Genomic DNA, 112277 nt, shown 5'->3' on the forward strand with positions numbered 1-112277 from the left:
GTAGGCGAAGCCGTAGCCGGCCGCCGCCAGCGCCTGCGTCGCCGGCATGCCGTAGGCGAAGATGGCCACGCCGATGGCCAGCGCCAGCGTGACGGCCGCCGCCACGTGGCCCTTCAAGCGCAGCACCGCCAGCGCGATGAAGAAGAAAATGATGGGGATGGCGGCGGCCAGCGCCGACAGCCACAGGCTGCCGAGCGGGGTGTAGATCTGGTTCCAGGTTTGCATGGTGTCTCCTCCGTTGATGCTTGGTTTGTAAATTCTTTTTATGTGGCCATTCCCGGAAATGGATGACGTCGAGATAGGAAAGCAGTGTAGCGAGAAGCCATCGCCGTGAGGGCGCCGGCGGCGGTGAAAAGAATTAACCGCAGAAGTGAATATTTTTCACGCCACGCCCGGGCCGTGGCAGGGGGAGCGGCCCCATCCGTTTAGATAACAAATTTATAACTATGCGGGTGGTTTTTGTGACATGATCGCGGTGTGGACTACCTGCTGCGGCGTTCGCCGCGCCCGCCAACCCGTTACGAGACTGGAGATGCACGATGTCGCGTTCGCTTTGCCCAGGTAATGAACAGTCTCCACGGCGCAGCCCGCCGTTGCCGGCGCGCCAGGCGCTGCTGACCTTGGCGCAATTCAGCGCCCTGTACTTCCTGCTGGCCCAGGCCGCCATCTACCTGTCCCGCCAGCCCGGCAACATCGCCACGCTGTGGTTCGCCAACGCCCTCGGCGTCACCTACCTGCTGACCCAGCCGCGCGCGCTGGCGCCGGCGCTGCTGCTGTGCGCGGCCGCCGCCAACCTGGCCGCCAACCTGCTGCACGGCGACGCCGTCGCGCTGGCGATCACCTTCCTGCCGGCGAACATGCTGGAAATGGCCATCGGCGCCTATCTGGTCAAGCGCAGCGGCATCGACCTGGTCTTCGACGAAAGCCCCGGCAACCTGCTGCGCTTCATCGCCCTGGCTTGCTGCGTGCCGCCGCTGATCGGCGCCACGCTGGGCGGGGCCATCATCGCCTTGCACGGTTATGCGCCGTTCGCCAGGATCTGGCCGGCCTGGTATGCCGGCGACATCGCCGGCTCGGTGGCGACGCTGCCGCTGGCCCTGCTGGTATTGCGCGGCGGCGTGCGCACCTTCCTGCGCCGGCTGGATCTGGCGCGGCTGGCCTCGCTGGCCTGCCTGTCCGTCGCCGTCAGCGTGCTGGCGCTGCAGTACCTGCCGTTCCCCTTCATCTATGTGATGGTGCCGCTGATGCTGGCGGCCGTCGCGGGCGACTTCGACAGCGTCGCCGTGCTGGTCGCCCTGTCGCTGCTGGTGACGGCGAGCATGATGGCGGGCGGCTATTTCCTGCCGCCGCCGGTCATCGCCAGCTGGCGCGTGCTGGTGGTCTACCTGCCCATCCTGCTGACGCTGGTGCCGCCGCTGCTGCTGGCCGCCAGCATGAACCAGGCCAGGTTGCGCGAGCAGGTGCGGCGCCGCTTCGAGCTGGCGCTGGAGCGCAGCAACGCCGAGCTGCAGACGATAATCGACCACATGCCGGCCATGGTCGCCTATTGGGACGCGGACATGCGCAACCAGTTCGGCAACCGGATTTACCTCGACCATTTCGGCCTGACGCCGGCGCAGATGCGCGGCATGCACATCCGCGACGTGATCGGCGAGGAAAAATACCGCGACAACCAGCCCTTCGTCGACGCCGCCCTGCGCGGCGAGGCGCCGATGTTCGAGCGCGTCCTGCCCGACGCCCAGGGCGGCGAGCGCCACACGCTGGTGTCGTATGTGCCGGACCTGGAGCAGGGCCGGGTGGTGGGCTTCTATTCCTTCGTCACGGACGTGACGACGCTGCGGCGCGCCCGCGCGGCCGAGGCGGCCGCGCAGACGCAGTTGCAGGCCGTGGTGGACGCCGCCAGCGAATTCGCCATCATCGCCACCGACCCGGCCGGCGTCATCAACCTGTTCAGCGTCGGCGCCCAGCGCATGCTCGGCTATGCCGCCGCCGAGATGATAGGGCGGCAGAGTCCTTCGCCCATCCACCTGCCGCAGGAGGTGCTGGCGCGCGGCGCCGAACTGAGCGCCGAGCTGGGCCGGCCGGTGCAGGGCTTCGACGTGTTTGTCGAACGGGCCCGCGGCGGCCAGACCGAGTCGCGCGAATGGACCTATGTGCGCAAGGACGGTTCGCACCTGCCGGTCAGCCTGGTGGTCAGCGCCATCCGCGACGGCGGCGGCGCGCTGGCCGGCTTTCTCGGCGTGGCCAAGGACATCACCGGACAGCGCCAGTTGCAAGCCTCGTTGCTGGCGGCCAAGGAGCAGGCCGAGGCGGCCAGCCGCGCCAAGAGCGAGTTCGTCGCCAACATGAGCCACGAGATCCGCACGCCGATGAACGCCGTGCTGGGCATGGCCTACCTGCTGGGCGCGACCAAGCTGGCGCCGGAACAGCGCAAGTACCTGGACATGATACGGGTGTCGGGTCAGTCGCTGCTGGGCATCCTCAACGACATCCTCGACTTTTCCAAGGTCGAGGCGGGGCGCATGGAACTGGCCTACAGCCCCTTCCTGCTGGGCGACGTGCTCAACGCGCTGGCCACCATCATGGCCGTCAACGCCGGCGAGAAGGAGCTGGAACTGGCCATCGGCATCGAGCCGGACGTGCCGCAGATGCTGGTCGGCGACGCGCTGCGGCTGCAGCAGGTGTTGATCAACCTGAGCGGCAACGCCATCAAATTCACCGAGCGGGGCGAGGTGTCGCTGCTGGTCGAGCAGTTGCGCCGCGACGGCGACACGGCGCTGCTGCGCTTTCGCGTGCGCGACAGCGGCATCGGCATGGACGCCGGACAGCAGGCGCGCCTGTTCTCGGCTTTTTCGCAGGCGGACGCGTCGATGACGCGGCGCTTCGGCGGCACCGGCCTGGGGCTGGCCATCTGCCGCCGCCTCGTCGAGTTGATGGGCGGCGGCATCGAGGTGCGCAGCGCGCTCGGCCAGGGCAGTGAATTTTGCGTCACGCTGCCGCTGCGCGTGGCCGGCTTCGACGCCGGCCTCCTCCCCGCCGCCCAGCTGGGCGTGCGGCGCCTGCTGGTGGTGGACGACAACGCCACCAGCCGCGACTACCTGTGCAAGACCATCCGCGCCTGGCAATGGCAGGCCGACAGCGCCGAGTCCGGCGGGGCGGCGCTGGAACTGCTGCTGCGCCAGCATGCGGCCGGCGTGCATTACGACGCCGTGCTGGCGGATTGGCAAATGCCCGGCATGGACGGGCTGGAGACGATGCGCGCGCTGCGGGCGCGCCTGCCGCAGGCGGCGGTGCCGGTGATTATCATGGTCAGCGCGTTTGGCCGCGACAAGCTGATGCGCGACGCGGCGGCGCTGGACGCCGACGCCGTGCTGCTCAAGCCGGTCACGGCGTCCAGCCTGCTTGACACCCTGCACACGGTGCTGAGCCAGCGCGGCGGCGCGGCGGGCGCGCTGGCGCCGTTCGCCGCCGAGGCGGCGCAGCCGCGCCTGGACGGCGCCCGCCTGTTGCTGGTCGAGGACAATATGCTGAACCAGGTGCTGGCCCGCGCCATCCTCGAGCAGGCCGGCGCCAGCGTCGACGCGGTGGACGACGGCAGCAAGGCCGTCGAGCGCCTGCGCGGCGCCGCGCGGGATTACGACATGGTGTTGATGGACGTGCAGATGCCGGTCATGGACGGTTTCGCCGCGACGCGCCTGATCCGCGAGGAGCTGGGGCTGGCGCTGCCGGTGCTGGCGATGACGGCCGGCGTGATGCCGGAGGAGCGCGAGCGTTGCCTGGTGTCGGGCATGAGCGATTTCATCGCCAAGCCCGTCGATGTGGGGCAGATGCTGGCGACCATCGCGCGGCATTTTGCGGCGCGCTGAGGGGGCCGGCCCCCGCGCCGGGCGGCGTTAGCCGCCTTCCGGGACGATTTTGCCGCGCGCCTTGCTTTCGCTGCGGGCGTGGGCGCGCGCGCCCGGGTGACGCCAGTGGTGATACAGTTGCGCGACTTTTTGCGCGCCGCTTGCGCGGAAATCAACGTATCCTAGGAACACATTGTTTTTCGCAAAGGTTTACGTATGTCCATGATCCGTTTTCTGTGCGCCGTCGGCTTCGCCGCGCTGGCCGGCTGCGCCGCCGCGCCGCCGACGCCGGCCGCGCCGGCCTCCGCCGAAACGCTGGCCCTGCTGGCCCGCGTCAGCTGGGGCGTCAACTCGGCGTCGCTGCGCCAGTTGCAGGCGCAAGGCTGGGATCGCTATCTGGACGGCCAGTTGCATCCGCCGGCGGCGCGCCTGCCGGCCGCCGTGCAGGCGCAGATCGACGCGATGGCCATCAGCCGGCGTCCGCTGGTCGAGCTGGTGCGGGAAAACGAGCAGCGGCGCAAGGCGCTGGCGGACATCGCCACCGACGAGGAAAGAAAGCTGGCGCAGAATGCCTACCAGCAGGAAATGAACCGCCTCGCGCGCGAAGCGGCCAGCCGTTCGCTGCTGCGCGCCCTGTATTCGCCGAACCAGTTGCAGGAACAGATGACCTGGTTCTGGATGAACCATTTCAGCGTGCACCAGGGCAAGCACAACCTGCGCGCCATGGTCGGCGACTACGAGGCGCGGGCCATCGCGCCGCACGCGCTGGGCAAGTTCCGCGCCTTGCTGGGCGCCACGGCGCGCCATCCGGCGATGCTGCGCTACCTCGACAACGAGGCCAACGCGGCCAAGGGCATCAACGAGAACTATGCGCGCGAGCTGATGGAGTTGCACACGCTGGGCGTGGACGGCGGCTATAGCCAGCGCGACGTGCAGGAGCTGGCGCGTATCCTCACCGGCGTCGGCGTCAACCTCGGCGGCGACACGCCGAAGGTGGCGGCCGCGCTGCAGGCGCAGTATGTGCGCGACGGCCTGTTCGAATTCAACCCGAACCGCCACGATTACGGCGACAAGCAATTTCTCGGGCAGACGCTGCGCGGGCGCGGCCTGGCCGAGCTGGACGAGGCCCTCGACCGCCTCAGCCGCAGCCCGGCGACGGCGCGTTTCATCAGCCGCAAGCTGGCGCAATTCCTCGTCGCCGACGAACCGCCGGCGGCCCTGGTCGAGCGCCTGGCGCAAGTTTTCCTGCGCAGTGACGGCGACATCGCCGTGACGCTGCGGGCGCTGTTCGCCGACGCCGAATTCCGCCCTTCGCTGGGCCGCAAGTTCAAGGACCCGCTGCACTACGTCGTCTCGGCGGTGCGCCTGAGCTATGACGACAAGCCCATCCTGAACACGGCGCCGATGCTGGGCTGGCTCAGGCGCATGGGCCAGCCGCTGTACGACCGGCAGACCCCGGACGGTTATCCGCTGGTCGAAAGCGCCTGGGCCAGCCCCGGCCAGATGAACATCCGCTTCGACATCGCCAGGACCATCGGTTCCGGCGCCGCCGGCCTGTTCAAGACGGACGGGCCGGCGCCGCAGGAAGTGCCGGCCTTCCCGCAACTGGCCAACGCGCTGTATTACCAGTCGCTGCAGGCGCAGCTCAGCCCCGCCACCGCGCAGGCGCTGGAGCAGGCCGCGTCGGCGCAGGAATGGAATATCTTCCTGCTGTCCTCGCCCGAAATGATGCGGCGCTAAGGGGCCGGCGCCATGCACCGCCGCGACATACTGAAGGCGCTGGGCGCGCTGCCGCTGGCGGCGCCGGCCGGCCGGCTGCTGGCCGCGCCGGCCGCCAAGACCCGCCTGTTGTTCGTGTTTTTGCGCGGCGGCTACGACGCCGCCAACCTGCTGGTGCCGCTGTCGAGCAGCTTCTATTACGAGGCGCGGCCGAACATCGCCATCCCGCGCGCCGGCGCCAACGCGGCGCTGGCCCTGGACGCCGACTGGGGCTTGCATCCGGCCCTGCGCGACAGCATCTACCCCTTGTTCAACAGCGGCAATGCCGCCTTCGTGCCGTTCGCCGGCACCACCGACCTCTCGCGCAGCCATTTTGAAACCCAGGACAGCATCGAGCTGGGGCAGGACAGCGGCGGCCGCCGCGATTACCGCTCCGGCTTCCTGAACCGGCTGGCGGAAACCCTGAACGGCGGCGGCATCGCCTTCACCGAGCAACTGCCGCTGATCTTCCAGGGCGAGGTGCAGGTGCCGAACATGGCCTTGCGCGAGATCGGCAAGCCGGGGCTGGACGCGCGCCAGAGCAGGATCGTCGCGGCGATGTACCGGGGCGGCGCGCTGGAACGCCCGGTCAGCGACGGTTTCGCCGTGCGCGCGGACGTGCTGCGCGAGCTGGGCGGCGAGATGGCGGCGGCCGACCGCAACGCCATCAGCGCCAAGGGTTTCGAGCTGGAGGCGCGCCGCATCGCCCGGCTGATGCGGGACAAATACCACATCGGCTTTGTCGATGTCGGCGGTTGGGACACGCACGTGGGCGAGGGCGGCGCGACCGGCTATCTGGCCGGCCGCTTCGAGGAGCTGGGCCGCGGCCTGGCGGCGTTCGCGCAGGAAATGGGCGACGACTGGCGCGACACCCTTGTCGTCGTCGTCAGCGAATTCGGCCGCACCTTCCGCGAAAACGGCAACCGCGGCACCGACCATGGACATGGCAGCGTGTTCTGGGTATTGGGCGGCGGCATCCGCGGCAAGCGCATCGCCGGCGAGCAAGTGCGGGTCGAGCGGGCCAGCCTGTTTGAACAGCGCGACTTTCCGGTGCTTAACGAGTACCGTGCCGTGCTGGGCGGCCTGTTCGCCCGCGCCTACGGCTTGAGCGCGGCGCAGCTCGACCACGTGTTTGCCGGCGTCAAGCCGCGCGATCTGGGATTGATCTAGTAGAAAGGGCGGTCACCTGCCAGCCCGGCTATTCCTGGCGCGCGAAACAATGAGGGGTCGATCCAGGGATCGGTGCTTCGGGCGCCCGGAACGGCCGGGCATCAATGCGCTTTTGACAGGATTAACAGCCAGCGGCGCATCAGCAGCACTTCAACATAACCCGGCTCGATGCCGGTGCCGCACTCGATCAAGGGATTGACAGCATAGTAGCGCTTGCGGAAATCACGGCAAACAAGCATTTCGCGTTTGCCCATACGGACCAGGAAGGAGTTAGGGGCATATTCCAAACCGAACCGGGAACCGAAGCCGCTATTCAATGTTGTCATGACAATCCTTTGAGGGAGAGATGTTGAACGAGACGCCAGCTTAGCATAACTACTGTATAAAAACACAGTTACTGTATAAATAATCAGTCATCGGCGGTTTTGTGGCATTTTAACCATAATTTCTGCTTAAGCCTTCTGCGCTATGCTGGCGGCACCGTACCGAAGGATTCCCATGACATCGCCAGCCCCATCCAAATTCAGCAAATTCCTCGCCGCCCGCCTGTCCCCGGACGGCGAATTCGGCCTGTATCTGACGGCCGGCGTCGCGCTGCTGCTGGCGGCCGCCTGGATTTTCGGCGCCATCGCCGAGGCCGTGATGGGCGCCGCGCAGATCACCGTGATCGACGTGCAGATCTCGCAGTGGTTCAACGCCCACGCGGTCGCCTGGCTGACGGGCGTCATGGTGGTCGTCACGCATGCGCACAGCGTGGCCGGCATCGTCGCGCTGACGGCGCTGCTGGCGCTGTATTTCTATCGGAAACAGGCGCGTTTCTGGCTGCTGACCCTGCTCGTCGCGATGCCAGGCGTCATGGTTTTGAATGTGCTGCTAAAGTATCTCTTTGTGCGCGCCCGCCCCAGCTTCGAGACGCCCATCCTGGACCTGCAGCTGAGCAGCTACAGCTTTCCCAGCGGCCACACGGCGACGGCGACGGTGCTGTACGGCTTGCTCGGCGCCTATCTGGTGTGCCGGACGCCGAAGTGGGGCGCCCGCGCCGCCATTGCGCTGGGCGCCGCGCTGATGGTGGCGCTGGTGGCCTTGAGCCGGATTTACCTGGGCGCGCACTATCCCAGCGACGTGCTGGCGGCGATGGCGGAAAGCTGCGGCTGGCTGGCCGTCTGCATGACCGCCAGCTCGCACCTGCGGCGGCGCCTGGACGCCGCTAACCATCAAGGAGGCTTATCCTGATTGCTGTCACCGTCATCATCAACGCCGGCGCCGGCTGCGGTTACGCGGCCGACTGGGCCGGGCAGCTCGATGAAAAGTTCCGCGCGCACGGCTTCGCCGCCGCCATCACGCTGGCCGACAGCGGCGAACAGATGATCGCGACGGCGCGCCGGGCCGTCGCCGACGGCGCCGCCCTGGTGGTCGCCGGCGGCGGCGACGGCACCGTCAACGCGGTCGCCGCGGCCCTGGTCGACAGCGGCATCCCCTTCGGCGTGCTGCCGCTGGGCACGCTGAACCATTTCGCCAAGGATTTGCGCATCCCGCTGGCGCTCGACGAGGCCATCGCCAATCTGGCGCGCGGCGTGCCGGTCAAGGTCGACGTCGGCGAGGTCAACGGCCGGGTGTTCCTGAATAACTCCAGCCTCGGCCTGTATCCGGACATCGTGCGCGACCGCGAAAAGCAGCAGCGCCGCCTCGGCCGCGGCAAATGGCTGGCGTTTGGCTGGGCCGCGATGACGGCGCTGCGCCGCTATCCCTTCCTCGACGTCCGCCTGCAACTGAACGGCGGGCAGCGCGCGCGCAGCACGCCCTTCGTCTTCATCGGCAATAATGAATATCTGATGCAGGGCTTGAACATCGGCGAGCGCGCGCGCCTCGACTGCGGCCTGCTGAGCCTGTACGTGGCGCAGCGCCCCGGCCGCCTGGGACTGCTGCGGATGGCCTTGCACGCCCTGTTCGGGCGGCTGGCGCAGTTGCAGGATTTCGACGTGCTGGCGACCCGCGAACTGGCCATCCACACGCACCACAAGCGCCTGCGCGTGGCCACCGATGGCGAGGTGACGGTGATGGCGACACCCTTGCACTACCGCATCCGCGTGGCGGCGCTCAGGGTGCTGGTGCCGGCGCCGCGGGGCTAGGCCGATGCGCACGCTGATCCACCTGTCCGACCTGCATTTCGGCCGCGTCGACCCGGCCTTGATCGCGCCGCTGACGGCGCTGGCGGCGCGCCTGGCGCCGGACGTGGTGGTGGTGTCGGGCGACCTGACGCAGCGCGCCCGCAGCGCCGAGTTCCGCGCCGCGCGCGCCTTCCTCGACGGCTTGCCGGGGCCGCAGATCGTTGTGCCGGGCAATCACGACGTGCCGCTTTACAACGTCGCGGCGCGTTTTTTGACGCCGCTGCACAAGTACCGGCGCCACGTCTGCGACGACCTGAGCCCGGAGTATATTGACGATGAAATTGCCGTGCTGGGGATAAACACCGCGCGCTCGCTGACCTTCAAGGACGGCCGCGTCAACCACGCGCAGATCGACCGCGTGCGGGCGCGGCTGGACGGCCTGGGGCCGGGGCGCACCAAGGTCATCGTCACGCACCACCCCTTCGACTTGCCGCAACATTTCGGCGAGAGCAAGCTGGTCGACCGCGCGCCGGCGGCCATGGACATGTTCGCCGCATGCGGCGTCGACCTGCTGCTGGCCGGCCATCTGCACGCCAGCCACGCCGGCAACACGGCGGCGCGCTACCAGATCGGCGGCTACGCGGCGCTGATGGTGCAGGCCGGCACGGCGACGTCGACGCGCGGCCGTGGCGAAAGCAATTCCTTCAATGTGCTGCGGATAGGCGCGGGACATATCGTGGTCGAGCGCTACAGCTGGGACGAGGGCGGGGCGGGGTTCGGGCTGGTTGGCGCCGAATCGTTCGGGCGCGAGGGCGGGGTATGGGCCGGTCATCCGCTCCCCTAGGCAATGCCGGGGCGCTGCGGGCCGGGATGTCCGTTGGCGGCGCGCCCGGTCCAGGCCATGCAGTAGTTACAGCCAATAGTTCATGAAGCGCGCGGCCCATTCCTTGAGGCGGTCGGCAAAGGGCCGGGCGGCCCATTTTTCCCGGGTGATTTCCAGCGAGTCGCGCAAATCCTCCTGGAAGGCGTTTTCCATTTCGCGGCCGAAGCTGTCGCCCAGCACCACCACGTTCAGTTCGCTGTTGTGGAGGAAGCTGCGCATGTCGATATTGGTCGAGCCGACGGTCGACCAGGCGCCGTCGATGACGGCCGTCTTCGCGTGCAGCACGGCCAGTTGCAAATGGAAGATGCGCACGCCGCAGGCCAGCAGCTCGTCGTATAGCGCGTGGCCGGCGTGGAACACCAGGCCGCTGTCGGACACGCCCGGCAGCACCACTTGCACGTCGACGCCGCGCCGGGCCGCGCCGCACAGGGCGGCGGCGGTCTGCTGGTCGGGCACGAAATAGGCGGAGGTGATGTGGATGCTGCGTTTGGCTTCCTGGATCGCCAGGATATAGGCCTTGTAGATTTCAAAGCCGCCGCCCGGTTCGCTGGCGATGACGCGCACCAGGCGTTTGCCCACTTCCGCCAGCGGCGGGAAGTAGCTGGCGTCGGGCAGCTCGGCCGCGTCCTGCTGCGACCAGGCACGGATGAACAGCCACTGGAAGGCGGCCACGGCCGGCCCGTCGATTTTGACGTGGGTGTCGCGCCAGCCGACCTGGGACTGGTCGGTGGGTTTCGACTTCGAGCGGAACAGCGAGCTCTTGGCGTAGGTGGCGCTGATGTTGATGCCGCCGGTGAAGGCGAGCTTGCCGTCGACGATGAGGATTTTGCGGTGGTCGCGGTTGTTGATTTTCCAGGCGTCGCCGCGCACCTTGGCCGGGTTGACGGGATTGAACGCGACCAGGTGGATGCCGGCCGCGCGCATGCGCTCGAAGAACGCTTGCGGCACGCCCAGCGTGCCGACGCTGTCGTAGATGATGTTGACGGCGACGCCGGCGCGCTGTTTCTCGATCAGGGCGTCGGCGAATTTCAGGCCCAGCTCGTCCTGGTCGAAGATATAGGTTTCCAGGTTGATATGGTTCTTTGCCTCGGCGATGGCCTTGAGCATTTCCGCCATCGTTTGCGGGCCGTCGAACAGCAGTGTCACCTCGTTGCCCTTGATTAAGGGCACGCCGGTGACGGCCTCTTCCAGCGCGGCCATCGCCGCCAGGTCGACGCCGGACCTGGCCCAGCGCCTGGCCAGCGGCGCGCGCGCGTGCCTGGGCGGCAGCGTGCCGCCCTTGCCGCTGGTGATGCTGGGCACGGCCGGCGGGTCCAGCGTCGCGCGCAGTTGCTGCACGTCCGGCAAGGTGGAGCAGGCGGCCAGCATCCAGCATGCGCAGATGGATGGCAAGCGGTGCAGAACCTGACCGAGTTTCATTAATGTCCCTTTGGCGGCGCCGGCGCGTCCTCGGCCGGCGCGTCTTTCGAGCCGATGAAGAAGGTGAGCGGCGCCTGCAGGAAGCGCCGCCCGAGTATCTTCAGCAGCGCCAGGCCATGCTGGAAGCGCACCTGGCGCGAGCGCAGCGCCACCCACAGCGCCAGGCCGAAGCTGACCAGCAGGTTGACGGTGCCGATGGCGAGGAAACCGAGCACCGACTGCGCCGCCAGCTGCCAACTGATATTGTGATCGAGTCCGACCAGGGCTGTCGCAAAGTTGGCCGACGAGAAGGTGACGTGGCGTATGTCCAGCGGCAAACCCAGCAGGAAGCCCAGCGTGCCGATGCTGCCGAGCAGGATGCCGAAATAGAAGTTGCCCATCAGTCCGCCCAGATTGTTTTCCAGGTACAGGCCGAGGCGGCCCAGGCGCTGCTGGCCGATGACGCGGCCCAGGCCGCGCAACTGGGCGATGCGCTGGGCCCAGCGGGTGTACAGGGCCTGGTTGTCGTAGTAGCCGGAAATGAGGCCGGCGACGAACAGGCAGACGCCGGCGATCATCGCGTAGAACAGCGCGGGGCTGCCGACCGGGTCGATGTCGTGCAGCAGGTGCAGGGCTTTTTCCGGCGATACCAGGTGCTGCCCCGTCCAGGCTTTGTAGCCGAGCGCGATCAGGTAGGCGGTCGGGATCGCCGTCGCCAGGTTGCCCAGCACGGCCATGTTTTGCGTGCGGAAGACCTTGTTGATCAATTCGGCCATGCTGTCGAGGTCGATGTTCCTGCCATCCTTGCTGTGCAGGCCGGCGGCGATGCGCGAGGCCGTCATGGCCGGCTGCTTGGTGGCGACGGTGAAGTGCAGCAGGTGGATGAACATGAAGCCGATCGAATAGTTCATGCTGAACAGGAAGGCTTCGACCAGCGGCGCCGCGCGCAGGTAGGAAAACAGGATCTTGATCAGTGCCATGAAGCCGATGATCAGGCCGGCCCCGGCCGAGGACAGGAACATCGCGCCCAGTTGCCGGCGGTTTTCCGCGATGTAGTGCTCGCCCGTGCGGCTGGCGTTTTCCGTGACGTTGCGCGCCAGCAGGTTGATATTGTCGGCGAACAGGTCGCGCACCGCGTACTTGTTGCTGTTCGCCTCGATCAACTCCAGCGCCAGCGCGACGGCAGCGGCGCGGTGCAGGCTGACGCTGGCGTCGGGCTCGGGGGCGGCGGCGTTGGCCAGCGTCTCCAGGTCGACCGTGGGGGCGCTCGGCAGCTCGCCGCTGACGTCGACGAGGAACAGCAGCTTGCGCATGCGGTCTATGCTCTGCGTCAGCGCCACCAGCAGGTAGGTGAGGGCGATGCTGGTGCCCTGGTGCAGCGCTTTCTTGCGGATCTTGGCGATGACGGCGTCGCACTGGTCGAGCATCACCAGCAGGTGCTTGGCGTCCTCGATGGCGTCGGTGTCGCCGGCGAGCAACTGGGCGTAGTTGTCCAGGTGGGCGTTGACCTCGACGTTTTGCATCATGAACGGCGAGTCGAAGGTTTCGATTTCGCTGTGAAAATTCGTCAACTCCGGCTCCAGGCCGATGGCGCAGACGCGGTAGGACAGCGTGCGGATCGCTTCGAGCATGCCGGGCAGCATCAGGTTGCCGGCCTGGCCGGCGCCGCCGGCCTCATCCTGGGCGAAGAGCACGTCGAACAGTTGCAGCCAGTCGGCTGCGGGGACGGCGCTGATCCACAGGTAATCCGTTTGCCGGTAGAGCACCTGGTCGAGCGCGTCGCTGAGGTATTCCTCGCCCAGCGCGGGCGGCAAGATGCGGTAGGCGATGCGGCGTTTCAGTTCGGTGAAAAAGCCGTCGTTCGACAACACCCCTATGTCGGTGTACAGGCTGGTGTGGCGGCGCTTGCCGAGGACGTTCAGGGCGCAGGCGCGCAGCGCCGCGGCGTGGTTCGGATTGCCCTTGAGCAGTTGGCTGAGCGTGCGGACGTTGGCGGTCGCCTGGGCGGCGTCGTCGCAGCGTTTGGGACGCAAGGTCTGGACCAGTTCGACCAGCAGGTCGATATTGTCGTGGCCGGAATGGATGCGTTCGAGGATAGCTAGCATGCGGTAGAAACGGCCGGGCCGCAATAGAGGAAAGGCCATAGTGTAACGCCTGCGGCCGCTTTGCGGCGGTGCGCCGCCGCACAGACTGGGGCGGCGCCGCGTTTGAGGTGGCGCAAGGGATACGAGGGCGCGGGGCTTTTTTCGCTATTTGTGTTGTGTCGCGCACGGCGCGCTTGCTTTAAAGCGTGGATAAGGTATACCTAAGTTACGGCAGAAAAACGGCGCGTCCGCGGTGGCGCCTTCACCTAGAGATTCGCCATGAAAACGTCATGTGGTGCCTTGCTTCTGCTTGTGCTGGCCGGCGGCGCCGCGCGCGGGCAGAGCGCGCTCGACCTGTACGGCGTGCTCGACGCCGGGGTGGTGCGCCATGGCGGCTGCGCCAATTGCGCGACGGGCGCGCTATCGGCCGGCATCGCTTCGCCCTCCCTGCTGGGCATACGGGGCCGCGAGGCGCTCGGGGAGCGGGTGGCGGCCGTGTTCACGCTGGAAGCGGGCCTGCTGAACGACACCGGCGAGCCGGACCAGAACGGCCGCCTGTTCGGGCGCCTGGCCTACATCGGCCTGGATGGCCGGCTGGGCGCGCTGACGCTGGGCCGCCAGGACAATCCGCAATACCTGAGCCTGACCGATGTGGCCGACCCGTTCAAGGGCGGCATGGCCGGCAACGCCGGCAATCTGATGGGTTACACCGTCAAACGCTACGACAACACCATCAAGTACGCGACGCCGCCGTTGCGCGGCATCCACGCCAGCGCCATCTACAGCTTCGGCGAGTCGCCGTACAGCAGCGCGGCGAACCGGGCCTGGGGCGCCATGCTCGGCTATGCGAAGGGGCCGCTCAACGTCAGCGTGGCGCACCAGCGCAAGGACAACATCATCGCCGGCAACGGCGGCGCGGCGACGCTGGACACGTCGGCGCGCAACACGCTGGTGGCGGCCAACGTCAACCTCGGCCACGCCACCGTGTTCGCCGCCTACGGCGTCAACAAGGGGCAGGGCAGTTCGCCCTGGGACCCGGCCAACCCCTATGGCGCGCTGGCGCTGGCGCTGGGTTCGGGCGACAGCCGCGACGTGCTGCTGGGGGTGGCGCTGCCCTTCGGCCGCGCCACCTACCTGGCTTCCTACATCCGCAAGGACGACCGCGAGGCGGCTAACCGCGACGCGCGCCAGATCGCCGTCGGCCTCACCTACACGCTGTCGCGGCGCACCGACTTCTACGCGGCCTACGCGAAAATCAGGAACAGCAACGGCGCCGGCTACACGGTCGGCAATGCCAGCGACGCCGGGCGCGGCAGCGCCGCGTTCAACATCGGCCTGCGCCATTCGTTCTGAGGCCGGCGCCGCCGGGGACAGACCACGATTTTCAAGCAATTATTCCTTGAAAATCGTGGTCTGTCCCCAGCTGTGGCAAAATTGTCGGCTCCTGCCGGCGCCGTTTGGCGCGGCGCCAACCCAACGACGAGAGTTCGCATGTATCTGACTTATTTCAACCATGCCTGGACCGAAGGCAATACCCCGCTGTTCGGCGCCATGGACCACAGCGTCTGGCTCGGTTCTTCCGTGTTCGACGGCGCCCGCTCGCTGGGCGGGCGCATGCCCGACCTGCGCCTGCACCTGCAGCGCGTGATCCAGTCGGCCGAGCGTGTCGGCCTCACTTGCCCGTACACGGTCGACGAGATGGAAAAGCTGGTGCGCGAGGGCGTCGCCCAGTTCCCGCCGGACGCCGAGCTGTATATCCGGCCGCTGGTGTTCGGCACCGACGGTTTGCTGATCCCCGTGGCGGAGAAAAGCGGCTTCGCGCTGACCTTGTTCGATGCGCCGATGCCGCCGTTTAACGGTTTTTCCGCCTGCCTGTCGACGCTGCAGCGGCCGGACGCGTCGATGGCGCCGACCGACGCCAAGGCGTCTTCGCTGTACGCCAACACCACCAAGGCGCTGCGCGAGGCGAAGGAGCGCGGCTTCGACAACGCCGTCGTCTGCGACAGCCAGGGCCGGGTGGCCGAGTTCGCCTCGGCGAACCTGTTCTTCGTCACGCCGGCCGGCAAGGTCGTCACGCCCGTGCCGAACGGCACTTTCCTGTCGGGCATCACGCGGGCCCGCGTCATCGCCTTGCTGGCGCAAGAGGGCATCGTCGTCGAGGAGCGCGCCGTCCTGCCGGCCGAGCTCGATAGCGCCCTTGAGATATTTAACACCGGCAACTACGGCAAGGTCAGCCCCTGCGTGCGCTACGAGGCGCGCAGCCTGCCCGTCGGCCCGATCGCGACGCTGGCGCGCGACCGTTACATGGCCTTCGCCGCCGCCTAAGCGGGGGACGTCGGCGGAGCCGTCGGGCCCGCCGCGCGGCGGCCTCGCGCCGTTTCCTTTGTGCGCGCGGCGCATATGGATATACGGTTTTCATTATTTTTTTGTTAAATTAACGAAAAACCGCTTTTTCGATTGCGGAATGGGGAACGATGTCGTAAATTGTGTCTTAGCAACATAAACATGGTTAAAAAAGCCATGCCGGTTTGCTCAATCGACTGAAATTCGACTCCCACGTTTATTGACAGGAAACTGATTTGAAACCTATCACCGCAATCCTACTGAGCGCCGGCATCCTGTCGCCGTCCTTCGTTTTCGCCGCCGCACCGCAGGCGCCGGCCGCGACCCAGAAAGCGGGCGCCCCGGCGTCCGCCGTCAAGGTGACCTCGGTCGAAGGCATCACCGAATATCGCCTGAGCAACGGCATGCGAGTGCTGCTGTTTCCGGACGCCAGCAAACCGACGCTGACGACGAACATCATCTACCTGGTCGGCTCGCGCCACGAAAACTACGGCGAAACGGGCATGGCCCACTTGCTCGAACATCTGCTGTTCAAGCCGAGCGCCAATTTCGGCGTCAAGAAGGGTACGAAGACCCCCGTCGAAATCCTGAATTCGACGGGCGCCCGCTTCAACGGCACCACCTGGTACGACCGCACCAACTACTACGCGACCTTCCCGGCCAACGACGACAACCTGCGCCAGTTGCTGGCGCTGGAAGCGGACCGCATGGTGAACGCGGCGATCGACCAGAACGACCTGTGGAACCCGCAAACCAAGAAGGGTGAAATGACGGTCGTGCGCAACGAGTTCGAAATGGGTGAGAGCGACCCGATCGGCGTCACCACCGAGCGCATGCAGGCGATCGCCTACGATTGGCACAACTACGGCAAGTCGACCATCGGCGCCCGCTCCGACATCGAGCAGGTGAACATTCCGCGGCTGCGCGCGTTCTATAAAAAATACTATCAACCCGATAACGCCGTGCTGATGGTGGCCGGCCGCTTCGACGAAGCCAAGGTGCTCAAGCAGGTCAACGAGCTGTTCGGCCGCATTCCCAAGCCGGCGCGCGTGATCGAGCCGACCTACACGACCGAGCCTACCCAGGACGGCGAGCGCGCCGTCACCGTGCGCCGCAGCGGCGGCACCCAGTTCGTCGGCGCCGGCTACCATGTGGCGCCGTCCGGCCACCCGGACGCCGTCGCGCTGTCGCTGCTGGGCCGCATCCTCGTCGACGCGCCGAGCGGCCGCCTGCACAAGGCGCTGGTGGAAACCAAGCTTGCCGCCGGCATCGACTACAACGCCGTGAGCAATCTGGAGCCGGGTTACAACATCTTCGGCGCCGTGGTGCCGAAGGATGGCCAGCTCGACGTGGCCCAGGACACCATGCTGAAGGTGCTGGAAGGCTTGAAGGACGCGCCGGTGACGGAGGCGGAAGTGGCGCGCGCGCGCCAGCAGATCAACAAGGGCATCGAACTGGCGACGGCCGACACGGCGCGCCTGACCGTGGCGCTGACCGAGGCGCTGGCCGCCGGCGACTGGCGTCTGTTCTTCCTGCAACGCGACCAGTTGGCCAAGGTGGACGCCGCCACCGTGCAGGCCGCCGCGCTCAAGTACCTGAAAGCGTCGAACCGCACGCTGGGCCGCTTCATCCCGACCGACGCGCCGGACCGCGCCGAGGTGCCGAGCGTCGCCGATCTGGCCGTGCAGTTGAAGGACTACACCGGCCGCGCCGTCGTGGCGCAGGGCGAAGCCTTCGACCCCAGCCCGGCCAACATCGAGGCGCGCACCCAGCGCTTCGCGCTGCCGGGCGGCCTGAAGGGCGCCTTGCTGGCGAAAAAAACCAAGGGCGGCACCGTCAGCGCCACCGTGCAACTGCGCCTGGGCACGGAAGCCAGCCTGCAGGGCAAGGCCACGGCCGGTTCCTTCGCCGCCGGTTTGCTGAACCGCGGCACGGCCACGCTGTCGCGCCAGGAAATCAAGGACCGTTTCGACAAGCTTAATGCGCAAGTGAGCATCAACGGCAATGCCGAGGGCGTCACCGCATCGGTCACCAGCACGCGCGAGAACCTGCCGGCGGCGCTGGACCTGCTGGCCGATGTGCTGAAAAAGCCGGCCTTCGTCGAAACGGAATTCCTCGAATTCCAGCGCGCGCGCGTGAGCAATGCCGAGCAGGATATGCCGGAACCGCAACCGCTGGCCTTGAACGCCTTCCGCCGCCTGCTGGACGGCACGGCGGTCGGCAATGTGCGCCACGTCGGCACGCTGGCCGAGCAACTGGCCGACCTGAAGGCCGTCACCGTGGCCGACGTGAAGGCTTTCCACGCCGCGTTTTACGGCGCCGGCAACGCGACCTTCTCGGCCGTCGGCGATTTCGACCCGGCCGCGCTGAAGGCGCAAGTGGCGACGCTGTTCGACGGCTGGAAAGCGCCGCAGTCGTATGTGCGCATTCCGGACGCGCTGAAACCCGCCGCCGGCCAGAAACTGGCGCTGGAAACGCCGGACAAGGCCAATAGCGTGCTGGTCACGTTGTTGCCGCTGAACCTCAAGGACGACGCGACCGGCTATCCGGCGCTGTTGATGGCGAACCACATGCTGGGCGGCGGCGCGCTGCGCAGCCGTCTGGCCGACCGCATCCGCCAGAAAGAGGGCCTGTCCTACGGCGTCGGCTCGGAACTGACCGTGCCGGCGCGCGAGCCGGCAGCCCTGTGGATGGCGTATGCGATCAGCGCGCCGCAAAACACCGCCAAGGTCGAGGCGGCGCTGCGCGAGGAGCTCGACAAGGCCCTGGCCGAGGGTTTCACCGACGCGGAGCTGGCGGAGGCGAAAAAAGGCTGGTTGCAGTCGCGGGAAGTGTCGCGCACCCAGGACGCGGGCCTGGCGGCGCGCCTGTCCGGCTATCTGGCGCTGGAGCGCACGATGGCCTTCGACAAGGAGCTGGAAGCGAAAGTGGCCGGTTTGACCTTGGCGCAAGTCAATGAAGGACTGCGCCAGTACCTGAAGCCGGCCAATCTGTCGGTGGTCAAGGCGGGCGACTTCGCCAAGGCCGGCAAGGACGCCGTCGTCAAGTAAGCGGCCTATTGGCCGCGGCAACAACGCCGCGGCTGTAAAAAAAGCCGCCCGCCGGATACCTTTCCGGCGGGCGGCTTTTTCGTGCCCGGACGCCTAGGGAGGCGCTGATTTATTCATGAGGGCGGACTTGACCGCGAAAAAAGGTGTCCTGCGGCGTTGCAAAATCTTGCAATAGCTCGCTATTGCTGCGATTTCGCGCCTTGCAGGCCACCTTTTTCGCTGGCCAATCCCAACCCTCAGAATAAATCAGCGCTTCCCTAGCGCTGCGCCATCTCGGCGACGTAGATCTCGACGCGGCGGTTGCGCGCGCGGCCGGCGTTGTCCTCGTTGGACGCCACCGGCTCCTGGGCGCCGCGGCCCTCGACGACGACGCGCGTCGGCGAGACGCCGCGCTGGGCCAGGTAGTCGCGCGTGTGCGCGGCGCGTTCCAGCGACAGCGGCTGGTTGATGGCGTTGTTGCCGGTGCTGTCGGTGTGGCCGACGATGCTGACGGTGGCCGCCGGGTTCTCTTGCAGCGTGCCGGCGAAGCGGTCCAGGATGGGGCGGAAGTTCGACTTGATGTCGGCCCGGTTGGTGTCGAAGGAAATGTCGCTGGGAATTTCCATTTTCAGGCGGTTGTCGGCCGTCTGGCTCACTTGCACGCCGGTGCCGCGGGTCGCCTGCTCCATCGCCTTGCGCTGCTCTTCCATGCGGTTCGACCAGATGTTGCCGACGAGGGCGCCGGCCGCCGCGCCCAGCACGGCGCCGCCGGCCGCGCGGTTGCCGCCGCCGCCGCCCGTGGTGGCGCCGATCAGCGCGCCCAGGCCGGCGCCGATGCCGGCGCCGGTGGCCGTGCCGCGCTGGGTCGCCGACATGTCGGCGCAGCCGCCCAAGGCCAGGGCCACGGCGAGCGCGCCGACGATGCTGTTGCGTACTGTGTTGATATTCGATCGCTTCATGGGTCTTCTCCTTGATGTTGTTATTACACGGCGCCCCGGAAAACAAGAACGGCGGCGCACGCTTTCGCGCGCGCCGCCGCCGGGAGGGAGGCGTGCCGCCCGGCTCAACTAAAGACCGCGTCCGCTAATCAGGCGCAGCAGAACCATGATAACCGCAACAACGAGCAGGATATGGATAAAACCGCCAATGGTGTAGGACGTAACCAGTCCCAGCAGCCAAAGGATGAGAAGAACGACGGCGATTGTATAGAGCATGATGGTTCCTCGGAATGGTTGTGTGGTGGGTGAGGGCGGCGCTAAGCCGGCCCGGCCCGCGGTTTGCCGCCGGCCGCCTATCGGGTGGGCCCGACATCCAGGTCTATTTTCTGCCTTGGCGGCGGGCGCCTCTGTTCGCTGGCGTACACAGCAGCGCAGTTTCGTCCTTCTTTAACCGTTGCCGTGGATCACGCCGTTGACGATGCGGACCTGGTCGCCGGCGCGCCAGCCCGGTTGCGCCGTCTGGTGGATGGTGCGGGTGTTGCCGTTGTCGAGGCGCACCTTGACGTCATAGCTGCGGCGCGCATTCATATTGCCTTCGATCTGGTTGCCGGCGACGGCGCCGCCGATGGCGCCGGCGACGGTGGCGAGCTGGCGGCCGTGGCCGCCGCCGACCTGGTTGCCGAGCAGGCCGCCGAGCACGGCGCCGCCGGCCGCGCCGACGCCGCTGCCCTCGGCGCGGGTGGTGATTTCGCGCACGGATTCGACGACGCCGCAGTTCGCGCACACGCTCGCCTGCGGCGCCGGCCTGGCTTGCGGCGCGGCGGCGCGCGCGGCGTTCGGCGTGCCGGGCGCCTCGTCCTGCGCCAGCGCCGCCGTCTGTTCCTTGGGCGTCAGCGCGCCGGGGCTGTGGTTGCCGCCGACCGAGGACGGCAGCCAGCCCATGACGGCGGCGGTGCCGACACCGCAGAACAGCAGGACGGCGACGGCGGCCGCCTTCATCAATGGGTGCAGCGGGGCGCGCGCGGTGGGGTCGTTTGGTGTGTGCATGGGGAATCCTTTTTCTTGTTCTGTCGGTTTGGGGGCGTCGGCACGGCCGGACGCATGCTGATGCCGCATTCTGCCGTTTTGCGTCTGACGCTTCCGTGCGTCACCGTACATACAGGAAAAATATTTGCCGCTACGCTAGCATCCTAGGACTTGATTGCATTTCGTAGCAACATCCACCCGCATTCCAGTGGAAAAGGCGCCGGCATCAATGAACTTCCCAGACTATCCACCCCAGCGCGGCAGTTTGCCCGCGCCCGGCAACCGCCTGCTCGACAGCCTGCCTGCCGACGACCTGGCCCATGTGGCGCAATTGATCGACACCGTCACGGTCGAGGTCGGCGACGTGTTGTACGAGCCGGGCCAGGAAATCCGCTATATTTATTTCCCCGCCGACAGCCTGATCTCGCTGCTGGCCGTGGCGGAAGGGCGCATGACGCTGGAGGTCGGCTCGGTGGGGCGCGAGGGCATGCTGGGGGCGTCGGTGGCGCTGGGCCACGACGTGGCGCAGGTGCGCGCCGTGGTGCAGCGGGCCGGGCAGGCCGGGCGCATCGACAGCGCGCAATTTTGCGCCGAGTTCAGCCGCACCGAATCCTTGCAGCGGCTCTTGTACCGCTACACGGACGCCTTGCTGGCGCAGGCCATCCAGATCGCCGTGTGCAGCCGCTTCCACGTGCTGGAGGCGCGTCTGGCGCGCTCGCTGCTGATCACGCGCGACCGCCTGCAGTCGGAGAAATTCCACCTGACCCATGAATTTCTCGCGCACGCGCTGGGTGTGCGCCGCGTCGGCGTGACGAAGGCGGCCAGCGCGCTGCAGCAGCAAAAACTGATCACCTACAGCCGCGGCAATATTGAAATCCTCGACTCGGCGGGCCTGGAGGCGGTGTCCTGCCGCTGTTACGAGCTGGTCAAGGACGCCGAAGTCGGCGGCATGACCAGCGCGTTTTTGTAGCGGCCGTCAAGGCGCGGTGGATTGCGGCGGTATGCTTATTTTTTGATGCGGTTGCCAATCACGCCGCCGACGGCCGCGCCGCCCACGGTGCCGACCGTGCTGCCGCCTGTCAGCACCGAGCCGGCCACGGCGCCCACGCCGGCGCCGATGGCCGTGTTCCGGTCTTGCCTGGACATGTTGGCGCACGCGCTCAGGCTTAGTGCCAGGACGATGGCCGTTGCCGCCGTTGCCATTTTTTTGCTGGATTTCATGGTGTTTCTCCTCGAATGGGTGGCGCATCTAGGCGCCGATACGAGCAGGGTAGGCCATTCCAATGGATGAGTCTGTTCGCCAGCGCACATAGGCTTGCCGTGCGGATGCACGGCGCCGTTCAGCGCCGGGCGCCCGGCTTGGCGCGCATGGCCTGGCCCGGCGGCGGCGCCACCGGCTTGACGCGGGCGCCGGCCAGCAAGGCGGCGCAGGCGCCCGTGTCGCCGGGGCCGGCGTTGATCAGCGGCAGCAGCGCGGCCACCGGCGCCACCGCCGCCAGCGCCAGCGCGCCGCCGGCGCGCAGCGCCAGCACGCCCTTGTCGACGCTGACGTCGGGCTTGTCGAAGGTGCCGCGCACGTACAGCGGCGCGCGCAGCGAGAACACGCGCAATCCCTTGCTTTCCGGCTTCAAGGTCAGGTCGATCTTTTCGTCGGCCAGGTTGATGGTGCCGTTGACGTCGAGGATGGCTTCTTCGGTGTCGACGAGGAAGCGGCGCGTCTGCATCAGGCCCTTGCTGACGACGAAGTCGGTGGCCATGCAGTTGAGCTTGACCTGTTTGTCGCCGAACAGGCGGGCCAGCACGACGTTGCCGATGTTCAGGCCCATTTCTTCGAGCAGCAGTTTGCTGATCGTGCCCTGGTTGACCAGGGTCTTGATTTCGCCGTTGGCGGCGCCGAGCAGGCCGGCCACCGAGTTGCCGGTTGCCGACAATTTGGCGTCGCCGTTGATTTCGCCGACGCTGGCCTGGGCCACTTGCAGTTTGGGGAAGAGTTGCTGCAGTTTCAGGTGGCGCGCGCCGGCCTGCAGCTCGGCGCGGATGGCGTTCGGCGTGAGCTTGCCGCTGCCGTCGAGCTTGATGTCGGCGCTCAGCCTGCCGCCGGCGATGTCGAATTCGAGCGGCTTGAGCGACAGCACGCCGTCCTGCAGCAGGACGTGGGTGTTGAGTTTATTCAGCGGCAAATCCTTGTCGCGCGTGATTTTCTCGGCGCTGTAATGGACGTCGGCGTCGATGCTGGTCCAGCGCTCCGTCTTGAACGGCTCGACCGGCAGCACCTTGCCGGCCGGCTGCACGGCGGCGACGCCGCGCGCGGCCTTGCTGGCGTTCGAGTCGGCGCCGATCAGCGGGCCGAGGTCGCTCAATTGCAGCAGGCGCGAGCTGACCGCGCCCGTCAGCGCGCCGCGCGGCTGTTTCGCCTCGAACGTCAGCTTGCCGGCGATGTCGCTGGAGCCGACCTTGCCACTGAACTGTTCGTAGACCCAGCGCCCGCCGCGCGGCCCGAGGCTGCCGCTGAGGTGGCCTTCGGTCGAGAAGCGCGGCGTTTCCGGCAGCACGATGCCGAGCAGCGGGTACAGGCGCGCCATGCTGGCGCCGGACAGTTTCAGGCGCATGTCGAGGGCGGCCAGGGCCGTCGGCCGGGTCAGCGTACCCTCGAAGGCGATCGCCGTCGAACCGACGCGGATGTCGGCGGCCAGCGGGTAGGGTGCAATCTGCTGCTGCAAGGACAGCACGGCGCCGGCCTTGCCGCTACCGTCGACCTTCTCGCCGTTGAAGCTGCCGGCCAGTTTCCACGCCACGCCATAACCGGGGTCGGCGTTGATGGTGTCGACGTCGGCCGTGATGTCGGCGCGCTGGCGGGCGTCGATGAAGTGCACATTGCCCTTGGTGAAGACGACGCGCTGCAAGTCGAGCCGCCACGGCGACGCCTGGGCGTCGTGCTTGAAGGTCCAGTTGTTGGCGCCGTCGGCGCGGCGCTGCAGCAGCACGGCCGGTTCGCTAAAGCGCAGCACGGGAATCGCAATGGTCTTGTCGAGCAGCGCCAGCGGGTTCAGCGAGAACGACAGCGTGGCGACGCTGGCCATGTCGGCCGGCAGCGGAGCGGCCGGGTCCGCCACCATCGGGGCCGGGTTGCCGACGTGGACGTCGTGCGCCACCAGGTGCGGCCACGGCAGGTAGTCGCGCCAGCCTTGCTCGCGCGCCGGCACGATGGCGCCGCCGCGGTCCCAGGTCAGCGACAGGTCGCCGCGTATGGCGAAGGGGCGGCCGATGGCCTCGGCGGTGCGTTCGTTGAGCCAGGGTTTGACGCGGTTCCAGTCGACATTGAGCAGGGCGACGACGCCGACCACGGGCAGGCTGACGGTGAAGGAGGCGATGGCGAGCGCGATTTTGCTGCGGCGCGGCATGGTCATGGCGGTGGTTCTTTCATAAGGCGATATAGCGGGATGGCAGGGTGCGCGGGGGCGGTCTTGTATGAAATGCTACAGGAAAGCCCGGGCCTTCGGTGTACGCTGGCGTGCGCAATGGCGGCGGGCCCGGTCGATTACGAGTCTTTGTGCGGCACCGTACCGAACATGACAAAACAACAGCCTATAACGTTACACATCGACGCACACCCGATTAACGTTCAAGGAGAATCATAATGACTCCACCCAGGCAAAAGCAATGTTTGACCGTGCTGGCGGCGGCCGCCGCACTGACGGCGGCCGGCTGCGCCAGCATGAAAACCCCGGCCACGGCCGAGGTGGCGGTGTCGCGCGCCGCCGTCGAGGGCGCGGCCGGCGCCGGCGCCGCCGAGCTGGCCCCGGCCGAGATGACGGCGGCCCGCGACTACATGCTGCGCGCCAGCCAGGCGCTGGCGGCCAAGGATTACCGGCTGGCGCGCGAGCTGGCCACGCTGGCGCAGGCGGACGCCGAGCTGGCGCAAAGCAAGGCCGGCTCGGCCAAGGCATCGGCCGCCGCCGCCGCCCTCAACGAGGACATCCGCGTGATGCGCGAAGAGCTGGAGCGCGCCAACACGCCGAAGTAAGGCGCCGTTTCCTCACCCCCACACCCGAATCCATCGCGGCGGCGCCGGGCGCCGAGGCACCCTTTCAAGGAAAACATCATGAATAAGACTATCCTTCATCTCACTTTGCCGGCGCTGCTGGCCGCGCTCATGCTGGTGGCCGCCTGCAGTTCGGCGCCCACCAGCACGGGCCTGCTCGACCAGACCCGCGGCGACTACATGGCGGCGCAGAGCAACCCGACCGTGTCGAGTTTCGCGCCGCTGGAATTCAAGCAGGCCGGCGACGCGCTGGAGCAGGCCAACGCGGCCGCCGCGCGCCGCGAAAGCCTGGAGCAGGTCGACCGGCTGGCCTATGTGGCCAAGCAGAAAATCGCCACCGCGCAAGAGGTGGCGAAGCAAAAATCCGCCGAGGCCGAGGTCGCCAACGCCGCCCGGCAGCGCGACCAGTTGCGCCTGGACGTGCGCACCCAGGAGGCCGAGCAGGCGCGCATGAAGGCCGAGCAGGCGCAGCGCCAGGCGCAGAGCGCCGAGGCGGCCAAGGGCCAGGCGCAGGCCCGCGCCGACGCGCTGGCGGCGCAACTGGCCGACCTGGCGGCGAAGAAAACCGAGCGCGGCACCGTCATCACGCTGGGCGACGTGCTGTTCGACAGCAACCAGGCGCGGCTGACGCCCGAGGGCATGCTGATGGCGCGCAAGCTGGCCGACGTGCTGGCGAAGCATCCGCAACGCACGGTGCTGATCGAAGGCTTCACCGACAGCATAGGCGGCGCCGCGCATAACCTGGCGTTGTCGCAGCGGCGCGCCGAGGCGGTGCGCAACGCGCTGCTGGACATGGGCATCAGCGGCGACCGCATCGCCACGCGCGGCTACGGCGAAGCGTATCCGGTGGCCGGCAACGACAGGGCCGGCGACCGCAAACTGAACCGCCGCGTCGAGATCGTGCTCTCGGAAGAGGGCGCGGCGATCCCCTTGCGCGGCTAGAGGCGCCAGCGGCGGCCTTGACGGCCGCTTCTTTTTTTCACTTTTGCGAAGGAATATCATGTCCGCTACTTCGACTGCCACTCCCCTGGGAATAGACACGGCGGCGGTGCGCGCCGCCGCCCTGAACCTCGACGACGGCCCGGTGACGGCCGGCTACAAAGGCCAGCGCGACGCCGTCGTCGCCATGCTCAACGGCGCGCTGGCGACGGAACTGGTCTGCGTGCTGCGCTACAAACGCCACTATTACACGGTCGGGGGCTTGCAGAACGGCCCCATCAAGGCCGAGTTCCTCGAACATGCGCGGCAGGAGCAGGAACACGCCGACTGGCTGGCCGAACGCATCGTCCAGTTGAACGGCGAACCGGATTTCAATCCTGCAACATTGCCCGGACGTAGCCATGCCGAGTATGATGAGTCTGCCAGCGTGCAAAGCATGGTGCGCGCCAACCTGATCGCCGAGCGCGTGGCCATCGAATCCTATCGCCAGATGATCGAACAGATCGGCGACACGGACCCGACGACCCGGCATTTGTTGATCAAGATCATGGCGGTCGAGGAAGAGCACGCGGACGATATGCGGGATTTGCTGGCATAGGTCTTTGCGCAGTAGAGTTATTTTTTCATCCATAACCAGGAGTTAAATCATGCTGGAAAACAATATTGCTACCGTCAACAACGACGTCAAAACGCTCGTCAAGGACGCCCAGGCCCTGTTCAGCGCGGCCGCCGCCCTGACCGGCGAAAAGGCCGAGGAAGTGCGCAGCCGCGGCATGCGCACGCTCGACGCGGCGCTGGCGAAGGCGCAGGAAGCGCAGGCGGGGGCGATTGTTGCGGGCAAACAAATGGCCGCGTCGGCCGACGTCTATGTCAAGGAAAATCCATGGCGCACCATCGCCGCCGCCGCCGGCGTCGGCCTGCTGGTGGGCGTGATCCTGGGCCGCAAGTAATCCTCGGGAGCGGAAAAAACATATGGAGAAGTCCGCCGCATCCCAGGCCCCCGGCCTGATCGCCTCGCTGGCCGGGGTCGCCAAAAACACGATAGGCTTGCTGCTGTCGCGCCTGGAGCTGGCCTCCTGCGAACTGGCGGAGGCGCGCAACCACGCGCTGCGGCTGCTGGCCGTGTTCGCGCTGGCGCTGGTGGCGGGCTTGTTCACCGTCACCTACGCCAGCGTGACGGTGGTGTACCTGGCCTGGGACGCGCTGGGCTGGAAAATTTTGCCGATCATGACCGCGGGCTTCCTCGTCCTGGCCGCCGGCTTGCTGCTGTACGCGCGCGCGCTGCTGCGGCAGGGCAAGCTGTCGCTGCCGGCCACGATGGCCGAATTGAAGGCCGACCGCGACATGCTGCTGTAAGCGGCGCACACAGGAGAGAGAGCCGAATGTCGAAAGAGCAACGCAGGGCGGCCCAGGCCGCCCACAAGGAGCGCCTGATCGCCGCCGGCCAGTTGTACCGGGTCGGCATCGTCCACGCCCGCGCCCAGGCGGCGCAGGCGCTGCAGCCGAAGGCGCTGCTGCGCGGCGCCGTCGAGCGCGTGGCCGGCTATGCCGGCGCGCGGGTCGGCACGCTGCTGACGCCGGGCGGACTGGACTGGAAGGCCGCTTTGCCCTATGCACTGCCTGCCCTCGGTTTCATCACCCGCAAGAAACTGCTGAAACCGGCGCTGGCCGCCGGCGTGGCCGTCGCCGCGGCGCTGGCCTGGCTGGCGCGGCGCAAGCGCTGAAGCGGGGAGCGCTTTGGCGACGACGGTGAATCGGCTCAACCCCAGCGGCATGCGCGTCGTGCTGGTGCTGCAGGGCGGCGGCGCGCTGGGCGCCTACCAGGCCGGCGTGGCCCACGCGCTGCACGAGCATGGCTTGGTACCGGACTGGATAGTCGGCACCTCGATCGGCGCGATCAACGCCGCCATCCTGGCCGGCAACAGCACGGAGACGCGGCTAGAGCGTCTGAAACAGTTCTGGCAGCGCGTCTCACGCCGCGACAGCGTCGACATGAACCGCGTCACGGACGAGCAGCGCCGCTCGAACATCTGGCTGGCCACGCTCGACACCCTGGTGCGCGGCGTGCCCGGCTTCTTCGCGCCACGGCTGTTCAGCCTGTTCTCCGCCGGCATCGCCGTCAAGCCGGAGGAAGCCAGTTTCTACGACACCGCCGAGCTGGCGGCCACGCTGGAGGAGCTGGTCGACTTCGACTACCTGAACGCGCCCGGCGGCATGCGCCTGACGGTCAACGCGTTGAAGGTCAAGTGCGGCACCCTGAGCCGTTTCGACAACAGCGAGCGGCGCATTTGCGCCGACCACATCCGCGCCAGCGGCGCCTTGCCGCCGGGCTTCCCGGCCGTGCGCATCGACGGCGAGCTGTACTGGGACGGCGGCCTGTATTCGAACACGCCGCTGCAAACCGTGCTCGACGACCTGCCCCACGTCGACACCCTGGTGTTCATGGTCGACTTGTGGAGCGCCGACGGGCCGGAGCCGACCACGCTCGACGAGGTGCAGACGCGGCAGAAGGATGTGACGTTCGCCTCGCGCTCGAAGCGCCACATCGAGGACTATGTGACGAAGCACCGCATGCAGCATAAATTGCGCGCGCTGTATGCGGCCCTGCCCGAGCGCGAGCGCAGCGCGGCCGACGAGGCCGAACTGGCCGCGCTCGGTTGCGACAGCACGATGCACATCGTGCGCCTGCCCTACGCGGGGCGCGACTGGCACATGGCGGCCAAGGACATCAATTTCTCGCGCGGCTCGATCGAATGGCGCTGGGAGCAGGGCTACCAGGACGGCTTGCGCGCGATCAAGGCCGCCGGCTGGCTGGCCTTCGTCACCGAGGACACGCCGCTGGTGGTGCACGAACTGCCGCCGTCCCAGCACGACGCCGCGTAGCGCGTCTACAGCCTGCCGGTCAGCAGCATCAGAATCAAAATCACGACGACCAGGCCGGCCACGCCGCTCGGGCCGTAGCCCCAGGAGCGGCTGTGCGGCCAGGCCGGCAAGGCGCCGATCAAGGCCAGGACCAGAATAATCAAGAGTATGGTGCCCATCTGCGTCTCCCGGTGGGGTGGATGATGCCGTTCCGCGTCCGCGTCCGCGTTTGCGGCGCGCCCGGCGCTCTGCCATTAATAGCGGTAAACGCGGCCGTCGACGACGCGCACGCGCTGGCCCACGCGCAGCTCGGCGGCGCTGTCCTGCACGACGGTGCGGTAGTCGCCGTTGTCGAGGCGCACGCTGATTTGGTAGGCGTCGCGCGCCTGGGCGCGGTTCTTCTCGATTTCATTGCCGGCCAGGGCGCCGCCGAGCGCGCCGGCCAGGGTGGCCGCGCTGCGGCCCGTGCCCGAGCCGATCTGGTTGCCCAGCAAGGCGCCGACGACGCCGCCGGCGATGGCGCCGGTGCCGCTGGCGTTCGGATTGACGCGGGTCAGCTGGATGGAATCGATCGTGCCGTAGGCGGCCGAGTCCGGCTGCGACGCCGGGTAAACGCCTTGTTGCGGCGCCGTGCCGGCGCAGCCGGTGAGCGCGGCGCTGGCGGCGAGCAGCATCGCGGCGAGGCTGAGTTTGCTGTTGTTCATCTTGTCCTCCTGACATAGTGTGAGCAAATCTTAGTCATTCGGCTGTGGCGGGTCTGTGCGCTGCCGCACGCAGCGGTTTTGCCGGCGCGGGGCTTGCAATAAAATAAACATGCTAATGTACGATACCGAACAGAGCGGCGGGAAATTTCCACGTAAAACGTTAGTCATGGCCCGATAACGGCAACGTGGCCATCCCGGTTCGGCCTTGAGCCCGGACGGGACCGCTCATCTTGATTGACTCATCTTGAGTACATCGGTAGACCTTTTCTAAGGAAAAATATCATGAAAATCGCTAAAAAAATCGCCACCGGCCTGTTCGTCGCCTCCCTGTTCGCCATCGCCGGTTGCGCGTCGACCCCGACCAGGGAAGGCACCGGCGAATACATCGACGACACGGTGTTGACGGCCAAGGTCAAGGCCAGCATCTTCAACGAGCCGACGCTGAAATCGACGGAAATCAATGTCGAAACCTTCAAGGGCACCGTGCAACTGAGCGGCTTCGTGGCGCAGCCCAGCGACATCAGCAAGGCCGGCGAAATCGCCCGCGGCGTCAAGGGTGTGATGTCGGTCAAGAACGACATCCGCGTCAAATAAGTCCCGCGCCGTCATGGCCGCCACGCCGGAGCCGCTCCCCCCGGGGACAGTTCCGGCAATTGTTGAATGAGCGCCTGAACCGATGAACATTCCGCAGCCCGGCGTCCAGGCCGATGCGCCGGCCGCCGCCGACGCGGCGCCGTCCGATCCGCCGGCGGAGCCCTTGCGCCTGCCCTTGCACGTCAACGCCCGCGGCATGGCGCTCGCCATCATCGCCACCGTCAGCTTCGTCTATGGCCTGCAATGGGCGCAGAAATTCCTCATTCCCCTGTTGTTCGGGATTTTCATCGCCTACACGCTCAATCCGCTGGTGCGCTGCCTCGAACGCCTGCGCATCCCGCGCGCGCTGGGCGCGGCCTTGGTCACGCTGGCGATTCTCGGCGGCTCGGTGGCCGTCATCGACCGCGTCCAGGGCGAGTTCGAAGCGATCGTCGAAGAATTGCCCGTTTCCGCCCATAAATTTGCCCGGCTGATCGAGTCCACGTTCAACGGCAAGCCGGGGATATTGCAGAAAATCCAGGCCGTCGCCACCGAGATCGAGCAGGCGGCCGGCGGCGCCGAAGCGCGCCGCGCGGCGCGCCGCGCCGCCCCCAGCGCCGAGCACGCGCCGTTCAAGATTGCCGACTGGCTGTGGGCCGGTTCGATGGGCCTGCTCGGTTTTCTCAGCCAGGCGGCGATGGTGATTTTCCTGGTGTTTTTTTTGTTGCTGTCGGGCGACACCTTCAAGCGCAAGCTGGTCAAGCTGACGGGGCCGTCGCTGACGAAGAAAAAAATCGCCGTCCACATCCTGGAAGACATCCACACCTCGATCCAGAACTATATGTTCATGCTGCTCGTCACCAACGGTCTGCTGGCGCTGCTGATGTGGCTCGCGCTGCGCTGGATCGGGCTGGAAAACGCCGGCGCCTGGGCCGTCGCGGCCGGCCTGCTGCACATCATGCCGTACTTCGGCCCGCTGCTGATCGCCGTCGCCACCGGCCTGGCCGCCTTCCTGCAGTTCGAATCGCTGGAAATGGTGCTGCTGGTGACGGGCGCCTCGCTGGGCATCGCCACCCTGGTCGGCACCTTCGTCACGACCTGGATGACCGGCAAGATTGCGCGCATGAATCCGGCGGCCGTCTTCGTCGGCCTGCTGTTCTGGGGCTGGTTGTGGGGCGTCTGGGGCTTGCTGCTGGGCGTGCCCGTGATCGTCATCGTCAAAGTCGTCGCCGAGCGCGTGCAGGGCATGGAGGCGGTGGCGGAGTTACTGGGGGAATAGACCCCGGCCTGTCATTGGCGCCGGCGCGCGAACTGCGCGCCCGGGCGCCGCCTACAGCAGCGACAGCTTCATGCGCGTCGCCGCGTCTTACTGCACCCGGCGTTCGATGGTGATCTGCTCGACCTCGACGCGGCGGTTCGGCTCCAGGCACTTGATCAGGGCGGCCATCTTCTTGTCGTGGCATTCGACGACGGGATTGGCCTCGCCCTTGCCGACGGCCGTCATGCGGTTGGCCGCAATGCCCTTGTTGCTCAGATAGGTCTTGACCGCATTGGCGCGCTGCTCCGACAGTTTCTGGTTGTATTTGGCCGCGCCGATGCGGTCCGCGTAGCCGGTGATGACGATATTGTCCACGTCCGGCGCCGCGCCGAGGGCCGCGGCGATCTCGTCCAGCTTCGGCTGCGGATCGTTCAGTTTCGCGCTGTCGAAGGCGAACAGCTCGGTGGCCGACAGCGTCACTTTTTCAAAGCGCGGCGCTGGCGGAGGCGGCGGTGGAGGAGGAGGGGGCGGCGGAGGTGGCGTTACCTGGGCAACCGGCGGCGGCGGGCGCACCGGCTCCGGCGTTTTGCCGAAGGCGTAGTTCAGGCCGATGGTCAGATAATAATTGTTCGCTTTGCTGTGCGGGAAGGTGTTGCCGCGCAGGAAGCCGTGGACGTCGCGGATGTCCGCCTGCAGCGACAGCTGCTCGCCGAGCTGCGACTGGAAACCCAGGCCGATGCTGGCGTAGGGCGAGTTTTTGCGCCGCTCGCCGAAGGCCACGGTGCTTTCCTTGTCGCGCTCGGCGCCTATGCCGATCAGGAGGAAGGGGCGGAAGGATTTTCGCGAAAACATGTAGAGGGCGTCCACGCCCAGCGTGTTTTGCTGGTAGCGCTCGCCGCCCTCGCGCGAGCGGGCATAGGTCGTGCCCAGTTGCACATCCCAGGACGGCGAGATCGCCTTGCCGAAGCGCAGGCCGGCGCCGTAGCCGCGCCTGTCGACCGCGAAATCGCTGTCCGGCCGCATGACATTCAGGCTGGGCTGGATATACCAATAGGGGTTGATTTCCTGCGCCTGTGCGGCAGCGGCGGAACTGAGGGCGGCGGCAATGGCAATGTTCTTTAAATTATTCACAAGTGGCTCCCGACGTGGATAAGAGTTTTTTGCTGCGAATGTACTTCGCCGTAAGAAAGCCGCCAGTCATGTCCTGCTCATGCCCCGCGCGGCTTTTGCACTGCTGTTGGAGGCGACAATATACAGTCGCGTTCAGACGGCCGGTACGCTAGCGAGCGATGCGTTGCGTTGTCTCAAATGAACCGTTGATCCCGCATAGAACGGAGAAATCGGCGTCGCGGCGCTGCTTTTCTTCGGCCGGCCCGCCGCGCCCGCGCGAGGCAAATGGCTGGGGGACGACGCCGGTGTTTGCAATTGAGTAAAATATCTGATCTTGCAATACCGGCGGCCCTTTCCCGCACCCCGACAACTGGAGTCATAGTGAACACCTACATCCCGAAAAGCCTGGCGCTGCTGCTGGCGGCCTGCCTGTCCCTGCCGGCGCTGGCGCAAACCAGCATCGCGTCGTTTTCGCCATCCGGGGTGATCAAGCAGGTGCGCCAGGCGCGCGCCCAGTTCAGCGCGCAGATGGTGCCGTTCGGCGATCTGCGGCCGGCCGACCCCTTCGACATCGACTGTCCCGAGGCGGGCAGCGGGCGCTGGGCCGACGGCCGCAACTGGGTCTACGATTTTGCCCGCGACCTGCCGGCCGGCGTCGTGTGCCGCTTCACCCTGAAGGCGGGGCTGAAGGATCTGGCGGGGCAGGCGCTGTCCGGCGCCGCCAGCTACAGCTTCTCGACCGGCGGCCCGGCCATCGTCGAAGCCGTGCCGTTCGAGGGCCGCACGGACATCGACGAGCAGCAGATTTTCGTGCTCGGCCTGGACGCGCCGGCGCAGGAGGCGACGATCGCCGAGCACGCCTACTGCCGCGCCGACGGCGTCAATGAAAAGATCGGCGTGCGCCTGTTGCAGGGCAGGGAGCGCGAACAGGTGCTGGCGCTGCGCAAGAATTTCGTCGAACGCTATCTGAAGGTGTACTACGCGGCGCGCGGCGTGCTCTGGCACGCCACGCTGGCACTGCCGGGCAAGCGCCTGGACACGCTGCCGCTGGCGCTGCTGCAATGCCAGCGCACGCTGCCGGCCAACACCAAGGTGTCGCTGGTGTGGGGGCCGGGCATTGCCAGCGCCAGCGGCGTCGCCACCACGGCGGCGCAGACGCTGCCCTACAAGACCCGGCCCGAGTTCACGGCCAGCTTCGGCTGCGAGCGCAGCAGCGCGAAAGCCCAGTGCATCCCCTTCCTGCCGCTGCGGCTGGCGTTCACCGCGCCGATCCGGGCGCGCGACGCCCGCGCCATCACGCTCACCAGCGAGAGCGGCAAGGTGTTCCGCGTCGCCGCCAACGCGGACAACGCCAAGGCCGAGTACCTCGATTCCGTTTCCTTCGCCGGCCCGCTGCCGGAGAAAACCAGGTTCACCATCACGCTGCCGGCGGGGCTCAAGGACGACGCCGGCCGGCCGCTGCTGAACAGGGCGCGCTTTCCGATGACGGTGCGCACCGACGAGCAGCCGCCGCTGGTCAAGTTCCCGGCCAGCTTCGGCATCCTGGAGGCGCGCGGCGACCGCCTGCTGCCCGTCACCGTGCGCAATGTCGAGGCCAGCCTGGCCGCCAAAGTGAGCGGCGCCGACGTCAACGGCAATATGCTGCGCCTGTCCGACGACCAGGACAAGGCCATCATCGACTGGCTCAAGCGCCTGTCGGGCGGCGAATACTGGCAGCCGGGCGCGCAGTACGGCGAGGAGATGGGCAAGCCGGTGCTGGCCGGCCACGCCAACACGCGCAGCTTCGCGCTGCCCAAGCCGAACGGCAAGCGCGCCTTCGAGGTCATCGGCATTCCGCTGCAAAAGCCCGGCTTTTACGTCGTCGAACTGGCCAGCCCGCGCCTGGGCGCCGTGCTGCTGCCGAAGCCGCGCACGGCGTACATCCACACGGCCGCGCTGGTGACCAACCTGGCGGCCCACTTCAAGCACGGCGCGCAGTCGTCGCTGGTGTGGGTCACCTCGCTCGACAAGGGCGCGCCGGTGGCGAAGGCGCAGGTGGCCGTGCGCGACTGCGCCGGCAATCTGTTGTGGCAGGGCGCCACCGACGCGTCCGGCGTGGCGCACATCAAACAGGAGCTGGAACGCTCCCAGTGCAGCGGCAACCACAATTACTTCGTCAGCGCCCGCAGCGGCGGCGACATGACCTTCACGCTGTCGAACTGGGTTGGCGGCATCGAGGCGTGGCGCTTCAACCTGCCGACCGCCGATCTGCACGACGACAACACGCTGCTGTCGACGGTATTCGACCGCACGCTGCTGCGCGCCGGCGAGACGGTGCACATGAAGCACTTCCTGCGCCGCCACACGGCCGGCGGCATCGCCCATGCGGCACCCGGCAACGGTCCCGGCGCCGCCAGCCAGGTCATCATCACGCACCAGGGTAGCGACCAGCGCTTTGAACTGCCGCTGCGCTGGTCCGCCGGCGCGGCGCAAAACGAGTGGGTGATTCCGGCCGACGCCAAGCAGGGCGTGTATGAGGTCAGCATGGCGGGGCGCCAGTCCGGCAGCTTCCGCGTCGAATCGTTCCGCGTGCCGACCATGAAGGCCGTGCTGCAGGGGCCGAAAGCGGCGGCGGTGCAGCCGTCCAAGGTCGACCTCGACGTGCAACTGAACTACCTGTCGGGCGGCGGCGCCGGCAATGCGGCCGTCAAGCTGCGCACGGTGTTGCAGGACAAGAGCCTGAGCTTTGCCGACTACGACGATTTCACCTTCAGCAACGGCGACGTCAAGGAGGGGCTGGTGAAGTCGGGCGCCGCCGCCGCCGAGGACGACGAGGGCAACTGGGACGAGGAGGCCGCGAACCCGCTGAACGGCCCGGCGCGCACGCAGAACCTGAACCTGGACCGGGCCGGCGGCGCCCGCGTGACGGTCGACCAGTTGCCGGCGCTGACGGTGCCGCGCGACCTGCTGGCCGAACTGGCCTACCAGGACGCCAACGGCGAAACCCTGTCGGTGTCGACCCGCGTGCCGCTGTGGCCGTCGAAAAACCTCATCGGCATCAAGCCCGACGGCTGGGCGCTCAGCAAGGACGCGTTCAAGTTTCAGGTTGTCGTGCTGGACACCGCCGGCAAGCCGGTGGCGGGCGCGCCGGTTGCCGTCGATTTCTTCCAGCGCAAGACGTATTCGCACCGGCGCCGCCTGATCGGCGGTTTTTACTCGTATGAGAGTTCCAGCGAGGTGCTGCGCCTGGGCGCCGCCTGCGAGGGCAAGACCGACGCCAGGGGCCTGCTGCTGTGCCAGGTGAAGGCGCCCGCCAGCGGCAACCTGATCCTGCGCGCCAAAACCGTCGACGAGGACCGGCGCGCCGCCTACGCCAACCGCGAAACCTGGGTCGCCGGCAGCGGCGACTGGTGGTTCAACGTCGGCGACAACGACCGCATCGACGTGCTGCCGGAGAAGAAGCGCTACGAGCCGGGCGAAGAGGCCAGGCTGCAGGTGCGCATGCCTTTCCGCGAGGGCACGGCCCTGGTGACGGTCGAGCGCGAAGGCATGATCGACACCTATGTGCGGCAGTTGTCCGGACGCGAGCCGGTGATTGCGATCCCCGTCAAGGCCAGTTACGCGCCCAACGTCTACGTGTCGGTGCTGGTGGTGCGCGGCCGGGTGGCCGGCGTGCAGCCGACGGCCCTGGTCGACCTGGGCAAGCCGGCCTACAAGATGGGCATCGCGGCGCTGCGCGTGGGCTGGCAGGCGCACGAACTGAAGGTGCGGGTGACGGCCGACAAGGAGGTCTACAAGACCCGCGAGAAGGCGCAGGTCAAGGTCAAGGTGCAGCGCGCCGACGGCCGCGCGCTGCCGGCCGGCGCCGAGGTGGCGCTGGCCGCCGTCGACGTCGGCCTGCTGGAGCTGATGCCCAACACCAGCTGGGATTTGCTGGAGACGATGATGCAGCAGCGCAGCCTGCAGGTGGAAACCTCGACGGCGCAGATGCAGGTGATCGGCAAGCGGCATTTCGGCCGCAAGGCTTTCCCGCACGGCGGCGGCGGCGGCAAGGGCGCCAGCCGCGAGCTGTTCGACACGCTGCTGTTCTGGAAGGGCAGCGTCAAGCTCGACGCCAACGGCGAGGCGGCCGTGCAGGTGCCGCTGAACGATTCCTTAACCGCGTTCCGCCTGGTCGCCATCGCCAACGCCGGCGCCGACCTGTTCGGCACCGGCAAGGCCGACATCCGCAGCACGCAGGATCTGATCGTGATGTCGGGCCTGCCCGCCCTGGTGCGCGAGGGTGACCAGTTCCGCGCCGGTTTCACGGTGCGCAATACCTCGGCCGAGGCGATGACGGCGCAACTGGCCGCCAGCGTGCATGGCCAGACGCTGGCGCCGCAGTCGCTGACGCTGGCCCCCGGCCAGGCGCAGGAGGTGGCGTGGACCTATCCGGTGCCGCTGGGCGTCAAGGAGCTGGTCTGGGACGTCAGCGCCAAGGCCGGCGAGGCCGGCGACAAGCTGCGCGTCAAGCAGAAGGTGACGTTCGCCGTGCCGGTGCGCACCTACCAGGCGACCCTGCTGCAAGTGGACAAGCCGCAGTCGATGACGGTGCAGATGCCGGCCGACGCGCTGCCGGGCCGCGGCGGCGTGCAGACGGTGCTGAGCGCGAAGCTGGGCAACGACCTGCCGGGCGTGCGCGAGTACATGGGCGCCTATCCGTACAGCTGCTTCGAGCAGCAAACTTCGAAGGCGATCGCGCTCGGCGACGCGGCCATGTGGCGCGCCATGGCGGCGGCGTTGCCGGCCTATCTGGACGGCGACGGCATGCTGAAGTATTTCCCCTCGATGGACAAGGGCAGCGACAGCCTGACGGCCTATGTGCTGTCGGCCACGGCGGAGGCCGGCTATGCGATTCCGGAGCAGGCGAAGAACCGCATGGAGGAGGCGCTGGCGAACTTCGTCCAGGGCCGCGTGATCCGTTACTCGGCGATGCCGACGGCCGACCTGGCGGTGCGCAAGCTGGCCGCGCTGGAGGCGCTGTCGCGTTCCGCCAAGGTGGCGCCGGACGCGCTCGACTCGATCGCCGTCGAACCGAACCTGTGGCCGACCTCGGCCCTGATCGACTGGTATCTGGTGCTCAAGCGCACGCCAAAACTGGCGCGCCGCGACGCGCTGCTGGCCGAGGCGCAGCAGATGCTGCGCGCGCGCCTGAACTTCCAGGGCACGACGATGGGCTTTTCGACCGAGCAGCGCGACAACTGGTGGTGGTTGATGGTGTCGGGCGACGTCAACGCCAACCGCCTGCTGCTGGCCGTGCTGGACAATCCGGGCTGGAAGGACGACATCGGCCGGCTGGTGCGCGGCACTCTGGGGCGCCAGTTGAAGGGCCGCTGGAACACCACGGTGGCGAACGCCTGGGGCACGCTGGCGATCCGCAAGTTCTCGGAGAAATTCGAGTCCGAGGCCGTCACCGGCAGCACCAGCGTCAACCTGGGCCGCGCCGAGAAGGCCGTCAAATGGAATGGCCAGACCTTGGCCGCGCCCGTGCTGCAAGCCTGGCCGCGCGCCGCCGAGCAGCTGAAAATCGCCCACGCCGGCACCGGCAAACCCTGGGCCACCGTCGTCAGCCTGGCGGCGATCCCGCTGAAGGCGCCGCTGTCGAGCGGCTACAAGATCAGCAAGAGCGTCACCGCCATCGAGCAGAAAACGGCCGGCGTGTGGTCGCGCGGCGACGTCTACCGTGTGCGCCTGGACCTGGAGGCGCAGGCCGACATGACCTGGGTCGTCGTCGACGACCCGATTCCGGCCAGCGCCAGCGTGCTGGGCACCGGACTGGGCGGCGATTCGAGCATCCTCAGCGCCGGCGAAAAGCGCGCGGGCTGGGTCCGTCCCGCATTCGAGGAGCGCAGCTTCGACGCCTTCCGCGCCTATTACGATTACGTCCCGAAAGGCAAGTGGAGCATCGAATACACGGTGCGCCTGAACAATGCGGGCGACTTCAACCTGCCGGCCAGCCGCGTCGAGGCGATGTACTCGCCCGAGATGTTCGGCGAATTGCCGAACGCCGCCGTCAAGGTCGGGCTGTAGGATGGCGCGCCGATACATCGCGGCGGCGGCGCTGGCGCTGAGCGCCGGCGCGCTGGCGGCCGATGCGCCGCTGAGCTACGCCCAGGTGAAGGCGGCCTACCGCAGTTCCGAGGCGCAACTGCTGGACCGCCACGGCGCGGCGCTGCAGTCGCTGCGCGTCGACCAGAGCGCGCGGCGCCTGCCGTGGGTGGCGCTGGCCGACATCTCGCCGGCGCTGCAGGCCGCCGTGCTGCTGGCCGAGGACCAGCGTTTCACGCAGCACGGCGGCGTCGACTTCGGCGCCATCGGCAAGGCCGCCTGGGACAATCTGTTCCAGCGCCGGCCGCGCGGCGCCTCGACCATCACGATGCAACTGGCCGGCCAGTTGGACACCGAGCTGCGCGCCCGCTCGGGCGGCCGCAGCTGGGGCCAGAAATGGGACCAGATCCGCGCCGCCCAGGCGCTGGAAGAGGGCTGGAGCAAGGCGCAGATACTCGAAGCCTATCTGAACCTGGTGTCCTTCCGCGGCGAATTGCAGGGCGTCGCCGCCGCCTCGCACAGCCTGTTCGGCAAGGCGCCGTCGGGCCTGAACCAGACCGATGCCGTGATCCTGGCCAGCCTGGTGCGGGCGCCGAACGCGCCGGCCGGGACGGTGGCGCGGCGCGCCTGCGCGCTGGCCAGGGAAAGCAAGATGGACAGCAGCTGCCAATTGCTGGCGGCGCGCGTCGACAGCGCGCTGCAGCGCACGGCCGTGTACGCCGAGCTGCAGGCGGCGCCCCAGGTGGCCCGGCAACTGCTGAAAACGCCGGGCGGGGCGGTGCAAAGCACGCTCGACGGCCCGCTGCAGCGCTTCGCGCAGAACACGCTGCGCCAGCAATTGGGCGCGCTGCACGAGCGCAACGTCAACGACGGCGCCGTGCTGGTGCTGGACAACCGCAGCGGCGACATCCTGGCCTACGTCGGCAACGCCGGCGCCAGCGACGTCGACGGCGTGGCGGCGCTGCGCCAGGCCGGCTCGACGCTGAAACCCTTTTTGTTCGAGCTGGCCATCGAGCGCAAGCTCATCACCGCCGCCTCGCTGCTGGACGACGCGCCCATCGACATCGCGACGGCGTCCGGCATGTACATGCCGCAAAACTATGACAAGGAATTCAAGGGCTACGTCAGCGCCCGCACCAGCCTGGCCAGCTCGCTCAACGTGCCGGCCGTGCGCACGCTGCTGCTGACGGGGCTGGACGACTTCTACAACCGGCTGCGCGAGGTCGGCCTGAGCAGCCTGACGGAATCGGCCGACTACTACGGCTATTCGCTGGCGCTGGGCTCGTCCGAGGTCAGCCTGCTGGAGCTGACGAACGCCTACCGCACGCTGGCCAACGGCGGCCTGGCCGGCACGGCCAGCCTGCTGCCGCGCGCGGCGGAGAAACCGCGCCGCGTGCTCGACGCTGGCGCCGCCTTCATCGTCGGCGACATCCTGTCGGACCGGGCCGCGCGCAGCGTCACCTTCGGCCTGCGCAACGAGCTGGGCACGAGCTTCTGGAGCGCCGTCAAGACCGGCACCAGCAAGGACATGCGCGATAACTGGTGCGTCGGCTATTCGCAGCGCTACACGGTCGGCGTCTGGGTCGGCAACTTCGACGGCAAGTCGATGTGGGACGTGTCCGGCGTGACGGGCGCGGCGCCGGTGTGGCGCGACGTCATGGACTATCTGCACCGGCAGCAGCCGAGCCGCGCGCCGGCGCCGCCGCGCGCGCTGGTGCGCCAGCGCGTCAGCTACCAGCCGGCGCTGGAATCGGCGCGCAGCGAGTGGTTCATCCGCGGCACCGAGAGCGCCGTCATCGAACTGCTCGGCGAGGCGCAGCGCGGGCCGAAGATCGTCTACCCGGGCGACGCCAGCATCATCGCCATCGACCCGGACATCCCGGAGGCGATCCAGCGCGTGTTCTTCCAGGCCCAGGCGGGGCAGGGCTTGCGCTGGACCCTGGACGGCGCGGAGCTGGGGCCGGCCGGCGCCGACTTCGCCTGGCGGCCGCTGCCGGGGCGGCATCAGCTGGCGCTGGTCGACGCGCAGGACAAGGTGGTGGCGGCCAGCAGCTTCGAGGTGCGCGGCAATCCGCTGCCGCCGGCGCAGTGAGCCGGCGCGAGGCGTCGCGCCGGGTTGACCCGACGGGTCGGGATGCCACACAATGGGGATGGACAAGCTTCCTGCCACAAGCGTCATTCTGCGAATGAAACTCATGCCGCGACATATAGCCTGGTGCGTTTTTTTCCTGCTCGCCATCCTGACAAGCGTCGCCGCCGCGCGCCTGTGGATGCTGCCGTCGTATCAGTTGATCTTGTCCGCGCTGGCCGTCGCCAGCTTCGGCCTCGGAGCGGCCCTGTTGAATATGCACCGTTTTTCCTGGCGCGCCGTGCTGCTGGTGGTGTCGGGGCTGGCGCTTGGGCAGTGGTGGCTGCTGGAGACTCTGCTCATGCTGGTGGTCTGGAGCGTGGGCGACTTTGCCCCCTGACGCGCCGGCCGGCGCGCGGATAAAGCGATACAAAAATCCGGATATCCCGGCTACCCGATGTGTCGCGACAGCGGCAACCTTGGTATCATGTTCCGCGGCCGGCGCCACGCCGGCCTCTTTCATGACACACATCGGAGATGAACGAATGAATTTACGTCTGCTGCTACTCGGCGCCGCCATGGCGAGCACCGGTGCGCTTGCCGCGCCGCGCGGTTTCACGGTTGAGGACATGGTCAAGATGGAGCGGGTCGGCAACCCGGTGCTGTCGCCGGACGCCACCCGCGTGCTCTACACGGTGCGCTCGACGAATATGGAGAAAAACCGCGGCAACACCCAGTTGTGGATGATCGACCTGCGCGCCGCCAAGCCCGTGCCGCAGCAACTCACGCGCAGCGAGGCCAGCAGCAGCGATCCCGAATGGTCGCCGGCCGGCGACGCCATCTTCTTCCTGTCGGGCCGCTCCGGCTCGTCGCAGGTGTGGCGCCTGCCGCTGGGCGGCGGCGAAGCGGCCAGGGTCAGCGACCTGCCGCTCGACGTCGACAACTTCCGCCTGTCGCCGAAGGGCGACCGGCTGGCGCTGAGCATGGGCGTGTTCCCCGACTGCGCCGACCTGGCGTGCACCAAGACGCGCCTGGACGCGCAAGGGCAGAACAAGGCCAGCGGCCGCGTCTACGACAAGCTGTTCGTGCGCCACTGGGACGCCTGGGACGACGGCCGCCACGCGACGCTGTACTCGGCGCCGCTGGATGCCGGCGGACGCCTGGCCGCCGCGCCGGTCAGCCTGAGCGGCACGCTGGACGGCGACGTGCCGTCCAAGCCGTTCGGCGACCACGATGAGTACCGCTTCAGCCCGGACGGCAAAACCGTCGTCTTCTCGGTGCGCATCGCCGGCAAGACGGAATCCTGGTCGACCAATTTCGACCTGTACGAAGTGCCTGCCGAGGGCGGCAAGGCGCCGCGCAACCTGACGGCGGACAATCCGGCCTGGGACAGCAAGCCGGCCTTCTCGCCGGACGGCCGCACCCTGGCCTACCTGGCGATGACGCGGCCGGGCTTCGAGGCGGACCGCTTCCACCTGGTCTTGATGGACGTCGCCAGCGGCAAGAAGCGCACCCTGGCCGACAACTGGGACCGCTCGGTGGGCGACTACCGCTGGCGCCCGGACGGCAAGGCCCTGCTGGTGGACGCCGCCGACGTCGGCCAGCACCGCCTGTTCTCGATCGACGCGCAAAGCGGCAAGGTCACGGCGCTGACGGGCAAGGGCTCGGTGCACGGCTTCGACGTGCAGGGCGACACCGTGGTGATAAACCAGGCCAACCTGGCCTCGGGCGGCCAGCTGTTCAAATTCAAGCTCGACGCCGGCGCCGACAAGATGGTGCAACTGACGCAGCAGAACGCGGCGGCGCTGGCCGACGTGCGCTTCGGCGAGTACGAACAGTTTTCCTTCGTCGGCGCCAAGGGCGAGACGGTCTACGGCCACGTGATGAAGCCGTGGAACGCCAAGGCCGGCGAGAAATATCCGCTGGCCTTCCTGGTGCATGGCGGGCCGCAGGGCAGCTTCGGCAACGGCTGGAGCTACCGCTGGAATCCGCAGGTGTACGCGGGCGCGGGCTATGCCACCGTCTTCATCGACTTCCACGGCTCGACCGGCTACGGCCAGGCGTTCACCGACTCGATCAGCGGCGACTGGGGCGGCGCGCCGCTGGAGGACTTGAAGAAGGGGATGGCGGCGGCGGTGAAGAAATTCCCGTGGCTGGACCGCGAGCGCAGCTGCGCGCTGGGCGCCTCCTATGGCGGCTACATGATGAACTGGATCGAGGGCAACTGGCCGGACGGCTTCCGCTGCATCGTCAACCACGACGGCGTGTTCGACAACCGCGCGATGTACTACTCGACCGAGGAACTGTGGTTCAACGAGTGGGAAAACGGCGGCACCTACTACGCCGCGCCGGAGAAGCACGAACAGTTCAACCCGGTCAACCATGTCACCAAGTGGAAGACGCCGATGCTGGTGGTGCAGGGCGAGCTGGACTTCCGCATCCCGACCACGCAAAGCCTGGGCGCGTTCACGGCGCTGCAGCGCCAGGGCATCGAAAGCAAGCTGCTGGTGTTCCCGGATGAAAACCACTGGGTGCTGAAACCGGCCAACTCCGTGCTGTGGCACCACACGGTGATGGGCTGGCTGGACCGCTTCCTGAAGAAGTAAGCGCTAAAGCCGGAGGGCAGGCCCGCAGGGGCTGCCCTCCGGCCTTGATCTAGCGGAATTGCTCGGTCGAGATGTCGAAGCGCTTGAGTTTGTCGTACAGGGTCTTTTTCGGGATGTTCAGGCTGTCGGCGGCGGCGACGATGTTGCCGCCGTGGCGGCGCAAGGCGTCCTCGATGACGGCGCGCTCGAAGGCGTCGACCTGCTCGGCCAGCGACGCTTCCCGGCGCGCGCCGGACGGCGCCAGCGTGTCGTCGAGCAGGCCGAGGACGAAGCGGTCGGCGATGTTGTGCAGCTCGCGCACGTTGCCGGCCCAGCGCTGCGCCATCAGGGAGCTGAGCAGCTCGCTGCTGATCAGCGCGGCCGGCTGGCCGTAGCGCAGCGCCGCCTGCAGCACGAAGAATTCAAACAGCAGCGGAATGTCCTCGCGCCGGCTGCGCAGCGCCGGCAGCGTCAGGCTGGCGACGTTGAGGCGGTAGTACAGGTCGGCGCGGAATTTCCCCTGTTCGGCCAGCGCGCTGAGGTCTTCCTTGGCGGCGGCGATGACGCGGAAGTTCACCGAGATCAGCTTGTTCGAGCCGAGCCGCTCGACCTGGCGCTCCTGCAGTACGCGCAACAACTTCACCTGCAGCGCCAGCGGCATGCTCTCGATTTCGTCGAGGAACAGCGTGCCGCCGTTGGCGTATTCGATCTTGCCGATGCGCTGGCGTTGGGCGCCGGTGAACGCGCCTTCCTCGTGGCCGAACAGCTCGGACTCGAAGATCGACTCCGGCAGCGCGCCGCAGTTGATGGCGACGAAGGGATGGTCGCGCCGCTCGCTGAAGTCGTGCAGGCAGCGCGCCACCAGTTCCTTGCCGGTGCCCGTCTCGCCGAGGATGATGATGTCGGCCGACTTGGGCGCCAGGTTCAGCACCAGCTGGCGCACCTTGGTCATGGCGGCGCTGCGCCCGACGATGCGGGCCTCGATGCCCTCGCGCTTTTCCAGTTGGCGGCGCAGCTTGATGTTCTCCAGCACCAGGTGGCGCTTGTCGAGCGCGCGCCGGCACACTTCCACCAGCAGGTCGGCCGTGAACGGCTTTTCGATGAAGTCGTAGGCGCCCTGGCGCATCGCGCCGACCGCCATCGAGACGTCGCCGTGGCCGGTGACGAGGATCACCGGCAGCGTCGGGTCCTGGGCGATGGCGATGTCGAGCAGGCGCAGGCCGTCGATGCCGGGCAGCTTGATGTCGCTGAGTACGATGCCGGGAAATTCCGGCGTCAAGTGGGGCAGGGCTTCCTCCGCCGTGGCGCAGGCCGTCACTTTCAGGCCGGCCAGCTCCATCGCCTGGCGCGCGCCTTTCCTGACGACGGCGTCGTCTTCGATGAACAGCACTTGCATGCCGTCGAAGTTATGTTCATGCATCCGGTGTTCCTTTGTCCGCGTCGTGGCAGCTCAATGTGATGGTGAATTGCGCGCCGCCGCCGTCGGCGGCGGCGCGGTTGCGCACGCTCAGCGCGCCGCCGGCGGCGCGGATGATGCCGGCGCTGATCGACAGGCCCAGGCCGAGGCCGTGCTCCTTGGTCGTGTAGAAGGGGTCGAAGATGCGTTCGATGTGCGCTTCCGGGATGCCGGGGCCGTTGTCGCTGATGCGGATCACGGCCAGCCCGTCTTCGGCGCGCACGTCGACGCCGATGCGCGCCTCCTGCGCCGGCGGCACGGCGTCCATGGCGTTCGAGATCAGGTTCGAGAACACCTGTTCCAGGCCGATGGCGTTGCACAGCACGACCAGCTCGTGGCGCGGCCAGCTCTCGTCCAGCAGCAGCCGCGCCGAGCCGTTGCGGGTGCGGATTTGCAGCATGGTCTGGGCGAAGGCCTGGCGCACGTTGGCCGGCTTCCTGGCGTCGTCGGCGCGCCGCGCGAAGGCTTTCAGCTGCGAGGTGATGTAGCCGAGCCGCGTCACCAGGTCGGAGATGGTCGACAGATTGTCGAGCGCGTCCTCGGTCTGGCCGCGCGCGATGAAGACCTTGGCGTTGGCGGAAAAGGTGAGCAGCGCCGCCAGCGGCTGGTTCAGCTCGTGCGTGACGCCGGCCGCCATCTGGCCGATGGCCGCCAGCTTGCCGCTCTGGACCAGCTCGGCCTGGGCGTAGCGCAGCGTCTGCTCGGCGCGTTCGCGCTCGCCGACCTCGGCCTGCAGGCGGCGGTTGGCGTCGAGCAGGTCGCCGGTGCGCTGCGCCACCTTCAGTTCCAGCTCCTCGTAGGCGCCCTTCAGCGCCTGCTGGGCGTTCAGGCGCTCGTCGATGCGGCGCCGGCGCTGGCGCGCGTACAGGGCGCCGAGCAGCAGCAGCGCCCAGCCCAGGCCGACGGCGGCGGCCGTGTTGCGGGCGGCCGCGCGCACCTGGTCGAGTTCCGCCAGCACCGTGATCTGCCATTCCAGCGGCGCCAGATGGCGGCCGACGGCCAGGTATTCGGCGCTGCCGCCCAGGCCGGCGATGCCGGCGTCGCGCGGGCGCTCCAGCGCCAGGTGGGCGGCGCCGTCGGCGAACTGCTGCAGCACCTGGTGCGGCAGGATGGGCAGGCTCTCCTGCAGGAACTGGCGTTGTGCGCGGATGCTGGTCTTGGCGGCCTCCGACAGCGCCGCCAGGATCTTGAATTTGAAGGCGGGATTGGTCGACAGGATGATGACGCCGTTGGCGTCCTTCACCCAGATCTGCTCGGCCACGCCGGGGATGCGCCAGGAATGCTCGATCCAGTCCAGGTTGACCTTGGTGGCGGCGACGCCGATGATGCGGCCGTGGCGGCGGATCGGCTGGGAGATGAAGTAGCCGGCCTCGAAGGTGGACGCGCCGATGCCGTAGAAGCGGCCGATGCCGCCGGCCGCCGCCTGCGTGAAGTAGGGGCGGAAGCCGTAGTTCTGGCCGACGTAGGAGTTGCGGTCCTGCCAGTTGCTGGAGGCCAGCGTGGTGCCGGCCAGGTCGAGCACGTAGACGGCGAAGGTGCCGGCGCGGTGGTTGATGTCGTGCAGGTAGGCGTTGGCGCGGGCCACCCGCTCCGGGCTGGCCTGCTCCAGCAAGTTGGCCACCTCGTCGCTCTGGGCGATGGCCAGCGGCAGGAATTCGTATTTGTCGAGGGCGCCGCCGATGGTGGCCGCGTACAGCTCGGCGCGCGAGGCCAGCACGCCGTGCAGCCGGTCCAGCTGGCGGCCCTTGACATACCAGTAGGTGAACAGCGTCAGGGCGATCAGCGAGGCGGCCGCCAGCGCCGCGCCGAGCGGCTGTTTCACTGTCCTGCTGCGCCACACCATTGCCGCCCTCCTGGATGCGCCGCGTCAGACGGTCGCGGCCGGTTTGTATTGATCAGATGACGCCCTGGGCCCGCAATTGTGCGATGCCGGCGGCGTCCAGTTGCAGACGCTCGCGCAGTATCTCATGAGTGTGCTCGCCGAGGAGGGGCGGGGCGCGGTCGCAGGCCGTGCTGGAGGCGGACATGCGCAGCGGGCTGGCCACCGTCGGCACGGCCTTGGCCAGCGCGTGCGGCAGGCGCAGCTCCAGCTGGCGGTGGCGCACCTGCGGTTCGGCGAACACCTGGTCTATCGTGTTGATCGGGCCGCAGGGCACGCCGACGGCCTCCAGCCGGGCCAGCCAGTCGCGCGTGGCGCGGCCGCGCAGGACCGGCTCGATCAGCGCCGCCAGCGCGTCGCGGTGCTGGACGCGGGCGGCGTTGCTGGCGAAGCGCGCCTCGTCGGCCCAGCCGGCGTGGCCGGCCACCTCGCAGAAGCTGCGGAACTGCCGGTCGTTGCCGACGGCGAGGATCAAATGGCCGTCGGCGCTGGCGAAGGCCTGGTAGGGCACGATGTTCGGGTGGGCGTTGCCGAGCCGGCCGGGCACCTGGCCGCCGACCAGATAGTTCGACGCCTGGTTGGCCAGCATCGCCACCTGCACGTCGAGCAGGGCGATGTCGATATGCTGGCCGACGCCGCTGCGTTCGCGCTGGGCCAGCGCGGCCAGCACGCCGACGGTGGCGTACATGCCGGTCATGACGTCGGTGACGGCGACGCCGACCTTGACGGGGCCGCCGCCGGGCGTGCCGTCGGGCGCACCGGTGATGCTCATCAGCCCGCCCATGCCCTGTATCATGAAGTCGTAGCCGGCGCGCTGGGCGTCGGGGCCGTCCTGGCCGAAGCCGGTGATCGAGCAGTAAATCAGGCGCGGATTGACGGCGCGCAGCGAATCGTAGTCGAGGCCGTATTTTTTCAGCTGGCCGACCTTGTAGTTTTCCAGCACGATGTCGGACTGCGCGGCGAGGCGGCGGATGAGGTCCTGGCCGGCCGCCTGGGAGATGTCGACGGTGAGCGACTTCTTGCCGCGGTTGGCGGACATGAAATAGGCCGATTCCCTGGTGTCCTTGCCGTCGTCGTCGCGCAGATACGGCGGACCCCAGGCGCGCGTGTCGTCACCGACGCCGGGGCGCTCGATCTTGATGACGTCGGCGCCGAGGTCGGCCAGCGTCTGGCCCGACCAAGGGCCGGCCAGCACGCGCGACAGGTCGAGAACTTTGATGTGGGAGAGGGCTGCGCTCATTGTCTGTTGTTCCAATTGACGGCGGGGACAGACCACGACCCCGAGAAATATTCCTCGAAAATGGTGGTCTGTCCCCGGTGCTGTTAGCAGAAGGCCTGGATGCCGGTCTGGGCGCGGCCCAGGATCAGCGCGTGGATGTCGTGCGTGCCTTCATAGGTGTTGACGACTTCCAGGTTGACCATGTGGCGGATGATGCCGAATTCGTCGGAGATGCCGTTGCCGCCCAGCATGTCGCGGGCGACGCGGGCGATCTCCAGCGATTTGCCGCAGGAGTTGCGCTTCATCATGGAGGTGATTTCGACGGCGGCCGTGCCGGCGTCCTTCATGCGGCCCAGTTGCAAGCAGCCTTGCAGGGCCAGCGTGATTTCCGTCTGCATGTCGGCGAGTTTCTTTTGCACCAGCTGGTTGGCGGCCAGCGGACGGCCGAATTGCTGGCGGTCCAGCACGTACTGGCGGGCCGTGTGCCAGCAATCCTCGGCCGCGCCCAGCGCGCCCCAGGCGATGCCGTAGCGGGCCGAGTTCAGGCAGGTGAACGGACCTTTCAGGCCGCGCACGTCGGGGAAGGCGTTTTCCTCGGGGCAGAAGACATTGTCCATGACGATTTCGCCGGTGACGGAGGCGCGCAGGCCGAATTTGCCGTGGATCGCCGGCGCGCTCAGGCCGGCCATGCCTTTTTCCAGCACGAAGCCGCGGATCGCGCCCTCGTCGTCCTTGGCCCAGACGACGAAAACGTCGGCCACCGGCGAGTTGGTGATCCACATTTTCGTGCCCGACAGGGCGTAGCCGCCCGCCACCTTCTTGGCGCGGCTGAGCATAGACCCCGGGTCGGAGCCGTGGTTCGGCTCGGTCAAGCCGAAGCAGCCTATCCATTCGCCGCTGGCCAGCTTCGGCAGGTATTTCTGGCGCTGCGCTTCCGTGCCGAATTCGTAGATGGGCACCATCACCAGCGACGATTGCACGCTCATCATCGAGCGGTAGCCGGAGTCGACGCGCTCGACTTCGCGGGCGATCAGGCCGTAGCTGACGTAGTTCAGGCCGGAGCCGCCGTATTCCGTGGGGATGGTCGGCCCCAGCAGGCCCAGCTCGCCCATTTCGCGGAAGATCGAGGTATCCATCTTTTCGTGGCGGAAGGCGTCGAGGACGCGCGGCGCCAGTTGTTCCTGGCAATAGGTGCGGGCCGCTTCGGTGATCATGCGCTCGTCGTCGCTCAGCTGGCTGGCCAGCAGCAGTGGATCGTCCCAGTGGAAGGTAGCTTGGTGTGCCATGTGTCTCTTTCTCAGTATGGTTTAGTCGGCCGTGCTGCTGAGCAGTTCGGCGTTGTGGTGGCGCTGCTGTTCTTCCATCACCATTTCGCCCAGCATGCGCTTGATGCGGTTGAATTCCGGATCGCTGGGGTCGCGCGGCCGCTCCAGGGTGATGGCCACGTCGCGCTTGATGGTGCCGGGGCGGTAGGTCATGACGATGGTGCGGTCGGCCAGGTAGATCGATTCCTCGATGCTGTGCGTGACGAAGACGATGGTGGTGCCGAACACTTTCCAGATTTTCAGCAGCTCGTCCTGCAAATTGCGCCGGGTCAGCGCGTCGAGGGCGCCGAACGGTTCGTCCATCAGCATGATGGGCGAGTCCAGCGCCAGCACGCGGGCGATGGCGACGCGCTGGCGCATGCCACCCGACAGGTCTTTCGGGTAGCGGGCGCGGAAGTCCTGCAAGCCCAGCATGTTCAGCAGCATGTCGACGCGCTCCTTGGTCTGCGCCGGGCTGCGTCCGGCGATTTCCAGGCCGAAGGCGATGTTGCGCTCGATCGTCATCCAGGGGAACAGCGCGTATTCCTGGAACACCATGCCGCGGTCGGGGCCGGGTTCGGTGATGGGTTTGGCGTCGGCCAGGATCTGCCCCGAGCTGGGGTGCGAGAAGCCGGCGATGGCGTTGAGCAGCGTCGATTTGCCGCAGCCGGACGGTCCCAGCAGGCAGATGAATTCGCCGCTGGCGATCTGCAGATTGATGTCCTTGAGCGCGACGACGTCGCCGCCTTGGCCGGCGAACACTTTGTTGACTGCGTTGATGTGTATGGTTGTCATGGCGCTTCCTAGTTGTGGTCGAGGCCGCGGTGCCACTTCAGCAAGTGGTTGTTCAGCGCGTTCATGGCGGTGTCGATGGCCAGGCCGAAGAAACCGATGGTGAACATGCCGGCGATGATTTTATCGGACCAGAAATATTCGCGCGCCTCCAGGATGCGGAAGCCCAGGCCGTTGTTGACGGCGATCATTTCGGCGACGATGACGACGATGAAGGCCGTGCCCATGCCGATGCGGGCGCCGGCCAGGATGTAGGGCGTGGCGGCCGGCAGGATGACGCGGCGGAACATCGTCATCTGGCTGGCGCCCAGGTTGCGGGCGGCGCGGATGTAGATGCCGTCGACCTGGCGCACGCCGGCGATGGTGTTCATCAGCACGGGGAAGAAGGAACCTATGCTGATGAGGAAGAAGGCCGGCGGGTTGCCCAGGCCGAACCACAGGATGGCCAGCGGAATGTAGGCGATGGGCGGAATCGGGCGCAGGATCTGCACCAGGGGGTCGAACAGCTTGTAGATGGTGGTGTTACTGCCCATCAGCAAACCGAGCGGCAGCGCCAGGCCGGCGCCGATCAGGAAGCCGCCGATGACGCGCGACAGGCTGGCCCAGGCGTCGTGCGGCAATTCGCCCGACAGCAGCCACAGCAGATAGTTGCCGGCCTCGGGCGTGTAGGCTTCCATCGGCGCCAGGTATTCGCACCATTTGCGCATCACGGCCAGCGGCGAGGGCAGGATTTGCGGGTTGATCCAACCCATGCTGGAGAGCCCCTGCCACAGGGCCAGCGCGGCCAGCGGCACGGCGGCGCCGTGCAGCAGCCGTTTCAGGAAGAGGGTGTTCATCGCTGCCCCTCTTATTTAGCGGCCGGCACGGATTTCTTGGCCGCTTCCAGCAAGTCCAGCTTGACCCAGTCCTTGGCGGCCGGCGGCGCCGCCATGCGGCCCACGCCGTACTTGCTCATGTAGTCGGTGGTCAGTTGCACGTGGCCCAGCGTGATGTCTTCGGTGAAGCTGGCGTTGTCCATCGCGTCGCGGTAGTCGTCGGAGCTGACCTGGTTCTTGAACATCGACTCGCGCACATATTTTTCGGCCAGCTTGGGGTCGGCGATGAACAGGCGGGTGGCGGCGACGAAGCACTGCATGAAGCGCTCGGCGACGTCGCGCCTTTCCTTGTACATTTTTTCCGACATCACCAGCGCGCGCACCGGCTCGCCCAGCGGCGTGTCATACGGCTTCATGATTTCGCTGCCGTATTTCTTGTGGATGGCCTGGGTCGAATACGGCTCGGACTGGCTCATCGCGTCGATTTCCTTGGTCAGCAGGGCCTGGTTCAGGTCGGGATAGCCCATGTACATGATCAGCACGTCCTTGCCCGGCTTGTCGGACCAGCTCATCTTGTTTTTCGCCAGTTCGGCGAACAGCAGGACTTCCTGCGGGCCGCCGCGGGTGACGCCGACTTTCTTGCCCTTCAGGTCGGCGATGCCGCGCAGGTTCAGCTCGGGCCGGCCGACGATGCGCACGCCGCCCTTGGCGAAGCCGGCCACCACGTAGACCGGCACGCCGCTGGCGCGGCCGGAAATGGCCGCCTCCAGGCCGCTGGCCGAGACGTCGATTTCGCCGGCGATGATGGCCGGCACGATGTCGAGGCCCTTGGAGAAGTTGCGTTCCTCGATTTTCAACTGGTACTTGGGCGCGATTTCCTTCATGTACGCGACCGCGCCGTAGTGGGCGAACTTCAGGTTGCCGAGCCGGACCACGTCGACGGCCTGGGCCGCCGATGGCAGTTGGGCCGCCAGCACGAGCGCCGCCGCCAGGATCTTGCTGCCGAAAGATGTCTTCATTACAGAGTTTGTCGCCATTTGCTTCTCCAGGTTGGAAAGTTTGCCTCGCTGCTTCTGTGGCAGCCGCATGATAGTAAGAGCATCTTCTGTGCCATAGGACAACTTTTCCGGATTTTTTTTAAGTCCTTGATTTGCATGGGAAATAACGGCGGGCGCGGCGCTGCGCCGGCGGGCCGATTCTGCGCTTTCGCACAAGGGCGTCGAATATTGTCTGGATTGCCGCACGGGCGGGATGGGTTGAACTAAGTCGGCCATGGCCGATCAAAGTGGTAAGCGGCGGCCGGCGCCGGTCTGTGCCGGCGCCGGGAAAGCGCGGCGCGGCGCTTTATTTGGCTTGCGGCGGCGGCTCGGCGGGTTTGCCCGGTTCGCCTTTGGGGCCGGCTTCGCCCGGCGCGCCGGGAGCGCCATCCGCGCCCGGTTTGCCGGGTTCGCCGGCAGGGCCGGGCACCGGCGTGGGCACCGGCGTGGGCACCGGCACGGGCACGGGCACCACGACCGGGGCCGGCGCCGCAACCACCGGGGTCGGCGGCTCGGCGGGTTTTTGGCAAGCACCCAGCGCCGCGGCGGCAACCATGGCGAGAAGGAGGGAATAGTTTTTCATGGCGATTCCTTGGGAAAAAGGCCGGGTGCGGGATGCGCCCGGCGAAGCGGGTCGCGGCGCAACGCGGCGTATCACGTTGCGGGCCGGCCCAGCATACGCAAGCCCTTGCGCATGCTCTGTACGAGGACGCACACAGCGGGGCTGTCGGCGGCCGGGCGGGCAAATCGGCAATGTTGATTAATTTGCTCTTATGTTCGTTGCCGCACAGACCGAAACGCTCATCACGGGCATTCTTGTGGCAGAAGTCGGAATTATGGGTCGCCGATTGGCACGGGGCTTGTCGATAGGGCGCTGATTCCTACTATTTGCTATCGTTACTAAGGAGTATTCAAATGCATGCAATGAGACAATCTCACGCCCCCTCAGCCGGCGATACCAAAGCAGCGCACCAGGACCTTCGCGGCGCCGAGCGCTCTACGCAACTGGCCCTGGTCGAGCGCGTCGCGCCGATCCCGCCGGAACGCCGTAATCCGATTTCGATGGCGCCTATCGAGCGCGTGCGCTCCACCTCGGCCACGCTGCGCCGCATTGAAAACATGCAAAAGCTGATCGGTGAACTGTCCCTGCATGAAATGCTGGCCGACGAAATCGCCTGGTTCCTGAAATTTTCACCGTCCGGCGCCCGCAAATACATCCGCGACCTGCGCGACGCCGGCGTCATCGAGCTGGCCCGCTATATCGAGGGTACGGCCACCTATCTGGGCAAGGCCGTGTACCAACTGACGCCCGATCCGGAGCGGGTGCGCGCCTTCCTCGCCGCCATCGTGCAGCCGAAGCGCGAAGGCGCGCCGCCGCGCAAGGACCGTCCGGGCCTGCGCGAGCAGAGCATGGCCGGCAGCGGCCGCCATTTCCACATCCTGGCCGACGACACCCATTACGCGATACGCGTCAACCGCGGCCCGGTGATGCGCGATCCGCTGGTGGCGGCGCTGTTCGGCTCGGCGCCGTCGCAGCAAAAAAGCGAGTAAGGACGGGCGCGGCGGCGGCCGGCGGGCCGCCCTTGCCGCCATGGCCGGGCCTTGTGCCCGGCTGTTGGTGTTTCTACGCGTAAATGATTTCCGGCCAGGCGAATTGAAATGCCGGCAAGGAGCCCCATCTGATGTAGATGCGGCCGCGCCGCGCCACGGCGCCCGTGCCGTCCTGTCCCGCCTGAAAGGAATGCCCCTTATGTTGACTGTCGCCCTGCCGTTCCATCCCCCGTCCCTGCGCGGGGCCGCTTGATGGAGGCGTTGATCTGGGTAGGTGTCACGGCCTTGATCATCGCGCTGCCGCTCTGGCTGCCGCGCTGGCGCCTGAACCGGGCGCTGGCGCGGCCCTTGCCGGCGGAGGCGCTCGACATCCTGGGCCGCAATATGCCGATTTATGCGCGCATGCCGGCCGAGCTGCAGGCGCAATTGCAGCGGCTGGTGGCGCAATTCCTGTACCAGAAGCGTTTCATCGGCTGCGACGGCCTGGAGGTCGACGATGAAATGCGCGTCACGATCGCCGGCCAGGCTTGCCTGTTGCTGCTGAACCGCTACACCCGCGTCTACCCCGAGCTGCACACGATCCTCGTCTATCCGAGCGAGTTCCTGGTCGAGCGCAGCGAAGTCGGCCCCGGCGGCGTCATCACCGAGAGCGAAGACGGCTTGCTGGGCGAGTCCTGGGGCGACGGCCGCGTGATCCTGGCCTGGGACCACGTGCAGCGCGGCGCCGCCGACTGGAGCGACGGCAGCAACGTCGTGCTGCACGAGTTCGCCCATCAGCTCGACAGCGAGTCGGGCGCGCCGAACGGCGCGCCCTTCCTCGGCGACGCGTCGAACTATCACAACTGGGCCGCCGTGCTGTCGCGCGATTACGCGGATTTGCGCCACGACGCGATTTATCGCCAGCCGAGCGTGCTCGATCATTACGGCGCCAACAGCCCGGCCGAGTTCTTTGCCGTCGCCACCGAGACTTTCTTTGAGAAGCCGCACCAGATGGCCGCGCGGCACGCGGCCCTGTACGGCGAATTGCAGAAATATTACCGGGTCGACCCGCGCGACTGGCTGCCGGCGCCGGCGCCGGAATGGGCGGCCCACGACTGCCTGGAGCAGCGCTAAAATTGTCTTTGCATGGTATTAAATTAAGGCATAATTCATCCAGCCACCGGGCGCAATGCCGTGCTGGGAAACTGCCTATCGTAATGACCAGCCGGGCTCCGCCCCTTAGGCTGGTGGCGCCCTGGGCCTGATTGCCGGCGCCTTGGTAGCGGTGGCGGCGGCGCGCGCATCCGGCAATCCAGCGAGGTCATGCTTATGCAATTCGAGGAATTCGAATTCTTTTCATCCGATGCCCCGGTGACTGCCCCCGCACCGACGCCGCGCGAAGCCGCATCGCCCCTCGTGCGTCTGCAATACCTGGTCGACAATACGCCCGCCATCATCTATTGCACGGTGCCCAGCGGCGATTTCAAGATGACCTTCGTCAGCAATAACGCCTTGAATGTGCTCGGTTACCGCCCGGAAGAGATGGTGGCCGACCCGAATTTCTGGTTCGACCATATCCATCCGGACGACGCGCCGAATATCTTTTCCAGCCTGGCGCTGGTGTTTACGGAAGGGCAGCGCGCCTACGAATACCGCTTTCGCGCCAGCGACGGTTCCTACTTGTGGATGCACGACACGCTGCGCCTGATCCGCGACGAGCGGGGCGCACCGCTGGAGGTGATCGGCGCGCTGACCGACATTACCAGCCGCAAGAGGATGGAGGAGGCGCTGCAGGCCAAGGGCGAGGAGCAGCAGACGCTGATCGCCAAGCTGCAGGAGGCGCACGACCAGTTGCTGCAGTCGGAAAAGATGGCCTCGATCGGCCAGTTGGCCGCCGGCATCGCCCATGAAATCAATAATCCCGTCGGTTTCGTCAATTCCAATATGGGTTCGCTGCAAGGCTATGTGACGACCTTGTTTGGCGTCATCGAACAGTATGAGCAGGCGATCGGCATGCTGAAGGGCAATCCGGAGATCGGCGCGCGCATGGCGCAGATACGCGAGGGCGCCGACCTGGCTTTTTTGAAGGATGACGTCAACGATCTGGTCAAGGAATCGATGGATGGCCTGAAGCGGGTGCGCGACATCGTCCAGTCGCTCAAGGATTTTTCCCACGTCGGCGAAACCGAGTGGCAGATCGCCGACCTGCATCACGGACTCGACAGCACGCTGAACATCGTCTCCAATGAAATCAAGTACAAGGCCACGGTCGAGAAGCAATACGGCGTGCTGCCGCAGGTGAAGTGCCTGGCGTCGCAATTGAACCAGGTGTTCATGAATCTGCTGGTCAACGCCGGCCATGCGATCAAGGAGCGCGGCACGATTACGATACGCACAGGTTGCGCCAACGACTGGGTGTGGATCGAGGTCGGCGACACGGGCGGGGGCATTCCGCCGGAAAACCTGACGCGGATTTTCGAGCCGTTTTTCACCACCAAGCCGGTCGGCAGCGGCACCGGCCTGGGTTTGTCGCTGTCGTATGGCATCGTCACCAAGCACGGCGGCAAGATCGAGGTCGCCTCGGAAGTCGGCAAGGGCACGCGCTTCACGATACGCCTGCCCGTGCATCCGCCGGCCAGCCTGGGCCCGGCCGGCACTTGATCCCCCTTGCCGCCGCTGCGGCTATCCCATATATCACTTTCGGTATATCGTTGCGCAAAACCATTCGTTTCTGATCTTTGTTGCCTGGGTTCTAATGGTCTGCATGTGCAATCAGCGCATCCAGACCACGCCAAGGAGAATCCATGCATTTACGTTTGAATCGTGTCGCCATTGCCGCCGCCCTGATCGGCGCTTCCGCCATCGCCCCGCCCGCGTATGCCGACCAGCTTGCCAATATCAAGGCGAAGGGCGAGCTGGTCTGCGGCGTGCTGGGCACGGACGAGCCGAACAGCTTCGTCGATCCGGCCTCGCGGCAGATCGTCGGCTATGAAGTCGACCTGTGCAACGCGGTGGCGAAGAAGATCGGCGTCAAGCCGGCCATCAAGCAATTGGCGGTGGCGGCCCGCGTGCCGGAACTGCAGCAGGGCCGCGTCGACATCCTGGCGGCCTCGCTGACGCACAATAAGGAGCGCGAGGCGCTCGTCGATTTCTCGCTGTCGACCTTTATCACGGGCCAAAAAGTGCTGGTGAAGAAAAGCAGCAATATCGCCAGCGTGGCCGCGCTGGCCGGCAAGAAGGTGTTGACCGTCAAGGGCGGCACGCAGGAGCCGAACATCCGCAGGGCCGTGCCCTCGGTCGACGTGGTCACCTATGAAACGACGGTGCAAGCCTATCTGGCGCTGCAGCAGGGCAAGGGCGTCGGCTATGTCGACGACGAGGCTTCGCTGCTGAACAATTACGCGAAGCTGGGCGCGGCGCAGAAGGATTATCTGGTGCTGCCGCAAAGCATCAGCACCGAGGCGCTGGCGCTGGGCATCAAGAAGGGGGAGACGGGCTTGAAAACGCTGGTCGACGGCGTGCTGCGCGAACTGGAAAAGTCGGGCGACGGCGAGAAGCTGTTTTTCAAATGGTATGGCCCGGACACCAAGCTGAAATTCGACAAGCGGACCTTCAAGTTCGAGTCGGACAAGGTGGCGGCTTGACGCAGGCATGGCGCCGCCCGCCCGCCGGGCGGCGCATGGGCACGACACCATGACGTATTTCGACCTCTCCCTGTTATTGTCCGGCAGCTATCACGACTGGCTGTTGTCCGGGCTACGGATTTCCCTCCAGTTAAGCGCCATCACGCTGGTGTTTGCGCTGCCGCTGGCCGTCGCCGTGGCCTTGCTGCGGCTGGCGCCCTCGCGCGCGCTGAACGGCTGCGGCTTTGCCTTCGTCGAGGCGATCCGCAATGTGCCGCTGCTGGCGCACATGCTGTTCTGGTATTTCGGCGCGCCGGAATTGCTGCCGCAGGCGTGGAAGGAGCGCCTGTACGCCGGCAATATCGAGGCCGTCGGCGCCGTGGTGGCGCTGACGCTGTACACGGCCGCCTACATGGCGGAGGATATCCGCAGCGGCATCCGCGCCATTCCGCCGCAGCAATTCGAGGCCGGCCGCGCGCTCGGCTTCGGCTTTCTGGCGACCATGCGCCTGCTCATCCTGCCGCAGGCGCTGCGCGTGACGGCGCCGCCGCTGATTTCGCAAACCCTGAATCTGTGGAAGAACACCAGCATCGCCACCGTGATCGGCGTGGCCGAGATGATGTACGAGGCGCAGCGCGTCGAGACGACGTCCTTCCGCAGCGTCGAGGCCTTCGCTTTCGCCACCGCCTGCTACCTGGCCGTGTCGCTGGCCATCGCCGCGCTGGCCGCCTGGGCGCAGCAGCGCCATGCGCGCGGGGGGGCGTGATGCTGGAGCTAATACAACATTACTGGGTCTACTTCTTCATCGGGCAATACCCGAACGGGCCGCTGGGGGGCCTCGCCCTGACGCTGTTGCTGGCGGCGCTGGGCCTGGTGCTCAGCCTGCCGCTCGGTTTGCTGCTGGGGCTGGCGCGGGTCAGCCCCTACCGGGCGCTGCGCTGGCCGGTGACGGCGCTGGTCTACGTGGTGCGCGGCACGCCGCTGCTGCTGGTGATCTTCTGGGCGTATTTTTTCCTGCCCAGCGTGACGGGCCACAAGACCGACCAGTTCACGACGATGCTGGCGGCGCTGGTCATCTTCGACGGCGTCCACCTGGCCGAGATCGTCCGCGCCGGCATCCACGGTTTGCCGGCCGGACAGGTCGAATCGGCCCGCTCGCTGGGCCTAGGCTATGCGGCGGCGATGCGCTTTGTCGTGCTGCCGCAGGCCCTGCGCAATATGCTGCCCTCGCTGGTGAACCAGTTCGTTTCCACCATCAAGGAAACCTCGCTCGGCTACATCATCGGCCTGACCGAGGTGGCCTTCATCGCCTCGCAAGTCAATGTGCAGGTGCTGACCAAATCGACCGAGGTGTACTTCCTGCTGGGCCTCACTTATTTCATCCTGTGCTTCGGCCTGTCGCGCTTCGCCTTCTGGCTGGAGCAGCGCGGCGCCGGGCAGAAAAGAGTTATCGCCGCATGATCAAGTTTGATACAGTGAATAAATTCTACGGACATTACCACGCCCTCGTCGACGTCAGCGAGCAAGTGTCGAAGGGCGAGGTGGTGGTGGTGTGCGGCCCTTCCGGTTCGGGCAAGTCGACCTTGATACGCACGCTGAACCGGCTGGAGCCGATCGCCTCGGGACGCATCGAGGTCGATGGCCAGGACATCCACGCGCCCGGGCTGGACTTGAACCAGTTCCGCTCGCGCATAGGCTTCGTGTTCCAGCAGTTCAACCTGTTCCCCCACCTGACGGTGCTGGACAATTGCGCGCTGGCGCCGACGCGCCTGCGCGGCTTGAGCCGGACCGAGGCGGAGCGGCAGGCGCTGGCGCTGCTGGAGCGGGTCGGCATGGCGCACAAGGCGGCCGCGCTGCCGGCGCAGTTGTCGGGCGGCCAGCAGCAGCGCGTGGCGATCGCGCGGGCGCTGGCGATGCAGCCGCCCTTGATGCTGTTCGACGAGCCCACCAGCGCGCTCGACCCGGAGATGGTCGGCGAGGTCTTGCTGGCGATGCGCGACCTGGCGCGCGACGGCATGACGATGGTGTGCGTGACGCACGAGATGGGTTTCGCGCGCGAGGTGGCCGACCGCGTGCTGTTCATGGACCAGGGCAGGGTGCTGGAGCGGGCCGCGCCGGAGGAGTTTTTCCAGCGGCCGCAGCACCCGCGCGCGCAGCAGTTCCTATCCGATATACGCATGCCGTTCACAGCCGTGTTTTGAGTGTGTGACGGGCGTGAACCGGGCGCGGCGGAAGCTGCCGCAGCGCTGGCGCCTTTAACCGATGCGATTTGTCACGAACGCCTGGAAAAGAAAGCTCGTCAAATTGACCAGGGCGTGAGGGAGTGCCGTTGCGATGAAGGCGGATTTGAATGAGTGCTTCCGCCACGTCAGGTAGGCGGCTGAAAATATAAAAAAACTCCAGACCGTTCCAAAAAACCATATCGGCGCCGTCAATCCATGCAGGACGCCCCATATCAAGGCCGCGGCCATCGCTGCGCCAGGCCTGTTTTTTATCGGAATCGACAAGATCGCAAGTGTGAGCGCCAGAAGCAGGCTTTCCACGGCGGGGGAGAAAACCACGACGACGAAGAATTCAAGCCCGTTCGTGGAGGTCGCAGGGATGTTGGCATGGCGGTTGTCGCCGCCGATCAGCCCTATCGCCACGTAGACAATGGTGGCAAGTGCCAGCGATGGAATGATTGCTAAAAGAAACGATGAAAAACTGTGCCGCAGCAGGGTGGTGGAAGGGGGCGAGAATAGAAAGTGGCGTAATCGTTGCATGTATTTTTATTCCAATACTGGCCATATATCATTGGCGAAAAAATGGCTGGATGCTGTATTTCAATATTTCCGAAAGATGATATTTTGGCGAGTAAATCTGGAATTGACATTGCTGGTTATGGGGTTAATATTTCAAAGTTGCAAAAAATACTTCTGAAATATTCAATATGCCTGGCGTAAATACGCCAGGCTGATAATTCGATCGCGAACGATCAAATTCTATTCTCTGTCAGAGTTGACTCAACTAGCTATCGCAGAACGAGAAGGGGCCTGAGGCAGGTTGCTCAGGGCTTCCCCAATGGCCTTCACCGCTCTGTGAGCAGATGCGCCGAGTTCATACATGCTTATTCCGCCCGCAACTTTGCTTATTTCAGCCTGATTTAATTCAATCATAAATCCCTCAATATAAACAGTGTTAATTTATTGTACGGAATCCCAGCCTGCTTTAAATTCCTTGGCTGCACCGACTGCATATTGGCCAATCGCTGACGCGGCGATGGCTCTGGCAGCAAACTTAAGAGCCTCAGCGGCTGGTCCCGCCCCGCTGACTTCATTAATTTCCATTACATTCAATTCTTGCATGGTGTCTCCAAGTTTGGTTTGTTTCATTGATAGGAAAACAGATGAAGCTCCAACGGGGAGTTGGATTCTTCGATGCTCATCTTAGATATGTTTTATTTTTATGTCAATATTATTTTTAATTCAATTATTTTCTTGTGGTAATGGTGAGAGCCGGTCATATGATCAGGAACGTGTTGAGACAACGATTTTCGCGGTGCAATGGACTGCCCGTGCAGGTCCGAAGATGTTCGCTGTAAGTTGAACCGCAGATGTTCTGGGCGGAAAATATCTTGGCGAATGCGCGCTGTGTTGGGGGGCTGGTACGGTGTCTTGCGAATATTGAATGCCGAAAATTTCTGACAGTCAGCAAAGAATTGGCAAACAAAACTACGTGAACTGGCAGTCGCCCCGGCTCAGCTTCTTCTTGGCAGTGGCCGAACTGATATTCGACGGGTAAGGTGAAAATGGTATGGGACAAACGACCTTACCCGCCTACAGAATGATGGAGCCGTCCGGCCCCCATTTGACCTTCAGGATGCCGGGTTCCTCCTCTTCGAGCCGCCTGGCTTCCCGCTCCTGCGCCGTCAGGCCCGCCTGCTTCTGCTGCGCTTCGTCGAACAGCCGCTGTGCCTCGACCAGGCGGTCGCGCTGCTGCAGCGCCAGGCGGATGGTGTCGCGCAGCTCGCCCGGCTGCCAGGGCTTGGGGATCAGCCGGAACACCTGGGCGTCGTTGATGGCGCCGACCGCCGTATCGAATTCCGTCGACGCCGTCAGCATCATCCGCACCGTCGTCGGCGCGACGTCCTTCATGATATTCAGGAATTCCACGCCGCGCATTTTCGGCATGCGCTGGTCGGAAATGACCAGGTCGAACTGGCATTCGCAGCAGCGCGCCAGCGCGGCCGCCGCGCTGGTGAAGAGCTCGATGTGCAGGTCGTCGATGCGCAGCAGCTGGCGCATGCTGCGCTGCAGCGCGTGCAGCACGTTGATTTCATCGTCGACGAGCAAAAAGCGCCGCATCACGCCTCCTTCGGCAGGTACACGCGTATCGTCAGGCGCCCGCCGCTTTTCGCCTCGAAGTCCTGCACCTGCTGGATCAGGCGGGCGTCGAGCACGTGATCGGCCGCCAGCAGCATCAAGCCGTCGCGGCTGATCAGGTCGCGCGACAGTTTCATGCCCGGCACCAGCTCGCCGGACAGGGCGGCGACGTCGCCGCTGGCCGCGTCGGCGCTGCCGCCGTCGATCAACTGGCGGAAGGCCGCCACCACCGTCGGGTCGTAGCGCTTGCCGCTGCTGTCGTAGATCAGTTGCTTGGCCTCGTCGGCGCGCAGCTGGCGCTGCACCATCGCGCCGATCTGCAGATTGTCGTAGTCGGACGCCAGCGCCAGGATGCGCGCGCCCAGCGGAATGGCCAGGCCGGCCAGCGCGTCGGGGAAGCCGGCGCCGTCGAAGCGCTCCATCTGCGAGCGCAGGATGGTGGCGGCGCCGCGCAAGTCTTCCAGCGCCATCAGCAGTTGCTCGGCGCGCACCGGGTGCTTGCGGAACAGGCCCAGGGTGTCGCCCGTCATCATCGTCAGCGGCGTTTCCAGCAACTCGTCGCTAAAGCCGATCTTGCCGATGTCGAGCAGCAGGGCGGCGATGAACAGTTCCTGGATTTCCTTGGCCGGCAAGGCCATCTCGACGCCGATGCGGCGCGCCAGGTCGGCCGTGCGGCGCGAGTGGCCGTTCAGGCTGCCGCCGCGCATTTCGATGATGCTGGAGAAGAGCTTGATCGTCGTGACGAAGTTGGTTTTCAGCTTGTCGTTGGCCTGCAACACCTCGTCGTGGGTCTTCTTCAGTTGCAGGGTGCGCGCCTCGACCTTTGCCTCCAGGCTCTGGTTGAGCGTCTTCAGCGCCTCGTTCTGCTGCTGCGTGAGTTTTTCCAGGCGCAGCTTTTCCTGTTCCAGCACGCGCCGTTCGAGCGCGTGGCGCACCACCAGCGCGATGTCGTTGTCGTCCCAGGGCTTGGTGATGTAGCGGTAGATCTCGCCGCAGTTGATGGCGTCGAGGATGGACTGGATGTCGGAGTAGCCCGTCAGCAGCAGGCGGATGACGTCGGGCCAGCGCTGCCGCACCTGGGCGAGGAATTGGGCGCCGTCCATTTCCGGCATGCGCATGTCGGAGATGACCAGGTCGACCAGCTCCGTCTCCAGCACTTGCAGGCCGGCCGCGCCGCCCTCGGCGGTCAGCACCCGGTAACCCTTGGCGCGGAACAGCCGCCGCAGCGAGGACAGGATGTTCGGCTCGTCGTCGACGCACAGCAGCGTCAGGGGCGGCGGCGCCGCCGGCGCGAATGGGGCTACGGTCATGGGCTGGGGTCCTCGTCTGGCAATGCGGTGTGGCGGATCGGCAGCGTGATGCGGAAGGTGGTGCCGCGGCCGGGCGTGCTGTCGACGTCGATCTGGCCGCCATGCTTTTGCACGATGCCATACGCCAGCGACAGGCCCAGCCCGGTGCCCTTGCCGATCGGCTTGGTGGTGAAGAAGGGGTCGAAGATGCGCGACAGGTTTTCCGGCGCGATGCCGCTGCCGGTGTCGGCCACTTCCAGCCAGACCAGCTCGCCGGCGCGGCCGGTGCGCAGCGTGATCGTGCCGCGCTGCTCGCCAATGGCGTGGGCGGCGTTGACGACCAGGTTCATGACGATCTGGTTGATCTGCGACGGCAGGCATTCGATGTCGGGGATGTCGCCGTAGTCGCGCACGACGTCGGCCTTGTACTTGACTTCGTTGTTGACGATGTTCAGCGTCGAGTCTATGCCCTGGTGCAGATTGGCCCATACCCATTCCTGGCTGGCGTCGATGCGCGAGAAGTCCTTCAAGTCCTGGACGATGTGGCGCACGCGCACGATGCCTTCCTTCGATTCGTTCATCAGCACGGGGATGTCGGCGCGCAGGAAGTCGAGGTCGAGGCGCTGGCGCAGCTCGCGCAGGGCGGCGGCCTGCTCGGGCGCGGCGACGCCGGCCTCGGCCTCCTGGTAGGCTTGCAGCATGGTGAAGAGGTCGTCGAGGTAGCCCTGCAGGGTGCCGAAGTTGGAAAAGATGTAGCCGATCGGGTTGTTGATTTCGTGGGCGACGCCGGCCGCCAACTGGCCGATCGAGGCCAGCTTTTCCGACTGCAGCAGTTGTTGCTGGGTCATCGACAGTTTGTCGTTGAGTTCGGTCAATGCCAGATTGCGCCGGCGCAGCTCGGCGTCCGCGTGCTCGCGCTGGCGGATGTCGTCCTCCAGCCGCAGGTTCACCTCGGCCAGCTGGGCGGTGCGCTTCTCGACGATGTGCTCGAGGTTGTCGTGGGCGCGCTGCAGCGCGTTCTCGGCGACGCGCCGCTCGGTGACGTCGCGCATGGTTTCGATGGCGCCGACGATGTTGCCGTCGGCATCGCGCAGCGGCGCGGCCGTGAAGTGCAGCCAGTGGCCGCCGGCGCCCATATTGGGGAAGAAGTCCTCGGCCTCGTAGGCGCCGGGGATCACGGCCGAGCGCTGGTGGCGCGCCAGCGCCTCGGTGTCGGCGTCGACGATCAAGTCCGACAGCATGGGCCGCTCGCGCGCGTAAAAGGCCAGGCCGTGCTTGCTGCGGGCGCCGACCATTTCCTCGGTGCTCCAGCCGAGCAGGTGTTCGCAGGCTTTGTTCCAGTGCGTGATGACGTGCCCGGTGTCGATGGCGAAGGTGGCCACCGGCTGGCCGTCGAAGTATTCGGAGAGGGCGATGGCGGCCGGCGCCGCGGCGGCGCTGTGGGTGACATGGTCGGGGACCTTGTCGGTGACGTTGTCGGGGACGTTGTCGGGGACGTTGTCAGGGAGTTTTTGCATGCGGCGCGTCCCCCTTCAGCCGACCAGGATCTGGCTCATGTCCTGGAACGCCAGTTCCGTGTCGCGGAACAGTTCCAGGAACACCTCGTCGCTCAGCGCCAGCGTGCGCCAGACCCGCTGCGACAGCGGCGGCACCAGGTCGTCCTCCTGGCCGGACAGGTCGAGGGCGTGGGCCAGGATGTTGGCCACGTGGATGGTCAGCGGCAGCGAGACGACGTCCTGCTCGCGCAACTCGTGGTGCAGGGCGACGGCGCTCTGTATGGCGGCGGGAAATTTCCAGTAGGCGGCCAGCGCGCTGCCGACGGCGGCGTGGTCGAGGCCGAAGACGGCGCGCTCGGCCTCGGCGCTGCCGCAGTCGTGCTGGCGGCGCCAACTGGCCACTTCCTCGTACTGGGCCGGGAAGCGGGTTGCCAGCACCAGCGTGCCGAGGTCGTGCAGCAGGCCGGCCGTGAACGCCGTCTCGGCGTTCTGGCGCAGCCGCGGCGCCAGCGCCTTGGCGGCGACGGCCGTGGCCACGGAATGGCGCCAGAAGCATTGGAAGTCGAAGCGGTTGCCCGGCAGCGGCGCGATGCCGCCCGTCACCGAGCAGGCCGTGACGAGGGTGCGGATGCTGTGGAAGCCGAGCACGGCGATGGCTTGCTGGATCGACGTCACCTTCGATTGCATGCCGTAGAACGAGGAGTTGGCCAGGCGCAGCGTTTTCGCCGTCAAGGACTGGTCCAGGGTGATCTTGTCGGCCAGCAGGTGCACGTCGATGTCTTCCTGTTCCATGGTCGACAGCAATTCGATGACGACCACGGGCAGCGACGGCAGGTCGTGGATGCGCTTGATGATGTCTTCGATGGCGACGGCGGGCATGGTCATCCGTTCTGGCGGTAGGTGGTCAGCAGTTGCAGCAGCATCGCCGTGGCCTCGTCGTCGCCGTGCTTGCGGAACAGGCGCTGCAGGCGCTGCAGCTGCTGGGTGCGGCGCAGCGCCAGCGCGGCCGGGTCCGGCGCCTCGGCGGCGGCGCCGACCACGTCGCAGGCTTCGACGCCGCGGCGGCGCAGCGAGTTCAGGTTGGCCTCCGTCAGCGTGGCGCCGCCCGGCAGCAGCACGCCGCCGTGGGCGTCGACGAGGTCGCCGGCGAGCACCATGCCGGCGCGGGCGTCGTCGAGGGCGATGCGTTGGCCGGCCGCGCTCATGGGGCGAACTCGCAGCGGCTCAGCGTGATCAGGCTGCCGCGCGAGGCCGAGGTCGCGCCCATCGGGTAGATGGCGATCGTGTACTGGCCGCCCTCGATTTCGGCGACGTGGGTGGCGGCGCCGGTGGGCATGGCGCCGCCGGGGAACAGGTCCGGCAGGACGCAGCTGGCCTCGTTGCCGAGCAGGGCGCCGGCGCGGCGGAACAGGGTTTCGGCGGCCGCGTTGATGAAGGCGATCATGCCGTCGTCGTCCATGCCGATGACGGGCAGGGGCAGGAATTGCAGCAGTTCGCGGGCGATGTTCAGGCTGATCTCGTCGCGGCTGATCTGCTGCTGCTTTTGCCGCAGCAACTCCTCCATTTTGCGGTTGGCCGAGGCCAGCTCGTGGTTGGCGGTGCGCACTTCCAGGTTCAGGCGCTCGTTCTCGTCGGAGATTTCCTTGAGGCGGAAGGCGTCGGCGATGTGGCCGCGCAGCAATTCGTCCTCCCAGGGCTTGGTGAGGAATTTATAGATGGCGCCCTCGTTGACGGCGTCGGTGACCGATTGCAGTTCGGTGTAGCCGGAGAGCATGATGCGTATCGTGTCCGGATACAACTGCTTGGCCGCGCGCAGGAAGTCGGCGCCTATCATGCCGGGCATGCGCTGGTCGGAGACGATGACGTCGACCTCTTGCTGGGCCAGCAAGTCCAGGCCCTCCTGGCCGCTGTTGGCGGTGAAGATCTGGTAGTCGTCGCGGCGCAGCAGGCGTTTCAGCGAGGCGACGATGTTTTGCTCGTCGTCGACCAGCAGCAGGGTGCGCTTTTGCTTCTGGACGCGCAGCAGGTGGGCGGGCAGGCGGCGCGGCTCGGCCAGCAGGGCGTCGATGTCGTGCGGCGCCATCGGCGGGGCGAAGAAATAGCCCTGGATCAGGTCGCACATATTGCGCCGCAGGAAGTCGCACTGGGCCTCCGTCTCGACGCCCTCGGCGGCGACCTGGACGCCCAGGTTGTGCGCCATCGAGATGATGGTCTTCGACAGGGCGGCGTCGTCGATGTCGGTGACGATGTCGCTGATGAAGGCGCGGTCTATCTTCACCAGGTCGAAGGGGAATTGCTTGAGGATGCTCAGCGAGGAGTAGCCGGTGCCGAAGTCGTCCAGCGTCACGCTGACGCCCAGCGCCTTGAGCTGGGCCAGGCTGTAGTCGCTGGCGCGGGTGTCCTGGAGCAAGGCCGCCTCGGTGATTTCCAGGCTCAGCGCGGCGGCGCCGAGGCCGAATTCCTTCAGCGCGGCGGCCACCGTGCCGGCCAGCTGGCGGTCGCGGAACTGGTGCGGCGTGACGTTGATGGCCACCTTGATGCCGTCGCGGCCGGCCTCGCGCCAGGCCCGCATGTCCTGGCAGGCGCGCCGCAGCACCCAGGCGCCGATCGCGCCGATCAAGCCGCTGTCCTCGGCCAGCGGGATGAAGTCGCGCGCCGACAGGCGCCCCAGCGTCGGGTGTTGCCAGCGCACCAAGGCCTCCAGGCTGGCGATGTGGCCGGTCTGCAGGTCGGCCAGCGGCTGGTACATCAGTTGCAGCTCGTCGCCGGCGATGGCTTGCCGCAGCGCCGCCTCCAGCGCGATGCGTTCCTGGGTGCGCTGGTTCATCGCCGGCTCGAAGAACTGGACCTTGCCGCCGCCCTCTTCGCGGGCGCGCGCCAGCGCCATGTCGGCGTAGCGCAGCAGCGTGGCGGCGTCGGCGCCATCCTGCGGGTGCAGCGCGACGCCGATGCTGCAGACGGCGTGCATGCTGTGGCCGTCGAGCGTGAAGGCGCTGCCCAGGCAGGCGAACAGGGTGTCGCAGACGGCGGCGATGTCGGCGGCGCCGGCGGCGCCCAGGACGATCAGGAATTCGTTGCCGTGGCGCGACACTGTGCGGGCCGGGCCGACGCCGCCGAGCAGGCGCGCGGCCGCGTCGCGCAGCAACTGGTCGCCGGCCGCGTGGCCCAGGCTGGCGTTGACGAGGTCGACGTTGTCGATGCCCAGGCACAGCACGGCGACGTTGCCGGCGCCGCCGGCCGCGTCGGCGATGGCTTGCTCCAGGCTGGCGCGGAACAGCGGGCCCTTGGGCAGGCCCGTCAGCTCGTCGTGGTCGGCGCGGAAGGCCAGTTGCTCCTCGTTGCGCTTGAGGGCGGTGACGTCGTTGACGATGCCGATATAGTGGGTGATGTCGCCGCGCTCGTCGGGCACGGGCGAGATCAGCAGCTCGTTCCAGAACAGCGTGCCGTCCTTGCGGTAGTTGCGCAGCACCACGCGGGCGCTGCTTCTCGTGTCGAGGGCCTGGCGCACGGCGGCGATGCCGGGCTGTTCGCGGTCGTCGTTTTGCAGGAAGCGGCAGTTGCGGCCCATGATGTCGATCGGCTCGTAGCCGCTGATGCGGCAGAACGCCGGGTTGGCGTACATGATGGGCAGCGAGGCTTGGCTGGCGTCGCAGATCAGCACGCCGTTCAGGGCCGCCGCCAGCGCCCGGTTCGACAATTGCAGCATGTCTTGCAACTGGCGCCGCGGCTCCAGGTCGCTGACCCACCACAGCTGGTAGGCGGGGCGGCCGGCCTCGTCGCCGATGCAGTAGCTGGAGATGTGCGCCCAGTTCAGCGTGCCGCCGCGGCGGATCAGGCGCACGTCGCGCCTGGCGTTGGCGCCGGGCTGGGCCAGCAGCGCGGCCGTGTCGCCCTGCAGGGCGGCGCCGTCGTCGGACACCATGCGCCGCGTGAAATGTTTGCCGATCAATTCGGCTTCGGTGAAGTCGAGCAGCTTGCACATGCGCTCGTTGGCGTGCAGGAAGAAACCGTCGAGGTCGAGGTGGGCGATGCCGACGGGCGCCTGTTTGAAGCTGGCCAGCAGGCCGGCATGGTCGGCACCCTGGGCGGACGGGCGCGGCGCGGCCAAAGGCGCTTCAGCGGCTTGCTTCTGGTGTGAGTCCATCAAGCTATCCGATCTTTACAGAGGATCTTTACAGAGGATCTTTACAGAGAATCTCTACAGCGCCGACGTCGGTGCGCCGGTCATGGCGCGAATTTATTATACGGCGAAAGATTGCATTTTCTGTCGCCACGGAACTTTTTTTGCGCGCGCCCCGAGTGTGCGGCAGCGTACGGAAGGGCGGGGGCCTTAGGCGCAGGCTGGAAGCACTTACTTGAGGGGGGAGGCAGTATGGCAAGCATTGTTGCGGGACATTTCGAATTGCAGGAGCAAGTCGAGGCGGCGCGCGCCGCGCTGACGCGGGCCGGTTTCGCCGAGGGCCGCATCAGCGCCTTCTATGTCAACCAGCCCGGCCAGCACGACGTCTACGAGCTGGGCGGCGACCGCGCGCGGTCGCCGGGCGCCAAGGAGACGCCGGAGGGCGTTGGCCGGGGCGTGCTGGCCGGCGGCGTCGTCGGCGCCGCCCTCGGCGCGGCCAGCGCCGTCGTCACGGGGCCGGTCGGGCCGGTGCTGGGCGCGCTGCTGGGCGCCCACGTCGGTTCCTTGTACAGCCTGCACAGCATGAAGGAGGCGGGCGCGCCCGAGCGCGGCGATGAAAACCGCCTGGCGCCGCGCCGGCCGGGCATGCTGCTGGCCGTCCAGGCCGACGATGCGCGGCAGCGGGCGCGGGCGCTGGCCTTGCTGCGCGACCTGGGCGCCGCGAACATCGAGCAGGCGGAAGGTGCCATCGTCGACGGCGACTGGGGCGATTTCGACCCCCTCAGCGTGCCCGTGCCGGCGCGCTGAGCGGCGCGGCCGCCGCTTGCGGCCCCCTTTGAGGCCGAATAAATTGCCCACTTTAAAGGCTTTTTTTTCGGTATGATCTTGTTAGTATAAAACGATACCTTGCCACCGGCCCACGCCAGATCCATTGTGCCGCTGCCCGGAGTGCATCTGCCGGAAGAATGCTAACGAGTATTGATAGGGGGACGCGTCAATGACACAAGCATGGGTGGTTCTGACCAGGGTGGACGGGCGCGACGTATCGGCGCCGTCCGAGGCGCAACTGGCGGCGGCGCTGGCGGACGTGTACCGCGGCGCCGACGGTGGCGCGCGCGCCGCCGTGCTGCGCTTCGGCTATGACGACGGCCTGATGTACGAGGTCGAGGTCAGCGGCAGCGGCGACGTCCGCTTCGAGGAGTGGTCGGACCGCGATTGCGAGATTGCGCTGGCCAGCCCGAAGCGGATGGCGGCGCTGAGCCAGCAGGACGCGCTGCAGTTGTGGACGTGGCTGGCGCAACGCCAGGTGGCGAAGATCCGCAGCCAGCCGTGGCAGACGGCCTAGCGGGCTGTCCTTTAATGGGCCATCAGCACGGGCAGGGGCATGCTTTCCAGCACCGTGCGGGTGACGCCGCCGAGGATGGTTTCACGAAAGCGCGAGTGGCCGTAGGCGCCCATCACCAGCAGGTCGGCCGCGACGTCGGCCGCGTGCGACAGCAGGGTTTCGCCGATGGCGCCGGAGCGGCGCAGCGCGCCGTGGCGCGGCGACTGGCGCAGCACCACGTTGCTGGCGACGCCGTGGCGCCGCAGGTAGAGGGCGATGTCGGCGCCGGGGTGGGGGCCGTGGGCGACGGCGTTCTGCTCGGCGTCGAGGACGACGATGTGCACGCCGGCCGCGCGCCGCAGCAGCGGCAGTGCGGCGCTGACGGCGCGGCTGGCCTCGCGGCTGGCGTTCCAGGCGATCAGCACCTGGCGCGGCGGCGCCACCGCGGGGCCGGCGTAGGGCACGACCAGCACGGGCCGGCCGGCGTGGATCACGACATAGGCGGGAAAATCGTTCATCACGGCCGTCGACGGCTGCGCCGGGTTCAACTGGCCGATGACCACCAGGTCGGCGTAGCGCGCCAGCAGGCTGATGCCGCCGCCGGCTTCATCGTCGACGACGCGCTGTTCGAAGTCGGCGCCGCCCAGCGCCGCCATGTGGCGCTCGAAGCCGGCCAGGGCGTGGCCGGCGCGCTCGCGCAAAAAGCGCAGGTGCAGGGCCAGGTTCGGGTCTTCCTCGCTGCTGGTGATGTTTTGGTAGAGGAAGCGCGACACGCCCGTCAGCGCCACGCCGATCAGGTGGCCGCCCTCGCTGCCGGCGATGGCGGCGGCGACGTCGATGCGCGCGCCGACGCGGGCGCTGTCGTCGATATGCACCAGCACGGTTTTATAGGCCATCGTCCGCCCCTTTTGTACGAATCGCCCTTCATCTTACCGGAAATTGCGCGCGGCCGATGTGTGTCGCAACAAGGGGCCGCCGGCGCCGCGTTTGATGTACCACAATATCGACTGCGGACGCAACTCTTAGACTAGATTTTCAATTGCAAAAACGACAATCTTCAGCAAGGGAGCGAACATGAACGACAAGAAAGTGGCATTGGTGACGGGCGGCATGGGCGGCTTGGGGACGGCGATTTGCCGCAGATTGTATACGGCCGGTTATCGGGTGGCGGCGAGCTATTCGCCGGGCAATGAACGGGCCCAGCACTGGATCGAGGCGCAAAAGGACGACGGTTTCCGTTTCAGCGCTTACAAGGTCGACGTGGCCGACTATGCGGAATGCGAATGGATGATGCAGAAGTTGCTGGCCGAAATGGGGCGCATCGACGTGCTGATCAACAACGCCGGCATCACGCGCGACCAGAGCATGCGCAACCTGAAGCCGGAGGATTGGACGGCCGTGCTGCGCACCAACCTCGACAGCGTCTTCAACGTGAGCAAGCAGGTGTTGGAGCCGATGCTGGCGCAGAAATGGGGACGTATCATCAATATTTCCTCCGTCAATGGCCAGAAGGGCGCTTTCGGACAATGCAATTATTCGGCCGCGAAGGCCGGCGTGCACGGCTTCACGAAGTCGCTGGCGCTGGAGCTGGCGCGCCACGGCATCACCGTCAACACCGTGTCGCCCGGTTATTTGCGCACGCCGATGGTGACCAAGGTGCCGGGCGAGATCATGGCCGGCAAAATCCTGCCGCAGATTCCGGTCGGGCGCCTCGGCGAGCCGGACGAGGTGGCCGCGCTGGTGGCGTATCTGACATCGGACGAGGCGGCCTTCGTGACGGGGGCGAACATCGCCATCAACGGCGGCCAGCACATGAGCTGAGCCGTCCCGCGCAGCTTCCGGCCCTGCCACCCTCAAGGGCCTGGCCTGCCGGCCTTTTCCATGCGCGTCTGGCAGGCGATGCACAAGCGCGCCTCGGGGCGGGCGTCCAGCCGCGATATGCCGATGTGCTCGCCGCAATACTCGCACAGGCCGTAACTGCCGTCGGCGAACTTGGCCAGTGCGTGCTTGACGGTGCGCAGCTGCGCGGCCTTCAATTCGCCCGCTTCGCTGACCAGCTGGTTGAGCGTGCGCAGGCTGGCGTTGTCGGCCGGCGAAGCCTCGATTTCGCTGGCCGCGTCGGCGCCCAGGCCGGCGCTGGCGACGTCGTCCTCCAGCTGGCGCAGCAGGGCGTCCCTGCGCCGCGCCAGCAGGGTTTGTAGCCGAGAAATTTGTGCCGCGTCCAGTCCGTTCATCGCCGCTCCGCCCGGATGTGCTTATCCCCCCGATGGTAGCGGAGCGGGGCGCCGCCGGCTTGAGGTACTTGAAGGGATTCGATTGAGCCAGCTCACGATGTCGCCCGCGCGGCTTCGGCCGGGCTGCGCCGTGTCAGTTGGCCGGCTCGACCCTGTCCTTCTTCAAGTCGGCGATGTGGCTGCGCATCTGTTCCAATGCGTCGACCACGCCGTCGGCCTTGCCGGCGACGACGGCGCCGGCCAGCGCCAGCAGGTCGGCGCCGAGGGCGAGCAAGTCTTTCAATTTGCCGATCTTGGCGATTTTTTGCCGGGCCGCCTCGGTCAGTTCGATCACGCTGCGCTGCGACGCGCCCAGCCCCCGCAGCGCATAGCCGCCGGCGTCGAGGTAGAGCTCGTTGGCGCGCTGGCGCAGGCTGACCTCGGCGTCGAACATGCTTTGCGCCTCGGCCTGGCTGAGCGCCATTTCCAGGCCGGCCGGCGCCTTGCCGCCCAGCGGACGCTGGCGGGTCGCCAGCATCACGCGCGCGTGCAGCGCGTCGGCGGCGGCCGACAGGCTGTCGGCCAGTTGCTCGACCTGGCTGGCGTCGGCCAGCGCCGGATCTTTCCTGTCTTGCTGGGACATGCGGCTCTCCTTGCTGGGTCCTCAGTACGTGGAGGTGTCGAGCGCCACGCGGCTGGCGCGGATGCCGAGGCTGGCGCCGGGCGGCGCCGCGTCCGGCTGCTGCGCCAGGTAGGCGAGCAGCGCGCGTTGCCCCTCGGCGATGGCGGCCAGGTGCTGTTCCGCCAGGCTGTGGCGCCGCGCGGCGAGCGCGTACTCGGCCGCCTTGTGCTGGTGGTGCGCCCTGGCCAGCGTCGCCAGCAGGCGGTCGCGGGGCGCGTCGGCGAAGGCGATTTCCACCTCGAACAGGCCGAGCACGATGCCTTGTTCGTTGGCGTTGCTCTTGTCGTAATGGCGCAGCAGCGCGGCCATGGCTTCCAGCAGGCTGCGCACGGGGGCGTCGCCGTCGCGCAGCATTTCCTGCGCGGCCTTGTCCCGGTAGCTACTCGTCAGGGTCTGGGCGAGCAGCCGGCCGAGCGCCGTGTAGGCGTCGACGTGGCGTTCGTCGAGGCCGCTGTCGGGCCAGGCCTGGATGCCGGCGCCCGCTTCCTTGATGGGGGCGCCGACGTCCTGCTGCTCGGCGCCGGCCAGCCGGCCCAGCGTTTGCATATACAGCACGACGGCCTGCTGCACCTTGAGGAAATCGGGGCAGGCGGTGCGGCGGCGGGCGTCGAGCGCGCGTTCGCGGCTGTCGGCGGCGGCCGACAGATAGGGTTTTTCGCGCTGGTAGGTGGCGCAATAGCGCGTGGTCAGCGCGGCGAAGGCATCCAGCTTGGCGGACTCGGCGGCGAATTCGCGCACTTCGCGCAGCCGCGCCGTCGTGGCGGTGGCGCAGCCGCCCACAGTCAGAACCAGTGCCAGCGCGGCGATGCGGTGCAGGAGTGTCATACGTGCTTTCGGCGATGTCTGGGCGACCCTCGGAAAGCTTATTGTTGCGCCGGGCTGGGCGCGGTGTTTTGCGCTAACACAAGGGGCGGCGCCGCTCAGACGCCCAGCGCGGCGCGCCAGCCCAGGCCGGCGACGGTGCCCGCCCGCGGGTGGTATTCGCAGCCGACGTGGCCGTCGTAACCGAGCTCGTCGAGCAGGGCGAACAGCTGGCGGTAATCGATTTCGCCGCTGCCCGGCTCGTGGCGGCCCGGCGTGTCGGCCAGTTGCATATGGCGTATCAGGGGTAGCAGGGCGCGGATGGTGTCGCTCAGTTCGCCTTCCATGCGCTGCATGTGATACATGTCGAATTGCAGGAAGATGTTGGTCCGCGCGCAGTCGGCGATGATGGCGGCCGCCTGCCGGCTATGCGAGAGGAAATAGCCGGGGATGTCGTAGGTGTTGATCGGTTCGATCAGCACGTCGATGCCGTGCGGCCGGCACAGGTCGGCGGCGACGCGCAGATTACCGATGAAGGCCAGGCGCGCCTGTTCCGGCGTGGCGTGCGGCGGCGTGATGCCGGCCATGCAGTGCAATTGCCGCACGCCCAGGGCGCGCGCATACGTCAGCGCCAATTCCACGCCGGCGCGGAACTCGGCGCCGCGCAGCGGGTCGCAGGCGAGGCCGCGCTCGCCGGCGGCCCAGTCGCCGGGCGGCAGATTGTGCAGTACCAAGCTCAGGCGGTGCTGGCGCAGGCGCGCGGCGATCTGCTCCGCCGCATAGGCGTAGGGGAAGAGGAACTCGACGGCGTCGAAGCCGGCCTGGCGGGCGGCGGCGAAACGGTCGAGGAAGTCCAGCTCGGTGAACAGCATGGACAGGTTGGCGGCGAATTTGGGCATGGCGGCTGGGGTGGCGTTGTCTTGGACGAAAAAAAACCGCCGGGGACGGACCTGGATTGCCGAGAAATATTTCCCGTCAATCGAGGTCCGTCCCCAGCGGTTCGCTGTCGCCGGCTTGCCGGCTTAGCGGCCGCGGCCGCCGGAGCGGTGGTTGGCCGCCGAGCGCGGCGCGCTGCTGCGGCCGGCGCCGCCGCCGTTGCCGCCGCCACCGCCGCCACCGCCGCCACCGCTGCGCGGTTTGGCGCCGCCGCCGGCCGCCTTGACGCGCACCACGGTGCCCGCCGGACGGGCGTTGCGGTGGCCGCCGGTGCCGCTGCGCAGTTGCACAGGCTGGGCGCGGGCGTTCAGGTCAGGCTCGAAGCCGGGCAGGACTTGGCGCGGCAGCGTCTGCTTGATGAGCTTCTCTATGTCCTTGAGCATTTCGTGCTCGTCGACGCAGACCAGGGACACGGCTTCGCCGGTGGCGCCGGCGCGGCCGGTACGGCCGATGCGGTGCACATAGTCTTCAGGAATGTTCGGCAAGTCGTAGTTGACGACGTGCGGCAACTGGTCGATGTCGATGCCGCGCGCGGCAATGTCGGTGGCCACCAGCACTTGCAGCGTGCCGTCCTTGAATTCGGACAGGGCGCGGGTGCGCGCCGACTGGCTCTTGTTGCCGTGGATGGCCAGCGCGCCGATGCCGTCCGCGCCCAGTTGCTCGACGAGCTTGTTGGCGCCGTGCTTGGTGCGGGTGAAGACCAGCACCTGGGTCCAGTTGTTGCTCTTGATCAGATACGACAGCATCGGGTGCTTCTTGTCGCGGTCGACCGGATGGATTTTTTGCGCGATGACTTCGACGGTCGAGTTGCGGCGCGCCACTTCGATCATCGCCGGCTTGTTCAGCAAGCCGTCGGCCAGGGCCTTGATCTCTTCCGAGAAGGTGGCCGAGAACAGCAGGTTCTGGCGTTTCGGCGGCAGCACGGCCAGCACTTTCTTGATGTCGCGGATAAAGCCCATGTCGAGCATGCGGTCGGCTTCGTCGAGGATCAGGATTTCGATCTTCGACAGGTCGACGGTGCCCTGGCCCATGTGGTCGAGCAGGCGGCCCGGCGTGGCGACGAGGATGTCGACGCCGTGCTTGAGCTGTTTGATTTGCGGGTTGATGCCGACGCCGCCGAAGATCACGGCCGAGTTCAGCTTCGTGTACTTGCCGTAGACGCGCACGCTTTCCTCGACCTGGGCCGCCAGTTCGCGGGTGGGGGTGAGGATCAGCGCGCGGATGGCGCGGGTCGAGGTGTTGCTGACGAGCGCGGCGCCGTTGGCGTCCGTCGACAGGCGGTGCAGGATGGGCAGCGTGAAGCCGGCCGTCTTGCCGGTGCCCGTTTGCGCGCCGGCCAGCAAATCGCCGCCGCCCAGCACTGCCGGGATCGCTTGGGTCTGAATCGGGGTCGGTACGGTGTAACCGTGTTCGGTAACGGCACGGACGATGGCGTCGGACAAACCGAGAGAGGAAAAGGACATGGTAACTTTATTGTGAGATCGGCCTGTCGCCGCATGGGGCGCCAGTCGCAGGCAATCAGATTAGGGTCAGAAGACAGCGGCAAGGGGACTGGTCATATGTGCCGCACGCAGCCAGTATAACAGCCTTGCGCATGGCGGCGTGAATTGTTTCAAACTGGCAACGGGCAAAAAAAGGGGACAGGCCACGATTTCCGGGCAATTCTTGCCCGGGAAATCGTGGTCTGTCCCCAGCTTGCCGCTCGCTTAGGCGAACGGCGCCAGCAGCGCGACCATCTGGCCGAAGATTTTCGGGCTGGCGGCGATCACGTCGCCCTTGTACAGGTAGTCCGATTCGCCGTTGAATTCGCCGACGATGCCGCCCGATTCCGTGATCATCAGCGCGCCCGCCGCGATGTCCCACGGTTTCAAGCCTTTTTCGTAGAAGCCGTCGAGGCGGCCGCAGGCGACGTAGGCCAGGTCCAGCGCGGCCGAGCCGGCGCGCCGCACGCCCTGGGCGCGCTCGCCCATGATCTGGTACATTTTCAGGTATTCGTCGAGGGCGCGCGGGCTGCCGGCCACGTAGCCGTTGCCCAGTAGGGCCTTGGACATGCGGTCGAGCTTGGTGACGCGGATGCGCTTGTCGTTCAGGTAGGCGCCGGCGCCCTTGGTGGCCGTGAACAGGTCGTTGCGCACCGGATCGTAGATGACGGCCTGGGTGACGACGCCGCGGTGGGCCAGGGCGATCGAGATGCAGTATTGCGGGAAGCCGTGGATGAAGTTGGTGGTGCCGTCGAGCGGATCGATGATCCACTGGTATTCATTCTCGTCGTGGGTGTTGGCGGAAGCTCCGGACTCCTCGGCCAGGATGGCGTGATCGGGGTAGGCCTTGGAGAGCACCTCGATGATGGCTTGTTCGGCGGCCTGGTCGATGTCGGTGACGAAATCGTTGTGTTGTTTTTCGGTAACGACGACGCGGTCGAGATCGAAAGAGGCGCGGTTGATGACGGTCGCGCCGCGACGGGCGGCTTTGATCGCCGTGTTGAGCATTGGGTGCATATGAGCTTCCGGTAAAAGAACGCTCACGCCCAGCGGGACGTTTCCGGCCCGCAGCGCGTGAGAGTACAAGAATGAATTAAAGAGCGGAGCGGTGCCGAAATGGTTAAAATCCCGCCCTGGCACGGGCGTTTCGCCCTGCCGCTGACCGGAATTTTCCTGCATCGATACCGCGCAATAGCGCTATTTTAAATGAACCTGCCCGAAATCAACACGTCTCTTTTCAAACGCCTGCGATTTATCCTGGTCCAGACCAGCCGCCCGGGCAATATCGGCGCCGTCGCGCGGGCCATGAAAACGATGGGCTTCACCGATCTGGTGCTGGTCGAGCCGCGCTTTCCCGACGCGCTGCAAGACGCCGAGGCGGTCGCCTTCGCCAGCGGCGCCCAGGACATCCTGGCCGGCGCGCGCATCGTCGGCTCGATGGCCGAGGCGCTGGAGGGCTGCAACTTCGCCGCCGCCGTGTCGGCCCGGCTGCGCGAGTTTTCGCCGCCCGTGCTGGCGCCGCGCGCCCTGGCGGGGCAGTTGGCCGGCGACGCCGGCTTGAACGCGGCTTTAATTTTTGGCAACGAACGCTTCGGTTTGCCGAACCAGATCGTCGAGGCGTGCAATGTGTTGATCAATATTCCAGCCAATCCCGACTATTCCTCGCTGAACTTGTCGCAGGCGGCCCAGGTGCTGGCCTATGAGTGCCGGGTGGCCGCGCTGGGCGACGCCCAGGGCGCCAGCGCCATCGGTTTCCACGGCCAGGCCGCCGGGCTGGACCAGATCGAGGGCATGTACGCCCATCTGGAGCGGGCGCTGGTGGCCATCGACTTCCTCGACGCCGACAATCCGAAGAAGCTGATGCCGCGGCTGAAGCGCCTGTTCGCGCGCACCCAGCTCGAGACGGAGGAGGTCAACATCCTGCGCGGCATCGCCCGGCAAATCCTGGCGAAGGCCAAGCCCTAATCCCCCACCTCGAACGGCCGCGGCCGTCCGCCGTATATATTGTCCAGCATGCGGCGTTCGCGCCCGACGATGCTGGCGACGAATACCTCGGGCCCCCGCATGTGCTTGAAGGCGTTGAAGCCGTTCTCCAGGAAGCGCTGCAGGTCGCCCAGCCCCGCCAGCCGGGCCGGGCCGCGCATCAGGCCCAGCGTCGCCGACAGGAAGGGCAGGCGCACCAGCTCGCACAGGGAATCGCCGAGCGCTTTGACCAGCGTCAACTGGCTGTCGCGGTCCGCGTGTAAGGTGGTCGTGCGGTAGGCGTCGATATAGTCGCGCTCGCTGAAGCGCTCGCCCAGCGCCCGCGCCATCGCCGTGTCGAGGCGCTCGGACAGCGCGTCGAGCACGATCGCCTCGGTGATGGCCCGCAGCGCGTGCAGCGGCAGCACCCGCTGCATCGTCGGGACGATGCGTTCGAGGTCGGCGTCGCGCTGGCTCAGGTCCGCCGCGCCGTACAGCTCGTCGAGGAAGAACAGCGCGGCGGCGCGGCTGTTGGGCGCCGCCAGCAGGTCGGCGTGGCTGTGCGCCAGGCGCGCCGACTGGAATTGCTTGAGCGCCGTGCGCGCCGCCAGCAGGGCCGGTTCGCGCTTGGCCGCCTGGCGCTCGGCTTTGACGGCGCGCAATTGCTGCTCCAGTGTCTTGACGAGGTCTTCTTTTCTCATGCCGCACTTTTACCAGATATGACTAGACTGGACGCTCTATTTTTGCGCCCGGGGCTTGGCGTACACTGGACCCCTGGATAAAAATATAATATGGAATGACAGACATGCAGACTTCGCGCAGGGCGTTTCTCAAGGTTGGCGTCGTCGGCGCGGTGGCGCTGGCGGGCGGCGGCGCGCTCTACCGTCTGCTGCGCGGACCGGCCTTGCCCGGCCGCTTCGTGCTCGACGGCGCGGCCGCGGCGGCGCTGGCGGCGATCGCCCCGGTGATGCTGGGCCAGGCCGTGCCCGGCGAGGCGGCGGCGCGCGCGGCCGCCGTCGCCGCCGTCTGCGAGCAGGTGCAGCAGGCCATACTCGGCCTGCCGCTGGCGACGCAGAAGGAGGTGGGGGATCTGTTCGGCCTGCTGGCGCTGGCGCCGGCGCGGCGCTTCGTCGCCGGCGTCTCCAGCGGCTGGGACGAGGCCAGCCCGGACCAGGTCGGCGCCTTCCTGCAAAGCTGGCGCACGCACCGCTTCGCCATGCTGCAAACGGCTTACCACGCCCTGCATGACCTGATCGTCGGCTGCTGGTACGCCGACCCGCGGAACTGGCAGGCGATCGGCTATCCCGGCCCGCTCAAGGAACTGGGCTGAGCGCCGGCATCTTATTATTTGAGGAAGCAGCAATGAATTCATCTAGCGCAGCGCAGGCGGCGGGGGGCATTCCCGATCCGATCGAGGCCGGGCTGGCGGCGGGCTGGCGGGTGCTCGACGCCAGCACGCTGGAGGGCGACCGCGTCTTCGAGGCCGACGTCGTGGTGATCGGCAGCGGCGCCGGCGGCGGCGTGACGGCCGAGATACTCAGCGCGGCCGGCCTGAAGGTCATCATCGTCGAGGAGGGCGCGCTGAAGTCCTCGCGCCACTTCAAGATGCGCGAGGCGGACGCCTATCCGGCCCTGTACCAGGAGTCGGCGGCGCGCAAGACCAAGGACAAGGCGATCAATATTTTGCAGGGCCGCACCGTGGGCGGCTCGACGACGGTGAACTGGACGTCGAGCTTCCGCACGCCGGAAGGCACGCTGGCCTATTGGGGCAAGCATTTCGGCCTGAAGGGCTATTCGGCCGAGGCGATGGCACCGTGGTTCGAGATGATGGAGCGGCGCCTGAGCGTCGGCGCCTGGACCGCGCCGCCGAATGAAAACAATGATTTGCTGCGGCGCGGCGCCGAGCGGCTGAATATTCCGGTGGCGGCGATCCGGCGCAACGTCAAGGGTTGCTGGAACCTCGGTTACTGCGGCATGGGGTGCCCGACCAACGCCAAGCAGTCGATGCTGGTGACGACGATCCCGGCCGCGCTGGCGCACGGCGCCACGCTGCTGACGCGCACGCGCGCCGAGCGCTTCTTTTTCAAGGGCGACAAGGTCGAGCGCTTGCTGTGCATGGCGCTGGACGCCGGCGGTCTGGCGCCGTCCGGGCGCCGCCTGACGCTGCGGGCGCGCCACTTCGTCGTCGCCGGCGGCGCCATCAACTCGCCGGCGCTGCTGATGCGCTCGCTGGCGCCCGATCCGCACGGCCTGCTGGGCAAGCGCACCTTCCTGCACCCGACCGTGATTTCGGCCGGGCTGTTCGAGCAGCGCGTCGACGGCTACGCCGGCGCGCCGCAGACGATCTATTCCGACCATTTCCTGCAGACCCAGGCCATCGACGGGCCGATCGGCTACAAGCTGGAGGCGCCGCCGCTGCACCCGCTGCTGCTGTCGACGACGATGGCCGGCTTCGGCAACGAGCACGCGGCGATGATGCGCCAGTTCGCCCACACGCACGCGCTGCTGGCGCTGCTGCGCGACGGCTTCCACGCCGAGGCGCCCGGCGGCAGCGTGGCGCTGGGCGCCGGCGGCGCGGCCGTGCTCGACTACCCGATCTCGGGCTTCATCTGGGACGGCGTGCGCCGGGCGCTGCTGTCGATGGCGGAGATCCAGTTCGCCGCCGGCGCGCAGAGCGTCTATCCGGTCCACGAGATGGCACGCGGCTACACCACCTGGGCCGAGGCGCGCAAGGGCATCGCCGCGCTGCCGTACAAGGCGCTGCTGACGCGCGTCGTGTCGGCCCACGTGATGGGCGGCTGCGCGCTGTCGGACGACACGCGCCTGGGCGTGACGGGCGCCGACGGCCGCTACCACGGCGTCGCCAACCTGTCCGTGCACGACGGCTCGCTGTTCCCCACGTCGATAGGCGCCAATCCGCAACTGTCGATCTACGCCGTCGCGGCGCGCCTGGCCAGCGGGCTGGCGCAGGCCCTGGCGGCGCGGCCGGCGCCGGCCTGAAGGAGGGCGGACGGTGATCGCGCGCATCCTCAAGCTGCTGCTGGCGCTGCAATTGCTGCTGCTGGCGGGGCTGTGGCTGGCCCTGCTCAAGGTCTGGCCGGCGCTGCCGGCCGGCGCGGGGCTGGCGCTGGCCGTGGCGGCGCTGCTGGCGCTGCGCCTGCTGATCACGGCGAACAATTTTTTGCTCAGTTGGCGTTGCCGCAGCGTCACACCGGCGCCGTACCGGCCGTCGCCGGCGGCGCGCCTCCGCCTGTTCGCCGGCGAGTTCGTCGCGACGCTGCTGTCCTCGTCCTGGAGCATGGCCTGGCCGCGCCTGGACACCTTTGCCGGGCGCGGCGGCGCCGGCTTGCCGGTGCTGCTGGTGCACGGCTACGTCTGCAACCGCGGTTATTGGGCGCCGCTGAGCCGGCGCCTGCGGCGGGCCGGCATCAGCCACGCCGCCGTCGACCTGGAGCCGCTCGGCGCCGGCATCGACGACTACGCGCCCCTGCTGCGCCGCGCCATCGCCGCGCTGTGCGCCGCCAGCGGCAGCGCGCAAGTGATCCTGGTCTGCCACAGCATGGGCGGCCTGGTGGCGCGCGCCTATCTGCGCAGCGACGGCGAGGCGCGCGTGGCGCGCGTCATCACGCTGGGCACGCCGCACAATGGCACGGCGCTGGCGCATTTCGGCGCCGGCCTGAACGCGCGCCAGATGCGCCGCGGCAGCGACTGGCTGGGCGCGCTCGACGCCGGCGAGGACATGGCCAGGCGGGCCTTGTTCACGTCGATCTTTTCGCACCATGACAACATTGTCGCACCGCAAACATCGGCCTGCCTGGCGGGCGCGAACAACCGCCCGTTCGGCGCCATCGGCCATGTCGCGCTGGGGCGCCACCCGGCCATTCTCGCCTGCGTGCTCGAGGAAATCGCCCAGGCATCGGCCGCGCCGGACGCCGCCGCGGCGCCGCGCGCACACGGACTCAACTGAAGTGTCTGTTTTTGAACTCAAAGTTGCCATGCCTCAAGCCAACTCTGGTGACAGTGCCCCATTCTGCCGGTAGACTGAATAGTAATCTGGCATCACACGACGGATTTCATCGCAAGCGCGCCGCGGCCGCCCCGGCCGCCGTGTGACTTTTGGTGAATTTGTTGGGGATTGCTTGCTGTATGGTTATCTATATGCAACGATCGGATGGTGCGTCCCGGCCGCGCGGCGGCCGGGCGAATGGCCAAGAGCCGAGGCGCGCATTTTCGGCGGCAGGCTGCGCAGACAGGGGCAGGCGCAAGGCCGCCCGCGCCACCGCCGCGCAACGCGGGTGCAATTTTTAACGGGAGCGCTATAGTGCCGGCACGCATCCTTATCATTGAAGACAACGCCACCAACATGGAATTGATGGTCTACCTGTTGCGCGCGTTCGGCTACGCGCCGCTGGTGGCCTATGACGGCGAGGAGGGCGTCAAGGTGGCGCGGCGCGAGCTGCCGGAGCTGATCATCTGCGACGTCCACCTGCCCAAGCTGGACGGTTACGGCGTCGTCGCCGCCCTCAAGGCGGACCCGGCCACCAGCACGATCCCGACGCTGGCCGTGACGGCGCTGGCCATGCTGGGCGACCGCGAGCGCCTGCTGGAGGCCGGCTTCGACGGCTACATCGGCAAGCCGATCGAACCGGACGCCTTCGTGGCGCAATTGGAAGCGTTTTTGCCGGGGGCGCTGTCGGCGCCGGTTAAAAGCGACATTGCCACCATCCTCATCGTCGACGACCATGTGCTGAACCGCGAGTTCCTCATGGCGCTGCTGGGTTACGGCGGCCACCGCCTGCTGGAGGCGGCGAACGGCGCCGAGGGCTTGAAAATGGTGCGCAGCGAGCGCCCCGACCTGGTCATTTCCGACATTCTGATGCCGAATATGGACGGCTACGAGTTCGTCACGCGCATGCACGAGGACCCGCAGACGGCCGACGTGCCGATCATTTTCTACACCGCCACCTACCGCGAGCGCGAGGCCAACGTGCTGGCGCAAGCCTGCGGCGTGCGCTGGGTGCTGCCGAAGCCGTCCGACCCCGACGTGATTCTGCGCACCGTGCACGAGGCGCTCGGCCTGGCCCAGGAGACGGAGCCGCGCAGCATGCCGGAGTTCGCGCCGGCGCCGCCGGCGGCCGGGCATTTCCGCGGCATCGACAACAAGGTCAACGAATACCTGGTCGAGCTGGAGTCGAGCAGCCAGCTGATCACCAAGTTCGCCAAGCAGGGCGAGGGGCCGGAGCCGGCCGACGAGCACCTGGCGCTGATGACGGAGCGCTTGTCGCGTTCCCTGTCCAGCCTGCAGGCCGTCAGCCTGCGCCTGACCGCCCTGATCGAGCTGGGCATCGAGCTGGGCGCCGAGCGCGACCCGCTGGCGCTGATCGAAATCGGCTGCCGCGTGGCGCAGAACATCTGCGTCTCGAAGTACGCCTGCATCGGCGTGCTGGAGGACGAGGCCGAGGCCTTGAGCTACTTCGCCTCCTGCGGCAACGAGCAGCAGGCCAGCCTGATCGCGGCCACGCCGCGCGCCGGCATCCTGAGCCGCGTGCTGGAGCAGCGCCAGCCCTGCCGCGTCAACGACCTCGGCGGCGACCCCGCCAAGCTCGGCCTGCCGGCCACCCACCCGCCGGTGCATTCCTTCCTCGGCGTGGCGATCGCCTCGCGCGAGCGCGTGCACGGCTGGTTGTATCTCGTCGACAAGCTCGGCGCCAGCGAATTCAGCGAGGTCGACGAGCGCGTCGCCGCCACCGTCGCCGCGCAAATCTCGGTGGCCTACGACAATCTGCTGCTGTACGAGGAAATCAAGCGCCACCACGCCCAACTGACGCTGGACATGTCGGCTCGCATCCGCCTCGACGAAGACCTGCGCCGCTTCCGCCTGGCGATGGACGCCACCGCCGACGCGATTTTCCTCGTCGACCGCGCCGGCATGTGCTTCGTCGACGTCAACCTGACGGCCTGCCGCATGCTCGGCTACGAGCGCGAGGACTTCCTCAAGGTCGGGCCGGGCCGCGCCGGCCACGCCACCGACAGCAACCTGGAAGACCTGTACGTGAAACTGCTGGCCGGCGACCAGACCGGCGCGATGGCCGAGCTGCTCCTGCAGTGCAAGGACGGCAGCGCCCTGTCGGTCGAGGTGCAGCGCCGCACGCTGCGCTCCGGCCAGAGCTGGATACTGGTGGCGGTGGCGCGCGACATCACCGAGCGCAAGGAGGCGCAGCAGCGCCTGCTCAAGCTGGCCCATTTCGACACCCTGACGGGGCTGCCGAACCGCACCCAGTTCTACGACTCGCTGGCGCACTCGCTGGGCCAGGCGGCCGAACACGGCTGGTCGGTGGCCGTGCTGTTCCTCGACGTCGACCGCTTCAAGAACGTCAACGACACGCTCGGCCACACCATAGGCGACGAGCTGCTGCGGCAGTTCTCCAGCCGCCTGGTCGACTGCCTGCGGGTGCGCGACACCATCGGCCGCTTCGGCGGCGACGAGTTCGCCGCGATCCTGATCCTGCCCGAGGGGGCGCAGAACGCCATCGCCGTCGTCGACAAGATCCGCGAGGCGATGCGCCGGCCCTTCGACCTGAAAGGCCACGAGGTGACCGTCACGGCCAGCATCGGCATCTCCGTGTATCCGGACGACGGCCTGGACGCCGACACGCTGATCCAGTACGCCGACACGGCCATGTACCGCGCCAAGGAGGCCGGGCGCGACGCCTTCCGCTTCTTCACGGCCGAGATGAACGCCCAGTCGCTGGCCCGCCTGGACCTGGAGAACGCGCTGCGGCGCGCCATCGAGAACGAGGAGTTCGTGCTGTTCTTCCAGCCCAAGGTGCACATCGCCACGGGCCGCATCAGCGGCGCCGAGGCGCTGATCCGCTGGCGCCGGCCCGGCCACGGCATGGTGTCGCCGGCGCTGTTCATTCCGATACTGGAGGAGACGGGCTTGATCGTGCGCGTCGGCACCTGGGTGCTGAACGAGGCGTGCAAGAAGATCAGCCAGTGGGGCAGCAGCAAGACGGGCGCCGTGCACCTGTCGGTGAACGTGTCGGGCATCCAGTTCTTCGTCGGCGGCCTGGAAGAGGAGGTGTTGAAGGCGATCAAGCGCTACGACATCGCGCCCGAGCTGCTGGAGCTGGAGTTGACGGAGAGTTCGCTGATGTCGAACGCCGAGGAAACCATCAACGTGCTGCGCAACCTGAAGGCCCTGGGCATCCAGATTTCCATCGACGACTTCGGCACCGGCTATTCCAGCCTGGCCTACCTGAAGCGCTTCCCGATCGACAAGCTGAAGATCGACATGGCTTTCGTGCGCGAGGTCACCAGCAACCCGGACGATGCCGCCATCGTGCTGGCGATTATCAAGATGGCGCACAGCATGAAGCTGCACGTGATCGCCGAGGGGGTGGAAAAGGATGCGCAACTGGCCTATCTGCGGCGCCACGGCTGCGACGAAATGCAGGGCTACTACTTCAGCCGGCCGGTGGCCGAGGACGAGTTCGAGCAGATGCTGCAGAGCGGCAAGGCGCTGCAGCAGCCCATCGACGAGGGGCCGCAGGACCAGCAGACTTTGCTCATCGTCGACGACGACGCTTTCATGCTCGACGTGCTCAGCGACTTCCTGGCGCAGGACGGCTACCGCATCCTGACGGCGCAGACGGCCGCCGAGGGTTTCGACATCCTGGCGCGGCACCGCGTCCAGGTGATCCTGTGCGACCAGTGCATGCCCTTGATGAGCGGCACCGAGTTCATGGAGCGGGTCAAGAACCTGTGCCCGGACACCTTCCGCATCATGCTGTCGGCCTACGCCGACCTGACGCCGATCATGGCGGCGATCAACCGCGGCGCCGTCGACCGCTTCTACACCAAGCCGTGGAAGGGCGCCGTGCTGCGCGAGAACATCCGCGAAGGCTTCCGCCTGCACGGACTGCTGCACGGCCCCTCGTCGCTGGCGGCCTAGGGCGCCGGCGCCGCCTTAGAAGTGCACGCCGCGCAGCAACTGCTGCATGGCCACCTGCTCGGACGACATCGGCGGCGCCTTCTGGTCGCCGCCCTTGGCCGCGTCGGAGTCGGGGAACATGCGGAAGGTCGTGTTGAGGACGATCTGCGCGACGCGCGGCATCAGGGCGTGCAGCACCTGGCCGGCGATGCCGACCCGGGTGGCGATGCGCACGGGCCGGTGGACGATGGCTTCGGCGATCAGCTCGGCCGCTTCCTCCGGCGCCAGCGTCGGCACGTTCTGGTAGATCTTGGTCGGTGCGATCATCGGCGTGCGCACCAGCGGCATATTAATCGTCGTGAACTTGATGCCGACGTCGGACAGCTCCGACGAGGCGCAGCGGGTCCACGCCTCCAGCGCCGCCTTCGAGGCGACGTAGGCGGAGAAGCGCGGCGCGTTGGTCAGCACGCCGATCGAGGAGATGTTGATGATGTGGCCGCGCTTTTGCGCGATCATCTTGGGCAGCAGGCCCATGGTCAGGCGTAGGCAGCCGAAGTAGTTCAGCTGCATGGTGCGCTCGAAGTCGTGGAAGCGGTCGTAGCTGGCCTCGATGGCGCGGCGGATCGAGCGCCCGGCATTGTTGACGAGGATGTCGACGCCGCCGTGCTCGGCGATCAGCAGCTCGACGAAGCGGTCGCAGTCGGCCATGTCGGCGACGTCGGCCTGGTAGGTGATGACGTCGAAACCGTCGGCCTGGATCGCCTTTTTCGCCTCGGCCAGCCTGGCGGCGTCGCGGCCGCAAATGACGGTGACGGCGCCGGCCTCGGCCAGCTTGTGCGCGGCCGCCAGGCCGATGCCCGAGGAGCCGCCCGTGACCAGCACGACCTTGCCGGCCACCTGGCCGCGCAGCGTCTTGTCGATGAACAGGTCGGGGTCGAGCTTGCGCTCCCAGTAGTCCCACACGGGCGCCGCATAGCTGGCCAGCGGCGGGCAGGCGATGCCCGTGCCCTTCAGCGCCTGGGTGGTGTGGCGGCTGTCGAAGCGGGTCGGGTAGTTAACGAAGGTCATCATGCCGGAGGGCAGGCCGATGTCCTTCATGATGGCGTCGCGCACGCGCCGCACCGGCGTCATCGACATGACGATTTTCTTGATGGATTTCGGGATGAAGCCGAGCAGGGCGGCGTTGACACGTATGCTCATCGTCGGCGCGTGCGCGGCGCGGCAGAAGGTGTTGAGGACTTCGCCCACGCGCATCGGCTCGGGGTCGGTCAGGTGGAAGCACATGCCGTCGAGCTTGGGCTGGTGCGAGATGTGCTCCATCGCGTCGACGACGAAGTCGACCGGCACGATGTTGATGCGGCCGCCCTCCAGGCCGATGGTCGGCATCCACGGCGGCAGCAATTGGCGGATGCGCTGGATCATCTTGAAGAAGTAATACGGGCCGTCGATCTTGTCCGCTTCGCCGCTTTGCGAGTCGCCCACCACCATGCCGGGACGGTAGACGCGCCAGGCGCCTTTGAGTTCGTCGCGGACGATTTTTTCCGCCGCGTGCTTGGTGGCGAAGTAGGGGTGGTCTAGGCCCTCGGCTTCGTCGAACATGTCTTCGCGGAAGATGCCCTCGAACATGCCGGCGGCGGCGATCGAGCTGACATGGTGGAAGCAGGCGGGCCGGATCGCGTTGGCCAGCTCGACGGTGTTGCGGGTGCCGCCGACGTTGGCGGTGAATTGCGCGTCGGCGTCGGCCAGCATGTCGTAGACGGCGGCCAGGTGGTAGAAGTGGTCGATGCTGTCGCCCAGCGTCTTCAGGTCTTCTTTCGACACGCCCAGTTTGGCGCTGCGCAGGTCGCCGAACACGGGGATCGCGCGCGTTTTCGACACGCCCCAGTATTCCAGCAGCGCGGGTATCTTGTCGCGGCTGCCCTCGCGCAGCAGAAAATGCACCACGCTGCCTTTGCGCGCCAATAGTTTCTTGACCAGGCGTTTGCCAATAAAACCTGTCGCGCCGGTGACAAAATACCGCATCCTGTTTCTCCTTTTCGATTTGTAGAAATAAGTTGCCTAATCATTACAGGGTGGCCGCCGATTGGCAAGGCGTCTTCATCCGCCGCGGCGTCTTTAGAAGCGCTTCTCTATCGCATTAGAATCCCGTCTCTAGTTTTGCTCTCTAAAATGATTTCATCGAATTGAACTTTTATAAACGGGAGCTGACTATGGTAAAGAAACTGAAATCACTGGCAAAAGACGAAGAGACGCAATTGGCCAGTGCAGTTCGCACTTCTGCCCAGCAAATCTGGCAAGCCGGCCTGGGCGCTTTCGCCAAGGCGCAGGAAGAGGGCGGCCGGGTATTCTCGAAACTGGTTAAGGAAGGCACCGAGCTGCAAAAGCGCGCCGAAGACCGCGTCTCCGACGTGACCGGCACCGTGACGAAGATGGCCGACGGCGTCAGCAAGCAAGCCTCCGGTTCCTGGGACAAGCTGGAGCAGGTCTTCGAGGACCGCGTTTCTCGCGCTTTGGGCAAGATCGGCGTGCCGACCCAGAAGGATATCCAGGAGTTGAGCAAGCGCGTTGAGCAACTCAGCAAGATCGTCGCCGAGTTGTCGGGCAAGAAAGTGCCCGCCGCAGCCAAGGCGCCCGTCAAAGCGGCAGCCAAACCAGCGGCGAAAGCGGCCGCCAAGCCTGCCGCCAAGGCGGCGCCGAAGGCGGCGGCCAAGCCGGCAGCAAAAGCCAAGCCGGCCGCGAAAGCCAAGCCGGCCGCGAAGGCCGCGCCCAAGGCCGGCGTCAACTTCCCGACCGCCGCGTCGATCGCCAAACCGGCGCCGAAAGCCGCCGTGAAGAAGGCCGCGCCGAAAAAGGCCGCCGCCAGCGCCGTCCCCGTTGTCAACGCGACCGACGCCACGCCGTCGGCGTAAATCGCACCGGTGCGCAGCGCGCCCATCCCCCCAGGGCCGCCGTCGGCGCGGCCCCGTCCGGCGCAAGACCGGTCTTCACCCCTGGCCGCCGGTGACGCCGGCCGGGTCCGGGCTTGGCGCCGGGCGATGGGGGGACTCGCATCCGGGCTTGTGCGCAGCGCAAGCCTTTTTGTTGTTGCACAGTATAGATTGACCGATGACCGCAATTGACTCTCCGAGCAGCGCCGCCAAGCCGGGCGTCGGCCTGGCGCTGGCCGGCGGCGGGCCGCTGGCCGCCGTCTATGAAATCGGCGCGCTGGCGGCCTTGGCCGAGGCCATCGACGGCCTCGACCTGACCGACGCGCATATTTACGTCGGCGTCAGCGCCGGCGGCATCATCGCGGCCGGCCTGGCCAACGGCGTCACGCCGCATCAGATGTGCCGCCTGTTCATCGAAAGCGATGTCGAGGCCATCGACGGCGCGCCCTTGTTTAAACCGGAAACCTTGCTGCGTCCGGCCTTGAAGGAATTGGGCAAGCGCGCCCGCAGCGTGCCGGGGCTGTTGTGCGGCTCCCTGCTGCATTACGCGCGCCGGCGCGGCAGTCTGGCGTCGTCGTTCGAGCGCATGAAGGAGGCGCTGCCGGCCGGTTTCCTGTCCGGCGAGGCGATTGAAACCTTCCTGAGGGCGACCTTTGCCAAGGCGGGGCGGAGCAACGACTTCCGCAAGCTGAAGCGCAAACTGGTCATCGTCGCCACCGACCTCGACACGGGCAAGGCCGTGCGCTTCGGCGCGCCGGGCTGGGACGGCACGCCGATTTCCGTCGCCGTGCAGGCCAGCGCGGCCGTGCCTGGCCTGTTCGCGCCGGTGGAAATCGGCGGCCGCCATTTCGTCGACGGCGCGCTGCGCAAGACCATGCACGCCTCCATCGCGCTGGAGGAGGGCGTCGGCCTGCTCATTTGCGTCAATCCCATCGTGCCCTACGACTCGACGGCCGAGCCGCGCCGCGCCGACGCAGGGCGCCGCCGCGGCGCGCGCCCGGCGCCGGCGCGCAAGCTGGCCGGCGGCGGCCTGCTCGACGTGCTGTCGCAGACGCTGCGCTCGATCCTGCACTCGCGCGTGGAAGCGGGCATGGCCAGCTATGAGCGCAGCCACCCGCACGTCGATATTCTCTTGTTCGAGCCGAACCAGGACGATGCCGAATTGTTTTTCACGAATATTTTCAGCTACAACAACCGCCGCCGCATGTGCGAGCAGGCTTACCAGCACACCCGCGCGATGTTATGGCGGCAGCGCAAGGACATCGCCGCCAAGCTGGCGCGCCACGGCATGACGCTGCGGCTGGCGGTGCTGCAGGACCGCAGCCTGAGCCTGGTCAGACAGACGCCGGCGCGGCGCGCCGTGAGCCAGTTGGGCGCAGTGCTGGACGACCTGGAACGTTACCTGAAAGTGGGGCCGCGCCCTTAGCGCGTTTTTCCTTGATTTCCCTGGTATCAGTAGTTTCTTAGATCGCTTTTTCGGTGTTATGCTTGCAGTAGAGAAAACAGAGAACGCCCGCTATGCTACAAAAAGCACCACGCCGTACCCGTGAACGCATTCTGGAATTATCCCTGCGCCTATTTAATGAATTCGGCGAGCCGAATATCACGACCACCGTGATCGCCGAAGAGATGAATATCTCGCCGGGCAATCTGTATTACCACTTCCGCAATAAGGACGACATCGTCAATTCGATTTTCGTCCAGTTCGAGGCGGAAATCGAACGCATCCTGACGGTGCCGGACGGGCGCCGCTCGAATATCGAGGACGTCTGGCTGTACCTGCACCTGATGTTCGAGCTGATCTGGCGCTATCGCTTCTTTTACCGCGACCTCAACGACCTGCTGTCGCGCAACCGCAAGCTGGAGCTGCATTTCAAGCTGATCCTGGCGCACAAGATCAAGGTGGCCAAGCAGTTGTGCGAGGATTTGCGCAGCGAGAAGTCGCTGGAAGCGTCGGACATGGAAATCAATGCGATGGCGACGAATATGGTGGTGGTCGCCACTTATTGGCTGTCGTATGAGTACGTGCGCAATCCGCGCAAATACACCGAGCAGCAATCGATGTCGGACGCGCTGGCGCGCGGCTGTTATCAGGTCTTGTCCCTGGTCGGCCCCTACCTGCGCAATGAAACGCATCTGCTATTCCAGAAACTATCGGAAGAGTATTTACGACAATTAAAATAAAGGAGAAGGCCGTGGCATGGAATAAATTCCCGCACCAGGACAAAGCCTATGTGTACACAGCAAGCAGCCTGAAAAAAGCCTGGGCCAGGTTGCACGTGGGCGACGCCGAGCCGTTTCCCGCCGACGCGACGCTGGTGCAGGCGTGGATTGCCTTTCATGCCGGCGATTTCGAGCTGGCCGCCACGCTCGGCCTGGACGTCGGCGTGAATGGCTATGCGGTCGCGCACAAGGCCACGTGCATCTATGCCAATTATCTGGAAACGGACGACAAGGCGAGGATCGCCACGTTCGAGGAGGTGGCCGAGCGCTGCGAGCGGCAGCAGGCCGAGCAGCCGAACAATCCGGCCGGCTTTTACTGGCACGCTTACAGCCTGGGCCGTTACGCCCAGGGCATCTCGGTGCTGAAGGCGCTGTCCCAGGGCGTCGGCGGCAAGGTGCGCGCCAGCCTGGAGGCGACGCTGGCGCTGGCGCCGGCGCACGCCGAGGCGCACATCGCCTTCGGCGCCTACCACGCGGAAATCATCGACAAGGTCGGCGCCATGGTCGGCGGCCTGACCTATGGCGTCAAGAAGGAAGAGGGCATCGGGCATTTCAAGACGGCCCTCAAGCTCAATCCGGATTCGGCGATCGGCCGCATCGAGTATGCGAACGCGATCGTGATGTTGGACGGCAAGAAAAAGATGGCCGAGGCCATCGCCCTGTATCAGGAGGCCGCCGCCTGCGAGGCGCTGGACGCCATGGAGCGTCTGGACGTCGAGGCGGCCAAAGAGGAATTAGCGGAGTAAGGATACGATGAAGTCGATAGCTGTTTATTGCGGCGCCAATGCCGGCGTCACCCCGCACTACGCGCAGGCGGCCCAGGGGCTGGCGCGCGCGCTGGTCGAGAACAATCTGGCGCTGGTGTATGGCGGCGGCAAGGTTGGCCTGATGGGCGTCATCGCCGACGAGGTGCTGCGCCTGGGCGGCGAGGCGACCGGCGTGATTCCGACGGCGCTGGTCGAGCGCGAGATCGGCCACACCGGCCTGACGCGCCAGTTCATCGTCAAGGACATGCACGAGCGCAAGGCGATGATGGCGCAACTGGCGGATGGCTTCATCGCCATGCCGGGTGGCCTGGGCACGCTGGAGGAATTGTTCGAGATGCTGACCTGGGCGCAACTGGGCATCCACGCCAAGCCGATCGGGCTGCTGAACGTGGATGGTTTCTACGACGGCTTGATGGGTTTTATCGGCCACGCGCAGTCGCAGGGCTTCGTGCGCCCGCAGCACGCGGCGCTGATGCTGGTCGAGGCCGGGCCGGATGCCTTGTTGCGGCGTTTCAAAGCCGGCGGCGCGCCCGGCGCGTAGCGCGTATCAGGCGGCGCCCCACAGGCGCTGGCCGGCCAGGTCGATCTGCGTCAGGTACAGGCGCAGGTCGAATTCATATTGGTGGTAGTTCGGTTCCATGTAGCAGCACAGCTTGTAGAAGGCCTTGTCGTGCTGCTTTTCCTTCACGTGGGCCAGTTCGTGCACCGCGATCATGCGCAGAAATTCCAGCGGCACTTCCTTGAACATCGTCGCCACGCGGATTTCGTGCTTGGCCTTGAGCTTGCCGCCCTGCACCCGCGAAATTGCGGTATGCAGCCCCAGCGCGTGGTTGATGACGTGAATCTTGCTGTCGAACTCGACTTTGTTGATCGGCTCGGCGTTGCGCAGGAATTCGGTTTTCAGCTCCTGCACGTACTGGTACAGCGCCTTGTCGTTGCGGATGTCGTGGGCTTTCGGATAGCGCTTGAGCAAGACTTCGCCGAGTTTGTTCTGGGCGATCAGCTGCGACACTTGTTCCTGTGTCTGCTCGGAATAGGCGCTAAGGTACTTCAGGGCTGGCATGGCGGTGGGGCTGGCGGGTCGATGGAGGCGAGAATGTACCACAACCCGGCCGCCAGCCTTGCCCTTAGCGCTTGCGCGCCTCCTCCTTCAGGCTGGCCCGCTCGAAGCGCGCGCGGGTTTGTTCTTCGTCGCGCAGGCCGAAGGCGTAGTTCGACTCCAGCCACATGACGTTAATCACGGCCAGCGCCACGGCCACGCCTATGCCTAAAATCCAAGTGAAATACCACATCATTGCTCCTGTTCTTGATTAGTAGGCGGTGTGCTCGTTGTCGCGGATGTGCTCCAGCGTCACCTTGCCGCGCACGATGCTGTAGACCCAGCTGGTGTACATGACGACGATCGGCAGCATGATGACGACGACCCAGAACATGATGCCCAGGCTTTTGTGGCTGGCCACGGCGTCCCAGGCTGTCAGGCTGCTGGCGGGCGCCAGCGAGGACGGCATGACGAAGGGGAACATGGCGCTGCCGGCCGTCAGGATGATGGCCGCGACGGCCGTGCCGCTGGCGAGGAAGGCGGCCAGCGTGCGGCGGCGCGCGCTGAGCACGACGACGGCCAGCGCCGCCAGCAGGGCGCCGGCGGGCAGGGCCAGCGTGGCCGGCCAACGCGCGTAGTTGTCGAGCCAGGCGCCGCTGGCGCGCACGACGGTTTTCGCCACCGGCATGAAGGCGGTGTTGACGTCCGGCATGGCGGTGATGCGGTAGCCGTCGATGCCGTAGGCGATCCACACGCCGCCGGCGGCGAAGGCGGCGATGCTGACGCCGGCCGCGGCCATCGCCATGCGGCGCGCCCGTTCGGCCAGCGCGCCTTCGGTCTTTTGCTGCAGGAAGGTGGCGCCGTGCATGGCCAGCATGGCGACGCTGAGCACGCCCGCGAGCAGGCCGAAGGGGTTGAGCAGGGTCAGGAAGTTGCCCGTGTATTCCATGCGCATCGTGTCGTCGTAGTGGAAGGGCACGCCTTGCAGCAGATTGCCGAAGGCGATGCCGAAGATCAGCGGCGGCACGAAGCCGCCCGTGAACAGGGCCCAGTCCCAGGCGCCGCGCCAGCGCGGGTCGGCGATCTTGCTGCGGTAGTCGAAGCCGACGGGGCGGAAGAACAGCGCGAACAGCAGCAGCATCAGGGCGATGTAGAAGCCGGAAAAGGCGGCGCCGTAGACCAGCGGCCAGGCCGCGAACAGGCAGCCGCCGGCGGCGATGAACCAGGTCTGGTTGCCTTCCCAGGTGGGGCCGATGGTGTTGATGATGACGCGCCGCTCGGCGTCCGTCTTGCCGAGGAAGGGCAGGCTCATGCCGACGCCGAAGTCGAAGCCGTCGGTCAGCGCGAAGCCGATGATGAGCACGCCGACGAAGCCCCACCAGATCAGTTTCAGGGTCATATAGTCGAATAACATGGCCGTTCCTTAATGTTGTTGTTCCCAGTGGTACTTGCCGGTGTGCAGGCTGCTCGGCCCGAGGCGGGCATATTTGATCATCAGCGTCATTTCGATCACCAGCAGCAGCGTGTAGAAGCCGACGAAGCCGGCCAGGCTGAAGTACAGATTGCCCGTCGTCAGCGTGGAGGCCGACAGGTGGGTCGGCAGGATGCCCGCGATGGTCCACGGCTGGCGGCCGTATTCGGCCACCACCCAGCCCAGCTCGGCGGCGACCCAGGGCAGGGGGATCGCGCACACGGCCAGCTTCAGCAGCCAGCGCTGCGCGGCCAGCTTCTTGCGGATCAGGAAGTAGAACGAGGCGCTGAAGATGAACAGGAACAGCAGGCCCAGGCCGACCATCGCGCGGAAGGACCAGAACAGCGGCGCCACCTTCGGCACGGTGTCATTGACGGCCAGCTTGATCTGGGCCTCGCTGGCGTCGACGACGTTCGGCGTGTATTTTTTCAGCAGCAAGCCGTAGCCGAGGTCGGCCTTGAGGCGCGCGAATTCGGCGCGGGCGGCGTCCGACTTGTCGCCCGATTTCAGGCGGCTCAGCGCCGCGTAGGCCAGCATGCCGTTGCGGATGCGCACTTCGTGGCCCGCCTTCAAGTCCTTGATGCCGGTCACCTGCTTGTCGGTTGAGCGCGTGGCGATCAGGCCCAGCACATAGGGGATCTTGACGGCGTAGTCGGTGCGCTCCTCCTTGTCGTTGGGCAGGCCGATCAGGGTGATGCCGGCCGGCGCGGGCTCGGTTTCCCATTCGGCCTCGATGGCGGCCAGCTTGACCTTGTTGACTTCGCCGGCCGTGTAGCCGGACTCGTCGCCGAGCACGATCACCGACAGCGTCGAGGCCAGGCCGAAGCCGGCCGCGATGGCGAAGGAGCGCAGGGCGAAGGGGATGTCGCGGGCCTTCAGCAGGTAGAGCGCGGAGATGCCGAGCACGAACATCGACGCCGTCACATAGCCGGCGGCGACGGTGTGGACGAACTTGACCTGGGCCACCGGGTTGAAGATGACGTCGACGATGCTGACCAGTTCCATGCGCATCGTCTCGACATTGAATTCGGCGCCGACCGGATTGTTCATCCAGCCGTTGGCGATCAATATCCACAGCGCCGACAGGCTGGAGCCGAGGGCGACGAGGAAGGTGACGCCCAGATGCTGGACCTTCGACAGCTTGGTCCAGCCGAAGAAGAACAGGCCGACGAAGGTCGATTCGAGGAAGAAGGCCATCATGCCCTCGATCGCCAGCGGGGTGCCGAAGATGTCGCCGACGTAGTGCGAGTAATACGCCCAGTTGGTGCCGAACTGGAATTCCAGCGTGATGCCGGTGGTCACGCCCATAGCGAAGTTGATGCCGAAGAGCTTGCCCCAGAACTTCGTCATGTCGCGGTAAATCTCCTTGCCCGTCATCACGTAGACGGATTCCATGATGACCAGTATCCAGGACAGGCCCAGCGTCAGCGGCACAAACAGGAAGTGGTACATCGCGGTGGCGGCAAATTGCAGCCGCGACAGGCTGACTACATCGTCAATCGGTATCATCGTTGGCCTTCGGGGCAAGAGGGGAAAGCGGGGCGGGCGCGGCCAGCAGGTGTTGTGCGACGACGCTGGTGGGCAGGCGCATTTTTTTGGCGAGCGGCGCCGAGAAGAAGGCCTTCCACAGCAGCGACAGGATCGCCACCTTGACGATCAGCGCCAGCGTGATGGTCAGCGCCAGCGAGGCGCGGGGCAACCGCGGCCCCGTCATGTCGCGTCCTTGCCGGCCTCGGCCACTGCGGCGCCGTCGCCGTCGGCGGGGCGGCCGAAGCGGAATTTGTCGCGCACATTGTCGCCCACGTCGAGCAGCTTCTTCACGGTCGAGCCCATCTTCATCAGCGCGGACAGGGTTTCCGGCGACAGACGCTGGACGTCGTCGAACCAGGCGCTGGACATCTCGATCAAGTCATACATTTCGCGCATGCGCTGCTGGGCCACGCGGTCGGCCTCAGTGGCCGGCGTCTCCAGCAGCGCGTCGCGCAGCATCGACAGCGTCGGCTCGACCTCGCGGCGGCGGCGCTCTTCCAGCAGGGCCTTGAAGATGTCCCAGATATCCTTCGGCGGCTCGAAGTACTCGCGGCGGTCGCCCGGCTGGTGCAGCAGCTTGACCAGGCGCCACGATTGCAATTCCTTCAGTCCCATCGACACGTTCGAGCGGGAAAACGCCAGATGCTCGGCGATTTCGTCGGCGTTGAGGGGCTTGGCCAGCACATACAGCAGCGCATAGATTTGCCCGACGGTGCGGTTGATGCCCCAGCGGCTGCCCATTTCGCCGAAGTGGAGGATGAATTTTTGCGCCAGGGGGCTGAGATTGGTCATAGTGATTGCCGGTAATTGTTGAATTTTCAGGAATTACTGAAATTATAGAACGTTTACAAAATTCCGGCAGGAGGCGGGGCAATTTGTCCATTCCCCGCTGGACCTAGTGCGGATGGCGGAGGCGTAAAGCCGGGGACAGACCACGATTTTCGGGAAAACTTTCCCGAAAATCGTGGTCTGTCCCCGTCTTGAGAGGCAGTGAGGAGGGCGGGTGGTGGTAGGGCGGGTCCGGGCGGTGTGGCCCGGACCGAGGGGGAGCCAGGTCCCCCGGCGACTTACTTCTCGTCGTTTTTGTGGCTCTGCCGGCCAGCCTTCGCGTGCTGTTCGGATGTGCCGCCGCGGGTCGAGGAGGTGCTTTTGGCCGCCTCCTCGCGGTTGGCCGATTGCCGGCTTTCCCCCCCCTTGCGGCCAATTTCGGCCATGTGTTCGCGGTCGCGGCTGACCGCCTCGCCGCCTTTCTGGCCGGCCCGGCGCGCCTCTTCCGAGTCGAACTCGTGGGCGGTTCCTTTTTGGTGGGCGGCCTGGCCACCCTTGCTGGCGATTTCGCGCTGCGGCTCCTCATCCATCGCCGCGAAGCCGCGTTTGCTTCCTCCGCTTTTCTGGCCGCTTTGGCTCTCGTCTTTCTGGCTGCTTTTCCCTTGATCGTTTCCTTGACTTGTAGCCATGTTTCCCTCCTTCTACCTACTGCTGATAAAGTTTTCCCGGCTGCCATTCCAGCGCTGCTGCCCAGGGACTCAGAGTTTGTGTCGGGTGCCGCTTTGGCATGCTTAACAATTTGTCGCACCCGCTATTTAGAGGAGCATGACCGGCCTTAGTTCCACGGCTGCGGCGATTATGTCGCCGCGCCGCTCAGGGTTTGTCCTGGTCGCGCGGCGCTTCGGCGCCGCCGGACATGCGCACCGGCGCCGGCGCGCCATTGAAGTCGGCCTCGATTTCCATCTTGCGGTCGCGGATCTGCCGGCCCAGGGCGACGATGTCGAGCTGGGCGTTTTTCACCCTGGCGAACATCTCTTCCTCTTCCAGCGCGATATGGCGTTCCAGTTGCTCCAGCAGCACCGCCACGGTGGCGTCGAGCTCGGCGTCGTCGGCCTCCATTTCTTCGAGCTGGCTGACCAGGTCCTTCAGGCCGGCGTGGTCCGCTTCCGCCTCGTCTACCAGGTCGTCGTCGCCGAGGGCGGCGCGCACGGCGGGGTAAAGCAGTTCCTCCTCCGCCAGCGCGTGCACCGTCAGTTCGAAGCAGATTTGCTCGACCAGTTCGAGTTTCAGGTCGAGCTGCTCGTCGTCATTCTGCAGCTCGGTAAATTGCTGAAGCAATTGCCGCACTTTTTGATGGTCGGCCGTCAGCAGGGAGATCGCGTCGGCGTGCGCCGCGCCACCATCCTTTTTTGCATCGCTCATGATGTCGCTCCTGTTCTTGATGGTTGGTGGGCCGTGCGCGCCGGCGGCCTTGCGCCGCCGGGAGCCGTTTGAGGAGGTCAGCCCGGACCCTTGCCGCTAGTGGGCTTGCTGCCCCTGGCCCATGCCCTGGCCCTGCAATTGGCCGGGGTGCTGCCCCATGCCGTTGCCGCGCTGGGCCGCTTCGCTCATCCTGTCGAGGGCGGCGCGCTGGCGCTGCGTCGCCTTCTCGCTTTCCTCGGAGGCGGCGCGCAGCATTTCGTCGGCGACGGCCGTCGCGGTGCGGCTGGCCTCGGGGATGTGGAATTCCGCCGTTTTGGTGATGTCGGCGTTCGCGCTGGCCATGAGGTTGAACAGGCGTTGCTGGTAGCTGCGCAGTTTTTCCATCGCCGGATGGAGCTGGGTGCTGGCGGCTGAGGCGAATTCGCCGGCGTCCCGCGCTGTCATCATTTGATGGTTGGCGGAGGTCATCTCTTCGAGCAATTCCTGCGTCAGGCGCAGGTTCAGTTCGCTAACCCGTTGCGCGGTGTCGAAGGCTTTCCTGGACAAATCCGTCAGGAAGGCCAGTTGCACCTCCATGTGCGATTTGATGGCAGGGGTGATGGCTTGCGTGAACATATCAATACCTCGATAAAAAATACCCTCAAAAAGGTCACCCGGACGGCTGCGGGTGATGCTGTGCTTGAATCAAGCAAAGGGATAGACTTTTATCGAATCAGCAAGTTCCGTGAATGTCGAGGTTTTTTGCTGTGGATGAAGCGGCTTGCGCCGCCGGCGCCGCGCCGGGCGCCGGGGAGGGGGAAAGGGGGCGGCGCGGCGGCCGCGCGCGCTTCAGGCGGACGCCACTTGCAGCACCAGCTTGCCGAGGTTTTTGCCTTCAAACAGCATCGACAGCGCGGCCGGGAAGTTGTCGATGCCTTGCACGATGTCGACCTTGCTTTTCATCTTGCCTTCCTTGAGCCACTGGCCCATCGCGGCCACGCCCAGGTGGTAGCGCGGCGCATAGTCGAACACGACGATGCCTTCCATGCGCGCGCGGTTGACCAGCAGCGACAGGTAGTTGGCCGGCCCCTGCACGGGCGCGGTGTTGTTGTACTGTGAGATGGCGCCGCAGATGACGATGCGCGCCTTCAGGTTGATACGGGTGAGCACGGCGTCGAGGATGTCGCCGCCGACGTTGTCGAAATACACGTCCACGCCCCGCGGGCAGTGTTCCTTCAAGCCCTCCTTGACGGCGCCGCCCTTGTAGTCGATGCAGGCGTCGAAGCCCAGTTCCCTGACGACGAAGTCGCACTTGTCCTGGCCGCCGGCGATGCCGACGACGCGGCAGCCCAGTTGTTTGGCGACCTGGCCGACCGTCATGCCGACGGCGCCGGCGGCGCCGGAGACGACCACGGTTTCGCCGGCCTTCGGCTGGCCCACTTCGAGCAGGCCGAAGTAGCCGGTCAGGCCGGGCATGCCCAGCACGTTCAGATAGGTCGGCAGGGGCGCCAGCGCGGCGTCGACCTTGAGCAGGGCGGCGGCCTTGTCGTCGGCCGCGCCGGCCCAGTATTGCTGCACGCCGAGGATGCCGGAGACGTGCTCGCCGACGGCGAAGCGGGGCGAGTTCGAGGCGACGACGATGCCGATGCCGCCGGCGCGCATCACTTCGCCGATGGCCACCGGGCGGATGTAGGATTTGCCCTCGTTCATCCAGCCGCGCATGGCCGGGTCCAGCGACAGATACAGTGTCTTGACGACGATCTCGCCCTCGCCGATGGCGCGCACGGCTTCGCGCACTTGCTGCCAGTCGCTGGCCTTGGCCATGCCGACCGGGCGGGCGGCGAGGCGGAACTGCAGGTTCTCCAATGCTGTCGTCGTCATCTTGTCTCCTTGAAAAGGTTGTGTGTGCCTCACTATAAGGTAAATCGGGCGACCGTACTATTTTTGCCTATGCATGGTTTTTTGCTCAGTCGTGCGACAATACGGCCCGCGCAGCCGTCCGGCTGAACCGACCAATATCGACATTCTGCTCTTCCTACCATGATGCATCCTGAATATATTTTGACCCTGTCTTGCCTGGACCAGCGCGGCATTGTGCACCGCGTGTCGGGCTTCCTCGCCGAACACGGCTGCAATATCCTCGATTCGGCCCAGTTCGGCGACCAGGAGTCGCAACTGTTTTTCATGCGGGTGCATTTCGCGCTGGAAGACGCCGGCGTCAGCGACAGCCAGTTGCGCGCCGCCTTCGCCGCGCTGGCGCAGGCGATGCAGTTCAAGGCCCAGTTGCACGACGCCCGCTACAAGCCGCGCGTGATGCTGATGGTGTCGAAGATCGGCCACTGCCTCAACGACCTGCTGTTCCGCTACAAGAGCGGCCTGCTGCCGGTGGAGATTCCGGCCATCGTCTCGAACCACATGGATTTCTACCAGCTGGCTGCCAGCTACAATATTCCCTTCCACCACCTGCCGCTGGCCGCCGGCGCGCCGGAGGCGGCCAAGCTGGCGCAGGAAGCCCGCGTGATCGAGCTGATGGATGCGCACCAGGTGGACCTGGTGGTGCTGGCGCGCTATATGCAGATCCTCTCGCCCGGCCTGTGCACGGCGCTGCACGGCAAGGCGATCAATATCCACCATTCCTTCCTGCCCAGCTTCAAGGGCGCGAAGCCGTATGCCCAGGCGCACCACCGCGGCGTCAAGCTGATCGGCGCCACCGCCCACTTCGTCACCGGCGACCTGGACGAGGGACCGATCATCGAGCAGGACGTCGAGCGGGTCGACCACGCGATGGATACCGACACGCTGACGGCCATCGGCCGCGACGTCGAGTGCGTGGTGCTGGCGCGCGCCGTGAAGTGGTTTGTCGAACACCGTATTTTGCAGAACGGCGACAAGACCGTCGTCTTCAAATAGTCATTCATCTATCTTATTAGGCAGGCCTTACCCGATGGCTCTCAAAGCAACGATTTTCAAAGCGGACCTCCAGCTGGCGGACATGGACCGCAATTATTACCAGGACCACGCGCTGACGCTGGCGCGCCACCCGTCCGAGACGGACGAGCGCATGATGGTGCGCCTGCTGGCGTTCGCCATGCACGCCGACGAGGCGTTGACCTTCACCAAGGGCTTGTTCGACACCGAGGAGCCGGACCTGTGGCTGAAGGACTTGACGGGCGCGATCCAGTTGTGGATCGAGGTCGGCCAGCCGGACGAGAAGCGCATCCTGAAAGCCTGCGGCCGCTCGGAGCAAGTGATTGTCTACAGCTACGGCGCCACCAGCCATATCTGGTGGAAGCAGATCGCCGGCAAGCTGGAGCGGGCCAAGAACCTGAGCGTGATCAATCTGCCCTCGGAGGCGGCGCTGGAAATGTCCAAGCTGGCCCAGCGCACCATGCAGTTGCAATGCACCATACAGGACGGCCAGATCTGGCTGACCGACGGCGCCAGCACGGTGCAGATCGACCGCGAGACGGTCAAGGCACCGCGCTAAGGCTATAATCGGCGCCATGGCGAAATCATTCACGGTGAGGCGGCTGCATATCTGGATCGCGTGTCTGGCGATCCTGTTGAATGCGCTTGCGCCGTCGATTTCGCACGCCGTCGCGGCCGCGCGCGGCCAGGCCGCGGCGCTGGACATCTGCCGCGCCGACGGCCGCCGCGCCATCGCCAGCGACGTCATCGCCGGCGACGCCGCCGACGCGGCCGGCGACGCCGCCGCCAAGGCGGGCGGGCACTGCGCCTATTGCCTGCCGCACGCCGCCAGTTTCGCCTTGCCGCCGGCCCCGGCGGCCACGCCGGGCGTGTTCGACCGGCATCAGCCCCATCCCTTCCTGCTGTACCGTTCGCCCCGGCCGTCGATGGTGTGGTCGGCGGCGCGTCCGCGCGGTCCGCCTGCGCCGGTTTGAGCGGCGCCGTCCGCTCGTCCTTGCCATTGCCTGACCGGGGCGCCGCGGCACCCCGGCCGCAGTTGGCCGCATGGCTTCCTTTTCCGGCGCGAACGCGCCTCCTTTTTTGAGAACGACAATGAAAAAACAATTCTTCGCATTTTTGACGGGCATGACCCTGGCTTCGTGCGCGCTGGCCCAGGTCAGCGTGACGGCGCCGTGGATACGCGCCACCGTGCCGCAGGGCAAAGCCACCGGCGCCTTCATGCAATTGCAATCGACCGAGGACGTGCGCCTCGTCGAGGTGCGCAGCGGCGTCGCCGGCATCACCGAAATCCACCAGATGGAAATGGTCGGCCAGACCATGAAGATGCACGCGGTGCCCGGCATCGACCTGGCCGCCGGCAAGCCGCTGCATCTGGCGCCGGGCGGCTTCCACATCATGCTGCTGGAGTTGAAGCGGCAGTTGAAGGAGGGCGAGACGGTGCCGCTGACGCTGGTGCTGCAGCGCAAGGGCAAGAAGCAGGAAACGCTGGAGGTGGCGGTGCCGGTCAAGGCGCTGACCTATGTCAACCCGGCGCCGGCGCACGCGGCCCCCGCGATGGCCCACTAAGTTTCGGCGCCTTCCGCGCCGGCGTTTGCGCGGGGCCAAAGCGGCTGCGATGGCGCCCGGCCCGGCCGTCGCGTCGGCCGCTACAATGGCGCATGGCGGACGAACACGACAGCGGCTATAAGCAATTGTTCGCGCATCCGGAAGTGGTGCGCGAGCTGTTGGCCGGTTTTCTGCCATATGCCTGGGCCGGGCAGCTGGAGCTGAGCGCCTTCGAGCGCGTCAACGCCAGTTATGTCAGCGACACGGGGCGCCAGCGCCACGATGACATGGTCTGGCGCCTCCGGCTGGGCGGGGAGTGGGTGTATGTGTATATCCTGCTGGAGTTCCAGGCCCGCAACGATCCCTGGATGGCCTTGCGGATGCAGGTGTATGTCGGATTGTTGTGCCAGGATCTGCTCAGGCGGCGCGCGCTGACGCGCGGCGGCAAGCTGGCGCCGGTGCTGCCCATCGTGCTGTACAACGGCGCCGCGCGCTGGAGCGCCAGCACCGACCTGGCGCAACTGATGCTGGCGCCGCCCGAGGGCTTGGCGCCGTTTCAGCCGGCCCAGCGCTACCTGCTGATCGACCGCGGCAGCTACGACGCGCGCCAGCCCGGCGCGCAATTCAATCTGATTGCGGCGATCTTCCGGCTGGAGCAGGTGCGCAGCAGCCAGAACATCGTCGAGGTCGTCGCCGGCCTGGTCGAATGGTTGCGCACGCGCGAATGCGCGTCCTTGCGCGGCAGCCTGACGCGCTGGATCGCGGCGCAGTTGCGACGCCAGTTAAAACGTCATAACATGATTATCCCGGACGATTTATCGGAGGTGCAGGCCATGTTGAACCAGACATTTGCGACTCTGGCCGACGAGTGGGAATACGCCGGCATACAGAAGGGACGGCAGGAGGGGTTGCAGGAGGGGCAACTGCAGGGCGACCGTTCCCGGTTGCGCTTCCTGCTGCAAAAACGCTTCGGCGTCCTGGCGCCGGCCGCCGTGGCCCAGATAGAGGCGGCGCCGGCCGCGCAGCTGGAACGGTGGTTCGAACGGCTGTTCGACGCGTCCAGCGTGGAGCAACTGCTCGGCGGCTAAGCTTGGCCTTGTTGCCGCGCCGGTCAGATTTTAGTGCGGCGCGGCGTCGATGCGCCTGATTTTGCCCGAGCCGGCCACGTTGCGGCTCACCTCCGGGTCGCCGTAATAGTCGATGTTGCCGGAGCCGCCGATGTTGGCGCCGAGCGACTGTTTTGCCCAGACGGTGGCATGGCCGGAGCCGCCTATGTTCACTTGCACCTTGTTGGCGTTCAGTTGCGCGGATTGGACGTTGCCGGAGCCGCCTATCGACGCCGAGTAGCGGTCGGTGCTGCCGGCGCCGGTAAAGTTGCCGCTGCCGCCAATCTTCACCTCGACATTTTCGCTGCGCAGTCGCTTGACATGGATGGAGCCCGAACCGCCCACCTTGAATTGCAGCTCCGGCCCGTTCAGTTCCGGCGCGTACACGGTGCCGGAGCCGCCGACGCTGATGCGCTCGATGGACCTGGCCTGGACGATGAATTTCAGCGTCGTCGGCGTCAGCGTCGCGCGGCGCTTTTTGGCCTGGATAGTCAGTGTGCCGTCTTCGACCGTCGTCTCGATCAGCGGCTGCAGATTGCCGTCCGTTTCAACGCTGACGCTGTCGCTGTCGCCGATGCGCAGTTCGACGCTGCCGGGCAGGTTCAGCGCCAGCGCGGTGAATTGTCCGACATTGCGCGTTTGCTTGTTCACGGCGCCGTCGCCCTTGACTCTGTTGCCAGAGATCCAGTCGAGCGGCGAGGCCAGCGCGGTCGCGCTCAGCAGCGCCAGCGCGGCGGCGCCGAGGAGGAGGCGGCGGCTGCCGCTGGAAGTGGATTGCGATGTGCTCATGTCATTCCCTTGTCGTTGTCCGGTCTGTTTGAATGCTTGGTTTGCCTGTCCATACTAGGGGTGCGCGGCCGCACCGGAAACGGGCGTGCGACGAACTGCAGCCGGCGGCGGCCAGAACGCCGTCCGCTGCGACAGGGCGGCATGAGGTATCATGCCAGTCTTGGGCGCCACGCCCGGCGCGGCGCGCCACCCCGCAATACAGACCGGCCGGGGCCGGTCGATACCACTGGAATTACATGCTGATCATCACCATCAAACAGGGCAAGGAAAAGAGCTTGCTGGCAGGCGACCCCTGGATTTACGCGTCCGCGATCGAGCGCGTCGACGGCAAGCCGCAAGAGAAAATGAAGCCCGGCTCGACCGCGATCGTGCAGTCGTCGGCGAAAAAATTTCTGGCGCGCGCGGCCTATAACTCGAAGTCGCAGATCCGCGCCCGCGTCTGGACCTTCGACGAAGGCGAACCGGTCGACCATGCGCTGATCAAGCGCCGCGTCAAGGCGGCGCTGGAAAAGCGCGCCGCCAGCCTGAATACGGCCGGCGCCAACCAGCTGCTGGCGCTGGTCAAGGGCGAGGAAGATGGTTTGCCGGGTTTGCTGGTCGACCTGTACGGCGGCGCGGCCGGCTACCTGATCTGCCAGTTCCAGGCCGGCGGCGTCGACGCCTGGAAGGTGGCGATCGTCCAGGCCCTGATGGCCGGCACGGGTTGCGCCAATGTCTACGAGCGTTGCGACGAGTTGATACGCAAGGGCGAGGGCTTGCCGGTGACGCCAGGCGCGCTGGCCGGCGAGGAGCCGCCCGAGGAAGTCATGCTAAGTGAAAATGGCGTGCGTTTCGCCCTGGACCTGGCCACGGGCGCGCGCAGCAAGTTCCGCTAAGCGGGGCGCGGCGCAATGCAAAACAGCCCACCCGGCAGCGTCTGCCGGGTGGGCTGTTTGCTTATGTGCCCAGGCTCAATCCAGCGGCACGCTGCGGTAGCGGTTCACTTCCAGCGCCGACACGGCGCCGGCCTTGTTGCCCCAGGAGCTGCGCAGATAGGTGACGACGGCGGCCACTTCGGCGTCGCTGAGCAGCGGGCCGTAGGCCGGCATGCCGTAGGGGCGCGGGTTGCCGGCCGTGCCGGGCGCGAAGCCGCCGTTGAGCACGATGCGGATCGGGTTCACCGCCTCGGTCGTCGTCAGCGCGCGGTTGCCGGCCAGCGGCGGGTAGGCCGGCGGCATGCCCGTGCCGTCGGCGCGGTGGCATTCGACGCAGTGATTCTCATACAGCTTGGCGCCGGCCGCCAGTTGCGCCTTGGCCGCCGACGAGGTGTCCGGCTCCACCACGGCGCGCGGCTGGGCCGGGCCGGGCAGGGTCTTCAGGTAGACGGCCATGGCGTTGACGTCGGCGTCGTCCAGGTGCTGCAGGCTGGCCTGCACCACCTCGGCCATCGGCCCGAACACGGTGGCGCGCGGCGACACGCCGGTTTTCAGCAATTGCGCGATGTGGCCCGTGTCCCAGTCGCCCAGGCCGGCCTCGGCGTCCGAGGTCAGCGACGGCGCGTACCAGCCGAGGATGGGGATCAGGCCGCCGGACAGGCCCTCGTCGCTGGCGCCCAGCGGATTGCGGCTGCTGTGGCAGGCGCTGCAGTGGCCCAGGCCCTGCACCAGATAGGCGCCGCGGTTCCATTCGACGCTCTGGCCCGTCGCCTCGGCGTACACGGCCGGCTTGAAGTACAGCGCGCGCCAGGCCGCCAGCGCGATCGGCTGGTTGTAGGGGAAGCGCAGCTGATGCGGCAGATTGGCCTGTTTTTGCGCCGGCACCGACTGGAAGAAGGCGTACATGGCGTCGGCGTCTTCGCGCTTGACCTTGGTGTAATTGGTGTAGGGGAAGGCCGGATACAGCATGCGCCCGTCCTTCGACTTGCCGTTGTGCAGGGCGCGCCAGAAGTCGTCGGCGCTCCAGGCGCCGATGCCGGTTTCCCGGTCGGAGGTGATGTTGGGCGAGACGACGCTGCCGAACGGGGTCTGCAGCGCGCGGCCGCCGGCGTAGGCGGCGCCGCCGCGGGTGGTGTGGCAAGCCATGCAGTCGCCGGCCTTGGCCAGATAGGCGCCGCGGGCCACCAGGGCCTCCGGCGTCAGCGTGCTGGCGGCGGCCGGCGGGCCGATGTCGTCGGCCGGCCACAGCAGCAGCCGGGTGGCGCCGGCGGCGAGCAGAAGGGCGGCGGCAAGGGAAAGCGTTTTTTTCATGGGTACGGAAATCATTGTGGCACGCCGCCGCAGCGCAGGGGCAGCGGCAATTTGACGGCGGTGGCGGGGCGGGCGTCGGCCGCCGCGACTTGCGTGCCGAGCCAGCTGGAGACGGCGGCGATGTCGGCGTCGGACAGGCGATTGGCGACTTCGGACATGCAATCGGGCGCCTGGGCGCGGCGGGCGTGGTTTTTCCATGCGCCGAACTGGGCGTTGACGTAGTCGCGCGGCAGGCCCAGCAGGCCGGGGATGGCCGGCGCGACGCCGGTCAACTGCTCGCCGTGGCAGGCGATGCAGGCGGGCACTTTCTTGGCCGGGTCGCCCAGCGTGACGAGGCTGCGGCCCCGTTCCAGCATGGCGGCGGTGGCGTTGCTGGGCTGGGCCGGCGGCGCCGGCGGATGCTGCTCGGAGAAGTACTGGGCGATTTCGCGCAGATAGGCGTCCGGCATGTGCTCGATCATATACGTCATCAAGGGATACTGGCGGCGGCCGTCGCGGAAGTTCAGCAACTGGTTGTACAGATAGCCGGCCGGCTTGCCGGAAATGCGCGGGAAGAAGGCGTCGCTGCGCTCCTTGCTGGCGTGGCAGGCGGTGCACGCCATGATGCGCTGCGCCAGCGAGTCGGGCAGCACGGCCGGCGCCGCAGGCGCCGCCGCGGCGAACGCGGGCAGACCTGCGGCGAGGGCGAAGAGAAGCACGGCGTAGCGGGCGCGCCCGCGTGCCGGGCTTGAAAACATGTGCATGGAAATACCTATAAAATTGAATGCCGAGCGTACAGGCAGCGGGCACAAGGATATACTCCCGGACGGGAGAAAAACAGGCTCAGAAGCGGAATAAAACTACAGATCAGTTTGGTCGGATTGGATGGATGGGTTTGAAGCTTTACGAAGAACTGGCAGACGAAATCGCCGCAATGATTGCCAATAAACTGTTGCTGCCGGGCGAGCGCATCGCCTCGGTGCGCCAGCAGCATGTGCGCCGCGGCGTCAGCCCGGCCACGGTGTTCCAGGCCTATTATCTGCTGGAGGCGCGCGGCCTGATCGTCGCCCGGCCCCGCTCCGGCTATTACGTGGCGCCGCAGCGCGCCGCGCTGGCGCCCGAGCCGGAAGCGTCGCAGCCGGCCGGCGCCTCGACCCGGGTCGACGTCAGCGAGCTGGTGTTCGAGGTGCTGGGCGCGGCCGGCGCGCGCGACATCGTGCCCTTCGGTTCGGCCTTCCCCAGCCCGCTGCTGTTCCCGATGGCCAGGCTGGCGCGCTGCGTGGCCGGCAGCATGCGCCGCCTCGACCCGTGGAGCACGGTCGCCGACCTGCCCCAGGGCAACGCCGAGCTGCGCCGCCAGATCGCCCTGCGCTACCAGCGCGACGGCGCCCAGGTGGCCAGCGACGAGATCGTCATCACCAACGGCGCGCTGGAGGCGCTGAACCTGTGCCTGCAAGCCGTCACGCGGCCGGGCGACGCCGTGCTGATCGAGTCGCCCAGCTTCTACGCCGGCCTGCAGGCGCTGGAGCGGCTCGACCTGGTGGCCATCGAAATCGCCACCAGCCCGCGCGACGGCATCGACCTGGCGGCGCTGGCCGAGGCGCTGGCGCGGCACCGGCCGAAAGCCTGCTGGTTGATGACGAGCTTCCAGAATCCGCTGGGCGGCTTGATGCCGCCGGAAAAGAAGCGCGCGCTGGTGGCGCTGCTGGCCGAGCACGAGGTGCCCTTGATCGAGGACGACGTCTACGGCGAGCTGTATTTCGGCGCCCAGCGTCCCGCGCACAGCAAGAGTTTCGACAGCAAGGGGCTGGTCATGCACTGCAGCTCGTTTTCGAAAAGCCTGGCGCCGGGCTTCCGGGTCGGCTGGGCGGCGCCGGGGCGCTACGCCCGCGCCGTCGAGCGGCTGCGCCTGACCACCAGCCTGGCGGCGGCGCTGCCGTCGCAACTGGCGCTGGCCGACTATCTGGGGCAGGGCGCCTATGAGCGCCATTTGCGCCAGTTGCGCCTGGCGTTGGCGGGGCAGCAGCAGCAGATGCTCGAGGCGATCGCCGTGCACTTTCCCGCCGGCACGCGCGTGACGCGGCCGCAGGGCGGGTATTTTGTCTGGGTCGAGTTGCCCAAGGGCGTGGATGCGCTGGCGCTGCACCGCAGCGCGCTGCGGCATGGCATCAGCGTGGCGCCGGGGCCGATTTTTTCCGCCAACCGGGCCTTCGGCAATTGCCTGCGGCTTAATTACGGCCACATCTGGGATGAAACCCACGAGGCCGCCATTGCGACGCTGGGCCGGCTGGCCGCCGCCCAGCTGTGATCGGCCCGTGCGGCCCGCTCAGTCGGCGGTCCGGGCCGCCGCTTCGTGCGCCGATGCGGTCTTGCGCCTGGCCGGCGCCACCTTGCCGCCGTCGGCGATCCAGCGCCGGTACACCCGCAGCGCCACCTGGGCGTCGTCGGCCGCGTAGAGTATCTGTTTTTCGCTCAGGCGCGGCGTGGCCCAGTTGGTGGTGGAGATTTTTTTCGATTTCTGCAGGTGCAGGCCAAAAAACTTCGCCACGGCGCTTTTCGCGCCCAGGTCGTTGCGCTGGCCGCCGCGCAGCGCCACCGACAAGTCCAGCACCTGGGCCGGCGCGATGCCGAGCTTGTGGCGCAGGCGCTTGACGTCGTCGCTGAGGCCGAAGCCGACCTTCAGCGTCGTGGTCGATTCGAGGATGGCCTTGAGCACGTCGAGCGCCGGCGCGGCGCCGATCTGGAACAGGTAGGCGGTGTCGTCGGTGGCCAGCTGGATCAAATGCGGGCCGCTCGACGTCTCGCCTTTCAGGAAGGTCGGCTTGGACTCGGTGTCGAAGCCGATCGCGTCGGCCGCCAGCAGCGCGGCCAGGGCCGCGCTCGCGTCGTCGGCGTTGCGCACGAGGCGCACGTCGGCCAGCCGGATGCCCTGGTAGGGCGGGAGCGGCGGCGCCGTTTCGGTGCTCATCGGGGCGGATCAGCCCTTGCGGGAAAACTTCGCCGTCAACTGGCTCAGCTTCTCGGCGCGCACGCGGTTCGCTTCCTCGGCGGCGGCGGCGTCGCGTTCGGCTTTCTTGCGTTCGGCCTCTTTTTTGAAGCGCTGCTGCAACACCTGGCTCGCGTGGTCGCGGTGCACCTGGGTCACTTCGGCGCCGGGGGTGCCGTCGAGGTCATAGCGCACCTTGGCTTTTTCCATCACGCGCAGATAGCGCAGGGAGCCGGTGTGGATGCCCAGCGCCGTGCGCATCAACTTGCGGTCGAGTTCGGGCAGGCGCGCCAGCAATTGCTTGTCTATGCCGATGGACAAGGGCAGGCAGTCGCGGAAGGGCGCAAATTGTTCTTGAAATTGCTTGAGCAGGGAGCGCGCGGTTTGCGCCGGTGCGCCAGGCGCTGCAGGCTGAGGGGTGAGACTAGGCGTGTTCATCGACTTCATAGGTTAGGCTGGAAACGGGAGCATAGCACGCAAGAGGGGGGAGTGCATTGACTTTTATGGCAACAATGACTTTTTTGCCATGCTGTTTGATGGGCGCGGTGGCGCGGAAATGTGTATAATGTCGGCTTGCGCTGAATACTGGCTTGCGCCGTATCAGTAGTGCAGGGGATCAGAGCAGTCGCTTTCTCGCCACGTTATGGGGTTTATTGATGTCAGGTATCTGAACTGTCAATTATACTGATAACAGGGTCTGGGGCATAATCTCGCTCTCCTCTATTCTTCACTGAATAATAGATACAAGCCCGTTTTGGTAGCGGGCTTTTTTCATTCCGCAATGTATACCGCCAATTTATCTACACCTCCTTCAGCGCCGCCGCGCCGCAACGACGCTGCGCCGGCTTTGGGCATGCCGATGGATTGGCGCCGCCGCGCTTAGCCGGCGGCCGCAGCACACGCACCATCGAGTCCGATTCGCAGGCTTAGGTGGGATCATTCACTTCGCCGCGACCATGTGGTCTCGCATAGAGAGAGATATTTAATGAAAAATACGCCCAAAACATTAACGTTGTCGGCCAAGACGCCGCGCCCGGCCTCGGCGCAACTGGCGGTGCCCAAAACGACTCTATCTTACTTTATCGATAATGCGCAAGCGGATAATGCGCAGGCGCCCAGCAAGGTGACGGTCGTGAAGAAAACCCGCTCGCGCCTGGCCGCGGCCGCGGAATTGCCGGTCGAGGCCGCCGAAGCGGCCCCGGCGGCGGCCGAGCCGGCCGTCGCCAAGGTCGCCGCCGTCAAGCTGGCCCCGGCCGCGCGCAAGCCGAGCGACAGCGCCGCCACCGCCAAGGTGGTCGTCGCGGCGCGCGCCAAGGTCGTGCGCGCCAAGGCCGAGCCGGCGCCCGTCGTCATCGTCACCTCCGGTCCGGCCGTCAGCCAGACCACGGACGCCGACGCGTTGGCGGCAATCGACACATCCAACTATTTCCTGCCAACGGTGAAGGTGCCGGGCCGGCGCGGCCGCAAGCCGAGCGAATTCACGCCGGAAAACGACGAAGTGGCGGCATTGAACGCCGTCGAGCGCGCCGAGCTGAAGGCCGTCTCGAAAGCCCGCGACCGCAAGGCCAAGGGCGGCGTGGCCGACGCCTTGGCCGGCGACGCGGAAGCGACGGCGGCCGACCTGGAGCGGCGCCGCCAGCAGATCAAGGGCTTGATCAATATGGGCAAGGAGCGCGGCTTCCTGACCTATGCCGAGATCAATGACCAACTGCCGGAAAACATCATCGATCCGGAAGCGATCGAAGGCATCATCGCCACCTTCAACGACATGGGCATCGCCGTCTACGAGCGCGCCCCCGACGCGGAAAGCTTGTTGTTGACCGACAACGTCGCCACCGTCACGAGCGACGACGAAGTCGAGGCGGCCGCCGCGACGGCGCTGTCGACGGTCGATTCCGACTTCGGCCGCACCACCGACCCGGTGCGCATGTATATGCGCGAAATGGGCGCCGTGGCGCTGCTGACCCGCGAAGGCGAGATCGAGATCGCCAAGCGCATCGAGGGCGGCTTGAAGGACATGATCCAGGCCATCTCGGCCTGCCCGACGACGATCGCCGAGATCGTCGCGCTGTCGCACAAGATCGCCAAGGATGAAATCAAGGTCGACGAAGTGGTCGACGGCTTCGTCGACTTGAACGAGGCCAGCAACGCGCCGGCCCCGGTCGCCGCCGCGCCGGCCGCCGCCGCCGACGACGAGGAAGAGGAAGAAGTCGAGGAAGAGGACGGCGACGCCAATGGCGGCGCGGCCGGCTTCTCCAGCGAACAGCTGGCGCAACTGAAAAAGAACGCGCTGGAAAAATTCGCGACGATCTCCACCCAGTTCGACAAGATGCGCAAGGCGCCGGACGGCTACAATTCCAAGCCCTACATCAAGGCCCAGGAAGCGATTTCCCAGGAACTGCTGGGCATCCGCTTCACCGCCAAGGTCGTCGAGAAGCTGTGCGACACGCTGCGCGGCCAGATGGACGAGGTGCGCCACATCGAGAAGGCCGTCATCGAATTGTGCGTCAACAAATGCGGCATGCCGCGCGCCCACTTCATCAAGGTCTTCCCCGGCAATGAGTGCGACCTCGACTGGGTCGACGGCGAAGTCGACTGTAAGTATCCGTACAGCGCCATCCTGGGCCGCAACGTGCCGGCCGTCAAGGAGCTGCAAAAGAAGATGATTGACCTGCAGGCCCGCGTCGCCTTGCCGCTGGCCGACCTGCGCAAGATCAACAAGCAGATGGCCGCCGGCGAAAAGCGCGCCCGCCACGCGAAGCGCGAAATGACGGTCGCCAACTTGCGCCTGGTGATTTCGATCGCCAAGAAGTACATCAACCGCGGCCTGCAATTCCTCGACCTTATCCAGGAAGGCAACATCGGTTTGCTGAAGGCCGTCGACAAGTTCGAGTACCGCCGCGGCTACAAGTTCTCGACCTACGCGACCTGGTGGATACGCCAGGCCATCACCCGTTCGATCGCCGACATGGCGCGCACCATCCGCGTGCCGGTGCACATGATCGAGACGATCAACAAGATGAACCGCATCTCGCGCCAAATCATGCAGGAAACGGGCAGCGAGCCGGACCTGGCGACGCTGGCGATCAAGATGGAAATGCCGGAAAACAAGGTCCGCGAGATCATGAAGATCGCCAAGGAGCCGATTTCGATGGAAACGCCGATGGGCGAGGACGGCGATTCGCAACTGGGCGACTTCATCGAGGACAACACCACGCTGGCGCCGCTGGACGCGGCCTTGCACGCCTCGATGCGCAACGTCATCAAGGAAGTGCTGGACTCGCTGACGCCGCGCGAGGCGAAGGTGCTGCGCATGCGCTATGGCGTGGAAATGTCGAACGACCACACGCTGGAAGAGGTCGGCAAACAGTTCGACGTCACGCGCGAGCGCATCCGCCAGATCGAGGCGAAGGCGATGAGCAAGCTGCGCCAGCCGTCCCGCTCCGACAAGCTGAAAACCTTCCTGACGCAGAACTAAGCGTTCATGGCGTGTCGCCTAGGCGCCCCGCCTAGGCGCCCCGCCTAGGCGGGGCGCCTCAGCCTGCCTGGCT

General features: G+C 66.6%; 104 protein-coding genes (1 of these 104 running past the window's edge). 51 read left to right on the top strand and 53 right to left on the bottom strand.

The features are described from left to right. Positions 1–225, bottom strand: a 225-nt coding sequence (locus tag OIK44_RS20820; RefSeq protein WP_273673583.1) for an L-lactate permease, incomplete at its 3' end; no start/stop codon positions are given. A gap of 314 nt (positions 226–539) precedes the next feature. Here OIK44_RS20820 and OIK44_RS20825 point away from each other — a divergent pair. The 3 genes from OIK44_RS20825 (at position 540) to OIK44_RS20835 (ending at position 6773) form a co-directional block, all read left to right on the top strand. Next, positions 540–3866 carry a response regulator gene (locus tag OIK44_RS20825; protein ID WP_273673585.1) on the top strand — a complete coding sequence of 1109 codons (3327 nt, stop codon included), beginning with the start codon at positions 540–542 and terminating at the stop codon, positions 3864–3866. Positions 3867–4061: 195 nt separating this feature from the next. After that, positions 4062–5585, top strand: coding sequence for a DUF1800 domain-containing protein (locus tag OIK44_RS20830; protein ID WP_273673586.1), 1524 nt, complete (start codon positions 4062–4064; stop codon positions 5583–5585). 12 nt (positions 5586–5597) lie between these two features. Further along, positions 5598–6773 (top strand): DUF1501 domain-containing protein, encoded by a 1176-nt coding sequence (locus tag OIK44_RS20835; RefSeq protein ID WP_273673587.1) that lies wholly within the window; start codon positions 5598–5600, stop codon positions 6771–6773. A 101-nt stretch (positions 6774–6874) separates the two neighbouring features. Here OIK44_RS20835 and OIK44_RS20840 read toward each other — a convergent pair whose 3' ends face one another. Further along, positions 6875–7099: a hypothetical protein gene (locus tag OIK44_RS20840; RefSeq protein WP_273673589.1), complete on the bottom strand. Its 225-nt coding sequence runs from the start codon at positions 7097–7099 to the stop codon at positions 6875–6877. Positions 7100–7271: 172 nt separating this feature from the next. Here OIK44_RS20840 and OIK44_RS20845 point away from each other — a divergent pair, with 172 nt between their 5' ends. The 3 genes from OIK44_RS20845 to OIK44_RS20855 are packed head-to-tail and all read left to right on the top strand — an operon-like array spanning position 7272 to position 9725. Further along, a complete protein-coding gene (locus OIK44_RS20845) occupies positions 7272–8006 on the top strand; it encodes a phosphatase PAP2 family protein (RefSeq protein WP_273673591.1) in 735 nt (244 codons plus the stop codon). Next, on the top strand, positions 8003–8902 hold the full coding sequence (locus tag OIK44_RS20850) for a diacylglycerol/lipid kinase family protein (protein ID WP_273673799.1): 900 nt from the start codon (positions 8003–8005) through the stop codon (positions 8900–8902). Before OIK44_RS20845 ends, OIK44_RS20850 begins: the two co-directional genes overlap by 4 nt. Positions 8903–8906: 4 nt before the next feature. After that, the gene (locus OIK44_RS20855; protein ID WP_273673592.1) at positions 8907–9725 is read left to right on the top strand and encodes a metallophosphoesterase family protein; all 819 of its coding nucleotides are present in this window, start codon (positions 8907–8909) and stop codon (positions 9723–9725) included. 66 nt (positions 9726–9791) lie between these two features. Here the strand turns inward: OIK44_RS20855 and cls are convergent, their stop codons facing one another. Next, positions 9792–11183, bottom strand: a complete 1392-nt coding sequence (gene cls, locus OIK44_RS20860) for a cardiolipin synthase (RefSeq protein ID WP_273673595.1) — start codon at positions 11181–11183, stop codon at positions 9792–9794. Then, a complete protein-coding gene (locus tag OIK44_RS20865; RefSeq protein WP_273673800.1) occupies positions 11183–13267 on the bottom strand; it encodes a site-specific recombinase in 2085 nt (694 codons plus the stop codon). The genes cls and OIK44_RS20865 overlap by 1 nt, the downstream gene beginning before the upstream one ends. 279 nt (positions 13268–13546) lie before the next feature. Here OIK44_RS20865 and OIK44_RS20870 point away from each other — a divergent pair, with 279 nt between their 5' ends. The 3 genes from OIK44_RS20870 to OIK44_RS20880 all read left to right on the top strand — a co-directional run bounded on the left by OIK44_RS20870 (position 13547) and on the right by OIK44_RS20880 (position 18639). Next, a complete protein-coding gene (locus tag OIK44_RS20870; protein WP_337587212.1) occupies positions 13547–14599 on the top strand; it encodes a porin in 1053 nt (350 codons plus the stop codon). A gap of 138 nt (positions 14600–14737) precedes the next feature. Next, the gene (locus OIK44_RS20875; RefSeq protein ID WP_273673600.1) at positions 14738–15571 is read left to right on the top strand and encodes a branched-chain amino acid aminotransferase; all 834 of its coding nucleotides are present in this window, start codon (positions 14738–14740) and stop codon (positions 15569–15571) included. A gap of 254 nt (positions 15572–15825) precedes the next feature. Continuing rightward, positions 15826–18639: a M16 family metallopeptidase gene (locus OIK44_RS20880; RefSeq protein ID WP_273673602.1), complete on the top strand. Its 2814-nt coding sequence runs from the start codon at positions 15826–15828 to the stop codon at positions 18637–18639. A gap of 257 nt (positions 18640–18896) precedes the next feature. On the opposite strand, the gene OIK44_RS20885 is transcribed toward OIK44_RS20880, so the two are convergent. The 3 genes from OIK44_RS20885 to OIK44_RS20895 all read right to left on the bottom strand — a co-directional run bounded on the left by OIK44_RS20885 (position 18897) and on the right by OIK44_RS20895 (position 20603). After that, positions 18897–19577, bottom strand: coding sequence for a YiaD family glycine zipper/OmpA-like lipoprotein (locus tag OIK44_RS20885; protein WP_273673603.1), 681 nt, complete (start codon positions 19575–19577; stop codon positions 18897–18899). Between the two features lie 108 nt (positions 19578–19685). Continuing rightward, positions 19686–19832, bottom strand: a complete 147-nt coding sequence (locus OIK44_RS20890; RefSeq protein ID WP_017876712.1) for a lmo0937 family membrane protein — start codon at positions 19830–19832, stop codon at positions 19686–19688. Positions 19833–20003: 171 nt separating this feature from the next. Then, complete coding sequence (locus OIK44_RS20895) at positions 20004–20603, bottom strand: outer membrane lipoprotein (protein ID WP_273673606.1); 600 nt, start codon at positions 20601–20603, stop codon at positions 20004–20006. 208 nt (positions 20604–20811) lie between these two features. Between OIK44_RS20895 and OIK44_RS20900 the strand changes: the two genes are divergently transcribed. Next, positions 20812–21552, top strand: a complete 741-nt coding sequence (locus tag OIK44_RS20900) for a Crp/Fnr family transcriptional regulator (RefSeq protein ID WP_273673608.1) — start codon at positions 20812–20814, stop codon at positions 21550–21552. Between the two features lie 35 nt (positions 21553–21587). Here OIK44_RS20900 and osmB read toward each other — a convergent pair whose 3' ends face one another. Both osmB and OIK44_RS20910 read right to left on the bottom strand, forming a co-directional pair. After that, positions 21588–21803 carry an osmotically-inducible lipoprotein OsmB gene (osmB, locus tag OIK44_RS20905; RefSeq protein ID WP_273673609.1) on the bottom strand — a complete coding sequence of 72 codons (216 nt, stop codon included), beginning with the start codon at positions 21801–21803 and terminating at the stop codon, positions 21588–21590. A gap of 119 nt (positions 21804–21922) precedes the next feature. Further along, positions 21923–23989 carry an AsmA family protein gene (locus tag OIK44_RS20910; RefSeq protein ID WP_273673610.1) on the bottom strand — a complete coding sequence of 689 codons (2067 nt, stop codon included), beginning with the start codon at positions 23987–23989 and terminating at the stop codon, positions 21923–21925. Positions 23990–24219: 230 nt separating this feature from the next. Here OIK44_RS20910 and OIK44_RS20915 point away from each other — a divergent pair, with 230 nt between their 5' ends. From OIK44_RS20915 to OIK44_RS20945, 7 genes are all read left to right on the top strand, one after another. Continuing rightward, the gene (locus OIK44_RS20915) at positions 24220–24606 is read left to right on the top strand and encodes a DUF4398 domain-containing protein (RefSeq protein WP_273673611.1); all 387 of its coding nucleotides are present in this window, start codon (positions 24220–24222) and stop codon (positions 24604–24606) included. A 78-nt stretch (positions 24607–24684) separates the two neighbouring features. Next, positions 24685–25566: an OmpA family protein gene (locus tag OIK44_RS20920; RefSeq protein WP_273673612.1), complete on the top strand. Its 882-nt coding sequence runs from the start codon at positions 24685–24687 to the stop codon at positions 25564–25566. A 58-nt stretch (positions 25567–25624) separates the two neighbouring features. Continuing rightward, complete coding sequence (locus OIK44_RS20925) at positions 25625–26161, top strand: ferritin-like domain-containing protein (protein WP_273673615.1); 537 nt, start codon at positions 25625–25627, stop codon at positions 26159–26161. A gap of 49 nt (positions 26162–26210) precedes the next feature. After that, positions 26211–26513 (top strand): ElaB/YgaM/YqjD family protein, encoded by a 303-nt coding sequence (locus OIK44_RS20930; RefSeq protein ID WP_273673616.1) that lies wholly within the window; start codon positions 26211–26213, stop codon positions 26511–26513. 22 nt (positions 26514–26535) lie between these two features. Then, positions 26536–26919 (top strand): phage holin family protein, encoded by a 384-nt coding sequence (locus OIK44_RS20935; RefSeq protein WP_273673618.1) that lies wholly within the window; start codon positions 26536–26538, stop codon positions 26917–26919. A gap of 26 nt (positions 26920–26945) precedes the next feature. Further along, complete coding sequence (locus OIK44_RS20940; protein ID WP_273673620.1) at positions 26946–27287, top strand: hypothetical protein; 342 nt, start codon at positions 26946–26948, stop codon at positions 27285–27287. A gap of 49 nt (positions 27288–27336) precedes the next feature. Beyond that, the gene (locus OIK44_RS20945) at positions 27337–28446 is read left to right on the top strand and encodes a patatin-like phospholipase family protein (protein WP_273673802.1); all 1110 of its coding nucleotides are present in this window, start codon (positions 27337–27339) and stop codon (positions 28444–28446) included. A gap of 5 nt (positions 28447–28451) precedes the next feature. Here OIK44_RS20945 and OIK44_RS20950 read toward each other — a convergent pair whose 3' ends face one another. Beyond that, positions 28452–28604 carry a DUF3309 domain-containing protein gene (locus OIK44_RS20950; protein WP_273673621.1) on the bottom strand — a complete coding sequence of 51 codons (153 nt, stop codon included), beginning with the start codon at positions 28602–28604 and terminating at the stop codon, positions 28452–28454. Positions 28605–28679: 75 nt separating this feature from the next. Next, positions 28680–29129 (bottom strand): outer membrane lipoprotein, encoded by a 450-nt coding sequence (locus OIK44_RS20955; RefSeq protein ID WP_273673623.1) that lies wholly within the window; start codon positions 29127–29129, stop codon positions 28680–28682. 282 nt (positions 29130–29411) lie between these two features. Between OIK44_RS20955 and OIK44_RS20960 the strand changes: the two genes are divergently transcribed. Together OIK44_RS20960 and OIK44_RS20965 are read left to right on the top strand one after the other, a co-directional pair. After that, entirely contained in the window at positions 29412–29723 is a 312-nt protein-coding gene (locus OIK44_RS20960; protein WP_273673624.1) for a BON domain-containing protein, read from the top strand. An 82-nt stretch (positions 29724–29805) separates the two neighbouring features. Continuing rightward, the gene (locus tag OIK44_RS20965) at positions 29806–30981 is read left to right on the top strand and encodes an AI-2E family transporter (RefSeq protein WP_420213874.1); all 1176 of its coding nucleotides are present in this window, start codon (positions 29806–29808) and stop codon (positions 30979–30981) included. An 87-nt stretch (positions 30982–31068) separates the two neighbouring features. On the opposite strand, the gene OIK44_RS20970 is transcribed toward OIK44_RS20965, so the two are convergent. Further along, positions 31069–32091: an OmpA family protein gene (locus OIK44_RS20970; protein ID WP_273673626.1), complete on the bottom strand. Its 1023-nt coding sequence runs from the start codon at positions 32089–32091 to the stop codon at positions 31069–31071. A 360-nt stretch (positions 32092–32451) separates the two neighbouring features. Here OIK44_RS20970 and OIK44_RS20975 point away from each other — a divergent pair, with 360 nt between their 5' ends. The 4 genes from OIK44_RS20975 to OIK44_RS20990 all read left to right on the top strand — a co-directional run bounded on the left by OIK44_RS20975 (position 32452) and on the right by OIK44_RS20990 (position 42810). Continuing rightward, entirely contained in the window at positions 32452–38118 is a 5667-nt protein-coding gene (locus OIK44_RS20975; protein ID WP_273673627.1) for an Ig-like domain-containing alpha-2-macroglobulin family protein, read from the top strand. 1 nt (position 38119) lies between these two features. After that, complete coding sequence (gene pbpC, locus OIK44_RS20980) at positions 38120–40228, top strand: penicillin-binding protein 1C (protein ID WP_273673629.1); 2109 nt, start codon at positions 38120–38122, stop codon at positions 40226–40228. 103 nt (positions 40229–40331) lie between these two features. After that, positions 40332–40604 (top strand): hypothetical protein, encoded by a 273-nt coding sequence (locus tag OIK44_RS20985; protein ID WP_273673631.1) that lies wholly within the window; start codon positions 40332–40334, stop codon positions 40602–40604. Positions 40605–40749: 145 nt separating this feature from the next. Then, positions 40750–42810: a S9 family peptidase gene (locus OIK44_RS20990; RefSeq protein ID WP_273673633.1), complete on the top strand. Its 2061-nt coding sequence runs from the start codon at positions 40750–40752 to the stop codon at positions 42808–42810. A gap of 49 nt (positions 42811–42859) precedes the next feature. Here OIK44_RS20990 and OIK44_RS20995 read toward each other — a convergent pair whose 3' ends face one another. The 8 genes from OIK44_RS20995 to OIK44_RS21030 all read right to left on the bottom strand — a co-directional run bounded on the left by OIK44_RS20995 (position 42860) and on the right by OIK44_RS21030 (position 51874). Further along, a complete protein-coding gene (locus OIK44_RS20995; protein ID WP_273673635.1) occupies positions 42860–44209 on the bottom strand; it encodes a sigma-54-dependent transcriptional regulator in 1350 nt (449 codons plus the stop codon). Beyond that, complete coding sequence (locus tag OIK44_RS21000) at positions 44202–46067, bottom strand: sensor histidine kinase (protein ID WP_273673637.1); 1866 nt, start codon at positions 46065–46067, stop codon at positions 44202–44204. The genes OIK44_RS20995 and OIK44_RS21000 overlap by 8 nt, the downstream gene beginning before the upstream one ends. A gap of 73 nt (positions 46068–46140) precedes the next feature. Further along, positions 46141–47364, bottom strand: coding sequence for a CaiB/BaiF CoA transferase family protein (locus OIK44_RS21005; RefSeq protein WP_273673638.1), 1224 nt, complete (start codon positions 47362–47364; stop codon positions 46141–46143). 83 nt (positions 47365–47447) lie between these two features. After that, the gene (locus OIK44_RS21010) at positions 47448–48629 is read right to left on the bottom strand and encodes an acyl-CoA dehydrogenase (protein WP_273673639.1); all 1182 of its coding nucleotides are present in this window, start codon (positions 48627–48629) and stop codon (positions 47448–47450) included. Positions 48630–48650: 21 nt separating this feature from the next. Continuing rightward, positions 48651–49442 carry an ABC transporter ATP-binding protein gene (locus tag OIK44_RS21015; protein WP_273673640.1) on the bottom strand — a complete coding sequence of 264 codons (792 nt, stop codon included), beginning with the start codon at positions 49440–49442 and terminating at the stop codon, positions 48651–48653. An 8-nt stretch (positions 49443–49450) separates the two neighbouring features. Next, the gene (locus tag OIK44_RS21020) at positions 49451–50275 is read right to left on the bottom strand and encodes an ABC transporter permease (protein ID WP_273673642.1); all 825 of its coding nucleotides are present in this window, start codon (positions 50273–50275) and stop codon (positions 49451–49453) included. Between the two features lie 11 nt (positions 50276–50286). After that, the gene (locus tag OIK44_RS21025; RefSeq protein WP_273673644.1) at positions 50287–51273 is read right to left on the bottom strand and encodes an ABC transporter substrate-binding protein; all 987 of its coding nucleotides are present in this window, start codon (positions 51271–51273) and stop codon (positions 50287–50289) included. Positions 51274–51598: 325 nt separating this feature from the next. Continuing rightward, the gene (locus OIK44_RS21030; RefSeq protein WP_273673646.1) at positions 51599–51874 is read right to left on the bottom strand and encodes a hypothetical protein; all 276 of its coding nucleotides are present in this window, start codon (positions 51872–51874) and stop codon (positions 51599–51601) included. 479 nt (positions 51875–52353) lie between these two features. On the opposite strand from OIK44_RS21030, the gene OIK44_RS21035 reads away from it, so the two are divergent. From OIK44_RS21035 to OIK44_RS21065, 7 genes are all read left to right on the top strand, one after another. Next, entirely contained in the window at positions 52354–52842 is a 489-nt protein-coding gene (locus tag OIK44_RS21035) for a winged helix-turn-helix domain-containing protein (protein ID WP_420213876.1), read from the top strand. A gap of 252 nt (positions 52843–53094) precedes the next feature. Then, a complete protein-coding gene (locus OIK44_RS21040; protein ID WP_273673648.1) occupies positions 53095–53955 on the top strand; it encodes a M90 family metallopeptidase in 861 nt (286 codons plus the stop codon). Positions 53956–54150: 195 nt separating this feature from the next. Continuing rightward, the gene (locus OIK44_RS21045; RefSeq protein ID WP_273673805.1) at positions 54151–55482 is read left to right on the top strand and encodes an ATP-binding protein; all 1332 of its coding nucleotides are present in this window, start codon (positions 54151–54153) and stop codon (positions 55480–55482) included. 143 nt (positions 55483–55625) lie between these two features. Beyond that, a complete protein-coding gene (locus OIK44_RS21050) occupies positions 55626–56465 on the top strand; it encodes a transporter substrate-binding domain-containing protein (protein ID WP_273673650.1) in 840 nt (279 codons plus the stop codon). Positions 56466–56514: 49 nt separating this feature from the next. After that, positions 56515–57210 (top strand): amino acid ABC transporter permease, encoded by a 696-nt coding sequence (locus OIK44_RS21055; RefSeq protein WP_273673652.1) that lies wholly within the window; start codon positions 56515–56517, stop codon positions 57208–57210. After that, entirely contained in the window at positions 57210–57905 is a 696-nt protein-coding gene (locus OIK44_RS21060) for an amino acid ABC transporter permease (protein WP_273673654.1), read from the top strand. Before OIK44_RS21055 ends, OIK44_RS21060 begins: the two co-directional genes overlap by 1 nt. After that, positions 57902–58645, top strand: coding sequence for an amino acid ABC transporter ATP-binding protein (locus OIK44_RS21065; RefSeq protein WP_273673656.1), 744 nt, complete (start codon positions 57902–57904; stop codon positions 58643–58645). The genes OIK44_RS21060 and OIK44_RS21065 overlap by 4 nt, the downstream gene beginning before the upstream one ends. Positions 58646–58699: 54 nt before the next feature. Here OIK44_RS21065 and OIK44_RS21070 read toward each other — a convergent pair whose 3' ends face one another. The 8 genes from OIK44_RS21070 to OIK44_RS21105 form a co-directional block, all read right to left on the bottom strand. Beyond that, complete coding sequence (locus OIK44_RS21070; protein ID WP_273673658.1) at positions 58700–59206, bottom strand: hypothetical protein; 507 nt, start codon at positions 59204–59206, stop codon at positions 58700–58702. 420 nt (positions 59207–59626) lie between these two features. Continuing rightward, a complete protein-coding gene (locus tag OIK44_RS21075) occupies positions 59627–59788 on the bottom strand; it encodes a hypothetical protein (RefSeq protein ID WP_273673660.1) in 162 nt (53 codons plus the stop codon). Positions 59789–60259: 471 nt separating this feature from the next. Further along, complete coding sequence (locus OIK44_RS21080) at positions 60260–60787, bottom strand: response regulator (protein WP_273673663.1); 528 nt, start codon at positions 60785–60787, stop codon at positions 60260–60262. Beyond that, complete coding sequence (nosR, locus tag OIK44_RS21085) at positions 60787–62115, bottom strand: response regulator c-di-GMP phosphodiesterase, NosR family (RefSeq protein WP_273673665.1); 1329 nt, start codon at positions 62113–62115, stop codon at positions 60787–60789. Before nosR ends, OIK44_RS21080 begins: the two co-directional genes overlap by 1 nt. Further along, a complete protein-coding gene (locus tag OIK44_RS21090) occupies positions 62112–63611 on the bottom strand; it encodes an ATP-binding protein (RefSeq protein ID WP_273673667.1) in 1500 nt (499 codons plus the stop codon). The genes nosR and OIK44_RS21090 overlap by 4 nt, the downstream gene beginning before the upstream one ends. A 15-nt stretch (positions 63612–63626) precedes the next feature. Beyond that, positions 63627–64469, bottom strand: coding sequence for an HDOD domain-containing protein (locus OIK44_RS21095; protein WP_273673670.1), 843 nt, complete (start codon positions 64467–64469; stop codon positions 63627–63629). 2 nt (positions 64470–64471) lie between these two features. Then, a complete protein-coding gene (locus OIK44_RS21100) occupies positions 64472–64795 on the bottom strand; it encodes a hypothetical protein (RefSeq protein WP_273673671.1) in 324 nt (107 codons plus the stop codon). Continuing rightward, the gene (locus tag OIK44_RS21105) at positions 64792–67734 is read right to left on the bottom strand and encodes an EAL domain-containing protein (RefSeq protein WP_273673673.1); all 2943 of its coding nucleotides are present in this window, start codon (positions 67732–67734) and stop codon (positions 64792–64794) included. Before OIK44_RS21105 ends, OIK44_RS21100 begins: the two co-directional genes overlap by 4 nt. Before the next feature lie 228 nt (positions 67735–67962). Between OIK44_RS21105 and OIK44_RS21110 the strand changes: the two genes are divergently transcribed. Both OIK44_RS21110 and OIK44_RS21115 read left to right on the top strand, forming a co-directional pair. Next, complete coding sequence (locus tag OIK44_RS21110; RefSeq protein ID WP_273673674.1) at positions 67963–68517, top strand: hypothetical protein; 555 nt, start codon at positions 67963–67965, stop codon at positions 68515–68517. Between the two features lie 190 nt (positions 68518–68707). Further along, a complete protein-coding gene (locus OIK44_RS21115) occupies positions 68708–69055 on the top strand; it encodes a hypothetical protein (RefSeq protein ID WP_273673675.1) in 348 nt (115 codons plus the stop codon). A gap of 11 nt (positions 69056–69066) precedes the next feature. Here the strand turns inward: OIK44_RS21115 and OIK44_RS21120 are convergent, their stop codons facing one another. Beyond that, on the bottom strand, positions 69067–69930 hold the full coding sequence (locus OIK44_RS21120; protein WP_273673677.1) for a universal stress protein: 864 nt from the start codon (positions 69928–69930) through the stop codon (positions 69067–69069). A gap of 178 nt (positions 69931–70108) precedes the next feature. Here OIK44_RS21120 and phbB point away from each other — a divergent pair, with 178 nt between their 5' ends. After that, a complete protein-coding gene (gene phbB / locus OIK44_RS21125) occupies positions 70109–70855 on the top strand; it encodes an acetoacetyl-CoA reductase (protein ID WP_273673679.1) in 747 nt (248 codons plus the stop codon). 32 nt (positions 70856–70887) lie between these two features. Here phbB and OIK44_RS21130 read toward each other — a convergent pair whose 3' ends face one another. From OIK44_RS21130 to OIK44_RS21155, 6 genes are all read right to left on the bottom strand, one after another. Further along, positions 70888–71268, bottom strand: coding sequence for a TraR/DksA family transcriptional regulator (locus OIK44_RS21130; RefSeq protein ID WP_273673681.1), 381 nt, complete (start codon positions 71266–71268; stop codon positions 70888–70890). A 133-nt stretch (positions 71269–71401) separates the two neighbouring features. Continuing rightward, a complete protein-coding gene (locus OIK44_RS21135) occupies positions 71402–71890 on the bottom strand; it encodes a hypothetical protein (protein ID WP_273673684.1) in 489 nt (162 codons plus the stop codon). 21 nt (positions 71891–71911) lie between these two features. Next, complete coding sequence (locus tag OIK44_RS21140; RefSeq protein ID WP_273673687.1) at positions 71912–72754, bottom strand: hypothetical protein; 843 nt, start codon at positions 72752–72754, stop codon at positions 71912–71914. Positions 72755–72849: 95 nt separating this feature from the next. Then, positions 72850–73629: a 2-oxo-tetronate isomerase gene (gene otnI, locus OIK44_RS21145; RefSeq protein ID WP_273673690.1), complete on the bottom strand. Its 780-nt coding sequence runs from the start codon at positions 73627–73629 to the stop codon at positions 72850–72852. A gap of 123 nt (positions 73630–73752) precedes the next feature. Beyond that, positions 73753–75129, bottom strand: a complete 1377-nt coding sequence (locus OIK44_RS21150; protein ID WP_273673692.1) for a DEAD/DEAH box helicase — start codon at positions 75127–75129, stop codon at positions 73753–73755. A gap of 243 nt (positions 75130–75372) precedes the next feature. Beyond that, on the bottom strand, positions 75373–76155 hold the full coding sequence (locus OIK44_RS21155) for an inositol monophosphatase family protein (RefSeq protein ID WP_273673806.1): 783 nt from the start codon (positions 76153–76155) through the stop codon (positions 75373–75375). A gap of 198 nt (positions 76156–76353) precedes the next feature. Between OIK44_RS21155 and OIK44_RS21160 the strand changes: the two genes are divergently transcribed. Further along, positions 76354–77112 (top strand): RNA methyltransferase, encoded by a 759-nt coding sequence (locus tag OIK44_RS21160; RefSeq protein WP_273673693.1) that lies wholly within the window; start codon positions 76354–76356, stop codon positions 77110–77112. On the opposite strand, the gene OIK44_RS21165 is transcribed toward OIK44_RS21160, so the two are convergent. Beyond that, positions 77109–77810 carry a DUF8198 family protein gene (locus OIK44_RS21165; protein ID WP_273673694.1) on the bottom strand — a complete coding sequence of 234 codons (702 nt, stop codon included), beginning with the start codon at positions 77808–77810 and terminating at the stop codon, positions 77109–77111. The two genes, OIK44_RS21160 and OIK44_RS21165, sit on opposite strands and share 4 nt — an antisense overlap. 104 nt (positions 77811–77914) lie before the next feature. On the opposite strand from OIK44_RS21165, the gene OIK44_RS21170 reads away from it, so the two are divergent. From OIK44_RS21170 to OIK44_RS21185, 4 genes are all read left to right on the top strand, one after another. Further along, complete coding sequence (locus OIK44_RS21170; protein ID WP_273673695.1) at positions 77915–78439, top strand: hypothetical protein; 525 nt, start codon at positions 77915–77917, stop codon at positions 78437–78439. 32 nt (positions 78440–78471) lie between these two features. Further along, positions 78472–80109, top strand: coding sequence for a GMC family oxidoreductase (locus tag OIK44_RS21175; protein WP_273673696.1), 1638 nt, complete (start codon positions 78472–78474; stop codon positions 80107–80109). A 13-nt stretch (positions 80110–80122) separates the two neighbouring features. Further along, positions 80123–81076 (top strand): esterase/lipase family protein, encoded by a 954-nt coding sequence (locus tag OIK44_RS21180; RefSeq protein WP_273673698.1) that lies wholly within the window; start codon positions 80123–80125, stop codon positions 81074–81076. Positions 81077–81430: 354 nt separating this feature from the next. Next, positions 81431–85063: an EAL domain-containing protein gene (locus OIK44_RS21185; protein WP_273673700.1), complete on the top strand. Its 3633-nt coding sequence runs from the start codon at positions 81431–81433 to the stop codon at positions 85061–85063. 15 nt (positions 85064–85078) lie between these two features. Here the strand turns inward: OIK44_RS21185 and OIK44_RS21190 are convergent, their stop codons facing one another. Next, a complete protein-coding gene (locus OIK44_RS21190) occupies positions 85079–87064 on the bottom strand; it encodes an SDR family oxidoreductase (RefSeq protein WP_273673702.1) in 1986 nt (661 codons plus the stop codon). 188 nt (positions 87065–87252) lie between these two features. On the opposite strand from OIK44_RS21190, the gene OIK44_RS21195 reads away from it, so the two are divergent. The 5 genes from OIK44_RS21195 (at position 87253) to OIK44_RS21215 (ending at position 91500) form a co-directional block, all read left to right on the top strand. Then, on the top strand, positions 87253–87951 hold the full coding sequence (locus tag OIK44_RS21195) for a phasin family protein (RefSeq protein WP_273673704.1): 699 nt from the start codon (positions 87253–87255) through the stop codon (positions 87949–87951). Positions 87952–88147: 196 nt separating this feature from the next. After that, positions 88148–89395 (top strand): patatin-like phospholipase family protein, encoded by a 1248-nt coding sequence (locus OIK44_RS21200; RefSeq protein WP_273673707.1) that lies wholly within the window; start codon positions 88148–88150, stop codon positions 89393–89395. Between the two features lie 92 nt (positions 89396–89487). After that, the gene (locus OIK44_RS21205) at positions 89488–90153 is read left to right on the top strand and encodes a TetR/AcrR family transcriptional regulator (RefSeq protein ID WP_273673709.1); all 666 of its coding nucleotides are present in this window, start codon (positions 89488–89490) and stop codon (positions 90151–90153) included. Positions 90154–90164: 11 nt separating this feature from the next. Continuing rightward, positions 90165–90938 carry a tetratricopeptide repeat protein gene (locus OIK44_RS21210; protein ID WP_273673711.1) on the top strand — a complete coding sequence of 258 codons (774 nt, stop codon included), beginning with the start codon at positions 90165–90167 and terminating at the stop codon, positions 90936–90938. 7 nt (positions 90939–90945) lie between these two features. Beyond that, entirely contained in the window at positions 90946–91500 is a 555-nt protein-coding gene (locus OIK44_RS21215) for an LOG family protein (RefSeq protein WP_273673712.1), read from the top strand. A 6-nt stretch (positions 91501–91506) separates the two neighbouring features. Here the strand turns inward: OIK44_RS21215 and OIK44_RS21220 are convergent, their stop codons facing one another. The 10 genes from OIK44_RS21220 to OIK44_RS21265 all read right to left on the bottom strand — a co-directional run bounded on the left by OIK44_RS21220 (position 91507) and on the right by OIK44_RS21265 (position 99049). Then, a complete protein-coding gene (locus OIK44_RS21220; RefSeq protein ID WP_273673713.1) occupies positions 91507–92022 on the bottom strand; it encodes a YgjP-like metallopeptidase domain-containing protein in 516 nt (171 codons plus the stop codon). 64 nt (positions 92023–92086) lie between these two features. Continuing rightward, a complete protein-coding gene (cydX, locus tag OIK44_RS21225) occupies positions 92087–92251 on the bottom strand; it encodes a cytochrome bd-I oxidase subunit CydX (RefSeq protein ID WP_273673715.1) in 165 nt (54 codons plus the stop codon). An 18-nt stretch (positions 92252–92269) separates the two neighbouring features. Further along, entirely contained in the window at positions 92270–93412 is a 1143-nt protein-coding gene (gene cydB, locus OIK44_RS21230) for a cytochrome d ubiquinol oxidase subunit II (RefSeq protein WP_273673717.1), read from the bottom strand. Between the two features lie 9 nt (positions 93413–93421). Beyond that, positions 93422–94978: a cytochrome ubiquinol oxidase subunit I gene (locus OIK44_RS21235; RefSeq protein WP_273673718.1), complete on the bottom strand. Its 1557-nt coding sequence runs from the start codon at positions 94976–94978 to the stop codon at positions 93422–93424. After that, complete coding sequence (gene cydP / locus OIK44_RS21240) at positions 94965–95183, bottom strand: cytochrome oxidase putative small subunit CydP (RefSeq protein WP_273673719.1); 219 nt, start codon at positions 95181–95183, stop codon at positions 94965–94967. Before cydP ends, OIK44_RS21235 begins: the two co-directional genes overlap by 14 nt. Beyond that, a complete protein-coding gene (locus OIK44_RS21245) occupies positions 95180–95791 on the bottom strand; it encodes a GbsR/MarR family transcriptional regulator (RefSeq protein ID WP_273673720.1) in 612 nt (203 codons plus the stop codon). The genes cydP and OIK44_RS21245 overlap by 4 nt, the downstream gene beginning before the upstream one ends. A gap of 275 nt (positions 95792–96066) precedes the next feature. Further along, positions 96067–96456: a KGG domain-containing protein gene (locus OIK44_RS21250; RefSeq protein WP_273673721.1), complete on the bottom strand. Its 390-nt coding sequence runs from the start codon at positions 96454–96456 to the stop codon at positions 96067–96069. Positions 96457–96640: 184 nt separating this feature from the next. Continuing rightward, complete coding sequence (locus OIK44_RS21255) at positions 96641–97189, bottom strand: hemerythrin domain-containing protein (RefSeq protein ID WP_273673722.1); 549 nt, start codon at positions 97187–97189, stop codon at positions 96641–96643. 96 nt (positions 97190–97285) lie between these two features. Next, a complete protein-coding gene (locus OIK44_RS21260; RefSeq protein WP_273673724.1) occupies positions 97286–97804 on the bottom strand; it encodes a phasin family protein in 519 nt (172 codons plus the stop codon). 213 nt (positions 97805–98017) lie between these two features. Next, positions 98018–99049 carry an NADP-dependent oxidoreductase gene (locus OIK44_RS21265; protein WP_273673726.1) on the bottom strand — a complete coding sequence of 344 codons (1032 nt, stop codon included), beginning with the start codon at positions 99047–99049 and terminating at the stop codon, positions 98018–98020. A 159-nt stretch (positions 99050–99208) separates the two neighbouring features. On the opposite strand from OIK44_RS21265, the gene purU reads away from it, so the two are divergent. The 5 genes from purU (at position 99209) to OIK44_RS21290 (ending at position 102729) form a co-directional block, all read left to right on the top strand. After that, a complete protein-coding gene (gene purU / locus OIK44_RS21270) occupies positions 99209–100078 on the top strand; it encodes a formyltetrahydrofolate deformylase (protein ID WP_273673728.1) in 870 nt (289 codons plus the stop codon). Positions 100079–100112: 34 nt separating this feature from the next. Beyond that, positions 100113–100655 (top strand): YaeQ family protein, encoded by a 543-nt coding sequence (locus OIK44_RS21275; RefSeq protein ID WP_273673730.1) that lies wholly within the window; start codon positions 100113–100115, stop codon positions 100653–100655. Between the two features lie 16 nt (positions 100656–100671). Then, on the top strand, positions 100672–101070 hold the full coding sequence (locus OIK44_RS21280) for a DUF2946 family protein (protein ID WP_273673731.1): 399 nt from the start codon (positions 100672–100674) through the stop codon (positions 101068–101070). A gap of 118 nt (positions 101071–101188) precedes the next feature. After that, positions 101189–101662: a copper chaperone PCu(A)C gene (locus OIK44_RS21285; protein WP_273673733.1), complete on the top strand. Its 474-nt coding sequence runs from the start codon at positions 101189–101191 to the stop codon at positions 101660–101662. Between the two features lie 92 nt (positions 101663–101754). After that, complete coding sequence (locus OIK44_RS21290; RefSeq protein WP_273673734.1) at positions 101755–102729, top strand: Rpn family recombination-promoting nuclease/putative transposase; 975 nt, start codon at positions 101755–101757, stop codon at positions 102727–102729. Positions 102730–102759: 30 nt separating this feature from the next. Here OIK44_RS21290 and OIK44_RS21295 read toward each other — a convergent pair whose 3' ends face one another. Continuing rightward, positions 102760–103536, bottom strand: a complete 777-nt coding sequence (locus OIK44_RS21295; RefSeq protein WP_273673735.1) for a head GIN domain-containing protein — start codon at positions 103534–103536, stop codon at positions 102760–102762. A gap of 236 nt (positions 103537–103772) precedes the next feature. Between OIK44_RS21295 and OIK44_RS21300 the strand changes: the two genes are divergently transcribed. Next, positions 103773–104411: a class I SAM-dependent rRNA methyltransferase gene (locus OIK44_RS21300; RefSeq protein ID WP_273673736.1), complete on the top strand. Its 639-nt coding sequence runs from the start codon at positions 103773–103775 to the stop codon at positions 104409–104411. A 75-nt stretch (positions 104412–104486) separates the two neighbouring features. Here OIK44_RS21300 and OIK44_RS21305 read toward each other — a convergent pair whose 3' ends face one another. Then, on the bottom strand, positions 104487–105761 hold the full coding sequence (locus OIK44_RS21305; RefSeq protein WP_273673738.1) for a c-type cytochrome: 1275 nt from the start codon (positions 105759–105761) through the stop codon (positions 104487–104489). Positions 105762–105772: 11 nt separating this feature from the next. Continuing rightward, positions 105773–106504, bottom strand: a complete 732-nt coding sequence (locus OIK44_RS21310; protein WP_273673739.1) for a c-type cytochrome — start codon at positions 106502–106504, stop codon at positions 105773–105775. A gap of 131 nt (positions 106505–106635) precedes the next feature. On the opposite strand from OIK44_RS21310, the gene OIK44_RS21315 reads away from it, so the two are divergent. Beyond that, positions 106636–108048, top strand: a complete 1413-nt coding sequence (locus tag OIK44_RS21315; RefSeq protein WP_337587213.1) for an aminotransferase-like domain-containing protein — start codon at positions 106636–106638, stop codon at positions 108046–108048. Positions 108049–108066: 18 nt separating this feature from the next. Here OIK44_RS21315 and OIK44_RS21320 read toward each other — a convergent pair whose 3' ends face one another. Together OIK44_RS21320 and OIK44_RS21325 are read right to left on the bottom strand one after the other, a co-directional pair. After that, positions 108067–108708 carry a 3'-5' exonuclease gene (locus OIK44_RS21320; RefSeq protein WP_273673743.1) on the bottom strand — a complete coding sequence of 214 codons (642 nt, stop codon included), beginning with the start codon at positions 108706–108708 and terminating at the stop codon, positions 108067–108069. Between the two features lie 9 nt (positions 108709–108717). Then, entirely contained in the window at positions 108718–109173 is a 456-nt protein-coding gene (locus OIK44_RS21325; RefSeq protein WP_273673744.1) for a ProQ/FINO family protein, read from the bottom strand. Positions 109174–109711: 538 nt separating this feature from the next. Here OIK44_RS21325 and rpoD point away from each other — a divergent pair. Further along, complete coding sequence (gene rpoD, locus OIK44_RS21330; RefSeq protein WP_273673746.1) at positions 109712–112204, top strand: RNA polymerase sigma factor RpoD; 2493 nt, start codon at positions 109712–109714, stop codon at positions 112202–112204. Between the two features lie 58 nt (positions 112205–112262). On the opposite strand, the gene OIK44_RS21335 is transcribed toward rpoD, so the two are convergent. Continuing rightward, positions 112263–112277, bottom strand: the final stretch of a protein-coding gene (locus OIK44_RS21335; protein ID WP_273673748.1) for a PAS domain-containing sensor histidine kinase. Its footprint extends 1959 nt past the window's final position; 15 of the gene's 1974 nt are visible here — the last part of the coding sequence; its start codon lies beyond the right edge, outside the window — the gene reads right to left on this strand; the stop codon is at positions 112263–112265.

Source organism: Janthinobacterium fluminis (genome assembly GCF_028595325.1).
Classification (GTDB): Bacteria; Pseudomonadota; Gammaproteobacteria; order Burkholderiales; family Burkholderiaceae_D; genus Janthinobacterium; species Janthinobacterium fluminis.

What these genes read in the sequence shown, in the direction of transcription:
- OIK44_RS20825 (WP_273673585.1), top strand. Translation starts at nt 540, where the DNA reads ATGTCGCGTTCGCTTTGCCCAGGTAATGAACAGTCTCCACGGCGCAGC.
- OIK44_RS20830 (WP_273673586.1), top strand. Translation starts at nt 4,062, where the DNA reads ATGTCCATGATCCGTTTTCTGTGCGCCGTCGGCTTCGCCGCGCTGGCC.
- OIK44_RS20835 (WP_273673587.1), top strand. Translation starts at nt 5,598, where the DNA reads ATGCACCGCCGCGACATACTGAAGGCGCTGGGCGCGCTGCCGCTGGCG.
- OIK44_RS20840 (WP_273673589.1), bottom strand. Translation starts at nt 7,099, where the DNA reads ATGACAACATTGAATAGCGGCTTCGGTTCCCGGTTCGGTTTGGAATAT.
- OIK44_RS20845 (WP_273673591.1), top strand. Translation starts at nt 7,272, where the DNA reads ATGACATCGCCAGCCCCATCCAAATTCAGCAAATTCCTCGCCGCCCGC.
- OIK44_RS20855 (WP_273673592.1), top strand. Translation starts at nt 8,907, where the DNA reads ATGCGCACGCTGATCCACCTGTCCGACCTGCATTTCGGCCGCGTCGAC.
- cls (WP_273673595.1), bottom strand. Translation starts at nt 11,183, where the DNA reads ATGAAACTCGGTCAGGTTCTGCACCGCTTGCCATCCATCTGCGCATGC.
- OIK44_RS20865 (WP_273673800.1), bottom strand. Translation starts at nt 13,267, where the DNA reads ATGCTAGCTATCCTCGAACGCATCCATTCCGGCCACGACAATATCGAC.
- OIK44_RS20875 (WP_273673600.1), top strand. Translation starts at nt 14,738, where the DNA reads ATGTATCTGACTTATTTCAACCATGCCTGGACCGAAGGCAATACCCCG.
- OIK44_RS20885 (WP_273673603.1), bottom strand. Translation starts at nt 19,577, where the DNA reads ATGAAGCGATCGAATATCAACACAGTACGCAACAGCATCGTCGGCGCG.
- OIK44_RS20890 (WP_017876712.1), bottom strand. Translation starts at nt 19,832, where the DNA reads ATGCTCTATACAATCGCCGTCGTTCTTCTCATCCTTTGGCTGCTGGGA.
- OIK44_RS20895 (WP_273673606.1), bottom strand. Translation starts at nt 20,603, where the DNA reads ATGCACACACCAAACGACCCCACCGCGCGCGCCCCGCTGCACCCATTG.
- OIK44_RS20900 (WP_273673608.1), top strand. Translation starts at nt 20,812, where the DNA reads ATGAACTTCCCAGACTATCCACCCCAGCGCGGCAGTTTGCCCGCGCCC.
- osmB (WP_273673609.1), bottom strand. Translation starts at nt 21,803, where the DNA reads ATGAAATCCAGCAAAAAAATGGCAACGGCGGCAACGGCCATCGTCCTG.
- OIK44_RS20910 (WP_273673610.1), bottom strand. Translation starts at nt 23,989, where the DNA reads ATGACCATGCCGCGCCGCAGCAAAATCGCGCTCGCCATCGCCTCCTTC.
- OIK44_RS20915 (WP_273673611.1), top strand. Translation starts at nt 24,220, where the DNA reads ATGACTCCACCCAGGCAAAAGCAATGTTTGACCGTGCTGGCGGCGGCC.
- OIK44_RS20920 (WP_273673612.1), top strand. Translation starts at nt 24,685, where the DNA reads ATGAATAAGACTATCCTTCATCTCACTTTGCCGGCGCTGCTGGCCGCG.
- OIK44_RS20925 (WP_273673615.1), top strand. Translation starts at nt 25,625, where the DNA reads ATGTCCGCTACTTCGACTGCCACTCCCCTGGGAATAGACACGGCGGCG.
- OIK44_RS20930 (WP_273673616.1), top strand. Translation starts at nt 26,211, where the DNA reads ATGCTGGAAAACAATATTGCTACCGTCAACAACGACGTCAAAACGCTC.
- OIK44_RS20935 (WP_273673618.1), top strand. Translation starts at nt 26,536, where the DNA reads ATGGAGAAGTCCGCCGCATCCCAGGCCCCCGGCCTGATCGCCTCGCTG.
- OIK44_RS20940 (WP_273673620.1), top strand. Translation starts at nt 26,946, where the DNA reads ATGTCGAAAGAGCAACGCAGGGCGGCCCAGGCCGCCCACAAGGAGCGC.
- OIK44_RS20945 (WP_273673802.1), top strand. Translation starts at nt 27,337, where the DNA reads ATGCGCGTCGTGCTGGTGCTGCAGGGCGGCGGCGCGCTGGGCGCCTAC.
- OIK44_RS20950 (WP_273673621.1), bottom strand. Translation starts at nt 28,604, where the DNA reads ATGGGCACCATACTCTTGATTATTCTGGTCCTGGCCTTGATCGGCGCC.
- OIK44_RS20955 (WP_273673623.1), bottom strand. Translation starts at nt 29,129, where the DNA reads ATGAACAACAGCAAACTCAGCCTCGCCGCGATGCTGCTCGCCGCCAGC.
- OIK44_RS20960 (WP_273673624.1), top strand. Translation starts at nt 29,412, where the DNA reads ATGAAAATCGCTAAAAAAATCGCCACCGGCCTGTTCGTCGCCTCCCTG.
- OIK44_RS20965 (WP_420213874.1), top strand. Translation starts at nt 29,806, where the DNA reads ATGAACATTCCGCAGCCCGGCGTCCAGGCCGATGCGCCGGCCGCCGCC.
- pbpC (WP_273673629.1), top strand. Translation starts at nt 38,120, where the DNA reads ATGGCGCGCCGATACATCGCGGCGGCGGCGCTGGCGCTGAGCGCCGGC.
- OIK44_RS20985 (WP_273673631.1), top strand. Translation starts at nt 40,332, where the DNA reads ATGCCGCGACATATAGCCTGGTGCGTTTTTTTCCTGCTCGCCATCCTG.
- OIK44_RS20990 (WP_273673633.1), top strand. Translation starts at nt 40,750, where the DNA reads ATGAATTTACGTCTGCTGCTACTCGGCGCCGCCATGGCGAGCACCGGT.
- OIK44_RS20995 (WP_273673635.1), bottom strand. Translation starts at nt 44,209, where the DNA reads ATGCATGAACATAACTTCGACGGCATGCAAGTGCTGTTCATCGAAGAC.
- OIK44_RS21005 (WP_273673638.1), bottom strand. Translation starts at nt 47,364, where the DNA reads ATGAGCGCAGCCCTCTCCCACATCAAAGTTCTCGACCTGTCGCGCGTG.
- OIK44_RS21010 (WP_273673639.1), bottom strand. Translation starts at nt 48,629, where the DNA reads ATGGCACACCAAGCTACCTTCCACTGGGACGATCCACTGCTGCTGGCC.
- OIK44_RS21015 (WP_273673640.1), bottom strand. Translation starts at nt 49,442, where the DNA reads ATGACAACCATACACATCAACGCAGTCAACAAAGTGTTCGCCGGCCAA.
- OIK44_RS21020 (WP_273673642.1), bottom strand. Translation starts at nt 50,275, where the DNA reads ATGAACACCCTCTTCCTGAAACGGCTGCTGCACGGCGCCGCCGTGCCG.
- OIK44_RS21025 (WP_273673644.1), bottom strand. Translation starts at nt 51,273, where the DNA reads ATGAAGACATCTTTCGGCAGCAAGATCCTGGCGGCGGCGCTCGTGCTG.
- OIK44_RS21030 (WP_273673646.1), bottom strand. Translation starts at nt 51,874, where the DNA reads ATGAAAAACTATTCCCTCCTTCTCGCCATGGTTGCCGCCGCGGCGCTG.
- OIK44_RS21035 (WP_420213876.1), top strand. Translation starts at nt 52,354, where the DNA reads ATGGCGCCTATCGAGCGCGTGCGCTCCACCTCGGCCACGCTGCGCCGC.
- OIK44_RS21040 (WP_273673648.1), top strand. Translation starts at nt 53,095, where the DNA reads ATGGAGGCGTTGATCTGGGTAGGTGTCACGGCCTTGATCATCGCGCTG.
- OIK44_RS21045 (WP_273673805.1), top strand. Translation starts at nt 54,151, where the DNA reads ATGCAATTCGAGGAATTCGAATTCTTTTCATCCGATGCCCCGGTGACT.
- OIK44_RS21050 (WP_273673650.1), top strand. Translation starts at nt 55,626, where the DNA reads ATGCATTTACGTTTGAATCGTGTCGCCATTGCCGCCGCCCTGATCGGC.
- OIK44_RS21055 (WP_273673652.1), top strand. Translation starts at nt 56,515, where the DNA reads ATGACGTATTTCGACCTCTCCCTGTTATTGTCCGGCAGCTATCACGAC.
- OIK44_RS21060 (WP_273673654.1), top strand. Translation starts at nt 57,210, where the DNA reads ATGCTGGAGCTAATACAACATTACTGGGTCTACTTCTTCATCGGGCAA.
- OIK44_RS21065 (WP_273673656.1), top strand. Translation starts at nt 57,902, where the DNA reads ATGATCAAGTTTGATACAGTGAATAAATTCTACGGACATTACCACGCC.
- OIK44_RS21070 (WP_273673658.1), bottom strand. Translation starts at nt 59,206, where the DNA reads ATGCAACGATTACGCCACTTTCTATTCTCGCCCCCTTCCACCACCCTG.
- OIK44_RS21075 (WP_273673660.1), bottom strand. Translation starts at nt 59,788, where the DNA reads ATGCAAGAATTGAATGTAATGGAAATTAATGAAGTCAGCGGGGCGGGA.
- OIK44_RS21080 (WP_273673663.1), bottom strand. Translation starts at nt 60,787, where the DNA reads ATGCGGCGCTTTTTGCTCGTCGACGATGAAATCAACGTGCTGCACGCG.
- nosR (WP_273673665.1), bottom strand. Translation starts at nt 62,115, where the DNA reads ATGACCGTAGCCCCATTCGCGCCGGCGGCGCCGCCGCCCCTGACGCTG.
- OIK44_RS21090 (WP_273673667.1), bottom strand. Translation starts at nt 63,611, where the DNA reads ATGCAAAAACTCCCTGACAACGTCCCCGACAACGTCCCCGACAACGTC.
- OIK44_RS21095 (WP_273673670.1), bottom strand. Translation starts at nt 64,469, where the DNA reads ATGCCCGCCGTCGCCATCGAAGACATCATCAAGCGCATCCACGACCTG.
- OIK44_RS21100 (WP_273673671.1), bottom strand. Translation starts at nt 64,795, where the DNA reads ATGAGCGCGGCCGGCCAACGCATCGCCCTCGACGACGCCCGCGCCGGC.
- OIK44_RS21105 (WP_273673673.1), bottom strand. Translation starts at nt 67,734, where the DNA reads ATGGACTCACACCAGAAGCAAGCCGCTGAAGCGCCTTTGGCCGCGCCG.
- OIK44_RS21110 (WP_273673674.1), top strand. Translation starts at nt 67,963, where the DNA reads ATGGCAAGCATTGTTGCGGGACATTTCGAATTGCAGGAGCAAGTCGAG.
- OIK44_RS21115 (WP_273673675.1), top strand. Translation starts at nt 68,708, where the DNA reads ATGACACAAGCATGGGTGGTTCTGACCAGGGTGGACGGGCGCGACGTA.
- OIK44_RS21120 (WP_273673677.1), bottom strand. Translation starts at nt 69,930, where the DNA reads ATGGCCTATAAAACCGTGCTGGTGCATATCGACGACAGCGCCCGCGTC.
- phbB (WP_273673679.1), top strand. Translation starts at nt 70,109, where the DNA reads ATGAACGACAAGAAAGTGGCATTGGTGACGGGCGGCATGGGCGGCTTG.
- OIK44_RS21130 (WP_273673681.1), bottom strand. Translation starts at nt 71,268, where the DNA reads ATGAACGGACTGGACGCGGCACAAATTTCTCGGCTACAAACCCTGCTG.
- OIK44_RS21135 (WP_273673684.1), bottom strand. Translation starts at nt 71,890, where the DNA reads ATGTCCCAGCAAGACAGGAAAGATCCGGCGCTGGCCGACGCCAGCCAG.
- OIK44_RS21140 (WP_273673687.1), bottom strand. Translation starts at nt 72,754, where the DNA reads ATGACACTCCTGCACCGCATCGCCGCGCTGGCACTGGTTCTGACTGTG.
- otnI (WP_273673690.1), bottom strand. Translation starts at nt 73,629, where the DNA reads ATGCCCAAATTCGCCGCCAACCTGTCCATGCTGTTCACCGAGCTGGAC.
- OIK44_RS21150 (WP_273673692.1), bottom strand. Translation starts at nt 75,129, where the DNA reads ATGTCCTTTTCCTCTCTCGGTTTGTCCGACGCCATCGTCCGTGCCGTT.
- OIK44_RS21155 (WP_273673806.1), bottom strand. Translation starts at nt 76,155, where the DNA reads ATGCTCAACACGGCGATCAAAGCCGCCCGTCGCGGCGCGACCGTCATC.
- OIK44_RS21160 (WP_273673693.1), top strand. Translation starts at nt 76,354, where the DNA reads ATGAACCTGCCCGAAATCAACACGTCTCTTTTCAAACGCCTGCGATTT.
- OIK44_RS21165 (WP_273673694.1), bottom strand. Translation starts at nt 77,810, where the DNA reads ATGAGAAAAGAAGACCTCGTCAAGACACTGGAGCAGCAATTGCGCGCC.
- OIK44_RS21170 (WP_273673695.1), top strand. Translation starts at nt 77,915, where the DNA reads ATGCAGACTTCGCGCAGGGCGTTTCTCAAGGTTGGCGTCGTCGGCGCG.
- OIK44_RS21175 (WP_273673696.1), top strand. Translation starts at nt 78,472, where the DNA reads ATGAATTCATCTAGCGCAGCGCAGGCGGCGGGGGGCATTCCCGATCCG.
- OIK44_RS21190 (WP_273673702.1), bottom strand. Translation starts at nt 87,064, where the DNA reads ATGCGGTATTTTGTCACCGGCGCGACAGGTTTTATTGGCAAACGCCTG.
- OIK44_RS21195 (WP_273673704.1), top strand. Translation starts at nt 87,253, where the DNA reads ATGGTAAAGAAACTGAAATCACTGGCAAAAGACGAAGAGACGCAATTG.
- OIK44_RS21200 (WP_273673707.1), top strand. Translation starts at nt 88,148, where the DNA reads ATGACCGCAATTGACTCTCCGAGCAGCGCCGCCAAGCCGGGCGTCGGC.
- OIK44_RS21205 (WP_273673709.1), top strand. Translation starts at nt 89,488, where the DNA reads ATGCTACAAAAAGCACCACGCCGTACCCGTGAACGCATTCTGGAATTA.
- OIK44_RS21215 (WP_273673712.1), top strand. Translation starts at nt 90,946, where the DNA reads ATGAAGTCGATAGCTGTTTATTGCGGCGCCAATGCCGGCGTCACCCCG.
- OIK44_RS21220 (WP_273673713.1), bottom strand. Translation starts at nt 92,022, where the DNA reads ATGCCAGCCCTGAAGTACCTTAGCGCCTATTCCGAGCAGACACAGGAA.
- cydX (WP_273673715.1), bottom strand. Translation starts at nt 92,251, where the DNA reads ATGTGGTATTTCACTTGGATTTTAGGCATAGGCGTGGCCGTGGCGCTG.
- cydB (WP_273673717.1), bottom strand. Translation starts at nt 93,412, where the DNA reads ATGTTATTCGACTATATGACCCTGAAACTGATCTGGTGGGGCTTCGTC.
- OIK44_RS21235 (WP_273673718.1), bottom strand. Translation starts at nt 94,978, where the DNA reads ATGATACCGATTGACGATGTAGTCAGCCTGTCGCGGCTGCAATTTGCC.
- cydP (WP_273673719.1), bottom strand. Translation starts at nt 95,183, where the DNA reads ATGACGGGGCCGCGGTTGCCCCGCGCCTCGCTGGCGCTGACCATCACG.
- OIK44_RS21245 (WP_273673720.1), bottom strand. Translation starts at nt 95,791, where the DNA reads ATGACCAATCTCAGCCCCCTGGCGCAAAAATTCATCCTCCACTTCGGC.
- OIK44_RS21250 (WP_273673721.1), bottom strand. Translation starts at nt 96,456, where the DNA reads ATGGCTACAAGTCAAGGAAACGATCAAGGGAAAAGCAGCCAGAAAGAC.
- OIK44_RS21255 (WP_273673722.1), bottom strand. Translation starts at nt 97,189, where the DNA reads ATGAGCGATGCAAAAAAGGATGGTGGCGCGGCGCACGCCGACGCGATC.
- OIK44_RS21260 (WP_273673724.1), bottom strand. Translation starts at nt 97,804, where the DNA reads ATGTTCACGCAAGCCATCACCCCTGCCATCAAATCGCACATGGAGGTG.
- OIK44_RS21265 (WP_273673726.1), bottom strand. Translation starts at nt 99,049, where the DNA reads ATGACGACGACAGCATTGGAGAACCTGCAGTTCCGCCTCGCCGCCCGC.
- purU (WP_273673728.1), top strand. Translation starts at nt 99,209, where the DNA reads ATGATGCATCCTGAATATATTTTGACCCTGTCTTGCCTGGACCAGCGC.
- OIK44_RS21275 (WP_273673730.1), top strand. Translation starts at nt 100,113, where the DNA reads ATGGCTCTCAAAGCAACGATTTTCAAAGCGGACCTCCAGCTGGCGGAC.
- OIK44_RS21280 (WP_273673731.1), top strand. Translation starts at nt 100,672, where the DNA reads ATGGCGAAATCATTCACGGTGAGGCGGCTGCATATCTGGATCGCGTGT.
- OIK44_RS21285 (WP_273673733.1), top strand. Translation starts at nt 101,189, where the DNA reads ATGAAAAAACAATTCTTCGCATTTTTGACGGGCATGACCCTGGCTTCG.
- OIK44_RS21290 (WP_273673734.1), top strand. Translation starts at nt 101,755, where the DNA reads ATGGCGGACGAACACGACAGCGGCTATAAGCAATTGTTCGCGCATCCG.
- OIK44_RS21295 (WP_273673735.1), bottom strand. Translation starts at nt 103,536, where the DNA reads ATGAGCACATCGCAATCCACTTCCAGCGGCAGCCGCCGCCTCCTCCTC.
- OIK44_RS21300 (WP_273673736.1), top strand. Translation starts at nt 103,773, where the DNA reads ATGCTGATCATCACCATCAAACAGGGCAAGGAAAAGAGCTTGCTGGCA.
- OIK44_RS21305 (WP_273673738.1), bottom strand. Translation starts at nt 105,761, where the DNA reads ATGAAAAAAACGCTTTCCCTTGCCGCCGCCCTTCTGCTCGCCGCCGGC.
- OIK44_RS21310 (WP_273673739.1), bottom strand. Translation starts at nt 106,504, where the DNA reads ATGCACATGTTTTCAAGCCCGGCACGCGGGCGCGCCCGCTACGCCGTG.
- OIK44_RS21320 (WP_273673743.1), bottom strand. Translation starts at nt 108,708, where the DNA reads ATGAGCACCGAAACGGCGCCGCCGCTCCCGCCCTACCAGGGCATCCGG.
- OIK44_RS21325 (WP_273673744.1), bottom strand. Translation starts at nt 109,173, where the DNA reads ATGAAGTCGATGAACACGCCTAGTCTCACCCCTCAGCCTGCAGCGCCT.
- rpoD (WP_273673746.1), top strand. Translation starts at nt 109,712, where the DNA reads ATGAAAAATACGCCCAAAACATTAACGTTGTCGGCCAAGACGCCGCGC.